The 113,560-nt window shown below is 70.0% G+C and carries 108 protein-coding genes and 3 pseudogenes (2 of these 111 running past the window's edge); 55 read left to right on the top strand and 56 right to left on the bottom strand.

What is annotated here, in order from left to right; genetic code table 11:
- From G6N48_RS12750 to nuoN, 28 genes and pseudogenes are all read left to right on the top strand, one after another.
- Positions 1–170 carry the 3' end of an acyl-CoA dehydrogenase family protein gene (locus G6N48_RS12750; RefSeq protein ID WP_085267826.1) on the top strand. Its footprint begins 1,246 nt before the window's first position, so the window shows 170 of its 1,416 coding nt (coding positions 1,247–1,416); its start codon lies off the left edge, out of view; the stop codon is at positions 168–170.
- Positions 171–212: 42 nt separating this feature from the next.
- Positions 213–1,418, top strand: coding sequence for an acyl-CoA dehydrogenase family protein (locus G6N48_RS12755; RefSeq protein ID WP_085267825.1), 1,206 nt, complete (start codon positions 213–215; stop codon positions 1,416–1,418).
- 66 nt (positions 1,419–1,484) lie between these two features.
- On the top strand, positions 1,485–2,456 hold the full coding sequence (locus G6N48_RS12760; RefSeq protein ID WP_085267824.1) for an NADPH:quinone oxidoreductase family protein: 972 nt from the start codon (positions 1,485–1,487) through the stop codon (positions 2,454–2,456).
- 103 nt (positions 2,457–2,559) lie between these two features.
- Positions 2,560–3,651, top strand: a complete 1,092-nt coding sequence (locus G6N48_RS12765; protein ID WP_085268056.1) for a homogentisate 1,2-dioxygenase — start codon at positions 2,560–2,562, stop codon at positions 3,649–3,651.
- 14 nt (positions 3,652–3,665) lie between these two features.
- Positions 3,666–4,838 carry an alpha/beta hydrolase gene (locus G6N48_RS12770; protein ID WP_372511312.1) on the top strand — a complete coding sequence of 391 codons (1,173 nt, stop codon included), beginning with the start codon at positions 3,666–3,668 and terminating at the stop codon, positions 4,836–4,838.
- Complete coding sequence (locus G6N48_RS12775) at positions 4,838–6,043, top strand: CaiB/BaiF CoA transferase family protein (protein WP_085267822.1); 1,206 nt, start codon at positions 4,838–4,840, stop codon at positions 6,041–6,043. The genes G6N48_RS12770 and G6N48_RS12775 overlap by 1 nt, the downstream gene beginning before the upstream one ends.
- Positions 6,040–6,954 carry a hydroxymethylglutaryl-CoA lyase gene (locus G6N48_RS12780; protein ID WP_372511273.1) on the top strand — a complete coding sequence of 305 codons (915 nt, stop codon included), beginning with the start codon at positions 6,040–6,042 and terminating at the stop codon, positions 6,952–6,954. The genes G6N48_RS12775 and G6N48_RS12780 overlap by 4 nt, the downstream gene beginning before the upstream one ends.
- Positions 6,954–7,580, top strand: coding sequence for a TetR/AcrR family transcriptional regulator (locus G6N48_RS12785; RefSeq protein ID WP_085267821.1), 627 nt, complete (start codon positions 6,954–6,956; stop codon positions 7,578–7,580). Before G6N48_RS12780 ends, G6N48_RS12785 begins: the two co-directional genes overlap by 1 nt.
- A 13-nt stretch (positions 7,581–7,593) precedes the next feature.
- A complete protein-coding gene (locus G6N48_RS12790) occupies positions 7,594–8,832 on the top strand; it encodes an acyl-CoA dehydrogenase family protein (protein ID WP_085267820.1) in 1,239 nt (412 codons plus the stop codon).
- A complete protein-coding gene (locus G6N48_RS12795) occupies positions 8,829–9,830 on the top strand; it encodes a phosphotransferase family protein (RefSeq protein ID WP_139825638.1) in 1,002 nt (333 codons plus the stop codon). Before G6N48_RS12790 ends, G6N48_RS12795 begins: the two co-directional genes overlap by 4 nt.
- Positions 9,827–10,180 carry a DUF6285 domain-containing protein gene (locus G6N48_RS28250; protein WP_139825637.1) on the top strand — a complete coding sequence of 118 codons (354 nt, stop codon included), beginning with the start codon at positions 9,827–9,829 and terminating at the stop codon, positions 10,178–10,180. Before G6N48_RS12795 ends, G6N48_RS28250 begins: the two co-directional genes overlap by 4 nt.
- A gap of 13 nt (positions 10,181–10,193) precedes the next feature.
- Positions 10,194–10,325 (top strand): annotated as a pseudogene (locus G6N48_RS12800) (nuclear transport factor 2 family protein); the annotation flags it as partial.
- 11 nt (positions 10,326–10,336) lie between these two features.
- Positions 10,337–10,873 carry a YceI family protein gene (locus G6N48_RS12805; RefSeq protein ID WP_085267819.1) on the top strand — a complete coding sequence of 179 codons (537 nt, stop codon included), beginning with the start codon at positions 10,337–10,339 and terminating at the stop codon, positions 10,871–10,873.
- Positions 10,874–10,903: 30 nt separating this feature from the next.
- Positions 10,904–11,317: an Rv3143 family two-component system response regulator gene (locus G6N48_RS12810; protein ID WP_085267818.1), complete on the top strand. Its 414-nt coding sequence runs from the start codon at positions 10,904–10,906 to the stop codon at positions 11,315–11,317.
- Positions 11,318–11,605: 288 nt separating this feature from the next.
- Positions 11,606–11,983, top strand: coding sequence for an NADH-quinone oxidoreductase subunit A (locus G6N48_RS12815; RefSeq protein ID WP_085267817.1), 378 nt, complete (start codon positions 11,606–11,608; stop codon positions 11,981–11,983).
- A gap of 8 nt (positions 11,984–11,991) precedes the next feature.
- Positions 11,992–12,546, top strand: coding sequence for a NuoB/complex I 20 kDa subunit family protein (locus G6N48_RS12820; protein WP_085267816.1), 555 nt, complete (start codon positions 11,992–11,994; stop codon positions 12,544–12,546).
- Positions 12,543–13,250 carry an NADH-quinone oxidoreductase subunit C gene (locus tag G6N48_RS12825; RefSeq protein WP_085267815.1) on the top strand — a complete coding sequence of 236 codons (708 nt, stop codon included), beginning with the start codon at positions 12,543–12,545 and terminating at the stop codon, positions 13,248–13,250. The genes G6N48_RS12820 and G6N48_RS12825 overlap by 4 nt, the downstream gene beginning before the upstream one ends.
- On the top strand, positions 13,250–14,578 hold the full coding sequence (gene nuoD, locus G6N48_RS12830; RefSeq protein ID WP_085267814.1) for an NADH dehydrogenase (quinone) subunit D: 1,329 nt from the start codon (positions 13,250–13,252) through the stop codon (positions 14,576–14,578). Before G6N48_RS12825 ends, nuoD begins: the two co-directional genes overlap by 1 nt.
- Complete coding sequence (gene nuoE / locus G6N48_RS12835; RefSeq protein ID WP_085267813.1) at positions 14,575–15,342, top strand: NADH-quinone oxidoreductase subunit NuoE; 768 nt, start codon at positions 14,575–14,577, stop codon at positions 15,340–15,342. The genes nuoD and nuoE overlap by 4 nt, the downstream gene beginning before the upstream one ends.
- Positions 15,339–16,664 carry an NADH-quinone oxidoreductase subunit NuoF gene (gene nuoF, locus G6N48_RS12840; RefSeq protein ID WP_085267812.1) on the top strand — a complete coding sequence of 442 codons (1,326 nt, stop codon included), beginning with the start codon at positions 15,339–15,341 and terminating at the stop codon, positions 16,662–16,664. The genes nuoE and nuoF overlap by 4 nt, the downstream gene beginning before the upstream one ends.
- Positions 16,665–16,673: 9 nt before the next feature.
- Positions 16,674–19,103 carry an NADH-quinone oxidoreductase subunit G gene (locus G6N48_RS12845; RefSeq protein WP_085267811.1) on the top strand — a complete coding sequence of 810 codons (2,430 nt, stop codon included), beginning with the start codon at positions 16,674–16,676 and terminating at the stop codon, positions 19,101–19,103.
- Between the two features lie 5 nt (positions 19,104–19,108).
- Positions 19,109–20,368 (top strand): NADH-quinone oxidoreductase subunit NuoH, encoded by a 1,260-nt coding sequence (nuoH, locus tag G6N48_RS12850; RefSeq protein ID WP_085268054.1) that lies wholly within the window; start codon positions 19,109–19,111, stop codon positions 20,366–20,368.
- A complete protein-coding gene (gene nuoI, locus G6N48_RS12855) occupies positions 20,361–20,906 on the top strand; it encodes an NADH-quinone oxidoreductase subunit NuoI (protein ID WP_085267810.1) in 546 nt (181 codons plus the stop codon). Before nuoH ends, nuoI begins: the two co-directional genes overlap by 8 nt.
- Positions 20,903–21,700, top strand: a complete 798-nt coding sequence (locus G6N48_RS12860; RefSeq protein ID WP_085267809.1) for an NADH-quinone oxidoreductase subunit J — start codon at positions 20,903–20,905, stop codon at positions 21,698–21,700. The genes nuoI and G6N48_RS12860 overlap by 4 nt, the downstream gene beginning before the upstream one ends.
- Positions 21,697–21,996, top strand: a complete 300-nt coding sequence (gene nuoK / locus G6N48_RS12865) for an NADH-quinone oxidoreductase subunit NuoK (protein ID WP_007772892.1) — start codon at positions 21,697–21,699, stop codon at positions 21,994–21,996. The genes G6N48_RS12860 and nuoK overlap by 4 nt, the downstream gene beginning before the upstream one ends.
- Before the next feature lie 10 nt (positions 21,997–22,006).
- Positions 22,007–23,893: an NADH-quinone oxidoreductase subunit L gene (gene nuoL, locus G6N48_RS12870; protein WP_085267808.1), complete on the top strand. Its 1,887-nt coding sequence runs from the start codon at positions 22,007–22,009 to the stop codon at positions 23,891–23,893.
- Positions 23,890–25,506: an NADH-quinone oxidoreductase subunit M gene (locus tag G6N48_RS12875; protein WP_169718425.1), complete on the top strand. Its 1,617-nt coding sequence runs from the start codon at positions 23,890–23,892 to the stop codon at positions 25,504–25,506. The genes nuoL and G6N48_RS12875 overlap by 4 nt, the downstream gene beginning before the upstream one ends.
- Complete coding sequence (nuoN, locus tag G6N48_RS12880; protein WP_085268053.1) at positions 25,506–27,086, top strand: NADH-quinone oxidoreductase subunit NuoN; 1,581 nt, start codon at positions 25,506–25,508, stop codon at positions 27,084–27,086. Before G6N48_RS12875 ends, nuoN begins: the two co-directional genes overlap by 1 nt.
- 12 nt (positions 27,087–27,098) lie before the next feature.
- Here the strand turns inward: nuoN and G6N48_RS12885 are convergent, their stop codons facing one another.
- From G6N48_RS12885 to G6N48_RS12905, 5 genes are read right to left on the bottom strand one after another with little or no spacing between them, the layout of a single operon-like run.
- On the bottom strand, positions 27,099–27,536 hold the full coding sequence (locus G6N48_RS12885; protein ID WP_085267806.1) for a hypothetical protein: 438 nt from the start codon (positions 27,534–27,536) through the stop codon (positions 27,099–27,101).
- Positions 27,533–28,801 carry a DUF58 domain-containing protein gene (locus G6N48_RS12890; protein ID WP_085267805.1) on the bottom strand — a complete coding sequence of 423 codons (1,269 nt, stop codon included), beginning with the start codon at positions 28,799–28,801 and terminating at the stop codon, positions 27,533–27,535. Before G6N48_RS12890 ends, G6N48_RS12885 begins: the two co-directional genes overlap by 4 nt.
- A gap of 7 nt (positions 28,802–28,808) precedes the next feature.
- On the bottom strand, positions 28,809–29,777 hold the full coding sequence (locus G6N48_RS12895; protein WP_085267804.1) for an AAA family ATPase: 969 nt from the start codon (positions 29,775–29,777) through the stop codon (positions 28,809–28,811).
- A 28-nt stretch (positions 29,778–29,805) separates the two neighbouring features.
- A complete protein-coding gene (locus tag G6N48_RS12900; protein ID WP_085267803.1) occupies positions 29,806–30,288 on the bottom strand; it encodes a hypothetical protein in 483 nt (160 codons plus the stop codon).
- Entirely contained in the window at positions 30,285–31,241 is a 957-nt protein-coding gene (locus G6N48_RS12905; protein WP_085267802.1) for a DUF4129 domain-containing protein, read from the bottom strand. The genes G6N48_RS12900 and G6N48_RS12905 overlap by 4 nt, the downstream gene beginning before the upstream one ends.
- A 241-nt stretch (positions 31,242–31,482) precedes the next feature.
- Here G6N48_RS12905 and G6N48_RS12910 point away from each other — a divergent pair, with 241 nt between their 5' ends.
- Positions 31,483–32,088: a class I SAM-dependent methyltransferase gene (locus tag G6N48_RS12910; protein ID WP_161494175.1), complete on the top strand. Its 606-nt coding sequence runs from the start codon at positions 31,483–31,485 to the stop codon at positions 32,086–32,088.
- Here G6N48_RS12910 and G6N48_RS12915 read toward each other — a convergent pair.
- Positions 32,085–32,951 carry an SDR family NAD(P)-dependent oxidoreductase gene (locus tag G6N48_RS12915; protein ID WP_085267801.1) on the bottom strand — a complete coding sequence of 289 codons (867 nt, stop codon included), beginning with the start codon at positions 32,949–32,951 and terminating at the stop codon, positions 32,085–32,087. The genes G6N48_RS12910 and G6N48_RS12915 overlap by 4 nt on opposite strands.
- Positions 32,948–33,550 (bottom strand): TetR/AcrR family transcriptional regulator, encoded by a 603-nt coding sequence (locus G6N48_RS12920; RefSeq protein ID WP_085267800.1) that lies wholly within the window; start codon positions 33,548–33,550, stop codon positions 32,948–32,950. Before G6N48_RS12920 ends, G6N48_RS12915 begins: the two co-directional genes overlap by 4 nt.
- A gap of 68 nt (positions 33,551–33,618) precedes the next feature.
- On the opposite strand from G6N48_RS12920, the gene G6N48_RS12925 reads away from it, so the two are divergent.
- Genes G6N48_RS12925 through G6N48_RS12935 form a run of 3 tightly spaced genes read left to right on the top strand, consistent with a single transcriptional unit; the run spans position 33,619 to position 37,283 of the window.
- Positions 33,619–34,755 (top strand): phosphotransferase family protein, encoded by a 1,137-nt coding sequence (locus G6N48_RS12925; RefSeq protein WP_085268051.1) that lies wholly within the window; start codon positions 33,619–33,621, stop codon positions 34,753–34,755.
- Positions 34,755–35,900 carry a hypothetical protein gene (locus G6N48_RS12930; protein ID WP_085267799.1) on the top strand — a complete coding sequence of 382 codons (1,146 nt, stop codon included), beginning with the start codon at positions 34,755–34,757 and terminating at the stop codon, positions 35,898–35,900. The genes G6N48_RS12925 and G6N48_RS12930 overlap by 1 nt, the downstream gene beginning before the upstream one ends.
- Positions 35,901–35,954: 54 nt before the next feature.
- A complete protein-coding gene (locus tag G6N48_RS12935) occupies positions 35,955–37,283 on the top strand; it encodes a flavin monoamine oxidase family protein (RefSeq protein ID WP_085268050.1) in 1,329 nt (442 codons plus the stop codon).
- Here the strand turns inward: G6N48_RS12935 and G6N48_RS12940 are convergent.
- Entirely contained in the window at positions 37,278–38,237 is a 960-nt protein-coding gene (locus G6N48_RS12940) for an alpha/beta fold hydrolase (protein WP_085267798.1), read from the bottom strand. The two genes, G6N48_RS12935 and G6N48_RS12940, sit on opposite strands and share 6 nt — an antisense overlap.
- Before the next feature lie 111 nt (positions 38,238–38,348).
- Between G6N48_RS12940 and G6N48_RS12945 the strand changes: the two genes are divergently transcribed.
- On the top strand, positions 38,349–39,698 hold the full coding sequence (locus tag G6N48_RS12945; protein ID WP_372511272.1) for a flavin monoamine oxidase family protein: 1,350 nt from the start codon (positions 38,349–38,351) through the stop codon (positions 39,696–39,698).
- 29 nt (positions 39,699–39,727) lie between these two features.
- Here G6N48_RS12945 and G6N48_RS12950 read toward each other — a convergent pair whose 3' ends face one another.
- The 4 genes from G6N48_RS12950 to G6N48_RS12965 all read right to left on the bottom strand — a co-directional run bounded on the left by G6N48_RS12950 (position 39,728) and on the right by G6N48_RS12965 (position 43,171).
- Positions 39,728–40,234: an SRPBCC family protein gene (locus G6N48_RS12950; RefSeq protein WP_085267797.1), complete on the bottom strand. Its 507-nt coding sequence runs from the start codon at positions 40,232–40,234 to the stop codon at positions 39,728–39,730.
- Between the two features lie 16 nt (positions 40,235–40,250).
- Positions 40,251–40,649: an STAS domain-containing protein gene (locus tag G6N48_RS12955; protein WP_179969873.1), complete on the bottom strand. Its 399-nt coding sequence runs from the start codon at positions 40,647–40,649 to the stop codon at positions 40,251–40,253.
- Positions 40,650–40,936: 287 nt separating this feature from the next.
- Positions 40,937–42,004, bottom strand: a complete 1,068-nt coding sequence (locus tag G6N48_RS12960) for a helix-turn-helix transcriptional regulator (RefSeq protein ID WP_372511271.1) — start codon at positions 42,002–42,004, stop codon at positions 40,937–40,939.
- Between the two features lie 51 nt (positions 42,005–42,055).
- Positions 42,056–43,171, bottom strand: a complete 1,116-nt coding sequence (locus tag G6N48_RS12965; protein WP_085267794.1) for a glycosyltransferase — start codon at positions 43,169–43,171, stop codon at positions 42,056–42,058.
- A 195-nt stretch (positions 43,172–43,366) separates the two neighbouring features.
- Here G6N48_RS12965 and G6N48_RS12970 point away from each other — a divergent pair, with 195 nt between their 5' ends.
- Positions 43,367–44,221, top strand: coding sequence for a chemotaxis protein CheB (locus G6N48_RS12970; protein ID WP_085267793.1), 855 nt, complete (start codon positions 43,367–43,369; stop codon positions 44,219–44,221).
- Positions 44,222–44,236: 15 nt separating this feature from the next.
- Here the strand turns inward: G6N48_RS12970 and G6N48_RS12975 are convergent, their stop codons facing one another.
- From G6N48_RS12975 to G6N48_RS12985, 3 genes and pseudogenes are all read right to left on the bottom strand, one after another.
- The gene (locus G6N48_RS12975) at positions 44,237–46,078 is read right to left on the bottom strand and encodes a CheR family methyltransferase (RefSeq protein ID WP_085267792.1); all 1,842 of its coding nucleotides are present in this window, start codon (positions 46,076–46,078) and stop codon (positions 44,237–44,239) included.
- Positions 46,079–46,131: 53 nt separating this feature from the next.
- A complete protein-coding gene (locus tag G6N48_RS12980) occupies positions 46,132–46,890 on the bottom strand; it encodes an STAS domain-containing protein (protein ID WP_085268048.1) in 759 nt (252 codons plus the stop codon).
- Between the two features lie 91 nt (positions 46,891–46,981).
- Positions 46,982–47,638, bottom strand: a pseudogene (locus tag G6N48_RS12985) (chemotaxis protein CheB); the annotation flags it as partial.
- Positions 47,639–47,802: 164 nt separating this feature from the next.
- Between G6N48_RS12985 and G6N48_RS12990 the strand changes: the two are divergent.
- Positions 47,803–48,060 carry a DUF7218 family protein gene (locus tag G6N48_RS12990; protein ID WP_085267790.1) on the top strand — a complete coding sequence of 86 codons (258 nt, stop codon included), beginning with the start codon at positions 47,803–47,805 and terminating at the stop codon, positions 48,058–48,060.
- Between the two features lie 6 nt (positions 48,061–48,066).
- Here G6N48_RS12990 and G6N48_RS12995 read toward each other — a convergent pair.
- Positions 48,067–48,416 (bottom strand): annotated as a pseudogene (locus tag G6N48_RS12995) (hypothetical protein).
- 117 nt (positions 48,417–48,533) lie between these two features.
- Between G6N48_RS12995 and G6N48_RS13000 the strand changes: the two are divergent.
- Genes G6N48_RS13000 through G6N48_RS13015 form a run of 4 tightly spaced genes read left to right on the top strand, consistent with a single transcriptional unit; the run spans position 48,534 to position 51,569 of the window.
- Entirely contained in the window at positions 48,534–49,235 is a 702-nt protein-coding gene (locus G6N48_RS13000; RefSeq protein WP_085267789.1) for a glycosyltransferase, read from the top strand.
- Positions 49,232–50,176 (top strand): acyl-CoA dehydrogenase family protein, encoded by a 945-nt coding sequence (locus G6N48_RS13005; protein ID WP_085267788.1) that lies wholly within the window; start codon positions 49,232–49,234, stop codon positions 50,174–50,176. The genes G6N48_RS13000 and G6N48_RS13005 overlap by 4 nt, the downstream gene beginning before the upstream one ends.
- Positions 50,173–50,946: a PIG-L deacetylase family protein gene (locus G6N48_RS13010; protein ID WP_085267787.1), complete on the top strand. Its 774-nt coding sequence runs from the start codon at positions 50,173–50,175 to the stop codon at positions 50,944–50,946. Before G6N48_RS13005 ends, G6N48_RS13010 begins: the two co-directional genes overlap by 4 nt.
- Complete coding sequence (locus G6N48_RS13015; RefSeq protein WP_232066614.1) at positions 50,943–51,569, top strand: SAM-dependent methyltransferase; 627 nt, start codon at positions 50,943–50,945, stop codon at positions 51,567–51,569. The genes G6N48_RS13010 and G6N48_RS13015 overlap by 4 nt, the downstream gene beginning before the upstream one ends.
- A 27-nt stretch (positions 51,570–51,596) precedes the next feature.
- Here the strand turns inward: G6N48_RS13015 and G6N48_RS13020 are convergent, their stop codons facing one another.
- Together G6N48_RS13020 and mbp1 are read right to left on the bottom strand one after the other, a co-directional pair.
- A complete protein-coding gene (locus tag G6N48_RS13020; protein ID WP_085267786.1) occupies positions 51,597–51,893 on the bottom strand; it encodes a DUF3349 domain-containing protein in 297 nt (98 codons plus the stop codon).
- A 159-nt stretch (positions 51,894–52,052) separates the two neighbouring features.
- Positions 52,053–52,289: a microaggregate-binding protein 1 gene (gene mbp1 / locus G6N48_RS13030; protein ID WP_085267785.1), complete on the bottom strand. Its 237-nt coding sequence runs from the start codon at positions 52,287–52,289 to the stop codon at positions 52,053–52,055.
- 196 nt (positions 52,290–52,485) lie between these two features.
- Between mbp1 and G6N48_RS13035 the strand changes: the two genes are divergently transcribed.
- The 5 genes from G6N48_RS13035 (at position 52,486) to G6N48_RS13055 (ending at position 60,319) form a co-directional block, all read left to right on the top strand.
- Positions 52,486–53,277 carry an SDR family oxidoreductase gene (locus G6N48_RS13035; protein WP_085267784.1) on the top strand — a complete coding sequence of 264 codons (792 nt, stop codon included), beginning with the start codon at positions 52,486–52,488 and terminating at the stop codon, positions 53,275–53,277.
- Positions 53,278–53,639: 362 nt separating this feature from the next.
- Complete coding sequence (locus tag G6N48_RS13040; RefSeq protein WP_085267783.1) at positions 53,640–54,038, top strand: heme-binding protein; 399 nt, start codon at positions 53,640–53,642, stop codon at positions 54,036–54,038.
- A 135-nt stretch (positions 54,039–54,173) separates the two neighbouring features.
- Positions 54,174–55,229 (top strand): DNA topoisomerase IB, encoded by a 1,056-nt coding sequence (locus tag G6N48_RS13045; protein ID WP_085267782.1) that lies wholly within the window; start codon positions 54,174–54,176, stop codon positions 55,227–55,229.
- 324 nt (positions 55,230–55,553) lie between these two features.
- Positions 55,554–57,347, top strand: coding sequence for a thiamine pyrophosphate-requiring protein (locus G6N48_RS13050; protein ID WP_085267781.1), 1,794 nt, complete (start codon positions 55,554–55,556; stop codon positions 57,345–57,347).
- A 41-nt stretch (positions 57,348–57,388) separates the two neighbouring features.
- Entirely contained in the window at positions 57,389–60,319 is a 2,931-nt protein-coding gene (locus G6N48_RS13055) for an FAD-binding and (Fe-S)-binding domain-containing protein (RefSeq protein ID WP_085267780.1), read from the top strand.
- On the opposite strand, the gene G6N48_RS13060 is transcribed toward G6N48_RS13055, so the two are convergent.
- Entirely contained in the window at positions 60,306–60,458 is a 153-nt protein-coding gene (locus G6N48_RS13060) for a hypothetical protein (RefSeq protein ID WP_163670749.1), read from the bottom strand. The two genes, G6N48_RS13055 and G6N48_RS13060, sit on opposite strands and share 14 nt — an antisense overlap.
- A gap of 13 nt (positions 60,459–60,471) precedes the next feature.
- Between G6N48_RS13060 and G6N48_RS13065 the strand changes: the two genes are divergently transcribed.
- Together G6N48_RS13065 and G6N48_RS13070 are read left to right on the top strand one after the other, a co-directional pair.
- On the top strand, positions 60,472–61,470 hold the full coding sequence (locus G6N48_RS13065; protein ID WP_232066615.1) for a sensor domain-containing protein: 999 nt from the start codon (positions 60,472–60,474) through the stop codon (positions 61,468–61,470).
- A gap of 48 nt (positions 61,471–61,518) precedes the next feature.
- Positions 61,519–62,490 carry an aldo/keto reductase gene (locus tag G6N48_RS13070; protein ID WP_085267778.1) on the top strand — a complete coding sequence of 324 codons (972 nt, stop codon included), beginning with the start codon at positions 61,519–61,521 and terminating at the stop codon, positions 62,488–62,490.
- 9 nt (positions 62,491–62,499) lie between these two features.
- On the opposite strand, the gene G6N48_RS13075 is transcribed toward G6N48_RS13070, so the two are convergent.
- From G6N48_RS13075 to G6N48_RS13090, 4 genes are all read right to left on the bottom strand, one after another.
- A complete protein-coding gene (locus G6N48_RS13075; RefSeq protein ID WP_085267777.1) occupies positions 62,500–63,267 on the bottom strand; it encodes an SDR family oxidoreductase in 768 nt (255 codons plus the stop codon).
- A gap of 91 nt (positions 63,268–63,358) precedes the next feature.
- Positions 63,359–65,110 (bottom strand): sensor domain-containing diguanylate cyclase, encoded by a 1,752-nt coding sequence (locus tag G6N48_RS13080; protein WP_232066616.1) that lies wholly within the window; start codon positions 65,108–65,110, stop codon positions 63,359–63,361.
- Positions 65,111–65,255: 145 nt separating this feature from the next.
- Positions 65,256–67,406: a glycogen debranching protein GlgX gene (gene glgX / locus G6N48_RS13085; protein ID WP_085267775.1), complete on the bottom strand. Its 2,151-nt coding sequence runs from the start codon at positions 67,404–67,406 to the stop codon at positions 65,256–65,258.
- Positions 67,407–67,532: 126 nt separating this feature from the next.
- The gene (locus G6N48_RS13090; protein ID WP_139825636.1) at positions 67,533–68,714 is read right to left on the bottom strand and encodes a zinc-dependent alcohol dehydrogenase; all 1,182 of its coding nucleotides are present in this window, start codon (positions 68,712–68,714) and stop codon (positions 67,533–67,535) included.
- A gap of 51 nt (positions 68,715–68,765) precedes the next feature.
- Between G6N48_RS13090 and G6N48_RS13095 the strand changes: the two genes are divergently transcribed.
- Both G6N48_RS13095 and G6N48_RS13100 read left to right on the top strand, forming a co-directional pair.
- On the top strand, positions 68,766–69,920 hold the full coding sequence (locus G6N48_RS13095) for an NAD(P)/FAD-dependent oxidoreductase (RefSeq protein WP_139825635.1): 1,155 nt from the start codon (positions 68,766–68,768) through the stop codon (positions 69,918–69,920).
- A 261-nt stretch (positions 69,921–70,181) separates the two neighbouring features.
- Positions 70,182–71,492, top strand: a complete 1,311-nt coding sequence (locus G6N48_RS13100) for an NAD(P)/FAD-dependent oxidoreductase (protein WP_085267772.1) — start codon at positions 70,182–70,184, stop codon at positions 71,490–71,492.
- Between the two features lie 19 nt (positions 71,493–71,511).
- On the opposite strand, the gene G6N48_RS13105 is transcribed toward G6N48_RS13100, so the two are convergent.
- Together G6N48_RS13105 and G6N48_RS13110 are read right to left on the bottom strand one after the other, a co-directional pair.
- The gene (locus G6N48_RS13105) at positions 71,512–72,048 is read right to left on the bottom strand and encodes a DUF1360 domain-containing protein (RefSeq protein WP_085267771.1); all 537 of its coding nucleotides are present in this window, start codon (positions 72,046–72,048) and stop codon (positions 71,512–71,514) included.
- A gap of 142 nt (positions 72,049–72,190) precedes the next feature.
- Positions 72,191–72,565 (bottom strand): MerR family transcriptional regulator, encoded by a 375-nt coding sequence (locus G6N48_RS13110; RefSeq protein ID WP_085268046.1) that lies wholly within the window; start codon positions 72,563–72,565, stop codon positions 72,191–72,193.
- Between the two features lie 136 nt (positions 72,566–72,701).
- Here G6N48_RS13110 and G6N48_RS13115 point away from each other — a divergent pair, with 136 nt between their 5' ends.
- Both G6N48_RS13115 and G6N48_RS13120 read left to right on the top strand, forming a co-directional pair.
- Positions 72,702–73,151: an Hsp20/alpha crystallin family protein gene (locus G6N48_RS13115; RefSeq protein ID WP_085268045.1), complete on the top strand. Its 450-nt coding sequence runs from the start codon at positions 72,702–72,704 to the stop codon at positions 73,149–73,151.
- A 67-nt stretch (positions 73,152–73,218) separates the two neighbouring features.
- Positions 73,219–73,893: a PAS and ANTAR domain-containing protein gene (locus G6N48_RS13120; RefSeq protein ID WP_085268044.1), complete on the top strand. Its 675-nt coding sequence runs from the start codon at positions 73,219–73,221 to the stop codon at positions 73,891–73,893.
- Here the strand turns inward: G6N48_RS13120 and G6N48_RS13125 are convergent.
- The 7 genes from G6N48_RS13125 to G6N48_RS13155 are packed head-to-tail and all read right to left on the bottom strand — an operon-like array spanning position 73,878 to position 83,064.
- Entirely contained in the window at positions 73,878–75,278 is a 1,401-nt protein-coding gene (locus G6N48_RS13125) for a WS/DGAT/MGAT family O-acyltransferase (RefSeq protein ID WP_085267770.1), read from the bottom strand. The two genes, G6N48_RS13120 and G6N48_RS13125, sit on opposite strands and share 16 nt — an antisense overlap.
- A complete protein-coding gene (locus tag G6N48_RS13130) occupies positions 75,266–76,198 on the bottom strand; it encodes a 3-oxoacyl-ACP synthase (RefSeq protein ID WP_085267769.1) in 933 nt (310 codons plus the stop codon). Before G6N48_RS13130 ends, G6N48_RS13125 begins: the two co-directional genes overlap by 13 nt.
- A complete protein-coding gene (locus G6N48_RS13135) occupies positions 76,182–77,285 on the bottom strand; it encodes a 3-oxoacyl-ACP synthase III family protein (protein WP_085268043.1) in 1,104 nt (367 codons plus the stop codon). Before G6N48_RS13135 ends, G6N48_RS13130 begins: the two co-directional genes overlap by 17 nt.
- A gap of 36 nt (positions 77,286–77,321) precedes the next feature.
- Positions 77,322–78,308 (bottom strand): Acg family FMN-binding oxidoreductase, encoded by a 987-nt coding sequence (locus tag G6N48_RS13140; protein ID WP_085267768.1) that lies wholly within the window; start codon positions 78,306–78,308, stop codon positions 77,322–77,324.
- A gap of 10 nt (positions 78,309–78,318) precedes the next feature.
- Positions 78,319–80,625, bottom strand: a complete 2,307-nt coding sequence (gene ppsA, locus G6N48_RS13145) for a phosphoenolpyruvate synthase (RefSeq protein ID WP_085267767.1) — start codon at positions 80,623–80,625, stop codon at positions 78,319–78,321.
- Between the two features lie 13 nt (positions 80,626–80,638).
- On the bottom strand, positions 80,639–82,162 hold the full coding sequence (locus G6N48_RS13150) for a bifunctional aminoglycoside phosphotransferase/ATP-binding protein (protein WP_179969874.1): 1,524 nt from the start codon (positions 82,160–82,162) through the stop codon (positions 80,639–80,641).
- Positions 82,163–82,176: 14 nt separating this feature from the next.
- The gene (locus G6N48_RS13155; RefSeq protein WP_085267766.1) at positions 82,177–83,064 is read right to left on the bottom strand and encodes a universal stress protein; all 888 of its coding nucleotides are present in this window, start codon (positions 83,062–83,064) and stop codon (positions 82,177–82,179) included.
- A 129-nt stretch (positions 83,065–83,193) separates the two neighbouring features.
- On the opposite strand from G6N48_RS13155, the gene otsB reads away from it, so the two are divergent.
- Complete coding sequence (gene otsB / locus G6N48_RS13160) at positions 83,194–86,895, top strand: trehalose-phosphatase (RefSeq protein WP_085267765.1); 3,702 nt, start codon at positions 83,194–83,196, stop codon at positions 86,893–86,895.
- Between the two features lie 122 nt (positions 86,896–87,017).
- The gene (locus G6N48_RS13165) at positions 87,018–87,830 is read left to right on the top strand and encodes a universal stress protein (protein WP_085267764.1); all 813 of its coding nucleotides are present in this window, start codon (positions 87,018–87,020) and stop codon (positions 87,828–87,830) included.
- Between the two features lie 18 nt (positions 87,831–87,848).
- Here G6N48_RS13165 and G6N48_RS13170 read toward each other — a convergent pair whose 3' ends face one another.
- From G6N48_RS13170 to G6N48_RS13220, 11 genes are all read right to left on the bottom strand, one after another.
- Positions 87,849–88,217: a SpoIIAA family protein gene (locus G6N48_RS13170; RefSeq protein WP_085267763.1), complete on the bottom strand. Its 369-nt coding sequence runs from the start codon at positions 88,215–88,217 to the stop codon at positions 87,849–87,851.
- A gap of 44 nt (positions 88,218–88,261) precedes the next feature.
- Entirely contained in the window at positions 88,262–89,140 is an 879-nt protein-coding gene (locus G6N48_RS13175) for a universal stress protein (protein WP_085268041.1), read from the bottom strand.
- Positions 89,141–89,154: 14 nt separating this feature from the next.
- On the bottom strand, positions 89,155–89,688 hold the full coding sequence (locus G6N48_RS13180) for a GNAT family N-acetyltransferase (protein ID WP_085267762.1): 534 nt from the start codon (positions 89,686–89,688) through the stop codon (positions 89,155–89,157).
- Between the two features lie 89 nt (positions 89,689–89,777).
- Positions 89,778–91,427, bottom strand: a complete 1,650-nt coding sequence (locus G6N48_RS13185) for a GAF domain-containing sensor histidine kinase (protein ID WP_179969941.1) — start codon at positions 91,425–91,427, stop codon at positions 89,778–89,780.
- Between the two features lie 192 nt (positions 91,428–91,619).
- Entirely contained in the window at positions 91,620–92,291 is a 672-nt protein-coding gene (gene dosR, locus G6N48_RS13190) for a hypoxia response regulator transcription factor DosR/DevR (protein WP_085268040.1), read from the bottom strand.
- A gap of 105 nt (positions 92,292–92,396) precedes the next feature.
- Positions 92,397–93,170, bottom strand: coding sequence for a universal stress protein (locus G6N48_RS13195; protein ID WP_085267760.1), 774 nt, complete (start codon positions 93,168–93,170; stop codon positions 92,397–92,399).
- A 100-nt stretch (positions 93,171–93,270) separates the two neighbouring features.
- Positions 93,271–94,263 carry a 1-phosphofructokinase family hexose kinase gene (locus G6N48_RS13200; protein WP_085267759.1) on the bottom strand — a complete coding sequence of 331 codons (993 nt, stop codon included), beginning with the start codon at positions 94,261–94,263 and terminating at the stop codon, positions 93,271–93,273.
- Positions 94,264–94,266: 3 nt separating this feature from the next.
- Entirely contained in the window at positions 94,267–96,306 is a 2,040-nt protein-coding gene (locus G6N48_RS13205; RefSeq protein WP_085267758.1) for an erythromycin esterase family protein, read from the bottom strand.
- A gap of 13 nt (positions 96,307–96,319) precedes the next feature.
- Positions 96,320–96,757, bottom strand: coding sequence for an Hsp20/alpha crystallin family protein (locus G6N48_RS13210; protein WP_085267757.1), 438 nt, complete (start codon positions 96,755–96,757; stop codon positions 96,320–96,322).
- A gap of 134 nt (positions 96,758–96,891) precedes the next feature.
- The gene (locus G6N48_RS13215; RefSeq protein WP_085267756.1) at positions 96,892–97,170 is read right to left on the bottom strand and encodes a DUF1918 domain-containing protein; all 279 of its coding nucleotides are present in this window, start codon (positions 97,168–97,170) and stop codon (positions 96,892–96,894) included.
- Positions 97,167–98,120 (bottom strand): Acg family FMN-binding oxidoreductase, encoded by a 954-nt coding sequence (locus tag G6N48_RS13220; RefSeq protein ID WP_085267755.1) that lies wholly within the window; start codon positions 98,118–98,120, stop codon positions 97,167–97,169. Before G6N48_RS13220 ends, G6N48_RS13215 begins: the two co-directional genes overlap by 4 nt.
- Positions 98,121–98,390: 270 nt before the next feature.
- Here G6N48_RS13220 and G6N48_RS13225 point away from each other — a divergent pair, with 270 nt between their 5' ends.
- Both G6N48_RS13225 and G6N48_RS13230 read left to right on the top strand, forming a co-directional pair.
- Complete coding sequence (locus G6N48_RS13225) at positions 98,391–99,347, top strand: Acg family FMN-binding oxidoreductase (protein WP_269475430.1); 957 nt, start codon at positions 98,391–98,393, stop codon at positions 99,345–99,347.
- A 124-nt stretch (positions 99,348–99,471) separates the two neighbouring features.
- Positions 99,472–99,903 carry a pyridoxamine 5'-phosphate oxidase family protein gene (locus G6N48_RS13230; RefSeq protein WP_085267754.1) on the top strand — a complete coding sequence of 144 codons (432 nt, stop codon included), beginning with the start codon at positions 99,472–99,474 and terminating at the stop codon, positions 99,901–99,903.
- Here the strand turns inward: G6N48_RS13230 and G6N48_RS13235 are convergent.
- The 12 genes from G6N48_RS13235 to G6N48_RS13290 all read right to left on the bottom strand — a co-directional run bounded on the left by G6N48_RS13235 (position 99,822) and on the right by G6N48_RS13290 (position 111,298).
- On the bottom strand, positions 99,822–101,258 hold the full coding sequence (locus tag G6N48_RS13235) for a bifunctional lysylphosphatidylglycerol flippase/synthetase MprF (protein ID WP_232066617.1): 1,437 nt from the start codon (positions 101,256–101,258) through the stop codon (positions 99,822–99,824). The genes G6N48_RS13230 and G6N48_RS13235 overlap by 82 nt on opposite strands.
- Complete coding sequence (locus G6N48_RS28255; RefSeq protein ID WP_085267753.1) at positions 101,251–101,709, bottom strand: hydrogenase maturation protease; 459 nt, start codon at positions 101,707–101,709, stop codon at positions 101,251–101,253. Before G6N48_RS28255 ends, G6N48_RS13235 begins: the two co-directional genes overlap by 8 nt.
- Complete coding sequence (locus G6N48_RS13245; RefSeq protein ID WP_085267752.1) at positions 101,706–102,998, bottom strand: Ni/Fe hydrogenase subunit alpha; 1,293 nt, start codon at positions 102,996–102,998, stop codon at positions 101,706–101,708. Before G6N48_RS13245 ends, G6N48_RS28255 begins: the two co-directional genes overlap by 4 nt.
- The gene (locus tag G6N48_RS13250; protein ID WP_085267751.1) at positions 102,995–103,750 is read right to left on the bottom strand and encodes an NADH-quinone oxidoreductase subunit B family protein; all 756 of its coding nucleotides are present in this window, start codon (positions 103,748–103,750) and stop codon (positions 102,995–102,997) included. The genes G6N48_RS13245 and G6N48_RS13250 overlap by 4 nt, the downstream gene beginning before the upstream one ends.
- Positions 103,751–104,608 (bottom strand): FAD/NAD(P)-binding protein, encoded by an 858-nt coding sequence (locus tag G6N48_RS13255; RefSeq protein WP_085267750.1) that lies wholly within the window; start codon positions 104,606–104,608, stop codon positions 103,751–103,753.
- Complete coding sequence (locus tag G6N48_RS13260; protein ID WP_085267749.1) at positions 104,601–105,719, bottom strand: 4Fe-4S dicluster domain-containing protein; 1,119 nt, start codon at positions 105,717–105,719, stop codon at positions 104,601–104,603. Before G6N48_RS13260 ends, G6N48_RS13255 begins: the two co-directional genes overlap by 8 nt.
- Positions 105,716–106,294 (bottom strand): Rv1733c family protein, encoded by a 579-nt coding sequence (locus G6N48_RS13265; RefSeq protein ID WP_085267748.1) that lies wholly within the window; start codon positions 106,292–106,294, stop codon positions 105,716–105,718. The genes G6N48_RS13260 and G6N48_RS13265 overlap by 4 nt, the downstream gene beginning before the upstream one ends.
- Before the next feature lie 59 nt (positions 106,295–106,353).
- Positions 106,354–107,352, bottom strand: a complete 999-nt coding sequence (locus tag G6N48_RS13270) for an Acg family FMN-binding oxidoreductase (protein WP_085267747.1) — start codon at positions 107,350–107,352, stop codon at positions 106,354–106,356.
- A gap of 110 nt (positions 107,353–107,462) precedes the next feature.
- The gene (locus G6N48_RS13275; protein WP_085267746.1) at positions 107,463–107,732 is read right to left on the bottom strand and encodes a hypothetical protein; all 270 of its coding nucleotides are present in this window, start codon (positions 107,730–107,732) and stop codon (positions 107,463–107,465) included.
- Between the two features lie 86 nt (positions 107,733–107,818).
- Positions 107,819–109,048, bottom strand: coding sequence for a cation:proton antiporter (locus tag G6N48_RS13280; protein WP_085267745.1), 1,230 nt, complete (start codon positions 109,046–109,048; stop codon positions 107,819–107,821).
- An 18-nt stretch (positions 109,049–109,066) separates the two neighbouring features.
- Complete coding sequence (locus G6N48_RS13285; protein ID WP_161494174.1) at positions 109,067–110,218, bottom strand: cytochrome P450; 1,152 nt, start codon at positions 110,216–110,218, stop codon at positions 109,067–109,069.
- A 225-nt stretch (positions 110,219–110,443) separates the two neighbouring features.
- A complete protein-coding gene (locus tag G6N48_RS13290; protein ID WP_085267743.1) occupies positions 110,444–111,298 on the bottom strand; it encodes a DUF732 domain-containing protein in 855 nt (284 codons plus the stop codon).
- 717 nt (positions 111,299–112,015) lie between these two features.
- Here G6N48_RS13290 and G6N48_RS13295 point away from each other — a divergent pair.
- Positions 112,016–113,464 carry an aldehyde dehydrogenase family protein gene (locus tag G6N48_RS13295; protein WP_085267742.1) on the top strand — a complete coding sequence of 483 codons (1,449 nt, stop codon included), beginning with the start codon at positions 112,016–112,018 and terminating at the stop codon, positions 113,462–113,464.
- Between the two features lie 42 nt (positions 113,465–113,506).
- Here the strand turns inward: G6N48_RS13295 and G6N48_RS13300 are convergent, their stop codons facing one another.
- Positions 113,507–113,560, bottom strand: the 3' end of a protein-coding gene (locus G6N48_RS13300) for an LLM class flavin-dependent oxidoreductase (protein ID WP_085267741.1). 1,092 nt of this gene lie beyond the right edge of the window; 54 of the gene's 1,146 nt are visible here — the last part of the coding sequence; its start codon lies beyond the right edge, outside the window — the gene reads right to left on this strand; the stop codon is at positions 113,507–113,509.

Consider the following 113,560-nt stretch of genomic DNA (forward strand, 5'->3'; position numbering starts at 1 on the left):
TCCGCGAGGCCGCACTGGCCAAGCGGCTCGGGGCCGACAAGGGCATGCAGATCGGCCTGGACGGCGTGCAACTGCTCGGCGGCCACGGCTTCACCAAGGAACACCCCGTCGAGCGCTGGTACCGCGACCTACGGGCCATCGGCGTCGCCGAGGGCGTCACCGTCATCTGAGAGTCATCTAGGTAGTCATCGCATCGAGCCGAAAGTCTGATCATGGCAATCAATCTGGAACTGCCCCGCAAGCTGCAGTCGGTGGTGGTCACGACGCACCAGGGTGCCGCCGAGCTGATGCGGCCGATCGGCCGCAAGTACGACCTCGCCGAACACGCCTACCCCGTCGAGCTCGACACGCTGTTCAGCATGTTCGAGGGCGCCTCGGCCTCCAACGACATGGCGGGCGCCGACGCGCTGCGCGCCGAGGGGCAGGCCGGAGACGAGAACCGTAACGGCGCCAACATGGCCGCGCTGCTGCAGACGCTGGAGGCCAGCTGGGGCGACGTCGCGATGATGCTCTCGGTGCCCTACCAGGGACTGGGCAACGCGGCCATCTCCGCGGTCGCCACCGACGAGCAGCTCGAACGGCTCGGCAAGGTGTGGGCCGCGATGGCCATCACCGAGCCCGGCTTCGGCTCAGACTCGGCGGCGGTGTCGACGACCGCCAGGCTCGACGGCGACGAGTACGTCATCAACGGCGAAAAGATCTATGTCACAGCGGGTTCGCGCGCTACCCACATCGTCGTGTGGGCCACGCTGGACAAGTCGAAGGGCCGCGCGGCCATCAAGTCGTTCGTCGTCCCGCGCGAGCATCCCGGCGTCACCGTCGAGCGGCTCGAGCGCAAGCTCGGCATCAAGGGTTCCGACACCGCGGCGATCCGGTTCGACAACGTGCGGATCCCGAAGGAGAACATCCTCGGCAACCCCGAAATCGAAGAGGGCAAAGGCTTTTCGGGTGTGTTGGAGACCTTCGACAACACCCGGCCGATCGTGGCCGCCATGGCCATCGGTGTCGGCCGGGCCGCGCTGGAGGAGATCCGCAGGATCCTCACCGAGGCGGGGGTGGAGATCTCCTACGACCGCCCGTCGCACGCCCAGAGCGCCGCCGCCTCGGAGTTCCTGCGGATGGAGGCCGACTGGGAGGCCGCCTACCTGCTGGCGCTGCGCGCGGCCTGGCAGGCCGACAACAAGATCCCCAACTCCAAAGAGGCGTCCATGAGCAAGGCCAAGGCCGGCCGCATGGCCAGCGACGTGACGCTGAAGGCCGTCGAATTGGCCGGCACGGCAGGCTATTCCGAGCAGTCGCTGCTGGAGAAGTGGGCACGCGACTCGAAGATCCTCGACATCTTCGAGGGCACCCAGCAGATCCAGCAACTGGTGGTCGCCCGCCGCCTGCTGGGGTTGTCGTCGGCCGAGCTCAAGTAACCGGGACCGGCTGGGCGCTGGTGCGGGTCGCCGGCGCATTCCGAACCGAGATTAGGCTGTTCGACCATGCGCGCTATACGGGTGACCCGGCTTGACGGTCCGCATGCGGTCGAGTTGGCCGAGGTCGACGAACCCACCGGCGACGGCGTGGTGGTCGACGTGCACGCGGCAGGTGTGGCTTTTCCGGACGCTTTGCTCACCCGCGGCCTGTACCAGTACCGTCCGGATCCGCCGTTCGTGCTCGGGGCCGAGATCGCCGGCGTGGTCAGGTCGGCACCCGACGGCGCGCCGGTCGGCCCCGGTGACCGGGTGGTGGGCCTCACCATGCTCAGCGGCGGGATGGCCGAGGTTGCGGTGCTCTCCCCCGACCGCGTGTTCAAGCTGCCCGACAACGTCAGCTTCGAGGCCGGCGCCGGCCTGCTGTTCAACGACCTGACGGTGTACTTCGCGTTGACCGTCCGCGGGCGGTTGCAGCGCGGCGAGTCGGTGCTGGTGCACGGCGCGGCGGGCGGTATCGGGACGTCGACCCTGCGACTCGCGTCGGTGCTCGGGGCGGCGCGCACCGTCGCCGTGGTCAGCAACCAGGACAAGGCCCGGATCGCCACCGCGGCCGGCGCCACCGACGTGGTGCTGGCCGACGGTTTCAAGGATGCGGTGAAGGAGCTGACGGGCGGACGCGGCGTCGACATCGTCGTCGACCCGGTCGGCGGCGACCGGTTCACCGACTCCCTGCGCTCCCTGGCACCCGGCGGACGGCTGTTGGTCGTCGGCTTCACCGGCGGCGACATCCCCACGGTGAAGGTGAACCGGCTGCTGCTGAACAACATCGACGTCGTCGGCGTGGGGTGGGGCGCGTGGACGGGGACCCACCCGGGTGCGCTGGCCGAGCAGTGGGCCGGGCTCGAGCGGCTGCTGGCCTCCGGCGAGCTCGCACCCCCCGAGCCCGCGGTCTACCCGCTCGAGGACGCCGCCGCGGCGGTCGCGTCGCTGGAGAACCGCACCGCCGAGGGCAAGGTCGTTCTGCGCGTCCGCGATTGACGCGCGCCGGCTCTGTCACCGGTTGGCGGTCCTTGCGTCCGCCTCAAACCAAAAGTAATGTCACTTTCACTTCTGTTGGCCGAACGTGATGGGGAGCCGCATCGTGGAATCCTTCGTCCAGCTGCGTAAGGGCAAGACCCCGCGTCGCCTGCACGCCGACCTCGACGGGCTCAAGGACGACGAGCTGGGCCGGGGCGGTTTCACCGGCCGGACCGCCAACCTCTACCGCCGCCACGACCCCACCGCCTACCGGGCCGACGGGCCGCTGCGGCCCGTCGACGTGCTGGCGGGCGAGCTGAAACCGGCCGACGCCGCCGACTCCCGCGGCGAACCGCTGCCGCTGTTCGACAACGACGACTGCCGGATCATGCTGAGCCGCCGCCGAGATCCGATGCCGTTCTGGGTCCGCCACATCGACGGGGACCTGCTGTGCTTCGTGCATCGGGGCAGCGGCCTGGCCGAGACCGAGTTCGGGCCGCTGCGTTACCGCGAGGGCGACTGGGTGTACATCCCGAAAGCGTGCACCTGGCGTCAGCTTCCCGACAGCGAGACCACGATGCTGATGATCGAGACCACCGACGAGCTGCGGGTCCCCGCGCCGGGCGCCCTGGGCCGGCACTTCCCGTTCGACCCCGCGCAGGCCACCATCCCCGAGCCGGCCCCGGCCGACGACGACGGACGCGACGGCTACGAGGTTCGGCTTGTCCATAGAGGCGGGCCGACAACGCTTGTCTACGAACACAATCCGATCGACGTCGAGGGCTGGCGAGGCGACAATTTCGCGTTCACGTTCAACATCGCCGACTACAACGTCGTCACCTCCGACAGCGTCCACCTGCCGCCGACCGTGCACCTGTTCATGCAGGCGACCGGCGTCTACGTGATGAACTTCCTGCCCCGGCCCGCCGAGGGCGTGCCCGGCACCGAGCGCACGCCCTGGTATCACCGCAACGTCGACTACGACGAGATCGCCTTCTTCCACGGCGGCTCGCTGTACGGCATCCCGATGCCGCCCGGGCTCATTTCGCATGCGCCGCAGGGGGTTCACCACGGTGCGCCCGAGAAGGCGCGGGAACGGGCGCGTCGCAAGTTCGACGAATTCACCCGCGTCGACTGGCAGGTGATCGCCGTCGACACCCGGCGGCGGCTGACCCCGTCGGCCGAGGTGCTGGCCCACGACCTGGGACAACACTGACGATGCCGACTGCCGTGAAACACGAATACCAACGCATCCCCTACCTCGTCGCATTCTCGAACCACACGAACGTGCGCGACGTGTACGGCGGCCTGGCCGAGATCACGGTGCTGGAGAGCTATCTGCTCAAGCCGAAGGACAAGCCGTCGGACACCGTGCTGGTGTTCATGCACCCGATCGGCGGCGGCGCCTACCTGCCGATGATCAATGCGCTGGCCCGCGCGGGCCACCACGTCATCTACTGCAACAGCCGATTTCGGGGCACGGACTCCGCGCTGCTGATGGAGAAGGTGGTCGAGGACCTCGGCGAGTGCATCAAGGACGCCAAGAAACGGCTGGGCTACACCCGGGTGGTGCTGGCCGGGTGGAGTGGCGGGGGCTCACTCTCGGTGCTCTACCAGCAGCAGGCCCAGCACGCGACCATCACCTCCAGCCCGTCCGGCGACGGCCCGGACCTGACCGCCCTCGAACTGCCCGCCGCCGACGGCATCATGCTGCTGGCCGCGCACATCAGTCGGCACGGCACGCTGACGGAATGGATCGACGCGTCCATCCTCGACGAGTCCGATCCGACCAAACGCGACCCCGAGCTGGATCTGTACAACCCCGACAACCCCAACCAGCCGCCCTACAGCCAACAGTTCCTCGCCCGGTACCGGCAGGCCCAGATCGACCGGAACCGCCGCATCACCGCGTGGGTGAAGGACAAGCTCGCACAGCTGCGGGCCACGGGCCGCGCCGACGAGGAGTTCGGATTCGTGGTGCACGGCACCATGGCCGACCCGCGCTGGCTGGACCCGACCGTCGATCCCAACGAACGCACGCCGGGGACGTGCTATCTGGGGGATCCTCGGCTGGTGAACATGAGCCCGGTCGGGCTGGCCCGCTTCTCGACGTTGCGCGGCTGGCTGTCTCAGTGGAGCTACGACGACGCCCGCGGCGACGGGGTGCTCTGCGGGCCGGACATCGACGTGCCGGCGCTGGTGATCGGTAATCTTGCCGACGACGCCTGCACGCCGAGCCACACCCGGCGGCTCTTCCACGCGATCGGGCACCAGGACAAGGAGATGCACGAAATCCCCGGAGCCACACACTATTACGCGGGACCCGAACAGCGCGACAAGCTGCGCGCCGCCGTCGGCATCATCACCGACTGGCTCGTGCGCCACGACTTCGCGAGGCCGTGATGGCCGTGACGGGGCCACTGGACGGCATCCGGGTGCTCGAGCTGGGCACCCTGATCGCCGGCCCCTTCGCCGGCCGGCTGCTGGGCGACATGGGCGCCGACGTCATCAAGGTGGAGCCCCCCGGCGCCCCGGATCCGCTGCGCACCTGGGGGCAGGCCGAGGTCGACGGGCACCACGTCTTCTGGACGGTGCACGCGCGCAACAAACGCGCAGTCACGCTGGACCTGCGTCGCCCGCGCGGGCGAGAGCTGTTCTGTCAGCTCGTCGAGGTGTCCGACATCGTGGTGGAGAACTTCCGGCCCGGCACCCTGGAGAAATGGGACCTGGGCTACGACGCGCTCAGCGAACGCAACCCGCGGATCATCCTGGTCCGGGTATCGGGCTACGGGCAGAGCGGTCCCGACTCGCACAAGGCGGGCTACGCCTCGGTGGCCGAGGCGGCCAGCGGGCTGCGACACCTCAACGGTTTCCCCGGCGGGCCGCCGCCCAGGCTGGCGCTGTCGCTGGGCGACAGCCTGGCCGGCATGTTCGGTGCGCAGGGCGCGCTGGCCGCCCTGTACCGCCGCACCGTCACCGGGCGCGGCCAGGTGGTCGACGTCGCCCTGACCGAATCCTGTTTGGCCATCCAGGAATCCACCATCCCCGACTACGACGTCGGCGGCGTGGTGCGCGGACCGTCGGGCACCCGGCTCGAGGGCATCGCGCCGTCGAACATCTACCGCACCGCCGACGGCTCCTGGGTGGTGATCGCCGCCAACCAGGACACCGTGTTCACCCGGCTGTGCACGGCGATGGGCCGCCCGGAGCTGGCCGCCGACGACCGGTTCGCCACCCACGTCGCCCGCGGCCGCAACCAGGACGAGCTCGACAAGATCATCGGCGACTGGGCGGCCCGGCGCCAACCCGGCGAGATCACCGAAACACTGGGCGCCGCGGGCGTCATCACCGGCCCGATCAACACCGTCGCCGAGGTGGTCGCCGACCCGCAACTGCGGGCGCGCGGCATGTTGGTCGAGCACTACGACGAGCAGCTCCGGCGCAACGTGCTGGGCCCCGGTGTGGTGCCGGTGCTGTCGGAATCGCCCGGGGGGGTCCGCAACGCGGGCCCGGCGTGCCCCGGGCAACACAACGACGACGTCTACAGGGGGCTGCTCGGCAAGACCGCCGACGAGCTCGATGAGCTGCGGGGCCTGGGGGTCCTGTGAACCCGTCCGCCGACTTTCCCAAGCGGGTGGACATCCGCGAGGTGGCGCTGCGCGACGGCCTGCAGATCGAGGCGCCGATCCCGTTGGCGGCCAAGCTCGAGCTGCTGGCCGCGGTGGCCGCCACCGGCGTGCGCGAGGTGGAGGCCACGGCGTTCGTCTCGCCGTCGAAGGTCCCGTCCATGGCCGATGCCGCCGAGGTCGCCGCGAACCTGCACGCCTACCCCGACATCGAGTTCTCCGCGCTGGTGGCCGGCCCGGGCGGCGCCAGGCGTGCCGTCGCCGCCGGGCTGGGCTCGATCGAGTACGTGGTGGCGGCCGACGACACCTTCAGCAGGGCCAACGTCGGGCGCACCAGCGCCGAGGCCACCGAGGCGATCGCCGAGATCGTGGCCATCGCGCGCGACGCCGGCGTCACCGTGGAGGTCATCGTCGCCACCGCCTGGGATTCCCCGTTCGAGGGCCCGACGCCGCCGCAACGAGTGCTCGACGTCGCCGCCGTGGCCCGTGACCGGGGCGTGGACCGCTTCTGCGTCGCAGACACCATCGGCACGGCGACCCCGCGCAGGGTGAGTTCGCTGATCGCTTCGCTGCGCCCGGTGCTCGGGGACATGCCGCTGGGTGCGCATTTTCACAACACCCGGGGCGCGGGGCTGGCCTGCGCCTATGCGGCGGTCGAGTGCGGGGTCACCCGGCTGGACGCCTCGGCCGGCGGGCTGGGCGGCTGCCCGTTCGCCCCGGGTGCCACCGGCAACATCGCGACCGAGGATCTGGTCTACCTGCTGCGCGACTGCGGCGTCGACGTCGGCGTCGACCTGAACGCCGCCATCGCGGCCGCCGGGGTCGCGCGATCGGTCGTCGGCCACGACCTGCCGAGCGCGTTGTTGCGCGCGGGCGACCGGATCCGGAACTGATGCCGGCCGGGGCGCTGACCGCCAAAGGCCGCCAGACCAGGCAGGCCATCGAGCAGGCTGCGCGTAAGCTGTTCGCCGAGCGAGGTTTTCACGGCACGACGCTGGCCGACATCACCTCGGCGGCCGGAAAGTCACCCGCGGTGTTCTATCGGTACTTCGCCGACAAGGAAGACCTGCTGGCCGCGCTGGCCGAGTCTTTCCTGCACGGCGTGGTGGAGCCGTCCGGGCTGAGCCTCGCACTGCCCGAGTCGCCGGACGACGACGCCTTCTTCACCTCGGTGGTCACCGGCTACTGGAACATGTTCAAGCAGAACATCGGCATCATGATCGCGGTGGCGCAGCTGGCCGCGACGCAGCAGCGCTTCGCGGCCGTGCAGAACGAGTTTCGCCGCTTCGGCATGGACATCGTGTCCGCCTCGGTCCGCCGCGCGCAGCAGCAGGGTCACGGCACGGAGCTCGACCCGCAACACACGGCGGCGGCCATCGCGCTGTTGTTCGAGAACTTCACCACGGTGTTCGCAGGGCCTTCGGGCCCGCAGGGCCTGGGCCTGGGCCTGAAGATCAGCGACCGGGACGCCGTCGCGACCCTGTCGGCGGTCTGGAAGAAGACACTCTACGGTAGCTGAGGAGAGGATCAACGTGGATTTCACTCTGCCAGAACATCTTCCGGGTGTACTCGCCGAGATGGACGAATTCATCGAAGCCGAGATCAGGCCGCTGGAACGCGAGCACAGCCAGTATTTCGACAAGCGTCGCGAATACGCCCGCACCGACTGGGACAACGACGGCATCCCGACGCGCGAGTGGGAGGACCTGCTCGCAGAGATGCGCAGGCGCGCCGACAAGGCGGGCTGGCTGCGCTACGGGCTGCCCGCATCGCTGGGCGGGCGCGACGGCAGCAACGTCGACATGGCCGTCATCCGGGAACACTTGGCACACAAGGGGCTTGGCCTGCACAATGACCTGCAGAACGAGTCGTCGATCGTCGGGAACTTTCCGCAGGTGATCATGATGGAGCGGTTCGGCACCGACGAGCAACGCCGGGTCTGGTCGGAGGCGCTGATCACCGGGGAACGTTCCATGGCGTTCGGCCTGACCGAGCCGGCGCACGGCTCCGACGCGACGTGGCTGGAGACGACGGCCAAACAAGACGGGGACGGCTGGGTGATCAACGGCTCCAAGCGATTCAACACCGGGGTCCACCGCGCGACCCACGACCTCGTCTTCGCCCGCACCTCCGGCGAGGCGGGGCAGGCCCGCGGCATCACCGCGTTCCTGGTGCCGACGGACACGCCCGGTTTCACGATCCCCTACTACTGGTGGACCTTCAACATGCCCACCGACCACGGCGAGGTCGCGCTCACCGACGTTCGGGTGCCCACCGACGCGGTGCTCGGCGAGGTGGACCGCGGACTGGAGGTGGCGCAGACGTTCCTGCACGAGAACAGGATCCGGCAAGCGGCCAGCAGCCTGGGCGCCGCCCAATACTGCATCGACCGCGCCGCCGCCTACGCCGGGGAGCGCACCGTGTTCGGCAAGCCGCTGGCGATGAACCAGGCCGTGCAATGGCCGCTGGCAGAGCTGCAGACCGAGGCCCAGATGGTGCGGCTGCTCGTGGCCTATGCGGCCTGGCACCTGGACCGAGATCACCACATGGAGGTCTCGGACAAGGTGTCGATGGCCAACTACCGCGCCAACCGCCTGGTCTGCGACGCCGCCGACCGCGCCATGCAGATCTTCGGCGGCCTCGGCTACAGCCGCCACGAACCGTTCGAGCACATCTACCGCCACCACCGCCGTTACCGGATCACCGAGGGCGCCGAGGAGATCCAGATCCGCCGGGTGGCCCAGCGGCTGTTCGCGTTCGGCAAGAAGTGACCACCTCCGTCGAGGAGCTGACCACCCGCCTCGCCGCCGCGCTGGCGCCGGTGCTGGACGCCGACGTGCGCATCGAGAACCTGCGCGCGCTGACCGGCGGCGCGAGCCGCACCACGTGGGCCTTCGACGCGGTCACCCGACAACGGCGAAGCGCGCTGATCCTGCGGATCGGCCCACCCGACGACGTGCACGCCGGCATGGAACTCGAGGGCCGCGCGCAGGTGGCCGCCGCGGCCGCCGGGGCGCCGGTGCCCCGACTGCTCGTCGCGACCGATTCGCCCGCCGCGCTGGGCAATCCGTTCCTGATCTGCGCGGAGGTCAAGGGCGAGACCATCGTCCGGCGCATCGCGCGTCAGCTCGACGCCGCCGGCGGGCACGCGGCCCGGACCAGCCTGCTGCGGCAGTGCGCCCAGGCGCTGGCCGCCATCCACCGCGCCGACGCCGGCATCGCGGGCCTGACCCACGCGGACCAGCTCGGCGAATGGCGTGAGCGCCTCGACGCCATGAACGACACCACCGCCACGTTCGAATGGGCCTTTCGCTGGCTCGAGGCCAACCGGGCCCGGCAATCCCCGCCGTCGGCCCCGGTGCTGGTGCACGGCGACTACCGGATGGGCAACCTGATCGTCGACGGATCCGCCCTGGCCGCCGTACTGGACTGGGAGCTGGTCCATCTCGGTGAGGCGTACGAGGACCTGGCCTGGTTCTGCATCCGCGCCTGGCGGTTCGGCGCCCCGGCCAGCCTGGGGGCCGGCGGCCTCGGCAGCGTCGAGAACTTCCTGCGGGCCTACGAGGAGGCTCGCCCGACGACGCTGGACCGGGCGGCGTTTCACTGGTGGCTGGTGCTGGCGACGCTGCGCTGGGGTGTCATCTGCCGCTACCAGGCGGAGCGGCACCTGAGCGGCCAGTCCCGCTCGGTGGAGTTGGCGACCATCGGCCGCCGCGTCTGCGAGACCGAGTGGGACCTGCTCGACCTGCTGGAAGGGGCCCACCCGTGATCAGCGCCTACGGCCGCCCGCTGGCGGCCGAACTGGTGGCCGCGGTGGCCGAGTTCCTGGAAACCGACGTCCGCGCGGCCACCGAGGGACAGGTCAACTTCCACGCCCGGGTGGCCGCCAACGCGTTGCGCATCGTGGAGCGCGAACTGCTCGACGAGAGCGAGGAGGAGTCGCGCGCCGCGCTGGCCGGCCTCGGCGTGGCCGACGAGGAGCAACTCGCCGCGGCGATCCGGGCCGGCGACATGGACGGACGCGCCGCCGAGGTCACCGCGTGCCTGCGCGCCCTGGTGCGACGCCGGCTCGCGGTCGCCCACCCCGGATACGACACGCCGGATTACCGGACGGAATAGGAGCCGCACCATGCCCGCCACCGGACAAGCGGGGCAACAGGTTTCGCTGCGTGTTTGCATCGTGATCGGCGTGACCCCGGGCGGGCTGATCGATCGGATCGACGAGTACTTCGATCCCGCCGACATCGCGCCGTTGATCGACTAGTTTGGGCAGCGATGACGACTCTGGAAACTCTGCTGAACGATCCCGACCTGGCGGGCGTGTGGAACCTCGACCGGGACCGCTCGGCCGTCACCTTCAAGATCAGCAACATGTGGGGGCTGCTGAGGGTCAAGGGCCGCTTCACCGATTTCAGCGGCGACGGTCAATTGACCGGCGCCGGAGCGGTCTTCGGCCGCCTCGACATCCGTGCGGCGTCGCTGGACACCGGCATCGGCCGCCGCGACAAACACCTGCGGTCCGAGGACTTCTTCGACGTGGAGAAGTATCCCGAGATCAGCGTCGTCGTCACCGCGGTCGAACCCACCAAGGGCAGGGCCGCCCACCTGCGGGCCAACTTCACGATCAAAGGCGTCAGCGCGCCGGTGCCGCTGCCCGTCACGATCACCGAGCTCGACGACGGCTCGATCCGGTTCTCCGGTGCGACCGAGATCGTTCGGTCCCGGTTCGACATGGGCTGGAACAAGCTCGGGATGATGGGCGCGGCGGCGACGGCGGCGGCCGAAGCCGTCTTCGTGCGGGCACCCCAGTAAATCCGCCGCGGCACCAGTACCATCTGCACCGTGCCCGACTCCAGCCCCGATTCCACCGTCGTCCTGCGGATCCTGGTCTACAGCGACAACGCGAAGACCCGCCAAGAAGTGATAAGGGCGCTGGGCAAGCACCTGCACCCCGAGCTGCCTGAGCTGAGTTACGTCGAGGTGGCAACCGGCCCGATGGTCGTGCGCACGATGGACGAGGGCGGCATCGACCTGGCCATCCTGGACGGCGAGGCCACCCCCACCGGCGGCATGGGCATCGCCAAGCAGCTCAAGGACGAACTGGCGACCTGCCCCCCGATTCTGGTGCTCACCGGCCGTCCCGACGACGCCTGGCTGGCCAACTGGTCGCGGGCCGAAGCCGCGGTCTCGCACCCCATCGATCCCATCGTGCTGGGCCGCACGGTCCTCGGGCTGCTGCGCACGCCCACCCGCTAGCCGAGCCCCACCCGCAAAACGGCCTTCACCTGCGGAGATCCCGCCCGCCCGAACGCCCCCCGGCGGCGGCGCCGCACCGGGCGCGCCCGCATCGGCGCAGCACGCGGTTGCGGCGACACAAAAACCTGGCGAATACCCCACCCCGGCAAAGCGCACCCGCCGCCACGACGCTATGTTGTAGGTCACTGTGGTCCCACACAGCCTGAGTGGATCACAGCAGCCCGGCCACCCGCCCGGCCGCCCGCTCGGTTCGAGAAGGCGGCCCGTTACGACGGATCTTGGAGCGAGTTGAACGCCTACATACCCATCCTGGTGCTGGGAGCGATCGCGGCGGCCTTCGCCGTGGGCTCGGTGGTGATCGCCAGCCTCGCCGGACCCACTCGGTACAACCGCTCGAAGATGGCGGCCTACGAGTGCGGGATCGAGCCCACCGACTCCCCGGTCAGCGGCCCGCATGCGGCGAGCGGCCAGCGTTTCCCGGTGAAGTATTACCTGACCGCAATGTTGTTTATCGTCTTCGACATCGAAATCGTGTTCTTGTATCCCTGGGCGGTCAGCTACGACTCGCTGGGCACGTTCGCGTTGGTCGAGATGGTGGTGTTCATGCTCACGGTTTTCGTGGCCTACGCCTACGTGTGGCGTCGCGGCGGCCTGACGTGGGATTGAGGTAGGACGTGGGTCTCGAGGAACAGCTCCCCGGCGGGATTCTGCTGTCAACGGTCGAGAAGGTCGCGGGCTACGTGCGCAAGAACTCGCTGTGGCCGGCCACTTTCGGGTTGGCGTGCTGCGCCATCGAGATGATGGCAACCGCCGGACCGAGATTCGACATCGCCCGGTTCGGCATGGAGCGGTTCTCCGCGACGCCGCGGCAGGCCGACCTGATGATCGTCGCCGGGCGGGTCAGCCAGAAGATGGCGCCGGTGCTGCGGCAGATCTATGACCAGATGGCCGAGCCGAAATGGGTGCTGGCCATGGGTGTCTGCGCATCGTCGGGCGGCATGTTCAACAACTACGCCGTGGTGCAGGGAGTCGACCACGTGGTGCCGGTCGACATCTACCTGCCCGGCTGCCCGCCGCGGCCGGAGATGCTGCTGCACGCGATCCTCAAGCTGCACGAGAAGATTCAACAGATGCCGCTCGGCGTCAACCGGGAGACCGCCATCGCCGAAGCCGAGCAGGCGGCGCTGGCGGCCACGCCCACGATCGAGATGCGCGGGCTGCTGAGATGAGCTCGCCGGAGCAGGATCCGCAGGAGGCTTCGGCCCAGCCCGGCGACGAGGTGATCGAGGTGCGCCGCGGCATGTTCGGCGCCAAGGGTTCCGGCGACACGTCGGGCTACGGACGCCTGGTGCGCGAGGTCGCGCTTCCGGGCAGCAGCCCCCGCCCCTACGGCCGCTACTTCGACGACGTCGTCGACGGGCTGGCCCTGTCACTGGAAAACGGCGGTGTCGAATTCACCGACGCGATTGAAAAAGTCGTGGTCTACCGCGACGAGCTGACCCTGCACGTGCGACGCGAGAAGCTTCCGCAGGTGGCCAAGCTCATCCGCGACGAGCCCGGTCTGCGTTTCGAGATGTGCCTGGGCGTCAGCGGAGTGCACTACCCGCACGAGACGGGACGCGAACTGCACGCCGTCTATCCGCTGCAGTCGATCACGCACAACCGGCGCGTCCGTCTGGAAGTGGCTGCGCCGGACGAGGATCCGCACATCCCGTCGCTGTTCGAGATCTACCCGACCACCGACTGGCACGAGCGCGAGACCTATGACTTCTTCGGCATCATCTTCGACGGCCACCCGTCGCTGACCCGCATCGAGATGCCCGACGACTGGCAGGGGCACCCGCAGCGCAAGGACTATCCCCTCGGCGGAATCCCGGTGGAGTACAAGGGTGCACAGATACCCCCGCCCGACGAGCGGAGAGCCTACAACTGATGAGCACAGTCACGGACCCGACGCACGATGGTGGCGCCGCGCAGAAGGTGTTGGTCGCCGGCGGCCAGGACTGGGACCGCATCGTCGAGGCGGCGCGCGAGGCCGACCCCGGCGAGCGCATCGTCGTCAACATGGGCCCCCAGCATCCGTCCACGCACGGCGTGCTGCGGCTGATCATCGAGATCGAGGGCGAGACGGTCACCGAGGCCCGCTGCGGAATCGGCTACCTGCACACGGGGATCGAGAAGAACCTCGAGTACCGGTACTGGACCCAGGGCGTCACGTTCGTCACCCGGATGGATTACCTGTCACCGTTTTTCAACGAGACCGCCTACTGCCTGGGCGTGGAGAAGCTGCTCGGCATCACCGAGGAGATACCCGAGCGCGTCAACGTCATCCGGGTTCTGATGATGGAGCTCAACCGGATCTCCTCGCACCTGGTGGCGTTGGCCACCGGGGGCATGGAGCTCGGCGCGATGACGCCGATGTTCGTCGGCTTCCGCGGCCGCGAGATCGTACTGACCCTCTTCGAGAAGATCAGCGGCCTGCGGATGAACAGCGCCTACATCCGGCCCGGCGGGGTGGCGCAGGACCTGCCGCCGGGCGCGGAGATCGAGATCGCCGACGCCCTCAAGCCGCTGCGTCAGGTGTTGCGCGAGATGGGCGACCTGCTCAACGAGAACGCCATCTGGAAGGCGCGCACCCAGGATGTCGGCTACCTGGACCTGACGGGATGCATGGCGCTGGGCATCACCGGCCCGATCCTGCGTTCCACCGGCCTGCCGCACGACCTGCGCAAGAGCGAGCCCTACTGCGGCTACGAGGACTACGAATTCGACGTCGTCACCGCCGACACGTGTGATGCGTACGGGCGGTACATGATTCGGGTCAACGAGATGTGGGAGTCGGTCAAGATCATCGAGCAGTGTCTGGACAAGCTGAAGCCGGGCCCGACGATGATCTCCGACCGAAAGATCGCCTGGCCGGCCGACCTGAAGGTGGGCCCGGACGGCATGGGCAACTCCCAGGAGCACATCGCCAAGATCATGGGCGGTTCGATGGAGGCCTTGATTCACCACTTCAAGCTGGTCACCGAGGGCATCCGCGTCCCGGCGGGTCAGGTCTACACCGCGGTGGAGTCGCCGCGTGGGGAGCTCGGCGTGCACATGGTCAGCGACGGCGGCACCCGGCCCTATCGGGTGCATTACCGGGACCCCTCCTTCACCAATCTGCAGTCGGTGGCGGCGATGTCCGAAGGCGGGATGGTCGCCGACCTGATCACCGCGGTCGCCAGCATCGACCCCGTCATGGGCGGGGTGGACCGATGACGGGCCCGCAGGGCCAGCCGGTCTTCCTGCGGCTCGGCCCGCCCCCGGAGGAACCCAACGCGTTCGTCACCGAGGGTGCGCCGCAGTCGTATTCGCCCGAGGTGCGGGCCCGCCTGGAGGTCGACGCCAAGGAGATCGTCGGCCGCTATCCGAACAAGCGCTCGGCGCTGCTGCCGTTGCTGCACCTGGTGCAGTCACAGGACTCCTATCTGACGCCCGCGGGCCTGGAGTTCTGCGGCGAGCAGCTGGGGTTGACCGGGGCCGAGGTGTCGGCGGTGGCCAGCTTCTACACGATGTACCGCCGCGGACCGACCGGCGACTACCTGGTCGGCGTCTGCACCAACACGCTGTGCGCCGTGATGGGCGGCGACGCGATCTTCGACGCCCTCAAGGAGCACCTCGGCATCGGCAACGACGAGACCACACCGGACGGCTCGGTCACGCTGCAGCACATCGAGTGCAACGCCGCCTGCGACTTCGCGCCGGTGGTGATGGTGAATTGGGAGTTCTTCGACAACCAGACGTGCGAGTCGGCCCGCGCGCTGGTGGACTCGCTGCGCTCCGGCGAGCCCCGGCCGCCCACCCGGGGCGCCCCGCTGTGCTCATTCCGCGAGACGTCCCGCATCCTGGCGGGCCTGCCCGACGAACGTCCCGACCAGGGGCAGGGCGGCGCCGGCGCGGCCACCCTGGCGGGTCTGCAGGTGGCGCGCGAAAAAGGCATGCAGGCACCTGCGAGTCCCGACGCCGCGGAAGGCCAGTCATGACGACGCCGTTGACCCCGGTCATCAGCCGGTTCTGGGACGACCCCGAGTCCTGGACCTTGCAGACCTACGAACGCAACGACGGCTACCAGGCGATGAAGAAGGCCCTGGCCATGGCGCCCGACGACGTGATCACCACGGTCAAGGACTCCGGCCTGCGCGGGCGGGGCGGCGCGGGCTTCTCGACCGGGACGAAGTGGTCGTTCATACCGCAGGGCGACACCGGCGCGGCGGCCAAGCCGCACTACCTGGTGGTCAACGCCGACGAGTCCGAACCCGGTACGTGCAAAGACATTCCGCTGATGCTGGCGACCCCGCACGTGCTCGTCGAGGGCGTCATCATCGCCGCGTACGCGATCCGGGCCAGTCACGCGTTCATCTACGTGCGCGGTGAGGTGCTGCCGGTGTTGCGCCGCCTGCAGAACGCGGTGGCCGAGGCCTACGCCGCCGGTTACCTGGGCCGCGACATCAACGGCTCGGGCTTCGACCTCGAGCTCGTGGTGCACGCCGGCGCCGGCGCCTACATCTGCGGCGAGGAGACCGCGCTGCTGGACTCGCTGGAGGGCCGGCGCGGCCAGCCGCGGCTGCGGCCGCCGTTCCCCGCGGTGGCCGGGCTCTACGGATGCCCCACGGTGATCAACAACGTCGAGACGATCGCCAGCGTGCCGTCGATCATCCTCAACGGGGTGGACTGGTTCCGGTCGATGGGGACCGAGAAATCGCCCGGCTTCACGCTGTATTCGCTGTCCGGCCACGTCACCCGCCCTGGCCAGTACGAGGCCCCGCTGGGCATCACGCTGCGCGAGCTGCTCGACTACGCCGGCGGGGTAAGGGCCGGCCACCGGCTCAAGTTCTGGACGCCGGGCGGGTCCTCGACGCCGATACTCACCGACGAACACCTGGACGTGCCGCTGGACTACGAGGGCGTGGGCGGGGCCGGCTCGATGCTGGGCACCAAGGCGCTGGAGATCTTCGACGAGACCACCTGCGTGGTGCGCGCGGTGCGGCGGTGGACGTACTTCTACAAGCACGAGTCGTGCGGAAAGTGCACGCCCTGCCGCGAAGGCACCTTCTGGCTGGACCAGATCTACACGCGGCTGGAAACCGGCGCCGGCACCTCCGAGGACATCGACAAGCTGTCCGACATCTCCGACACCATCCTGGGAAAGTCGTTCTGCGCGTTGGGCGACGGCGCGGCCAGCCCGGTGATGTCGTCGATCAAGTACTTCCGCGACGAGTACATCGCCCACGTCGAAGGAGGCGGATGCCCGTTCGACCCGCGCGACTCCATGCTGACCGCGAACGGCGCCAACGGAAAGGCCTGACAGCCCATCATGACTAGTGCTGCCAAAACCGAAACCGGCGACTCCAAGAACGGCGACGTGCGGCCGCCGGACATGGTGACGCTCACCATCGACGGCAACGAGATCAGCGTCCCGAAGGGCACTTTGGTGATCCGGGCCGCCGAGCTGATCGGCATCCAGATCCCGCGGTTCTGCGACCACCCGCTGCTCGAGCCGGTCGGCGCGTGCCGGCAGTGCCTGGTCGAGGTCGAGGGTCAACGCAAGCCGATGGCGTCGTGCACGACCGTGGCCACCGACGAGATGGTGGTGCACACCCAGCTCACCTCCGAGGCCGCCGACAGGGCCCAGCACGGTGTGATGGAACTGCTGCTGATCAACCACCCGCTGGACTGCCCGATGTGCGACAAAGGCGGCGAATGCCCGCTGCAGAACCAGGCAATGTCCAACGGCCGCACCGACTCTCGCTTCACCGACGTCAAGCGCACCTTCGCCAAGCCGATCAACATCTCCGCGCAGGTGCTGTTGGACCGCGAGCGCTGCATCCTGTGCGCCCGCTGCACCCGCTTCTCCGAGCAGATCGCCGGGGACCCGTTCATCGACATGCAGGAGCGCGGCGCGCTGCAGCAGGTCGGCATCTACGCCAACGAGCCGTTCGACTCGTACTTCTCGGGCAACACGGTGCAGATCTGTCCGGTGGGCGCGCTGACCGGCACGGCGTACCGGTTCCGCGCGCGCCCGTTCGACCTGGTGTCCAGCCCCAGCGTGTGCGAGCACTGCGCCTCGGGCTGCGCCCAGCGCACCGACCACCGCCGCGGCAAGGTGCTGCGCCGGCTGGCCGGTGACGACCCCGAGGTCAACGAGGAGTGGAACTGCGACAAGGGCCGGTGGGCGTTCGCGTACGCGACGCAGCCGGACGTGATCACCACTCCCCTGATCCGCGACGCCGACGGCTCGCTGGCCCCCGCGTCGTGGTCGCACGCGATCGCGACCGCCGTCCGGGGACTCGAGGCGGCCCGCGGGCGCACCGGCGTGCTGGTCGGTGGCCGCGCGACCTGGGAGGACGCCTGGGCCTACTCCAAGTTCGCGCGAATCATCTTGGACACCAACGACATCGACTTCCGCGCGCGACCGCACTCGGCCGAGGAGGCCGACTTCCTGACGTCGCGCATCGCGGGCCGGCCGCTGGCCGTCAGCTACTCCGATCTGGAGTCGGCGCCCGTCGTCGTGCTGGCCGGGTTCGAGCCGGAGGACGAGTCGCCCATCGTTTTCCTGCGGCTGCGCAAGGCGGCCCGCAAGCGCGGCCTGCCGGTGTACGCGATCGCGCCGTTCGCGACGCGCGCCCTGCAGAAGATGTCCGGCCACCTGATCCAGGCCGCGCCCGGCGCCGAGCCTTCCGCGCTGGAGGGCCTGACCACCGGCGAGATCGGTGAGCTCCTGGCCAAACCCGGCGCCGTCATCATGGTCGGCGAACGACTGGCAACCGTGCCGGGCGCGCTGTCCGCGGCGGCCCGGCTCGCCGACGCGACCGGGGCCCGGCTGGCGTGGGTGCCGCGGCGCGCGGGCGAGCGCGGCGCCCTGGAGGCCGGCGCCCTGCCCGGGGCGCTGCCCGGCGGGCGTCCACTGACCGACGACGCCGCGCGCGCGCAGGTCGCCAGGGCCTGGAGCGTCGACCAGTTGCCCGCCGCGGTGGGACGCGACACGCAGGGCATCCTCGACGGCGCCACGGACGGTTCACTGAGCGCGCTGCTGGTCGGCGGCATCGAGGCCGGCGACTTCGCCGACCCCGACGCGGTGCTGGCGGCGCTGGACGCCGCCGGCTTCGTCGTCAGCCTCGAACTGCGGCACAGCGCCGTCACCGAACGAGCCGACGTGGTCTTCCCGGTCGCGCCGACGACGCAGAAGGCCGGCGCGTTCGTCAACTGGGAGGGCCGATTCCGGCCGTTCGCGCCCGCGCTGCACGGCAGCACCCAGCGGGCGGGCCAGTCGGACCATCAGGTGCTCGACGCACTGGCCGACGAGATGGGCGTCTACCTGGGAACATCCACCGCGGAGATCGCCCGCGAGGAATACGCCGCACTGGGCGAGTGGGACGGCCAACGCGCCGCGGGCCCGGACGTTGCGGCCTCGCAGCCCGCCGAGCCCGGCGCCGGGGAGGCTGTGCTGACCGGCTGGCGGATGCTGTTGGACAACGGGCGCCTGCAGGACGGCGAGCCCCATCTGGCGGGAACGGCGCGCACACCCCTGGTGCGGCTCTCGGCCGACACTGCGGCCGAAATCGGCGCCGCCGACGGCGACGAGGTCACGGTCAGCACGCCGCGCGGATCGATCACCCTGCCGCTCGCCGTCACCGAAATGCCCGACCGGGTGGTGTGGCTCCCGCTGAACTCCCCGGGGTCGGCGGTGCACCGACAACTTGGTGTCGGCGCGGGCGGCGTGGTGCGGATTGGAGTCGGCGGATGACTGCTTTGAGCGCCTTCGGGCACGACACGTGGTGGCTGGTGCTGGGCAAGGCGCTGGCCATCTTCGTGTTCCTCATGCTCAACGTGCTGCTCGCGATCCTGCTCGAACGCAAGATCCTCGGCTGGATGCAGCTGCGGCCCGGCCCCAACCGCGCGGGGCCGTGGGGCAGCCTGCAGAGCCTGGCCGACGGGATCAAGCTGGCCCTCAAGGAGTCCATCACGCCCGCCGGCGTGGACAAGTTCGTCTACTTTGCGGCGCCGGTGTTCTCGACCATCCCCGCGTTCACCGCGTTCGCGTTCATCCCGTTCGGCCCGGTGGTGTCGGTGTTCGGCCACCGCACCCCGCTGCAGCTGACCGACCTGCCGGTCGCGGTGCTGTTCATCCTGGGGCTCTCGGCGATCGGCGTGTACGGCATCGTGCTCGGCGGCTGGTCGTCGGGATCCACCTATCCGCTGCTGGGCGGGGTGCGCTCCACCGCGCAGGTCATCTCCTACGAGGTCGCGATGGGCCTGTCCTTCGCGGCGGTGTTCCTCTATGCCGGCTCCATGTCGACGTCGGAAATCGTTGCCGCGCAAGACCGCGTCTGGTACGTGTTCCTCCTGCTGCCGTCGTTCGTCATCTACCTGATCTCGATGGTCGGCGAGACCAACCGCGCCCCGTTCGACCTGCCCGAAGCCGAGGGCGAGCTGGTCGCGGGTTTCCACACCGAGTACTCGTCGCTGAAGTTCGCGATGTTCATGCTCGCCGAGTACGTCAACATGATGACCGTCTCGTCGCTGGCCACGGTCCTGTTCTTCGGCGGCTGGCACGCGCCGTGGCCGCTGAACATGTGGGCCGGGGCCAACACCGGGTGGTGGCCGGTGCTCTGGTTCACCGCCAAGATGTGGACCTTCCTGTTCATCTACATGTGGCTGCGGGCCTCGCTGCCCCGGTTGCGCTACGACCAGTTCATGGCGCTGGGCTGGAAGCTGTTGATCCCGGCGTCGCTGGTGTGGGTGCTGATCGCGGCGGTGATCCGCACCGCGCGCGACCAGGGCTACCAGCACTGGACCCCGATCCTGGTGGCCAGCAGCATCGCCTTCGCCGTGGCACTGGTGCTGCTGTTGCGAAAACCGTTCAGCCCCCCGAACATTCGCGCGATGGAGAAGGAGCGTCGCAAGGCCGGCGGCCCGGCCTTGCCCGCGCCGGCCTACCCGACCCCGGCGCTGCCGATGAAAGCCCTCGCGACACCGGTCAGTGCGAGCAAGGAGAGTGCGCATGGCTAAGTTGTTCGACGCCGTAGCCGGTTTCGGCGTGACGTTCGCCGCGATGTTCAAAAAGCGGGTCACCGAGGGGTATCCGGAGAAGCCCGGTCCCGTGGCGCCGCGCTATCACGGCCGGCACCAACTCAACCGTTACCCCGACGGCCTGGAGAAGTGCATCGGCTGCGAGCTGTGCGCCTGGGCCTGCCCGGCCGACGCCATCTACGTCGAGGGCGCCGACAACACCGAAGAGGCACGGTTTTCACCGGGCGAGCGCTACGGCCGGGTCTATCAGATCAACTACCTGCGGTGCATCGGCTGCGGCCTGTGCATCGAGGCCTGCCCCACCCGGGCGCTGACGATGACCAACAACTACGAGATGGCCGACGACAACCGCGCCGACCTGATCTACGAGAAGGATCGGCTGCTCGCGCCGCTGCTGCAGGACATGCTTGCTCCCCCGCACCCCAGGGCGGAGGGGGCCACCGACAAGGACTACTACCAGGGCAACGTGACGGCCCAGGGCCTGCGCCGGCCCCAGGGCGCCGGGGACCCCCGATGACCACCGTCAGCCTGGCCGCCGACACCATCGTGCGCACGTCCACCGGTGAGGCCGTGGCCTTCTGGGTGCTGGGGGCGCTGGCCCTGGTCGGCGCGCTCGGTGTGGTGCTCGCCGCCAACGCGGTGTACTCGGCGATGTTCCTGGCGATGACGATGATCGTCCTCGCGGTCTTCTACATGGTGCAGGACGCGGTGTTTCTCGGCGTCGTCCAGGTCGTCGTCTACACCGGCGCGGTCATGATGCTGTTCCTGTTCGTGCTGATGCTGATCGGCGTCGACTCGGCGGAGTCGTTGAAGGAGACGCTGCACGGACAGCGGGTGGCCGCGGTGACGGCCGGGGTGGGGTTCGGCGTCCTGCTGATCGCGACCATCGGCAGCGCGGCCACCGGCGGTTTCGCCGGGCTCACCACCGCCAACGCCGGCGGCAACGTGGAAGGCCTCGCGGCGCTGATCTTCTCCCGGTACCTCTGGGCATTCGAGCTCACCAGCGCGTTGCTGATCACCGCGGCCGTCGGGGCGATGGTGCTGGCGCACCGCGAGCGCTTCGAACGGCGCAAGACCCAGCGGGAGCTCTCCGAAGAGCGGTTCCGCGCCGGCGCGCACCCCACCCCCATGCCCAATCCCGGCGTGTACGCCCGCCACAACGCCGTGGACGTGGCGGCCATGCTGCCCGACGGCTCCTACTCGCGGCTGTCTGTCTCCCGGATCCTGCGCAGCCGCGGCGCCGACGGCGCCGAGCTCCCGGCGACATCTCCCGAGCCCGACCCCCGGGCGGTCAAAGGCGGTACGTCATGAACCCGGCGAATTACCTGTACCTGTCGGCGCTGCTGTTCACCATCGGCGCCTCCGGGGTGTTGTTGCGCCGCAACGCCATCGTGATGTTCATGTGCGTCGAGTTGATGCTCAACGCGGTGAACCTCGCTTTCGTCACGTTCGCGCGGATGCACGGCCACCTGGACGGGCAGATGATCGCGTTCTTCACGATGGTGGTGGCCGCCTGCGAGGTCGTGATCGGCCTGGCGATCATCATGACGATCTTCCGCACCCGCAAGTCCGCCTCCGTCGACGACGCCAACCTACTCAAAGGCTGAGAACGCCAAGATGACTCAGTACACCTGGCTGCTGGTGGCGCTGCCACTGGCAGGTGCCGTGATCCTGCTCTTCTCGGGCAGGCGGGCCGACGCATGGGGCCACTGGCTGGGCTGCGCCGCAGCCCTCGGGGCGTTCGGGGTCGGCGTCACGCTGCTCACCGACATGCTCGGCCGCGCCGGAGTCGACCGGGCCATCCACCAGAAGCTGTTCACCTGGATCCCCGTCGGCCAACTGCAGGTCGACGTGGGGATTCAGCTCGACCAGTTGTCCATGTGTTTCGTCCTGCTGATCTCCGGGGTCGGGTCGCTGATCCACATCTACTCGGTCGCCTACATGGCCGACGACCCCGACCGCAGGCGGTTCTTCGGCTACCTGAACCTGTTCCTCGCCTCGATGCTGCTGCTGGTGGTCGCCGACAACTACCTGGTGCTCTACGTCGGCTGGGAGGGCGTCGGCCTGGCGTCCTACCTGCTGATCGGATTCTGGTATCACAAACCGTCGGCGGCGACGGCGGCCAAGAAGGCGTTCGTGATGAACCGCGTCGGCGACGCCGGGCTCGCCCTGGGCATGTTGGTCATGTTCGCCACCTTCGGCACCCTGTCGTACTCCGGCGTGTTCAACGCCGCCTTCGCCGCCGACCGCGGCACGCTCAACGCGGTGGGACTGCTGCTGCTGCTGGGGGCCTGCGCCAAATCCGCGCAGGTCCCCCTGCAGGCCTGGCTGGGTGACGCGATGGAGGGCCCCACCCCGGTCTCGGCGCTGATCCACGCCGCGACGATGGTGACCGCCGGTGTCTACCTGATTGTGCGCTCCAACCCGCTCTACAACCTCGCGCCCGGCGCGCAGCTGGCGGTGGTGATCGTCGGGGCCGTCACGCTGCTGCTCGGGGCGTTCATCGGCTGCGCCAAGGACGACATCAAGCGCGCTCTGGCGGCATCGACCATGAGCCAGATCGGCTACATGGTGCTCGCCGCCGGGCTCGGTCCGGCCGGTTACGCGTTCGCGATCATGCACCTGCTCACGCACGGGTTCTTCAAGGCCGGACTGTTCCTGGGCTCCGGCGCGGTGATCCACGGCATGCACGAGGAACAGGACATGCGCCGCTACGGCGGCCTGCGCAAGGCCCTGCCGATCACGTTCGCCACGTTCGGCCTCGGCTACCTCGCGATCATCGGCGTGCCGCCCTTCGCGGGCTACTTCTCCAAGGACGCGATCATCGAGGCGGCGCTGGCCTCCGGCGGCGTGCGCGGCTACGTGCTGGGCGGCGCGGCGCTCGTGGGCGCGGGCATCACCGCCTTCTACATGACGCGGGTGATGCTGATGACGTTCTTCGGCAAGCGCCGCTGGGCCCCGGGCACCCACCCGCACGAGGCGCCCGGCCTGATGACGGTGCCGATGATCCTGCTCGCCTTCGGTTCGGTGTTCGCCGGCTTCCTGCTGGCGTACAAGGGCACGCTGCAGCACTGGCTCGAGCCGGTCGTCGGCGAACACGAGGAGCTCACGCACGCCGTCCCGGTGTGGGCCAGCACGTCGGCGGCGCTCGGCGTGGTGATCATCGGCATCGCCGTGGCCTACCTGATGTACGGCCGGGCGGAGATCCCCCGGGTGGCCCCGCTGTCGGTCTCGCCGCTGACGACGGCCGCACGCCGAGACGCTTACGGCGATGCCTTCAACGAGGAGGTGTTCATGCGCCCTGGCGCGCAACTGACCCACGCGCTGGTGGAAGTCGACGACGAGGGCGTGGACGGCTCGGTCAACGCCCTTGCCGCCCTGGTCAGTTCGACGTCGAATCGCCTGCGCGGACTGCAGACCGGGTTCGCCCGTAACTACGCGCTGTCGATGCTGACGGGAGCGGCGCTGGTCGTCGCCCTGATCCTGGCGGTGAAGCTGTGGTGAACGGGGCCGTCTCCAGCGCGCCCTGGCTGAGCATCCTGTGGCTGGTGCCGCTGGCCGGTGCCGTGCTGGTCATCCTGCTGCCGCCCGCGCTGCGCCGGGCCGCCAAGTGGACCGGGCTGGTCTTCGGCGTGCTGACGCTGGCGGTGGCGGCCGTCGTCGCCGTCGGGTTCAAGCCCGGCGGCGACCACTACCAATTCGTCGAGAGCCACCAGTGGATACCGGCTTTCGGCGCCGGCTACACCCTGGGCGTCGACGGCATCGCGGTGATCCTGGTGCTGCTGACCGCGATCTTGATCCCGGTGCTGCAGGTCGGCGGCTGGAACGACGGCGGAGCCGATGGTGACGACGCGCAACGCCCGGCCTCGCGATCGTCACGAAACGTGCACGCCTACGTCGCCCTGACGCTGGCGATCGAGTCGATGGTGCTGATCTCGGTGGTCGCGCTGGATGTGCTGCTGTTCTACGTGTTCTTCGAGGCGATGCTCATCCCGATGTACTTCCTCATCGGCGGCTTCGGCGGCGGGGCCGGCAGGTCGCGCGCGGCGGTGAAGTTCCTGCTGTACAACCTGTTCGGCGGGCTGATCATGCTGGCCGCGGTGATCGGGCTGTACGTGGTGACCGCGCAGCACGGTTCGGGCACGTTCGACTTCCGCGACATCGTGGCCGGGGTGGCCTCCGGCCGCTACGGCGCGGACTCGGCGGTGTTCAAGGCGCTGTTCTTGGGCTTCATGTTCGCCTTCGCGATCAAGGCGCCGCTGTGGCCGTTCCACCGCTGGCTGCCCGACGCGTGCGTGGAGGCCACGCCCGCGACAGCGGTGTTGATCACCGCGGTGATGGACAAGGTCGGCACCTTCGGCATGCTCCGCTACTGCCTGCAGCTCTTCCCCAGCGCCTCAACCTATTTCCGTCCGGCGATCGTGGCGCTGGCGATCGTCGGCGTGATCTACGGCGCGATCGTGGCGATCGGGCAGAAAGACATGATGCGCCTGATCGCCTACACGTCGATCTCGCACTTCGGGTTCATCATCGCGGGCATCTTCGTGATGACCAGCCAGGGTCAGAGCGGTTCGACGCTGTACATGCTCAACCACGGCATCTCCACGGCGGCGGTGTTCCTGATCGCGGGCTTCCTGGTCTCGCGCCGGGGTAGCCGGTTGATCGCCGACTACGGCGGGGTGCAGAAGGTGGCGCCGATCCTGGCGGGCACCTTCCTGGTCTCGGCCATGGCGACCCTGTCGCTGCCGGGGCTGGCGCCGTTCGTCAGCGAATTCCTGGTCCTGCTGGGCACATTCAACCGCTACTGGCTGGCGGGGGCGTTCGGCTGTACGGCCCTGGTGCTGGCGGCCATCTACATGCTCTGGCTCTACCAGCGCGTGATGACCGGGCCGGTCGCCAGAGGCAACGAGAAGATCAGCGACTTGCGGCCGCGTGAATTGCTCGTCGTCGCACCGCTGCTCGCGCTGCTGTTCGGGCTCGGCGTCTACCCGAAGCCGATGCTGGACCTGATCAACCCCGCCGTGGCGAACACCATGACCACCATCGGCCAGCACGACCCCACGCCGAGGGTGCCGGCCGGTAACCCCGCGCCCCGGACAGCCGAAGGACCGCGATGATGATCCTGCCCACCCCCAGCATCGAGTACTTCCTGCTGTGTCCGACGCTCATCGTGTTCGGCGTCGCGGTCGCCGGTGTGCTCGTCGAGGCGTTCCTGCCCAGGCGATCCCGCTACGTCGCGCAGGTGGCGCTGACGCTGGGCGGCCTGGTCGCGGCGTTCGCCGCGGTCGTCGTGGTGAGCCGTTCGGTCGCGCCCGCCGGCCGTGCCGCCGTGCTGGGAGCCATGGCGATCGACCGGCCGACGCTGTATCTGCAGGGCACGGTGCTGCTGGTCGCGGTGCTGGCGGTCGTCTTCATGGCCGAGCGGACCCAGGCGACGGCGCAGCCCAAGGTGGCCGCGGCGGTGGGCGCCGGCAGCCTGGACGCCTTCACCCCGCAGGCGTCCGCGGTGCCGGGCAGCGACGCCGAGCGTGACGCGGAGCGGGCCGGGGCCGCCCAGACCGAGCTGTTCCCGCTGGCGATGCTGTCCGTCGGCGGCATGATGGTGTTCCCCGCCTCCAACGACCTGCTGACGATGTTCGTTGCGCTGGAAGTCCTCTCGCTGCCCCTCTACCTGATGTGCGGGCTGGCCCGCCATCGCCGCCTGCTGTCCCAGGAAGCGGCGATGAAGTACTTCCTGCTGGGCGCGTTCTCGTCGGCCTTCTTCCTCTACGGCGTGGCGCTGCTCTACGGCGCGACGGGAACGCTGCTGCTGCCCGGCATCCGGGATGCCCTGGCGGCCCACGCCGACAGCTCGACGGCGTTGGTCGGGGTCGCGCTGCTGTCGGTCGGCCTGCTGTTCAAAGTCGGTGCGGTTCCGTTCCATTCGTGGATTCCCGACGTCTACCAGGGCGCGCCCACCCCGATCACGGGCTTCATGGCCGCGGCGACGAAGGTCGCGGCCTTCGGCGCGCTGATCCGGGTGGTCTACGTCGCGCTGCCCCCGCTGCACGACCAGTGGCGCCCGGTGCTGTGGACGATCTCGATCCTCACCATGGCGGTGGGCACCATCACCGCGGTGAACCAGACCGACGTCAAGCGGATGCTGGCCTACTCGTCGGTCGCCCACGTCGGGTTCATCCTGACCGGCGTGATCGCCGACAACTCGGCGGGCCTGTCCGCGACCCTGTTCTATCTGGTCGCCTACAGCTTCAGCACCGTGGGCGCCTTCGCCATCATCGGCCTGATCCGCGACTCCGACGGTGTCGAGGACGCCACGCTGTCGCACTGGGCGGGGCTGGGGCAGCGCTCACCCATTGTGGGCGTGATGTTTTCGATGTTCCTGCTGGCTTTCGCCGGGATCCCGTTGACAAGCGGCTTCGTCAGCAAGCTGTCCGTCTTCAAGGCCGCCGCGCAGGGCGGTGCGGTGCCGCTGGTGATCGTCGGTGTGTGTGCCAGCGCGGTGGCCGCCTACTTCTACGTGCGGGTGATCGTGTCGATGTTCTTCACCGAGACCACCGACGACACCCCCCAGGTGGTGGCGCCGGGCATCCTGAGCAAGGCCGCGATCGCGATCTGCGCCGTGGTCACCGTGGCGTTGGGCATCTTCCCGCAGCCGCTGCTCGACCTCGCCGACCACGCGGCACACCTGCTGAACTGAGCGACTCGGCGATCAATTCACGAAGGGGCGCACCGCCGAGACGTACGCCGCCAGCGCCCCCAGCGGCGCGGCCAGCGGCAGCCACGGCAACTGCGGCGCCAAGGCCGTGGCGACCAGCCCGGACACCGAAAAGCCAACGACGGCAACGGCTGTAGGCGCGCTCCCCAGGACGACGGCGGTCGCCGTCCCGACGGCGTGCCGGCATACCAGGTAGGCCGCGGCGCACAGCCCCGACAGCGCCACGAACGCCGGCGGCGGGCCGGACAGCCCGATCGCGGCGACCGACAGCAACACGGCGATCGTCGCGGCGGACCGGACCGCGATGCCGAGGCCCACCGCGGCGGCGGCCAGCGCTCCCGCCCCGACCGCGGGCCCCTGGGCGCCTACGGTGGCCAACCCGACCATGAGAAGCCCGAAGACCGGCGCCGCCCAGCGCCCGGCGTGGTTCATGCGCGCAGCCGGCCCCGCACCCGGCGACGACGGTCCGGCAGCACACCCATCGCCTGGTCCAGGGTGCTGTCCCCGCGCCAGCCCACGACGTCGACGCCGACGGTCGCCATGTCGCGGTACATCGCCGAGCGCTGCAGCGTCCACATCCGGTCGATCAGGGGGTCCTGCTGCTCGGCGAACGGGGAGACGTCGAGGACGTCGACGGCCAGCACCACGTGCCCGCGCCGCCGCAGGTCGATCAGCGCCAGCGCGAACTCGGTGTCGAGCAGCGTGGAGAACGCCACGACAATCGCGCCCGCGGGTACGGAGGCGCGCGGTGCCAGTGTGCCGGTGGTGTTTTCAAAACGGTCGCCGGCCGCCAGCACGGTGTCGAGCACCCGGTAGAACTGGCGCTGACCGATGTCGGCGCCCAGCCACCGCGGGCGGTTGCCGCCGAGGGCGACGATCCCGGCGCGGTCGCCGTGGCGCAGCGCGGTCTGCACCACTTGCGCGGCGCCGCGCACCACCCGTTCGGTGGCGTCGGTGGCCGGGCCGGCGGGCTGGCGGTAGGCGTCGATCAGCACCACCACGTCGGCCGCGCGGTCGGTCAGGCGCTGCGTGACGTGCAACCGGCGGCGGCGCGCGCTCACCGGCCAGTTCACGGCGCGCAGCTGGTCACCGGGCACGTAGGGGCGGATGTCGGCGTACTCGACGCCGGGGCCGACGTGCCGGGTCAGGTGTGCGCCGAGGCGGTCGAGCAGTTCGGTCTGCGGGATGGGGGTCGGCTGCGGGGGCGTCACCGGGAACACGATGACGTCGGCGGCGTCGACGGTGGCGGTTCCGGCCACCAGACCGCCGCGCGCCAGCACGTCGAGCCGCACCGGGATGAAGTAGCGGCCCCACCGCGGTGCGGTGGCCGTCAGCGTTTTCGCCAGGCCCTCCTGCGCATCGCCGACGTCGATTTCCATGCCGTCGACGGGCTCGATCGTGAGCCGGACCGCCGAGACGCCGGTGTGTGCGGGCTCTTCCGTCACCCATACCCGCACCCGCGCCTGCTCGTCTTCGAAACACCGCTGCGAGTCCGGCTCGGCGCGCACAAGCAGCGCCGGAACCGGTGGCTGCCAACCGATCGAGCACAGGACCCCCAGCAGCGGCGCGGCGAACGCGACCAGCTCCCAACGGTTGCCGATCACCGCGGCACCCAGCGCGACCGCGGCGCACGTGGCGATGGTCAGCGTCAATGGTGAGGCACGCCAACGGAATTGGGGTTCGCGGACGACGGTCACGCCGCGGTCATCCCGTCCCGCCCGACGTGCGCGGCACCGGCAGCCGGCGCAGCAGCTCTGCGATGACGTCGGCGCCCTGGATCTTTCGCACCCACATCTCCGGGCGCAAGGTGATCCGGTGGGAGACGGCGGCGATGGCCAGCGCCTTGACGTCTTCGGGAATCACGTAATCGCGGCCGAGCAGCAACGCGCGGGCGCGGGCGAGCTGCACGAGGTCGAGCTCGGCGCGCGGGCTGGCGCCGACCGCCACCTGCGGATGGTGCCGCGTGGCGTTGGCCAGCGACACCACGTAGTGCAGAACGTCCTCGTGCACGGTCACCTGCTCGACCGATTCGCGCATCGCCAGCAGATCGTGCGCGTCCACGACCTGGTTGACCGTCGGTTCGGCCGAGCCGCGTTCGAGCCGGCGGCGCAGCATCGAGGTCTCGTCCCGCTCGGACAGATAGCGCAGTTCGAGCCGGATGGCGAACCGGTCGAGCTGGGCCTCGGGCAGCGGATAGGTGCCCTCGTACTCGATCGGGTTGTCGGTCGCGAGCACGATGAAAGGCTGTGGCAGCCGGTGGGTTTCGCCGTCGATGCTGACCTGCCCTTCGGCCATCGCCTCCAGCAGCGCCGCCTGGGTCTTGGGCGGTGTGCGGTTGATCTCGTCGGCGAGCAGCAGGTTGGTGAAGATCGGTCCGGCCCGGAACGCGAAGCGCCCCGACTGCATGTCGTAGATCGTCGAACCGAGCAGGTCGGCGGGCAGCAGATCCGGCGTGAACTGCACGCGGGTGAACTGAAGGCCCAGCGCGGCGGCGAACGACCTGGCGATCAGCGTCTTGCCGAGGCCGGGCAGGTCCTCGATCAGGACATGGCCGCGCGCCAGGACCGCGGTGAGGATGAGCGTGAGCGCGGACCGCTTGCCCACGACCACGCGCTCGATCTCGTCGAGCACCGCCTCGCAGTGCGCGGTGGTGGTCGCCGCCGGCAGCGTCATGTGTGCCGCCCCGTCATGTCTGGTTGTGTCATACCTGCTCCAGCCTCGTCAGGATCTCTTCCAGCGCCGCGCGTCCGGGCCCGGGCCGGCGATCGTCGCTGCGCGTGATGTTGTTCGGGTTGACCCACTCCCACAGCTCGGCGCCGAAGAGCACGCGGCCGGTCGCGTGATATGCCGCTCGGTCCTTGGATTGCTTCTGCCCCGTTGCCATCTCGTAGCGGCGGGCCAGCATCGGACGCAGGTGCCGGTCCCAGTCCGCGCGCGTGGAGTCCGACCACCGGACGGTGGTCGCGGTGTTGGACAGCCAGCGTCGCAGGGCGTCCCCGGCTTCGTCGGTGACCGGCTCGGGCTCGAACCGGGCTGCGCGCTGCAGGACCCGGCGGACGTTGAGCAGCACCAGCGCCAGCGCAACGCCCGAGGCCACCAGCACGAACCGGCGATCACGCAGCACCAGCATCAACAGCTCCATCCCGACGATGAGGCAGACACCAAGCGCGATGAGCCTGTTCATGCCACGCTCCTGGTCTGCAGCTCGTCGAGGACCAGCCGAAGGACCTGCGCCGCCAGGTCGCGGTGGCCTTCGTTCATCACGTGCGGGCTGAATCGCGCCTCGGCGAAAAGGTTCACCAGCTGCACGGCGTTGTCCCCCCCCAGCGCATGACGCTCGACCGCGCGGGCCAGCACTTCGGTCGGGGTGTCGAAGTCCTGCGGGACGGCGCCGGGCACGCGCGCGAGCTCGCGCTCCATGGCGGCGTAGCAGGCGATGATCGCCTCGCGCGGTTCGCGGCTGAGGTCGGTCATCTCGGCCAGTCCGCGTTCGGCCGCCCGCGCGAGGGTCTGCGAACGCGTCGGCGGCGGTGTCGGGAGTGCGGCTTCCTCGGCGGCGGGGGCGCTCGGGACCGCCGCACGCCGGCGCCGCCGCGACAAGACGACGGAGCCCGCGACGATCATCAGCATCGCCGGTACGGCTGCGGCGAGCAGGATCCCGAACATGTCGCCGCCGTCGTTGCGGTGCGGGGGTTTCGGCGCCGGCTGCGCGGGGGCGGGCGCCGACGGCGGAGGGGGGGCGTCGGTCGGGGGCGCCGACGGATTCAGGGCGTGACCCGTCACAAACCGCGACAGCACCACCACGAGCAGCAACCAGGCCGCAAGCAGCCCGGCTCCGATGAGCACGACGCGCCAGCTGGGGCGCCCGCTGCCGGTGCCCAGCATGCCGGACAGGTCCTGCGACGGCGGCAGCGGCGCCCGGGGGTCCCTCAACCGCACGATGATCGCGACCGCCAGCACGGCAAGCGCCCCGCCCAGCGCGGCAACCACGAAGATCAGCGCCGCCCGGCTGTTGCCGGGCTCGGTGTGCAGGGGCCGGTCGTCGGCCGGCAGGTGTCCGTGCAGCGCGGCGGCGGTGACGATCAACAGCGCGATCACCACGGCGACACGCCGCGTAGGTCTGTCCGTTCCAGCCATTGCCACACCATCCGACCGGCGCCGTCGGGCCGCCGGCTTTTCTCATCCTGACACGGCCGGCCGCGCGTTATCCACAGTCGGCTATTCCTCCACAGATGCAGGTCGACGGGCATCGTGTCGAGATCAACCACGCTCACCACCCTCAGAAGCTTTTGCGGGGGGATGCCGACCCGCCGGGGCCGCCCCAATCGCGGTCGGCGCCGCTCTGGCCGCGTGGCCGTCGCCGTGCCAGACTCACCGTGTGCCGCCATATCGGGATGTTGAAGAATTCAACGATCGCGCCCCACGGTACGACGGCGGCTGGCGCGGCAGGTTGCACCATGAAATCTCCGATCGCACAGCGGCTCTGGCCGTATCGACTGCGGCCGCTCCGCACCGGGTGCTCGACGTGGGCTGCGGGACGGGCTATCTGCTGCGCACGCTCGCGGGCCGCTACCCGATGGCCGAGCAGCTCTCGGGCATCGACGCAGCCCCTCAAATGGTCGCAGTGGCAGAGGGATCCGCCGAAGATCGACGCCTGACATTCTCACTCGGCGTGGCTGAACACCTCGATTACGCGGACGACACCTTCGACCTCGTCGTCAGCACCACCTCGTTCGACCACTGGACCGACCAGCAGGCGGGCCTGCACGAGTGCGCCCGGGTGCTGACCCCCGGCGGTCACCTCGTGCTGGTCGACCAATTCTCGTGGTGGCTCACGCCGACCCTGTTCACCAGTCGCCGGGCGAAGGCCCGCACCCGACCCCGCGCCGAGCGGCTACTGCGGCGGGCGGGGTTCGGATCCCTGCAATGGCACAGGCTGCATGCCGTCATCATCAACGCGGTCACCGCGCGCACGCCGCCCTAATCGCGGCTGAACGGCCGGAAGCTGCCGTCGAGCACCTGCAGATGCCCGATGGTGCGGCCGGTGACCTCGGCGGGGTCCACCAACGCCAGTTCGACCGCTGCGCGGGCGAATTCATCGGCCGCGGCGGTTTCGTCGAATTGCCGACCGTAGAACGCCAACCCCGGCGTGAGGATCGGCTTGGACGGCGAGAGGGCGTTGACCGCGACGTGGTGGTCGGCGAGATCGTAGGCCGCGCATTGCGTGAGATGCTCGAGCGCCGCCTTGGATCCGCCGTAACCGGGCAGCACACCGCCGCCGCGGTCGGGGTAGGGGCCGTCGCCGGGCAGCCGCGCAGCCAGGGAAGTGATGTTGATGATGGAGCCACCACCAGACTCGATCATGTCGGGACACACCATCTGCATCAGCTCGTAGGCGGCGAACACCGCGATCTCGAAGTGCCGGCGGTACGCGGACAGCGGGATCCGGACGAAGCCCGGCCAGCCGGGTTTGTCGCCGGAAGCCTTCGCGGGCGTGGTGCGCGGCTGCGCGCCGGGATCCGGCGGCCGTCCGGGCGCCGTGAATGCCGCGTTGTTGACCAGGACCGTGATGGGCCCCAACGTCTCTCGCGCCTCAGCCACCAACCGCGCGATGTCGTCGCGGTCGGTCAGGTCGGCACGGATCGCGACCGCGCGCCCGCCCGCCGCCTCGATGTCGGCGACCGTCTCACCGATCGTTCCGGGCAGGCGTTCGTCCCATACCCGCTCGGTGCGGCCCACCACGGCCACCGCCGCGCCCTCGGCCGCCAGCGCCAGGGCGATCGCGCGCCCCAGGCCGCGGCTGCCGCCGGTGACGATCGCCGAGCGGTCCGCGAGCCGCCTCGTCATCCCGTCACCCCGTGCACGACGATCGCGGTGGTCTGCTCCACCCACTCCTCGCCCAGCGCCTCACCCGGGCGCAGCAGCATCCGTAGCATCGTCGCTCCCCCGATCAACTCGATCAGCCGGTCCGGGTTCACGTCGGGATGGGCCTCGCCCCGGTCCACGGCCGCGCTCAGCCGCAGTCGCACCGCGGTGAACAGGTCGGTGAAGCGTGCCATCACCCGGGCGTTGAGCGCGGGATCGGCCGTCATGTCGGCCACCAGGCCGGGCAGCGCCGCGCGGACGACCGGGGTGGTGAACACGTCGCGGGTGGCCTCGATCATCATGTGCACGTCGGCGGCGATGTCGCCGGCGGGCGCCTCCAGGGCGGTGGGTGCCGTCGGGAAGGCGGCCTCGTGCACCAGCTCCGCCTTGCTGGACCACCTGCGGTACAGCGCCGACTTGGTGGTGCCGGCGCGCTCGGCGACCGCGGCCAGGCTCAGGTTCGAATAGCCAATCTCCACAAGCAGTTCCGCGGTCGCGGACAGGATGGCCGAGTCGATGCGCGGATCCCGGGGTCGGCCGGCGCCGGGGGCCTTGTCAACGGCGGACACGTCTGCTTTCATAACGCTACCTACCGTATCGTAATTACCGCGCTGCGGCCTCGACGCACCCGCAGAAAATGGAGGCACCCGTGGCTACTGAACCGGCGATCGACGAAGTCGACCGGATACAGCGGTCCAGCCGCGACGTCTCGACCCTACCGGCGGTGATGTCGCAATGGCTGTCGACCGTCCTTCCCGGCGGGGCCAAGCCCGACGTCACCGTGGAAAGCGGCGTGGACGCCACGGGCATGTCGTCGGAGACCATCATCCTGACCTCCCGCTGGCAGCACGACGGCCGGCCGGTCACCGAGAGGCTGGTGGCCAGGGTGGCACCCGCCCCCGAGGACGTGCAGGTCTTCCCCACCTACCGGCTGGATCACCAATTCGACGTGATCCGCAAGGTCGGCGAGCTCACCGACGTCCCGGTGCCACGCGTGCGCTGGCTGGAGGCCACGGGGCAAATCCTGGGCACCCCGTTCTTCGTCATGGACTACGTCGACGGCGAGGTGCCGCCCGACGTCATGCCGTACACGTTCGGCGGCAACTGGTTCGCCGACGCGCCCCCCGAGCGGCAGCGCGCACTGCAGGACGCGACCGTCGGGGTGCTCGCCAGGCTGCATTCGATCCCCGATGCGCAACAGACGTTCGGCTTCCTCAGCGAGGGCGCCCCCTCCGGCACCGCGCTGCGCAGGCACTTCGACTGGGTGCGGTCCTGGTATGACTTCGCGGTGCCCGACATCGGCCGCTCACCGCTGCTGGAGCGGACCTTCGAATGGCTCGAGGACAACTGGCCGGCCGGCCCGGACGCGAGCCCACCGGTGCTGCTGTGGGGCGACGCGCGGGTGGGCAACGTCTTGTACCGCGACTTTGCGCCGGTGGCGGTGCTGGACTGGGAGATGGTGACGCTCGGGCCCCCCGAGCTGGACGTGGCGTGGATGATCTACGCGCACATGGTGTTTCAGGAGCTCGCCGGCCTGGCGGGGCTGCCCGGCCTGCCCGGGGTGATGCGCGAGGACGACGTGCGCGCCACCTACCGGGAACTCACCGGCGTCGAGGTCGGCGACCTGCGCTGGTTCTACGTGTACTCCGGGGTGATGTGGGCGTGCGTGTTCATGCGCACCGGCGCGCGCCGCGTGCACTTCGGCGAGACCGACAAGCCCGACGACGTCGAATCGCTGTTCTACCACGCCGGGTTGATGAAGCGTCTCATCGGGGAGGGCCAGTGATGCTGGGCCCGCTCGACGAATTCCCGGTACACCAGATCCCGCAGCCGATCGCCTGGCCGGGCTCCTCGGACCGCAACTTCTACGACCGCTCCTACTTCAACGCCCACGACCGCACCGGCGACATCTTCGTCATCAGCGGAATCGGCTACTACCCGAACCTCGGCGTCAAGGACGCGTTCGTCCTCATACGTCGCCGGAGCCGGACGGCCGGCGACATCGGACTGAGCGACACCCAGACCGCCGTGCACCTGTCCGACTCCATCGACCAAGACCGGCTCAACCAGCACGTGATGAGCTACCGCATCGAGGTCGACGAGCCGCTGCACAAACTGCGGCTGATCCTCGACGAAACCGAGGGCATCGCCGCCGATCTCACCTGGGAAGGCCTGTTCGGTGTCGTGCAGGAACAGCCGCACGTCCTGCGGTCCGGCAACCGCGTCACGCTCAACGCGCAGCGCTTCGCCCAGCTGGGCGCCTGGAGCGGACGGATCGCCGTCGACGGCGAGGAGATCGCGGTCGACCCCGCCACCTGGATCGGCAGCCGCGACCGCTCCTGGGGGATCCGCCCGATCGGGGAGCCCGAGCCGGCGGGACGGCCCGCGGACCCGCCGTTCGAGGGCATGTGGTGGCTGTACGTGCCGATGGCGTTCGAACAGTTCGCGATCGTGCTGATCATCCAGGAGGAGCCCGACGGCTTCCGCTCGCTCAACGACTGCACCCGCATCTGGCGTGACGGCCGCGTCGAGCAGCTCGGCTGGCCGCGGGTGAAGATCCACTACCGTTCCGGCACCCGCATCCCGACCGGCGCGACGATCGACGCCACCGCGCCCGACGGCACCGCGGTCCACTTCGACGTGGAGTCCAAGCTGCCCGTCCCCATCCACGTCGGCGGCGGCTACGGCGGCGACTCGGACTGGCTGCACGGCATGTGGAAGGGCGAGAAATTCAGCGAGCGGCTGACCTACGACATGACCGACCCGGCGATCGTGGCTCGCTCCGGGTTCGGCGTGATCGACCACGTGGGCCGGGCGATGTGCCGCGACGGCGACAACGATCCGGTGGAGGGCTGGGGCCTCTACGAGCACGGCGCGCTGGGCCGCCACGACCCGTCGGGCTTCCCCGACTGGCTGACGGTGGCCCCCTAGTTCTGGGCGTTCGACCCCCGGTGGGGTTCACTAGACGACGTGACACCGCCGCGGATGGCCGACGTCGTCGTTGTCGGCGCGGGCTTCGCCGGCCTGTCGGCGGCGCGCGAACTGGTCCGCCAGGGTCAGGACGTGGTGGTTTTCGAGGGCCGTGACCGCGTCGGCGGGCGCTCGTTCACCGGCAACGTCGCCGGACTGCCCGCCGACCTGGGCGGAACGTTCGTGGGACCCACCCAGGACGCGGTGCTGGCGCTGGCGGCCGAACTCGAGATCCCGACCGAGCCCACCCACCATGACGGCAGGAATGTGATCCGCTGGCGGGGCTGGACGCACTCCTACCGCGGCACCATCCCCAGGCTGTCGCTCACCGGGCTGGTCGACATCGGGCGGCTGCGGTGGCAGTTCGACAGGATCGCCCGCGGCGTCCCGGTGGCGGCCCCGTGGAACGCGCGCCGCGCCCGACAACTGGACGGCGTGTCGCTCGGGGGGTGGCTGCGCTCGGTGCACGCCACGGCCTCGTCGCGCGACCTGCTGGCCATCGTGGCCCGGGTGACCTGGGGTTGCGAACCCGACGACGTGTCGATGCTGCACGCCGCGCGCTACACGCATGCGGCCGGCGGGCTGGACCGGCTCCTCGACGTCGAGAACGGCGCCCAGCAGGACCGGTTTCCCGGCGGCACCCAGCAGATCGCCGAGGCCGCGGCCGCCCAACTGGGCGACCGGGTGATCCTCGAAGCCCCGGTCCGGCGCATCGACCGGCATGGCTCGGGCGTCACGGTCGTTTCCGACGCCGGCAAGACCGAGGCCGGCTTCGTCATCGTCGCGGTCCCGCCGGCCCACCGCGGGTCGATCGAGTTCGATCCCCCGCTGCCCCCCGTGTACGGGCAACTGGCCGGGCATTGGCCGCAGGGCCGGCTGAGCAAGGCCTACGCGGCCTACGAAACCCCGTTCTGGCGGGACGCCGGGTTCTCCGGCCAGGCGCTGTCCGACGAGGGACCCGTCTTCATCACGTTCGACCTCAGCCCCCACACCGACGGACCCGGCATCCTGATGGGTTTCGTCGATGCGCGCGCCTTCGACACACTGCCTTGCGAACAGCGCCGCCGTGACGCGTTGCGTTGCTTCGCAACGCTTTTCGGCGACGACGCGCTCAAGCCTCTCGACTACGTGGATCATTGCTGGGGCGACGAGGGCTTCGCGCCGGGCGGTCCCACGGCGGCGGTGCCGCCCGGGTCCTGGACGCGGTTCGGGCCGTGGCTGCGCAAGCCGGTCGGGCCGATCCACTGGGCGGGCACCGAAACCGCGGACGAGTGGACGGGGTTCCTCGACGGCGCCGTCAGGTCCGGACAGCGGGCGGCCGCCGAGGTCCTCGCCCGCCTATGAGCTGATCCGGCTGATCCGCACGTCGTCGGCCACCGATTCGGCCAGCGCCCGCAGGTGGTGGCTCACGTCGTGGGGCCGCTCCAGCATCGAGCAGTGGCCGCCCGGCAATTCGACCAGGCCGACGACGTTGGGCGCGGTGCGCGCGATCCTGCGGGACTGGCCGATCGGCGTCAGCCGGTCGCGTTCGCTGCCGATGACCAGCGTCGGCACCGTCAGGCCGTCCAGGTCGAGATGCCGCGAGCCCAGCGCGTCGACGAGCGTCCTGGCGCACCCGGCGCGCCCCGCGGGCGGGGTCCGCTCGAAACACTCACAGACCAGCCGCGCGACGCCGGGGTCGGCGTCGCGCCCCACCGCCAGCATCGCCACCAGGTAGCGGCTCGGCAGCCGGGCCGCGTACGGGATTGGGAAGCCGCCGAAGGTGGCGACCAGGCCCCGGCCGGCCAGCACGCGCGCCGGCGACAGCCCGCGTGGCACCGGCAGCAGCTGCACATTACGCAGCAGGTCGCCGCTGGTGGTGTTGATCAGCGCGACGGCCGCAGCGCGCCGGCGGACCCGGTGCCGGTAGCGCGCCGACCACGCGGCGATCGTGATGCCGCCCATCGAGTGCCCGGCCAGCACGGCGCGCTCGTGCGGGGCCAGCGTCGCGTCCAGCACCGAATCCAGGTCGCAGGCAAGCAGTTTCAGACTGTAGCCGCCGCGCCGCGGGACACCGCTGCGCCCATGGCCGCGGTGGTCGAACGCGATCACCCGGTAGTCGCCGGCCAGGTCGGCGATCTGGTAGGCCCAGGCGCGGATGGCGCAGGTGATGCCGTGTGTCAGCACGATCGGGTAGCCATCTGGCGGTCCGAACACCTCGGCGTGCAGCCGGGTGCCGTCGGCCGCGCGGACGCTCAGGGTGCGACTCGGCGGGAGGATGTCGGGTATCCGGTCGACGGTGCGTCGTCGCGCGCTCATCAACGCTCCCCCCTGACAAGCGGCTCCGCTGCCGCAAGGTTGCACCGAGTTTAGCCCGACATCCCGTTCGTTTCAGGCAAATCCGGCATCCCGCGTGTGAGACTGGGCGCCGTGTCCCCGATGTCCCGTCGGGACTTCCTCGCGGCGACGACGAGCGTGGTCGGCGGCGGGCTGGTGGACGCGTGCACGCCGGCCCGCCCCTCACAACCCGGCCCGGTCCTCGTGGTGGGCGCCGGCATGGCGGGGCTCTCGGCGGCACGCAGCCTGGCCGACGCAGGGTGGCCGGTGCGGGTGATCGAGGCGCGTGACCGGATCGGCGGGCGGGTCTGCACCGACCGCGGTTGGGGAACGCCGCTCGAGATGGGCGCGTCGTGGATCCACGGGACGACGGGCAACCCGTTGGTGGAGCTGGCCGGCCGGGCGGGTGCGCAGCTGATCACGACCGACTACGACGGTTGGGCGGACCTCGCGGTCGATCCCGTTCTGCAGCCGCTGACCTACGACCGGGGCCGGTGGCGCGAATTCGTCGAACGGGCCCGCGCCGTGGTCGACGGCGGGAGCCTGGCTGCGGCCGTCGGCGCGGCGGCGGACCGCGAGGCGCTGTCCGCGCGCGACCGCGTCCAGCTGGCGTTCTACGTCACCACCGAGATCGAGGACGAGTACGCCGCCGGCGCCGCACAGCTTTCCGCGACCACCTTCGACAAGGGCGAGTACGCCGGCGGCGATCAGGACATCGTGGCCAACGGCTACGACGCGCTGCCCCGGGTGCTCGCCAAAGGTCTTGCGGTCGCGTTGAATACGCCGGTGACCGCGGTCGTGCAGCGCGGCGATTCCGTCGTCGTGCGATCCGGTGACCGGTCCTTTCGGGGACGGGCGGCGATCGTGACCGTGCCGCTCGGTGTGCTGAAGTCCGGCGCCATCGCCTTCGATCCACCGCTGCCCGACGGGCACGCCCACGCGGTGCGGGTGCTGGGATTCGGCGTGCTGTCCAAGAGCTTCTTCCGGTTCGACCGGCGAACGTGGAGTCAGGACAACGCCTTCTACCAATACCTCGATGCCGGCGGCGGCCCGTGGGCGCAGTGGTTCACCATGCCGGGCGCCGCGGGCCCGATCGTGTTGGCTTTCAACGCCGGTGACCGTGGCCGCTGGGCGGAGGCATGTCCGTCCGGCGACCTGATCAGCAGCGCGCTGCCCGTCGCGCGGCGGCTGTTCGGCAACGGCGTCTCGCTCACGGAGGTCAGGTCGTCGAAGTGGGCCGCCGACCCGTATGCGTTGGGCGCCTATTCATTTCATGCCCCCGGCTCGGGCCTGGCCGACCGCCGCCGGCTGCAGCAGCCGATCGGCGACCGGCTCTACCTGGCGGGTGAGGCCGTCGGGGTCGACAATCCGGCGACGGTCACCGGAGCCGTGCTCAGCGGGCGCCGCGCCGCCGCCCGGCTGATGGACAGCTTGGGCGCCTGAGCAAACGTCGGGAACGCCGGCCGGCGACGCTATCGGACGGCCGACTCCAGCGACCTGGCGCAGGCGTCCAGGATGGCGGTGAAGCTGGTGCACAGCAGCCGATGACTGAGCGCCTCCAGCAGCTTGCCGCCCGCCCAGGCCGGATGCGTGTAGTGGCTCAGCCAGTCGACGTGCGTGCCGCCGGAGTCGGCGCCCGATGCGGTGAACGTCCCCGATTGGGTGAACGTCCCCGATGCGGTGAACGTCCCCGACGCGGTGAACGTCAGAGTGCCGCCCTCGTGGTCGAACGGGGGGAAGGACTTCAGGATGAGGTAGGAGTAGCTGTGCGGCCGGTCGTATGCCGTGATCTGCTCGCGGAACCACATCCCCGGCCCGATCACCTGGCGCAACGCGCCCTTTCCCGGTCCCGGCGAATCCCGGGCGTAACCCGCGCGCAAGGCCAGCGGCGCGGCGGCCAGGTTGACCGGATCGGCCAGCCAGTCGAAAACCTGCTCCTGCGGCGCGGCGATCGTTCGCCCCAGGTGAATCTCGACCATCAGGTCATGCTAGACGTCACCGGTCCGACCGCGGGCAGCCGGCACGCCACCGGTCACGCTGCGGTTCGTGCTGCCGGGCGGCTCCCCGGACGACGCGCCGGCGCGCCCGGATGGCGTCTTGCGCGCGCCCGAGGGCGTCGGGGACCGAATCGGCCAGGGGCAGGCCGTCGGCGGGCGTGACCGAGATGAGCCGGTTCAGCGCCCTACCCCCGATGACGTTGTAGTGCAACCGGTCTCGCCGGTGTTCCTCGTCGAGGACGAGTAGGGCGTGCAGACCCGCGCTGCCCAGAAACTCCAGCCGGCTCAGATCCAGGATCAGCGGAGCCTTCAGGCGCGAGAAGCGGCGGATCTCGGCGGCCACCGCCTCGGCATTGGCCGCGTCGATCTCCCCCTCGATGTTCAGGACGGTGGCCACTCTGAGTGTGTGAACGCGCAGTCGGGCACCCCCGCAATCGATTTGATAGCGACTGCGCGGTTCTCCTGGCGCGTTGAGCGTGCGAGCTTCGACAAAAACGGTCATTCGATTAACGCCCTTCGCAAAGGATGATCAGGGCAAGCGACAACGGTGTCCCATGGGCGCCCGTGTAATTCGGCAGCTGTGGACTCAACCTCTCGCGAGTCTACCGGCGATCGCCGCCGCGGGTGCCCGCAAAACGCGATCGCCCGCCGGCTTTTTGCCCGACGGCTCGATTCCCGTGCTCCTCAGAACCGTGACATGGACTGACGCAGCGTCGTGTGCGGGCTCTGGCCGTAGGTCTGCCGGTAGAGGACGGCGAAGCGGCCCGTGTGCGCGAAACCCCAGCGCTGCGCGATTTCGGTGACGGTCGTGGTCGCCGTCGATCCGGCGGTCAGCTCCTGGTGGGCGCGGTTGAGCCGCAGGCGGCGCATGTACTCCGTCGGTGTGGTGCCCAACTGACGCCGGAACAGGTACTGCACCGCCCTCGGAGTCAGATGCACCGCGGCGGCGACGTCATTGATGCCGACCTCGCCGGCCGCGTGGCGGTGGATGAAGGACACCGCGTCCTTCAAGGTCCCGGGAAGCGCGGGGTCGCCGTCCGGGTCGCGCCCCGCCACGTTAGACGGGTAGCACTCGAGCAGCGCCGCGGCCAGCAGGGGTGTCATCGCCGCGACGATCAGCGGCTGCTGGGCCGTGTCGGGAGAGGCCAGGCTCTGCGCCACGTAATCCAGCGCCCGGTGAAACGCGCGCACGTCGGCCCGCGAACGCGGCCGCCAGCTCAGAAACCGAGTCTGCTGCGACAGCGGCGGGCGCCGGTCCGCCGCGGCCCTGTGCAGCGCGTCGGCCCCGATCGTCACCACGTCGAACCGGGCGGCGTTGCACTGCAGGCCGCATGGAATCCCGTTGGCGACCAGGATGGGGAAATCGATGGTCGGGAACGCGCAGCCGGCGACGTTCAGCGACCCGGCGCGCGGCCGGACCACGACAATGCGGTCGCCGGCCGGGATCTCGAGGGCCAGCTTCCCCTGGACCGCCACCTCGTCGACGATGAGCGACGGCGTTTCGCAGCGCCGATGGGTGATCGCCACCCGGCCGCCGGCCCCGGTGACGCGCCACCCCGGCGCGTAGGCGGTGGTGAAGAACTGACGCGCGGCCTGCGGATCGACCGTGCGAAACTCCGCGTGGCGAACCGCGGCCCTGCCGAGCCCCTGACCCTGCTCGCCGTCGAGACCGCGCGGCGTGTACGCGTCCGGCTGTCGGCTGACTGTACGGGCGATCGCGTCGGATGCGGTCTTCTCGGTGGTACTCGTCATCGTCGTCATGGCCTGCCCACGGAAGGGGCCTTACACGTTCTGATCATTGGATCACCGCGCCACCGCAGGCTGCAACTCCGGTGTGGACGCCCGCACCGCGCCGACCTTGCCATAGATGTTGACCGAATCGAGGGCGATCCGGCCCCAGGCGAAACGCGACACCGCGCGACTGCGGCCCGCCGCGCCCATGCTCTCGCGCTGAAAGGCCTGCGAGAGAAGGCCTCGCAGAGCGGCCGCCAGCTCGGCTCGGCTCTCCGGAGGCACCAGGATGCCGGTGACGTTGTCGACCACGGCGTCTTTGAGCACACCGACGGACGACGCGACCACCACCACCCCCGATGCCATGGCCTGCAGCACCGTTGTCGCACGCGGCGGCCGCCGCGGCGTGCACACCACCACGTCTGCGGACCGCACCAGCACCGGCAGCTCGTCGTCGGCCACCGTGCCCACGAAGCGGACGCGGTCGGCAACCCCGAGTTCCGTGGCCAGACATCCCAGCCGTTTTCGCGCGTCACCCGGTTCGCGGCCGCTGACATCGGTCTCCGCGAGCAGCAACTCCGCGTCCGGGACACGAGGTAGGGCGCGGATGACGGTGTCAAATCCGTTGTGCAGCAATGGATTAGGCGCCAGACCAAGTATACGGTGCAGGTCGGTGCGGGCAAGGGCCGGACCGACGGGGGTGTACCGCTGCACGTCGACGCCGGATGTCAGGGCGGACACCCGCGCCCGGCTGCGCCGCAGCCGCGCCAACACGTCGACGTCGGCGGCGCACTCGCCGGTCGCCCACGTCGCACCCCGCGCGAGCAGCGGCTCGAGGCGTTCTCGCTCCGCGACGGGTTTCGAACCGCCCTCCGCGCGGGGCCGCGCCGATGCGGCCAGACCCAGGAAGGACTGGACCGTCGGCAACCGTCGGCGCCGGGCGGCCAGTTGCGCGGCCAAACCCCCCAGCCAGCCGTAGGCGTGCACGACATCGGGCGATTCCGACGCCCATTCGTCCTCGAGCCGGGCGGCCCACTCCCCGACGTGGGGCAGGCCCCCGGACGCCTGCGCGGCCGGAGCAGTCGGGTAGCAGGCAATGGGCTCGTGCCCGAGGACCGCGAGGGCGGCGCAGAGTTGCTGAAGGTGATCACCCGAGACGTCGTCGCCGCCGACGATCGCAATCCTCACTCCACCACCTCCGATCCGCCGCGCCCGCATTATTTGGCTAAGCGGCGTACCCAGGCTGTCCGCGTTCGAAACCCGAACCGCGCACCGTTTCGTCAGGCGCGGCGGCGTTTCGCACAGCGGACAGCCGCAGGGGCCGAAACGAACGGATCGGCCACGCGGCGGCGCGCCCCGCCCGGTCGGTGGACACTGAGACACATGGCGTGCGATCCGCACTGCCCGGTCGTCGGGTTGGTAGCCCTGGTCGCCTCGGCGGGCGGCCTGGACGCGATCTCGTCGGTCCTGCGGGATCTGCCGGTCGATCTCCCGATCACGGTCGTGGTGCAACAGCACCTCGGCCGCCACGACAGTGCGCTGCCGTCGATTCTGCGCAGGCAGACGGCGCGCCCGGTCCGCTGGGCGAAGCACGGTCAACACCTCGCGGCGGGCGAGGTGGTGGTCTGTCCGCCGGCGGCCTACGTCGAACTCACCCCCGGGGGCCGCTGCCGCGTGCGCGCCATGGGCGATTTCGGCGGCCGGCGCTTCGACGTGCTCCTGAAGTCGATAGCGCGGTCGTACGGACCCCGCGCCGCCGGTGTGGTGTTGTCGGGGTCCGGGAGTGACGGCGCCGCGGGCACCGCCGCGATGAGGCGGGCCGGTGCCGTCGTCATCGCCGAGAGCCCCGAAACCGCGCTGTACCCTTCGATGCCGGTCGCGGCCGCGCGGGCGGGCGCCAACCGGGTGCTGCCTTGCCGTCGGATCGCTGAAGCCCTGACCGACATCGTCGGCGGGGCTCCGCCGACCGGGTTGCCGCCGTGGGAACCCGCGGACGAGCAGGGCGAAGGGCTCCCCCGCGGGTGGCTTGACGACGCCGGCAGCAGCGCGGCGACCCGCGCCGCGCAGGCCCGTGCGCGCGCGGAGGAACTCGGCCGCCGGCGCCGGGACCTGTCCGCGGGCTCCCGTGCCACCACCGAGACGCTGGCCACGGCGCGGCGCAGGGTCGGTGAGTCGCGGCGCCGCGCGCAACTGGCGTACCAGGCGGCCCAGGAGGCCGCCGCCCGCTGGGGGCACTGATCGCCGCGGGGACGACTAGCCCACGACCTCCATCAACAGCAGCGCGCCACACACCGCTCCCCCTTTGGAATGAAACGAGGTGCAGGTGACACGCACCTTGGTGGGGCGACCCCGCCTATTGACCCCGTCCACCACCGTCTCGCCGGAGCTGTCCGGATCCACGAACGCGTTGCCGATCAAGGGCCGGACACCGTCCAAAGGGAGCCCGATGTCCAGAGCCGTCAAGGGTGAACCCGTCGCCTCCTCGGCGCGCAGACCCCAGAGCTCTTCGCAGCCCCGGTTCCACAGGACCACCTGCAGCTCGCGGTCCACCACGACCATGCCTACGCGCGTCGAGTCGACCAGCGAGTCCAGGAAGTTCTGCGTTTCGTCCAGCTCCAGGCTGCGGTCGCGCAACATGTCGTTGATGGTGTGCAGCTCGTCGTTGGTGGACTGCAGCTCCTCGTTCATGGTCTCGAGCTCTTCGTTGGTGGACTGCAGCTCCTCGTTCGTCGTTTCGAGCTCCTCGACCGTGGACTGCAATTCCTCGTTGGTGGTCTCGAGCTCTTCGTTGGTCGACTGCAGTTCCTCGTAGGCCGCCTCCAGCTGGCGGTTGGTCTCGACGACCTTGTCGAGCAGGGCGCGGGTGGCCGTGACGTCGAAAAACACGATCGACACGCCCAACAGGCCGTTCTCGGCGTCGACCAGTGGATTCACGTGGATCTCGAACCACACCGTGTCGGCGCCCGGCCGCTGCCACTTGACGTCCTGGATGCGCGCCGAACGGCGGTCGACCTTGGCCTGTTCGAGGTAGGCGCGCAGCTCGACCGGCCGGTAGGACACCTCGAGGTCGCGCAGCAGCCTGCCGATGTCGCGGGCCGAAAGCCCGAAGATGGTCTCAGCCTGCTGGTTGATCATCGCCACGGTGTCCTCGCCGGTGACGACGATCTGCGCTACCGGGCTGGCCCGGAAAGCCAAGTCGCGCACGGTGGTCAGGCCCGTGAGGTCGACCTGACGTTCGTAGAAGGCGCCCGCGGGATCGTAGCGCTCCATGCCGGTCGGGGCCCCGGCTGCCTTGCGGAAGATCCGGTGTTTGAGGCTCAGCGGAGCGAAACGGTCACCCTGGCTGAGCAGCATCTCGGCGTGCCCCAGGAACAGCGTGCCCTGCGGGGCGAGCGCAAAACGCAAGCGCCCCACCACGTTGCGCTGCGTCTCGGCGTTGAGGTACATCAACGTGTTGCGGCACACCAGCAGGTCGACGCGCGAGATCGGCGCGTCCTTGACCAGGTCGTTGCGGCCGAAGATCACCGCCCGGCGCAGATCTTTGTGAAACACGTAGCGGCCGTTGACCCGCTCGAAGTAGCGGGTCAACAACTCCGGCGGCACCGATTCGACGACCTTGGCGTCGTAGGACGCGGCGCGCGCCTCGGTGAGCGCGTCCTCGTCGATGTCGGTGGCGTAGATCTTGACCCGCTGCCGGAAGCTGTCGGGACCCAGCGCCTCGGCCAGCAACATGGCCAGCGTGTAGGCCTCCTGCCCCGACGCGCACCCGGCGCTCCACACCCGGATCGGGTCACCGGGCCCGCGCTCGGCCAGCATCCTCGGGATGACTTCCGCGCCGACGAAATCCCAGGCGTCCGCGTCGCGGAAGAAGGCGGTGACGTTGATCAGGATCGTGTTGAACAGCGACGCAAATTCGTCGGAACTGGCCTGCAGGACGTCGAGGTATTCCTCGAAGGACTTGTAGCCCACCTGGTCCATCCGGTGCCGGACGCGGCGCATCAGCGAGGTGCGCTTGTAGCCCGTGAAGTCGAAGCCGCGAGAATCCCGCATGTAGCGCAGCAGCGCCTCGAAAGCCTCGTCGGTCGCGCTTTCCATCCGATTCCGTCCGATCGCAGCCTGCACCGAAGGACCTGAACACTACTCCGGCGTCAGATCTTGTTTTCGCGACCGACCGACGCCCACACCGTTTTGCCCGACGACGTCGGATTGGCGCCCCACGCCTGGCACAGGGCGGAGACGATGGCCAGCCCGGAGACTATCTCGGCGCCGCGGTAGGCATCCTCGTGCCGGCACGGCAGGGTGTCGCTGAGGTCCTGCACGGCGACAGTGACGGTGCTGCCATCGCTTTCGACGATCAACACCGGCGCGCTGTCGGTGTGGTCGAGGACGTTCTCGATGAGGACGGTCGCCACCGTGGCTGCGACCGAGACCATCTCGGGGCTGCCCCAGCGGGTGAGCCAGTCGGAGACGACGTCGCGCGCGCGCCCGACGCTGGCCCTGGCGCGCAGGAGCTCGACACTCGCCCGCCGCCGAAGAGGCAATGACGGGTCGCCGAGGGCGTCCACCGCCGAGTCCAGCGTGGGATGCACGGGGAGGTAGCGGGCCGCCCCGCCGGCCCGTATCGCCTGCCGCGTGCGCGGTTGCGCGCACACCAGCAGGACGGGCACATCCGGCCAGATGCTGACGTGCCAGCGGGCGCTGGTGAACGCGGACCAGGCTGAGACCGACGGCGCGGCAAGGCCGTTCACGTCGACGATCACCGCGCGGGGTTCGCCGAGCGCGGTCTTGATGACCGAGTCCCGCACGATCCGGTAGGTCGAACTGTCCAGCACGCCGGTGACCGTCAAAAGCGGAACGTCGCGGTGGGTGTCGACGGCGACGTGAACGACCGACCGGAGCTCATCCACCGCCACCACCGCGTTCCGGGCCGACCGTCGACAATCGCTCGCCGAGCACCGTCGGCGCCCGCTCGGTTTCGTCGGCCATCTCCTGATACCGCCGGGACTTCATGGCGATGCGGTTCTCGAATTCCATCGCGGCGTCTGGTTTCATCTCGAGATCCTCTGTGTGTTGGCGGGACAGGTCGTTGAGGACGGAACCGATCTCGGACGCCGCGGCCTGCCGACCCACCACACCCGCGTTGAGCGCGTTGGTCGGCATCGCCGGGAACAACGCGTCCTCGGGCGCCTGGCAGATGGTGGCGCCGCCCCGCGAACGGATGGCGGCCAGCCCCAGCACGCCGTCGTCAAGCGCGCCCGAGAGCACAACGCCGATCGCCCGGGAACCGAACGCCAAAGCCACCGAGCGGAACAACGCGTTGATCGCGGGCCGGTGCCCGTTTTCGGTCGGCCCCTGCGACAGCGCGACCCGTCGGCCGGCGACCAGCAGGTGGCGGTCGGGTACTCCGACATAGATGCGCCCGGGCTCGAGTTCGGCGCCGTCCTGCGCGGCGACCGCGGGCAGCGGCCCGCTGCGGTCGACGATCCGCGCCAGTACGCTGGGCGCGCCGGCCGGCACATGCAGGACGATCAGATAGGCGTAGGGCAGTTCGGCGGACAGGCCGGCGGCCAGCCGCGACAGTGCTTCGACCCCGCCCGCCGAGGCACCGATCGCGACCACCGCACGCAAGTCTGGGTTCTCGCTGGTCGCGTCAATCACCACTTTCGACTACCCCTGCTGAGCGTAGGTATTCCGTGCGTCCACCGATAGTGCAGCCCGTCGGCGCATCGGGTTTTCCCGACGGGACAGCCGGGCATTCCGCATTGAGGCTTGTTTGGGCACTGGACGTCCACACAGGTTGATGTGCACGGGAGGATGTCATGCCGAATTCATCGATAAAGAACGAGAAGATGTACCGCGAGCTGCGCAAACAGGGTGACTCCAAGGAGAAGGCGGCGCGTATCGCGAACGCCTCCGCCGCGCGGGGCACATCGTCGGTGAGTCGCAAAGGCGGCAAGTCCGGCTCCTATGCGGACTGGACGGTGCCGCAGCTGCGGCAGCGGGCGAAAGAGCTTGGGATGTCGGGCTATTCGAAGCTGAACAAGGACAAGCTGGTCGCCAAGCTGCGCAACCACTGACCGGTGTCAGCCGGTCAGCCCAAGCCGCTTCGCGAGTAGCAGGAAAGCCGCGGCGTAGTGATTGTCGGCGGTTTGCTCTTCGATGCGATCCCAGTCCAGCCGCTCCCGCACCGCCGGTCCTCGGGCGTGCGCTCGACGGAGAATCCTGCGTCGGTCAGGGTGGCCACCGCGCCGGCCACGTCGGATTCGGCCACCACCAGGTCGACGTCGTGACTGGGTTCGGGTGCGCCGTAGGCCCATAACGCGTAGCTGCCGGCCAGCGCGAACCGCGGCCCGTTCTCCTTGAGCGCCGACGCCGCACCGCGCAGCACCCGGCGCAACTGCGTGCCGTCGGCGGGAGTGTCGAGGGTTGCCATGGTGGCTGGGTCATACCCTCCCGATCGGCCGGGCAACCTGACCGCGCAGTAAGCAACCCTGAAAGCAACCCTTTGTAAGGCCGTTTAACTGCCGAAAAAACAGGGGAATCTCCGGTTATGTCAGCCCCCGTGCATCGTGCGTACGACGCGGCCGCCGTCGTCATCCCCGCTCACAATGAGCGGGCAAAGCTGCCGTCCTGCCTGCGCGCCGTGCTGACAGCCGCCCTCTGCGCGCCCATCCCCGTCATGATCGTGGTGGTGCTCGACGACTGCGACGACGGCAGCGCGGAGCTGGCCGGCCAATACGGACCCGACGTGCACTTCGTCCAGGTCGACGCCCGCAACGTCGGCGCGGCACGGGCGGTCGGCTTCAACTACGCCCGTTCGCTGCTCGACGCCGACGACAAGTGCTGGTATGCCACCACCGACGCCGACAGTCGGGTGGACCCCGGCTGGCTGGTGCATCAGCTGGGGCTGGGCGCGGACGTGGTGCTGGGCGTCGTCCGGGTGACCGACTGGCGCTCGGCCGCCGACGTGGCCGAGCGCTACACCGCGGCCTATGAGGCCGACAGCGAACACATCCACGGAGCCAACATGGGCTTCAGCGCGCGGGCGTACTGGCGCGTCGGTGGTTTCCGGCCGCTGGCGACCGGCGAAGACGTCGACCTGGTCGGGCGATTCGAGGCGGCCGGCTACTGCATCCACCGGGACACCGAATTGTCGGTCATCACTTCAGCACGAATCCAGGCTCGGGCGCCGCACGGATTCGCTCACCACCTCAGGCAACTGAGGAGATCGGCGGCGGGTGATTGCGCGTGACGGCGGGCCTGGTTAAGCACTGGCTGGAAACGGGGCGACTCGAGCTGCCGCTGCCCGCGTCGGGGCGCACGGCCGAACGCTGGCACCGGCTGGAACAACTCGCCGAGGACAACATCGTCGCGGCCCGGGTCGCCGAAGCCCACGTCGACGCCGTCGCCATCCTGCACGAACTCGGCGGCAAGCCCCCCGACCCCGGACAGCTCTGGGCTGTGTGGGCTGCCGAGGCCCCGGACGCGGTCCTGACGGCATCCCGCACCGACAGCGGGGCGATGACGCTCAACGGCACCAAGGTGTGGTGCTCGGGCGCCGGCTTCTGCACGCACGCCCTGGTGACGGCCCGGCTCGAGGACGGACGACGCGGCCTGTTCGCGGTGGCCGTGACCGACGCCACCGTCAAACCACTGCCCAGCACGTGGTGGAACGCGGGCATGGCCGGCAGCGACACCCGGCCCGTTCAGTTCAGCAACGCCGCGGCCGTTCCCGTGGGCGATCCGGGCGACTACCTGAGCCGGCCGGGTTTCTGGCACGGCGCGATCGGCGTGGCCGCCTGCTGGCTCGGCGGGGCGCGCCGGGTCGCCGACCCGCTCTACCGCAGCGCCGGCAGCCAGTCGGCCGACGCGTACTCGCTGGCGCACCTCGGCGCGATCGACGCCGCGCTCGCCGCCGGCGACGCGATGCTGGCCGCGGCCGCGGCCCAGGTGGACTCCGACCCGTTCGACCGGTCCGGCACCGCGCAATTGCTGGCCCGGCGCGTCCGCTCGGTGGTGGAACACGCGGTCGACGAGGCCATCACCCGCACAGGTCGCGCCCTGGGGCCCGGCCCGCTGTGTCAGGACGGCCGGCACGCGCAGCGCGTCGCGGACCTGAGCATCTACATCCGGCAAAGCCACGCGGAGCGCGACCTGGCCGAGCTCGGTCGGCTCGCGGGCGGCCGGCGGTGACAGCGGTGGCGGCCGCGGGCAATTGCGCCAGGTTCGCGGCCAAACCGCTGGTCCACGGCGGCACGCCGGCGCCGCTGTGGGTGGCCGGCGCGGCCCTGGAGGCCCTGAAGCCGCTGGATTGGGCGGGGTGCGCGCGACTGGTCGTGGTCGCGCCGCATCCCGACGACGAGACCCTCGGCCTGGGCGCCACGTGCGCGCAGCTGGCCGCGTCGGGCATCGACGTGCAGGTGGTATCGGCCAGCGACGGCGGCGCCGCGGTGCCCGGCGCGACGCCGTCGGAGCGGTACCGGCTGGAAACCACCCGCAAGCACGAACTTGCCCGGGCGACAGACCTTTTGGGTGTCCGGCCGCCCACGTCGCTGGGCCTGCCCGACGGCGAGCTGGCCGACCACGAGGACCGGCTCGCCGACCTGCTGACCGAGATCCTGGCGGCCACGCCCGGGACGTGGTGCGCGGCCACCTGGCGGGTCGACGGCCACCCCGATCACGAAGCCGTCGGGCGCGCCGCGGCCACGGCGTGCGCCCGCACGGGCGACACCCTGCTCGAATACCCGGTCTGGATGTGGCACTGGGCCACGCCGGCCGATGCGGCGGTGCCGTGGGAGCGGGCGTGCGCGGTGCGCCTGTCCGGGTGGGCGGTCGAGCGCAAGCGCCGCGCCGCACGCTGCTATCGCAGTCAGTTCGAGCCGGCCCCCGGAGAATCGTCGCCCGTGCTGCCCGCGTTCGTGTTGCAGCGCCTCCTGGCGGTCGGCGAGGTCGTCTTCCGGTGAGCGCACGGCTCCCCGACGGCTACTTCGACGAGATGTACGCCGGGGCCGAGGATCCGTGGCAGTTGGCGACGCGGTGGTACGAGCAGCGCAAGTACGCCCTGACCATGGCCATGCTGCCGCACCCCCGCTACCGGCACGCCTTCGAACCGGGCTGCTCGATCGGCACGCTCACCGCGCAGTTGGCCCGGCGCTGCGACCACGTCACCGCGGTCGACGTCGCCGCGTCGGCGCTGCGCACCGCGGACGCCCGGCTGCGCGAAGCCGGCTGCCGCGACCGGGTGACCCTGAAGCGGGCCTCGATGGACCAGGCGTGGCCGGCCGGGCCCTACGACCTGCTGGTGCTCAGCGAGGTCGCCTACTACCTGCGCGGCGACGCGCTGGCGGCGGTGCTGCGCGAAGAATGCCCACGGCTGCGGCCGGGCGCGGTCGTCGTCGCCGCGCACTGGCGCCACGACGTGGCCGACTACCCGCTGACGGGCGACTCGGCGCACGCCGTCATCGCGCAGACCCCCGGGCTGACCCCGCTGGCGTGTTACCGCGACGACGACGTCGTCATCGAGATGTTCGACACCGGCGACGCCCGCTCGGTGGCGGCCCGCGAAGGGCTGCCCGGCGCGCGCTGACCGTCCCTGAGAAGCGGGCGTGAGCCGCTAGGCACGGCTGTCCCCGGTCCATCCGAGAGCGGCCATGCGTCGCTCGACACGCTCGATGTCGTCCGCGGAGGGCAGCTCGTGGGTCACGCGGGTGATGGCTACCCCCACGTCGGCGCTGTCGATCGACGGGTGGTTACCGGCGGCGAGCCTGCCGATGACTGTCGGGATCTCGTCGTCTGAGACGCGGCGCGGCAACAGGGCCAGCAGCGGGACGTAGCCGAGGGCCGGGGCTCCGGCGGGGTAACCCGCCCGGAAGAACGCCACGATGCTCGCCACCAGAGCGCGCAACCCCATCTCTCACCTCGCTAACCCACCGCACGTTACCCATCGGTGCAGGTTGCTGCCAGGGATAGCCGGGCGTGGCGGTTTGAAACATCGCCGGTGCGCACAGACCGCCCGGCGCAGAAAAAAGGGGGCCCGGCCCCCCGTTGGACCGGACACCCCGCGTCAGAACTACTGATTTTCCTTCTGACGTTCTTCGGCCGCCTTCGCGCCGGCGCGCGCCGACTCGGCCTCGGCTTCCTTCTTGCCGGCGTCGCGTTGGGCGTCGGCCTTGTCCTGTTGCGCCTGGCCCTCTTCGACCAGGTCGTCGCGACCGGCGACCGTGCCGCCGACCTCTTTGAGCTTGCCCTTCACGCCCTCGACGGCGCCCTTCACGGCTTCCTGCGGACCGCTCTTGTCGTCTCCCACGAGTCGACCTCCCTTTGGTTGTGGCTTGCACTTGCCCGGTGTCGGGAATCGGCTCCGGGCATGCACCAGACGGCTTCCCGCCCGGCGCGCGATCAAACACCCCGGCACGGCCGATCCGGGTCACGTGTGTTCGGCACGACATGTCCGTTTGAAGTCAGCGATGACGGGTACCAACGGATCCCGACTACGGAAGCGGGTGAGTTCAGTGACCACCATCGCCGTGCTGGGGGCAACCGGCACCGCCGGGGTGCGAGTCGTCGCCCGGCTGAGGGCCCGCGGATACCCGGTGGTCGAGGTTTCCCGCGGACACGGCGTCGACCTGGTGTCCGGGCAGGGCCTGTCCCAGGCGCTCGACGGTGTGGACCTGGCGATCGATGTGTCCAATCCCCGGCCCGAGGACAGGTTCTCCGACTTCACCCAGACGCTGGTCGCCGCCTCGCGCAACATCGTCGGCGCCTGCGCGGCCCACGAGGTGCAGCGGTTGGTGGTGTCGACGATCGACAGCATCGACGACCCGGTGTTCGACGGTGACCCCTATTACGAGGGCAAGCGGGCCGCCAAGGCGATCTTCCTCGACGCTCCGGTGGCGACCACGATCGTGAAATCGACGCAGTGGTATGAGTCCGCGACCGATCCCGCCACGGTGAGCGGCGACGAGGAGGAGGTGACCGTCCAGGATCTGCTGATCCAGCCCATCGCCGCCGACACCGTCGCCGACGTGCTGGTCGAGACGGCCCTGGGCCAGACACACAAGCCGTGCGCCATCACCGGACCCGAGGCCATCCGGCTTCCGGAGCTGACGTCGAAGGTACTCGCGCTGCACGGCGACAGCCGCCGTGTGCGTCCGGTCCCGCCGCCCATCGCCGGACTCGCCACCGGTGCGCTGCTGGCATCGGCCCAGGCGATCGTCGTCGGCCCCGACGTCGACACGTGGCTGGCGACGTGCGCGGCGACCACAACCGATACCGCGTGTCACCAAAGCCGGTAAGCGAAGCGGACTCGCGGTGTGGCGGGGCCAGGAAACGAAAGCCGCCCGGTTTGCAAAACCCGCCGCACCGTTCTGTGATCGATTGCGAAGGCGCACAATTGGAGTCTCATCACGACCGTGAACGTTCGGGTCGCAGGTCACAATCGCGTCACGATTTCATAAGGATCGGGCGTGTTCCTTAAGAAGCGTCGCGCATATCGAACGAAAGTCGTTGCAATGCTTGGCAAATCGTCCACGATCCCGCGATCCGGATACGCACGTTCGTTGTCAGCGAACGCCGCCCGCGCCGACTTCGGCTACGTTGGGCTTCGAGGACCGGGAGCCTCTCTGCAGCATCAATCAATTCGAAGGACACACTGATCATGAAAATCAGCAGTAACGTCGCGCGCCGGCGGGTGGCCGGCGTCAGTGCCGGCTGTCTGCTCGGGGGCGTGGCCATGGGGATCGCCGGCGCGCCCTCGGCGGCCGCAGCGCCCGACTGCAGTCCCGGCGGCGTGAACGCCACCGTGTCGTCGGTGGAAGGCACGGCGCAGCAGTACCTCGCGGCGCACCCCGATGCCAACCAGGTGGTCACGGCCGCTTACGGTCAGCCGCGTCCGCAGGCGGAGTCGAGCCTGCGCGGCTACTTCACCGCTCACCCGCAGGAATACAACGACCTGCGCGGCATCCTGTCGCCGATCGGCGACACCGAGCGGCAGTGCAACGTCACAGCGCTGCCGCCCTACCTGGAATCGGCCTACCAGGAGTTCATGGCCGGCTGATATCCCGCCGACAACGACCCGCCACAACGCCGTGGCGGGTCGTTCTGCGTTTCGCGGCGCGGCACCCACGTGTGAACCCCCCGCGCGGCGGGTAATTGTCCAGTCAGCGAAAGGGACTGGGGCTGGAGGTCAGGAATGCGGCTGCGTCGCAGCGTTCTCAGCAAGCCGGGGATCGCGCGCAAGCGCCGGGGCAAGGGTTTCGCCTACTACGGGCCCGACGGCGATCCCCTCGCCGACCCGGATGCCGTGCAGCGCATCAAGGAACTCGTCATCCCGCCGGCGTGGAAGAAGGTCTGGATCTCACCGCATTCCAACGACCACATCCAGGCCGTCGGCGTCGACGCGGCGGGGCGCCGGCAGTACCTGTACCACACGGCGTGGCAGCAGGAGCGTGCCGAGGAGAAGTTCGACCGCGTGCTCGAGCTCTCCACCCGGCTGCCGGCGCTGCGCCTCGAGGTCGCAGAAGACCTGGCGCGCAAGGGATTGACCCGCAGACGGGTGCTGGCGCTGGCGCTGCGGCTGCTCGATCGCGGCTATTTCCGCGCCGGGGGCGAACAGTACGCCGAGGAGCACGAGTCCTACGGCCTGGCCACGCTGCTCTGCGAGCATGTGACCGTGCGGCGCGACGCCGTGGCCTTCGACTTCCCCGCCAAGAGCGGGGTGCGGCGCACGGTCGAGATCGAGGACCAGGAGGTGGTGCGCGCGGTCCGCGCGCTGAGCCGACGGCCCGAATGTACCGGGCGACTCCTGGCGTGCCGCACCTCTTCCGGCTGGGTCGACCTGCGATCCGACGACCTCAACGCCCGGTTCAAGGAACTCGTGGGCGACGAGTTCACCGTCAAGGATCTGCGGACCTGGCACGGGACCGTGCTGGCCGCCGCGGCGTTCGTGGACGCCGACCCGCCCGTTTCGGAGCGGGTGATCAAGCGCGTCGAGTCCGCGGTGATGAAGGAGGTGGCCGCAGGCCTCGGCAATACCCCCGCGGTGGCGCGCGGCTCCTATGTGGATCCCCGCGTGGTGTCCGCCTACGAACAGGGGTTGACCATCGCCGCGGCTGCGCGCCGTGCCGAACGCGCCCGCGAACCCGCGGTGGCGCAGGAGATTCTGGAGAAGGCGACCCGGATGCTGATCCGGCGGGTGGCCAGAGGCGACACCGCATCCGGACCGTCGGCGCTACCCAGAAGCGCGTGACAGGCGGGGGGTGCCGTCCGCCGAAGTCGAGGCGGCGCGGCACACGAACAGCGCCCAGTCGCAACCAATCGCGACCGCTCTGCGGCAAACTATGGGGCGGCCTTCGACAGGTTGCCGGATCACCGCGTTGCGCGCGGCGGGGCTGACCTGCCTGGGAAACGCTACGCCGCAGGGGTTTTGAGGTCGGCCGGGCGGTCCGCGCCGGGCGAGGGAGTTCAGACGAATAACGCCGGTGATTGCGGGTACGCCCCCGACAGCGTGAGGTCGGTCCGCGCTGCGCTTTGACCTCGTGCCATTGCCGCCTGACCACCTAGGAGGGTACGAATGTCCAAACCAACCGTGGGTGACTACCTGCTCGAGCGGCTGCGCGCGTGGGACGTGCAGCACGTGTTCGGCTATCCCGGCGACGGGATCAACGGGATCCTCGCCGCGTGGGGCCGCGCAGACAACAATCCGCAGTTCATCCAGTCGCGCCACGAGGAGATGAGCGCCTTCGAAGCGGTGGGTTACGCCAAGTTCACCGGGCGCGTCGGAATCTGCACGGCCACCTCGGGCCCCGGCGCGATCCATCTCCTCAACGGCCTCTACGACGCCAAGCTGGACCACGTCCCGGTGGTGGCCATCGTCGGGCAGACCAACCGCACCGCCATGGGCGGCAGCTACCAGCAGGAGGTCGACCTGCTGAGCCTGTACAAGGACGTCGCCAGCGACTACGTCCAGATGGTCACGGTCCCCGAGCAATTGCCCAACGTGCTGGACCGCGCGATCCGGGTCGCGATGACGCAGCGGGCCCCGACGGCGCTGATCATCCCGAGCGACGTCCAGGAGCTGCCGTACTCGCCGCCCGAGCACGCCTTCAAGATGGTGCCCTCAAGCCTCGGCATCGAATACCCGTCGATCGCGCCGGATGATGCCGCCGTCGCCCGCGCGGCCGAGGTGCTCAACTCGGGCAAGAAGGTCGCCATCCTGGCGGGCACCGGCGCGCGCGGCGCGCACGCCGAGCTGGCCGAAGTGGCCGACCTGCTCGGCGCGGGAGCGGCCAAGGCCCTGCTGGGCAAAGACGTGCTCTCCGACGAACTGCCGTGGGTCACCGGTTCGATCGGGTTGCTGGGCACTCGGCCCAGCTACGAGTTGATGCGCGACTGCGACACGCTGCTCACCGTCGGCTCGAGCTTCCCCTACACGCAGTTCCTGCCGGAGTTCGACCAGTGCCGCGCGGTGCAGATCGACATCGACGGCCGGTTCATCGGGATGCGGTACCCCTACGAGGTCAACCTGGTCTCAGACGCGAAAACCGCACTGCGCGCCCTGATCCCGCAGCTGCGCCGCAAGGAGGACAGGTCGTGGCGGGAGACCATCGAGAAGAACGTGGCCCGCTGGTGGGAGACCATGGACAAGGAGGCCCACGTCAGCGCCGACCCCATCAACCCGATGCGGCTGTACTCCGAGCTCTCCCCGAAGCTGCCCGACGACGCGATCGTGACCGCCGACTCCGGGTCCGCGGCCAACTGGTACGCGCGCAACCTGCGCTTCCGCGGCGACATGAGGGGCTCGCTGTCCGGCACGCTGGCCACCATGGGTCCCGGCGTCCCGTACGCGATCGGCGCCAAGTTCGGCAACCCGCGACGGCCGGTCATCGCCTTCGTCGGCGACGGCGCCATGCAGATGAACGGCATGGCCGAGCTGATCACGATCAAGCGGTACTGGCGCGAGTGGGAGGACCCGCGCCTGGTCGTGGCGATCCTGCACAACAACGACCTCAACCAGGTCACCTGGGAGATGCGCGCTATGGCAGGGGCGCCGAAATTCCATGAATCGCAGGCGCTTCCGGATGTCGACTTCGCGGCCTTCGCGGCGAGCCTGGGCCTGAACGCGATGGCCATCAAGGACCCCGAAGAACTGGGCGACGCCTGGCGCAACGCGCTGTCGGCCGACCGCCCCACCGTGCTGGACGTCTTCACCGACCCCAACATGCCGCCGATCCCGCCGCACGCCACCTGGGACCAGTTCAAGGCGGCCACCACCGCCGTGCTCTCCGGTGACGAGGACCGCGTCGGCTTCGTCAAGGTCGGGCTCAAGACCAAAGCGCAGGAGTTCCTGCCGCACAAGAAGAGCTGATCGGTGGCCGGCAAACAACCAGAACTCGACGGAGAGTTGGCATGACGACAGGTACGGGCCGCACGCCCAAGTTGTACGACACCGTGGCCGCCGATCTGCGCGACCACGTCGACGGCGAAGTCCGGTTCGACCCGGGCTCGCGCGCGGCCTACTCCACCGACGCGTCGAACTACCGGCAGGTTCCCATCGGCGTCGTGGTGCCCCGCACCCCGGAGGCCGCGGCCGTCGCGATCGGCATCTGCCGCCGCCACGACCTGCCGGTGCTGTCCCGGGGCGGCGGCACCAGCCTGGCCGGGCAGTGCTGCAATTCGGGGATCGTCGTCGACTGGAGCAAGTACTGCACCCGGGTCGAGTCGGTGGACGCCGAAGCCGGCGTGGCGGTGGTGCAACCGGGTATCAAGCTCGACGTCCTCAACGACCGGTTGCGGCCGTCGGGCTGGATGGTGGGACCCAAGCCGTCGACTCACGTCAGCTGCACCATCGGCGGGATGATCGGCAACAACTCGTGCGGGTCGACGGCCCAGGCGTACGGCAAGATGGTCGACTCGGTGCGCCGGCTCGAGGTGCTGACCTATGACGGTGTGCGGATGTGGGTGGAGCCGACCGACGATGAGCAGTTCGACCGGATCGTCGCGGAGGGCGGCCGGCGCGCGGAGATCTACCGCGGCCTCAAGTCGCTCGCCGAGCGCTACGCCGACGACATCCGGTCGACCTACCCGCAGATCCCGCGTCGGGTCTCTGGATACAACCTCGATTCGCTGTTGCCCGAGAACAACTTCGACGTGGCCAAGGCGCTGGTCGGCTCCGAGAGCACGCTGGTCACCGTGCTGCGCGCGGAGCTGGCGCTGGTGCGGGTGCCGGCGGCCAATGCGCTGGCCGTGCTGGGTTTTCCGGACATCGCCGAGGCCGCCGACGCGGTGCCCGCGGTGCTCGAGCACCAGCCCGCGGCGCTGGAAGGCCTGGACCACCGCCTCGTCGATCTCGAGCACTCGCGGCGGCTGGCCGAGAAGGCCTTGCGGCAGCTGCCCGACGGCAGGGCGTGGCTGATGGTCCAGCTCGACGGCGACGACCAGGACGACGCCGACCGCAAGGCCAAGTCGATGATCGAGGCCGTCCAGGACAAGACGGGCGCCAGCGCCATCGTGCTCGACGACCCGCAGCGCAAGAAGGAGGTCTGGGCGGCGCGCGAGGCCGGGCTGGGCGCAACCGCCTATCCGCCGGGCGGGCCGGACACGCACGAGGGCTGGGAGGATGCCGCCGTCCCGCCGGACCGGCTCGGCGACTACCTGCGCGACTTTCACAAGCTGCTCGACCGCTACGACTACGGAACCGCCTCGCTCTACGGCCATTTCGGCCAGGGTTGCGTGCACACCCGTATCCCGTTCGTGCTGTGGACCGCGGAGGGCATCGCGAAATACCGTTCGTTCGTTGAGGATTCGGCACGGCTGGTGGTGAATTACGGCGGTTCGCTGTCCGGTGAGCACGGTGACGGCCAGTCCCGCGGCGAGCTGCTGCCGATCATGTTCGGCGAGCGCGTGATCGGCGCGTTCGAACAACTCAAGGCGCTCTTGGACCCGAACAACCGGATGAACCCCGGCAAGGTGGTGCGCCCGTACAAGCTCGACGAGAACCTGCGCGAGGGCGTCGGCTACCGCCCGATCGAGCCCACCACCATGTTCGCCTATCCGCATGACGATCATCGCTTCTCGCGTGCGGCGCACCGCTGCGTCGGAATCGGCAAGTGCCGCGGCGACGAGTCGGGCGTGATGTGTCCCAGCTACCGGGCCACCCAGGAAGAGGAGCACTCGACCCGCGGGCGGGCGCGGTTGCTGTTCGAGATGGTCAAAGGCGACGTCATCACCGACGGCTGGCGCTCCGCCGAGGTCCACGACGCGCTGGATCTCTGCCTGGCCTGCAAGGGTTGTCGCAGCGACTGCCCGGTCAACGTCGACATGGCAACCTACAAGGCGGAGTTCCTGTTCCATCACTACCGGGGCCGCTTCCGGCCGATGGCGCACTACTCCATGGGCTGGATCCCGCTGTGGGCGCGGCTGGCCGCGGTGGCACCGCGGCTGCTCAACACCGTCACGCACACTCCCGGGGTGTCGACGATGATCAAGAGGGCCGGCGGAATCGACGTCCAACGCGACATGCCGAACTTCGCCGGCGAGCGGTTCACCCACTCGTTCGCGCGACGCGAAGCCGTCCCCGTCGCTGCGTCGCGCGGCCGCGTGTTGCTGTGGCCGGACACCTTCACCAACAACTTCGAGCCCGAGATCGCCCACGCGGCCGTCGCGGTGCTGGAGTCGGCCGGCTTCGACGTCGAGGTGCCGCGCAAAGCGGTGTGCTGCGGCCTGACCTGGATCTCCACCGGCCAATTGCGCACCGCCAAACGGGTTCTGCGCCGCAGCCTGGCGGTGTTGAGCCCAGCGCTGCGCGCCGGCACGCCGGTGGTGGTGCTCGAGCCCAGCTGCGCCGCGGTGTTCCGGTCCGATCTGCCCGAGCTGTTGCACGGCGACGAGGACGCGCACCGGTTGGCCGAGCAGACCTTCACGCTGGGCGACCTGCTGGCCGACAAGGCGCCCGACTGGGAACCGCCGCACGTGGGGGCCGACGCCGTGGTGCAGCAGCACTGCCATCAGCACGCGATCCTTGGCTACACCCACGAGCGCAAGCTACTCGAACAAGCCGGCGTCCAGACCGATGTGCTCGACGCCGGATGTTGCGGTCTGGCAGGCAATTTCGGCTTCGAAAAGGGCCACTACGACGTGTCGGTCGCCTGCGCCGAGGACAAGTTGCTGCCCGCGATCCGCGATGCCGACCGCGACACGATGGTGCTCGCCGACGGCTTCAGCTGCCGCCTGCAGGTCCGCCAGCTGGCCGCCGATCGCCGGCCGATGCACTTCGCGCAGGTGCTCGCCGGCGCCCTGGCCGGGCGCACGTCGCGGGCGCGCCGGCTCAACCTTCCGTAGCCTGGCACGCCTTGCGCACGTCGTCGACGAACAGCCGGTGGGCCTCGTCGTGACCCGCTCCGCGGTCCCGCAGGATGGCCGGCGGGTACCGACCCTGGCCGTCGCGGCCGAAGGCGGCCAGAATCGGCAGTGAGCGCAAGGAGGCGCCCTCCGTGACCGACTTCGATCCCTACGGCCAGCACCCGTTCACCTACGATCCGCTGGGCCGCGTTCCCTACCCCGATCCCCCGCCGGGTCCGCCGCCCTTCGCGCCGCCGCCACCACCGCCGCAGCGCCCGCCCGCCAACGCCTTCGCGACGTTGTCGGTGGTGTTCGCGTTCGTGTTCGCGCCCCTCGGCGCGATCCTGGGCCACGCCGGGCTGCGCCAGATCCGCCGCACCGGCGAACCCGGCCGCGACCGGGCCGTGCTGGGACTCGCGCTGTCGTACGCGTTCACCGCCCTCGCACTGGTCGCACTGGTGGCGTGGGCGGTGCTGGGCGCCTCCACCGCCGATCGGACCGCCGCCCCCGCGACGACGTCGACCGCACCGCCGGGACCCCCGGGACCCACGGTCGCGCCCGACGCCGTGGCCACGCTGCTGCCCGGCGCCGACGCGCTCAGGAATATCACCGGCGACGCCAACCTGGAGTCAGGCCAGACCTGGGACCACCCGGCGAGGTCGGATCGGGAGGGCACGATCGACCGGCAGGAGTGCTGGGCGAGCATCGCCCCGGGCACCCCCGACGCCTACCCCGCCGGCACCGTCACGGGGTACCGCGCGGCGGAGTTCACCGATACCCGCAGCCTGCTCAAATCGGTCCAGATCATCGCGGCGACGGCCACGTTCCCCGACCCGCCGGCGGCCCGGTCGCAGTTGGCCCGGGTGCTGTCCGGGTGGCGCCAATGCGGCGGCACCACCGTGGACGTGACGATGCCGGGCGGTCCCGCCGTTCCGTTCGACCTCGGGCCTCCCGTCGACGCCGGCAACGGCGTCACCACCATGGACCTGACCCCGAAGGGCCTGCAGGTGCGGTCCGTCCGGGCGATCGCGGCCAAGGCAAATGTCGTCGTCGACTTGTACGTGGCCGACAAGGGCACCACCGACGCCGGCGCGGCCCGCCAGACCGCCGGAAGCATCGCGACCTACATCCTCGGCAAGGTCCCCGGCTGACGGGCCGTGCCCACCACTCGAGGCACCCGCCTCAGTAGGGTGGGCCGTATGGAATATCTCGACGTGGACGGTGTCGGGCGGGTCAGCCGGATCGGCCTGGGCACCTGGCAGTTCGGGTCACGCGAATGGGGCTACGGGGACAGCTATGCCTCGGGCGCCGCGCGTGACATCGTGCGCCGCGCCCGCGCCCTGGGCGTGACGCTGTTCGACACCGCCGAGGTGTACGGGCTGGGTAAGAGCGAGCGCATCCTCGGCGAGGCCCTCGGCGACGAGCGCGCCGAGGTCGCGGTGGCCAGCAAGATCATGCCCGTCGCGCCGTTCCCCGCCGTGGTCAGGCAGCGCGAGCGTGCCAGCGCGCGGCGGCTGGGGCTGGACCGCATCCCGCTCTACCAGGTGCACCAGCCCAACCCGGTGGTCCCCGACTCGGTGATCATGCCGGGCATGCGCGACCTGCTGGACAGCAACAAGATCGGCGCGGCCGGCGTCTCCAACTACTCGCTGGACCGGTGGCGCAAAGCGGACGCGGCGCTCGGTCGGCCGGTGATCAGCAACCAGGTCCATTTCTCGCTCGCCCACGCCGGCGCGCTGGAGGACCTGGTGCCTTTCGCCGAGCGCGAGAACCGCATCGTGATCGCCTACAGCCCGCTGGCACAGGGCTTGTTGGGCGGCAAATACGGCCTCGACAACCGGCCGGGCGGGGTGCGCGCGGTCAACCGCCTGTTCAGCACCGAGAACCTGCGCCGCGTCGAGCCGCTGCTGCAGACGCTGCGCGACGTCGCCAAGCAGGTCGACGCCAAGCCCGCTCAGGTGGCGCTGGCCTGGCTGATCAGCCTGCCCGGTGTGGTCGCCATCCCCGGTGCGTCCAGCGTCGAGCAGCTCGAGTTCAACGTCGCGGCGGCCGACATCGAGCTGCCGGCCGATTCACGCGACGAGCTGACCCGGGCGGCGCGGGCCTTCCGGCCGACCTCCAACGGGCGCTTCCTGGCCGATCTGGTCCGCGAGCGGCTCGGGGTGGGCTGAGCCCACCCGCTAGGACTGCGCGGAGTCCGCGAACGCCGCGGGGCTGGCGGGCGCGCCCCTGGCGACCACCAGCGGCATCGACGTCGAGGCGTTGGTGCTCAAGATGGTCTGCACCACGTCGACGAGGTCCTCGACGGGCATCAGCTTGCCGGGCATGCAGCCGCGCGATGCCCACAGCGGGACGGCCTTCATGGCCAGGTCCATGTCCCAGTCGACGTTCATGCCGGTCTGGCCGTCGCCCTCGCCGCCCGCGCATTCCCCGACGATCAGGCAGGTGAACCCGATGTCGGGGTGCTCGGCGCGCCAGGCCTCCACGAGCCGCTCGAGGGCCGCCTTGCTCACGCCGTAGGCGCCCAGGCCCGGCCAGGGCGGTCCGAACGTGCCCGCGTCCGACGACAGGTAGACCGCCTTGCCCGCCGACACCGTCAGGTGGGGCACCGCCGCCGCGGTCACCAGCGCGGCGCCGATGACGTTGGTGTCGAAGATGCGCCGCCAGGTCGCCGCGTCGGTCTCCACCATGCGCACCAGCGGACCTACGGCCGGGGTGTAGACGAGGTTGTCGATTCCACCCAGCGCGCCGGCGGCCTCGCCGATCGCCGCACGGCACGACGCCTCGTCGGTGACGTCGCATTCGATGGCGACCGCCGAGGGGCCGGCGTCCTTGGCCGCCGCCTCGATGCGCTGACGGCGCCGGGCGAGCAGCGCGACCTGATGGCCGCGCTGGGCGAGACCCACCCCGATGCAGCGCCCCAGCCCACTCGAGGCGCCAACCACCACTGTCCTTGACATATTCGCCCTCTCTTGTAACGAGCTGCCGTCGGCGACGAACCTACCGGATGAGGGTGGGCGGCGGCGATCACCGGCCCGCTCAGATCCGGATGACGGTGTTCCGGTCGCCCGTTTTGGCCTGGTACATCGCCGTGTCGGCGCGCGCCGTGATGGAGGAGACGGCCTCTCCGGGAACGGCAATGGTGGCGCCGATGCTCAGCGTCGCGCGGATCGTCACACCGGATTCGTCGATGGGTTCGGCTGCGCGGCAACGGATCTTCTCGGCGATCTGGGCGGCCTCGTCGAGGCTGTGCACGCCGGGCAGCAGAACGAGGATCTCGTCGCCGCCCGTGCGGCCCACCGTGTCGCCCTCGCGGACGCATTCGCGGATCCGGCACGCCAGGGTGGTCAGCACGGTGTCACCGGCGCCGTGCCCCCACGTGTCGTTGATGTGCTTGAAGTGGTCGACGTCGCAGAACAGGATGCCGAGGTGCGCTCCGAGCGTCGGCGGCGCCGCCAGCGCCGATTCGAGGCGCCCGATCGCCTCGGCCCGGTTCACCAGGCCGGTGAGGGTGTCGAACCGGGCCAGCCGTTCGAGGCGCTGCTCGGCCTCGACCTGGTCGTCGACGATCCGCAGCGCCGCGATCACGCCGTCGGCGTCGCCGTCGGCATCGAGGTACGGCTTCCCGTGACCGTCGACCCAGTGGTATGCGCCGTCCACGGCGCGGATCCGGAACCGCTGCAGGACCGATTCGCCGCCGGCGATCCTTTGCAGCGCTGCGGCCAGGGTGTCGCGGTCGTCGGGATGGATGCGGCGTTCGAAGCCCGGGCCGGTCCAGCGCTCGACCGGCCCGCCCAGCGCGGCGACGACCGACGGGGAGACCCACGCGACCTTTCCGTCGCGCAGGTGAACGATGACGTCGACGGCGTTGTCGGCGAGGATGCGATAGCGCAGCTCGGCGTCGGCGCGCTGCTTGCCTGCCGACTCCTTCTCGATGCGCAGCTTCTGTTCGCGCTGCAGGAAGAAGAACGTGATCGCCCCGATGATGAGGGTGCCCAGCAGTATCGAGAAGGTCCACGCCGCGCGTTCACCCAGCCTGAGCCGCAAGCAGATTGGCCGCGTCAGCGCGACCACGACCGGAAACCCGGCGAGGATGCCCGCCAACTGCAACAGGAAGTTCCGATCGGGTCGGGCGAGTAGCCAGGCGACGGGAAAGCGGTCGGGGCGCGCCAGCGACATCGCGGCGGCCAGCAGCAACAGCGCGAGGGCCGTCGTGAGCGCCTGGCCGGTCGACGGCGAATAGCCCACCAGGGCAAGAGCGTTGAGGAGGTAGGCCCCTACCGTGAAGAACGGGATGGCCGCACCGGCCGCCAGGCAAGCGGGCCAGACGACGCGGGTCCACGTGTCGATCCGTATCAGCGTCGCGCCGGCGGCCAGGAGCAGGGCCGACGACGCGGTCTGCGGGCTCGGACGCCCAGGCCAGGTCTGTTGCGCCGCCCGCAGCGCCTGACCGAACCACAACTCATCCAGCCCCGGCCAGCCACCGGCCGCGTACTCCCCGAGGGTGGTGCCGGCCAGGGCCGCCACCATCAGGGCCAGGCCCCGACCGGCCCACACGCGGCCCGGCGACGGGCGGCCCGACTGCGCGACGATCGCGGCGCCCAGACCTGACAACCACAGACAAGTCCACGGCACCATCCGCGGCCAGGTCGGGCAGATGCGCGTGAGCGCGTCCACACCGGTCGCCCAGCCGACCCAGGTCAGCGCGGCGATGCCGAACACCCCTAGCAGCGCGAACCGCCTGCACCAGGCGGCGTCGTTCAGGCACGCATCCAGCCTCGGACCCTCCAAGGACTGCCCCTTCCTCCCCCGCGGCGCGCAATCGAAAGTTTGCGCGCCCACAGCCGGAATCGTGGCAAAAGGTAACCGATCGCGGGGCGAAGGTCACCGGCGCCGCCGGGCACCCCACCCGGGGCGCCCGGCGGACGGCTGCCGGTCAGCTCGCGTCGGGAGCTTGCAGCACGACCGCGGTGTGCGCGTCCACGGTCAGCGTGCCTCCGCCGGGCACCTCCTCCGCGGGTGTCTCCTCCTCGGGCCCGGTGAACACCACGAGCTGCCAGGAAGCGCCGAATTCCTTCGGCGGCAGCGTGAATTCGATCGGCTCGTAGTGGGCGTTGAAACACAGCAGGAACGAGTCGTCGAGCACGCGCTGCCCGCGCGCGTCGCGGTCGGGTATGCCGTGGCCGTTGAGGAACACGGCGAGCGATTTCGAGAATCCCGCGCCCCAGTCCTCCTCGGTCATCTCCGTACCGTCGGGCGTGAACCAGGCGATGTCGGGCAGACCGTCCTGGCCGCGCCGGCCCAGCGGCTTTCCGGAGAAGAACCGCCGCCGGCGAAACACCGGGTGCTCCGCCCGCAGCGCGGACACCAGGCGGGTGAAGTCGAGCATCGCGTTGTCGGTGCTGGGCCAGTCGATCCAGGTGAGCTCGTTGTCCTGGCAGTAGCCATTGTTGTTGCCGTGCTGCGTGCGGCCGAGCTCGTCTCCGTGGCAGATCATCGGGACGCCCTGGGAGAGCAGCAGCGTGGTCATGAAGTTGCGCTGCTGGCGGGCGCGCAGATCGTTGACCTGCGGGTCGTCGGTCGGCCCCTCGGCGCCGCAGTTCCACGACCGGTTGTGGCTCTCGCCGTCGTTGTTGTCCTCGCCGTTGGCCTCGTTGTGTTTTTCGTTGTAGGACACCAGGTCACGCAGCGTGAAGCCGTCGTGCGCGGTGACGAAGTTGATCGACGCCACCGGCCGTCGGGCGGTGTGTTCGTAGAGGTCGGCCGAACCGGAGAGGCGGTAGGCGAACTCGTCGAGGGTGGCCGGCTCGCCCCGCCAGAAATCCCGGACGGTGTCACGGTACTTGCCGTTCCACTCCGTCCACTGCGGCGGGAAGTTGCCCACCTGGTAGCCGCCCGGCCCGACGTCCCACGGCTCGGCGATGAGCTTGACCTGGCTGACCGTCGGATCCTGTTGCACCAGTTCGAAAAACGTTGAGAGCCGGTCGACGTCGTAGAACTCGCGGGCCAGCGTCGAGGCCAGGTCGAACCGGAATCCGTCGACGTGCATCTCGAGCACCCAGTAGCGCAGCGAGTCCATGATGAGCTGCAGCGCGTGCGGGTGCCCGACGTTGAGGCTGTTGCCCGTGCCCGTGTAGTCCATGTAGTACTGCTTGTCGTCGTCGACCAGCCGGTAGTAGGCCGCGTTGTCGATCCCGCGCATGCACAGCGTCGGGCCCATGTGATTGCCCTCGGCCGTGTGGTTGTAGACCACGTCGAGGATCACCTCGATGCCGGCCTCGTGCAGCTCGCGCACCATCGCCTTGAACTCCTGCACCTGCCCGCCCGGGGATCGCGCGCTCGAATACTTGAAGTCGGGCGCGAAGAACCCGATCGTGTTGTAGCCCCAGTAGTTCGCCAAGCCCTTCTCGACCAGGGTGGAGTCGTTGGCGAAGTGGTGCACCGGCATCAGTTCGATCGCCGTGACGCCGATGCTCTTGAGGTGTTCGATGATCACCGGGTGGGCCACCGCCGCGTAGGTGCCGCGCATCTGTTCGGGGATGTCGGGATGGGTCTGGGTCAGGCCCTTGACGTGCGCCTCGTAGATGACGGAATCGGCGTATTGATGGTCCGGCGGGCGATCGTTGCCCCAGTCGAAGTACGGGTTGATCACCACCGACTTGGGCATGCTGGCCGCGGAGTCGTCGTCGTTGCGGCTGTCCGGGTCGCCGAAGTTGTAGCTGAACAGCGACTGGTTCCACTCGAAGGAGCCGTCGATCGCCTTCGAGTACGGGTCCACCAGCAGCTTGTTGGGGTTGCACCGCAGGCCGTTCTCCGGCTCGTAGGGTCCGTGCACGCGGTAGCCGTAGCGTTGGCCGGGCTCGATGGCGGGGATGTAGGCGTGCCAGACGAAACCGTCGACCTCGGGCAGCGCGATGCGGCTCTCGGTGCCGTCGGCATCGAACAGGCACAACTCGACGCTTTCGGCAACCTCGCTGAACACGGCGAAGTTGGTGCCCGCGCCGTCGTATGTCGCGCCCAGGGGGTAGGCCCGGCCCGGCCATACTTCGCCGGTGGGTGTGGGGGCAGGAGTCTGCGCGGAAGTCATGGCGCATTCAATACCCTGCCGCGGGAGCCGCCAAACGGCCGGCGACGTGCCGCGCGCGTCACCGCCGCGGCGGCACACCGTCGCGTGTTCCGGCCGTCGGCGAAAAGCTCTGAGCCGCAGCCTCTTTTATGGGTTGAGGACGACCTTCACGGCGCCGTCCTGCTTTTTCTGGAAAATGTCGTAGGCGTGTGGCGCCTGGTCCAGGGGCAGTACGTGGGTGGCGAAGGTGTCGACGCCCAGCGGGTCGTCGTCGGTCAACAACGGCATGATGTCGTCCACCCACCGCTTGACGTTGGCCTGACCCATGCGCAAGGTCACCTGCTTGTCGAACAGCGTGAGCATCGGCAGCGGGTCGGCCATCCCGCCGTAGACGCCGATCAGCGAGATCGTCCCGCCGCGGCGCACGATGTCGATGGCCGAGTACAGGGCGGACAGCCGGTCCACGCCCGCGGTCTGCATCATCGGCTTGGCGACGGCGTCCGGCAGCAGCGCGGTGGCCTGCTGCGCCAGCTTCGCGACGGGCGAACCGTGCGCCTCCATGCCCACCGCGTCGATCACGGAGTCCGTGCCGCGACCGTCGGTCAGGTCTTTGATCGCCTCGCCCAGGGAGGGGTCGAGCCGGCCGACGTCGATGGTGTGGATGCCGCGCTGCGCGGCGCGGGCCAGCCGCTCGGGCACCAGGTCCACGGCGATCACCCGGTAGCCGAGGTGATCGGCGATGCGCGCGGCCATGTCTCCGATGGGCCCCAGGCCGAGCACGGTGACCGATCCGCCGTCCGGGATGTCGGCGTAGGCCACCGCCTGCCAGGCGGTCGGGAGCACGTCGGACAGGTAGACGTACCGCGAATCCGGCGGCCCCTCAGGCACTTTGATGTGAGTGAACTGCGCCTGCGGCACCCGCAGCAGCTCGGCTTGGCCGCCGGGGACCTCGCCGTAGAGTTCGGAGTAACCGAAAAGCGCGGCCCCCATGCCCTGATCGCGGACCTGCGTCGTCTCGCACTGCGTGAAGAGTTGCTTGTCGCACATGTAGCAATGGCCGCACGAGATCTGGAACGGGACGACGATCCGGTCGCCGACCTTCAGGTCGCCGGTTTCACCGCCCACCTCCCGGACGATGCCCATCGGTTCGTGGCCGAGGATGTCGCCCGGCTTCATGAAAGCCCCGAGTACTTCGTAGAGATGCAGGTCGGAGCCGCAGATGTTCGTCGACGTGACTTCGATGACGGCGTCGGTCGGTTGCTCGATCTTCGGGTCGGGCACCGACTCCACGCGCACGTCGCGCTTGCCGTTCCAGATGACTGCCTTCATGGCAGGGGCGCATACCCGTGTCGCGCCGGCCGAAACGGGTATCACATCACGGTGCTGGAAGCCGGGTTGGTCATCGTGGGCAGCGGGCCGGGTGGGGTCGCCGCCGCCGAGTCGTTCCGCGAACACGACAGCGACTCCCCGGTGCGCATCCTGACCGCCGACATCGACCTGCCCTACGCCCGGCCGCCGCTGAGCAAGGAGTTCCTGCGCGGCGAGACCGACGATGTGGCACTGCATCCCCCGCAATGGTTCGAGGAGAACGGCGTGGAACTGGTCACCGGCGCTGCCGTGGACCGGATCGACCTGGCCGGGCGGGTCGTGTACGTGGGCGAGCGACCGCATGCGTTCGGCAGGCTGATCCTGGCGTGCGGCGCGTCCCCGACGACACCGCCATTCCCCGGCGGCGAGCGCGCGCTGCAACTGCGCTCGCTGGCCGACGCGACCGCGTTGCGCAAGGCCGCGGGCGGCGCCGACTCCGCGGTGGTGATCGGCTCGGGCTTCATCGGCTGCGAGGCCGCGGCGTCGCTGGCGATGCGCGGGGTGGCCGTGACTCTCGTGGCGCCCGGCCGGTTTCCGCAGCAGAAGCGGCTCGGCGACGAGGCCGGCGAGCGGCTGCGCGACCTGGTGAGCGCGGCCGGCGCGCGCCATGTCGGCGGGGTTGCCGTGGAGGAGATCAGCGCCGCCGGGGTACGACTGAGCGACGGCGTCACCATCGACTGCGATCTCGTGCTCGCCGCCACCGGGGTGGCCCCGCAGAGCCGCATCGCCGTCGAGGCCGGCCTGCAGGTCCGCGATTCGCGCATCGTCGTCGGCGCCGACATGGCGACGTCGCACCCCGATGTTTACGCCGTGGGCGACGTCGCGCTGGCGCGCCACGCGATCGCCGGCCGCCACCTGGCCGTCGAGCACTGGCAGGACGCGGCGGATCAGGGCACGATCGCCGGGGCGCGGGCGGCGGGCCGCGACGCCGAATGGGATGGCGTTCCGGGCTTTTGGACCACCATCGGGGAGGCGACGGTGAAATACCACGCCTGGGGTGACGGCTTCCGGCGCTGCCGGTTGCTCGAGCGCGGCGACGGGTTCACCGTCTGGTACGACTCGGGCGACGAGGTGGTGGCCGTTTTGACCTGCAACGCCGACGATGACTACGACCTCGGCGAGCGGCTCATCGCCGAACGCCGGCCCGCGCCCGTCCCCATGCCCTGAGGAGCTAGCGGCGTTTGGGCTCTCACGGCGCGAATTGTGCTCCCAGGGCGGCGACACGCCGAGAAACGCCGCCCTGCCTGCACGGTCAGCGCCACGAGTGCACACGCAAAGGCGCGAACGGCGTTCGAATCCCGCGGAGGGTCCCGGCCCAGGTCGTTTCGAGCGGCCACCCGGACGACGATTCGGCCGATCCCTTCGGCGCACGCCCGACGCCGCAACCACCGCACGAAACATCCGCCGGCCCGTCCTACACTGGGGTCGGTGACTTCCATCGTGATCGTAGGCAGCGGCTTCACCGGGTTCACCTGCGCGCGCCACCTGGCGCGAAAACTGAGGCGCCGCAACGCGCAATTCGACATCACGATCGTCTCGCCGGTCGACTACATGCTCTACACGCCGCTGCTGCCCGACGTCGCGGGCGGGCTCGTCGACGCCCGCTTCGTCGCGATCCCGCTCGCCAACACCCTCAAAGGCGTGCGCGCGGTGCGCGGCCGCGTCGACGGCGTCGACCTCGCGGGGCACACCCTGACGTACTGCGACCCCGAGGAACGCAGTCACACCATGTCCTGGGACCGTCTGGTGCTCACCCCGGGCTCGGTGACCCGGCTGTTCGACGTGCCCGGTCTCGCGACCCACGCGCGCGGGCTCAAGACCACCGCCGAAGCCCTCTACCTGCGGGACCACTTCATCGAACAGCTCGAGCTGGCCAGGATCGACGACGACCCGAAGGTCGCCGCGGCGCGGCGGACCGTCGTCGTGGTCGGCGCGTCGTACTCGGGCACCGAGCTCACCGTGCAGCTGCGTGCGCTGGCCGACGCGGCGGCCAAACAAGGCGGCTTCGATCGCCGCGACGTCCGTTTCCTGCTCCTCGACACCGCCGAGCAGGTGATGCCCGAAGTCGGCGAGAAGCTCGGCAACGCCGCCATGAAGGTGCTGCGCCGCCGCGGCGTCGACGTCCGACTCGGGGTCACCCTCAAGGAGGCCCACTCCGATCATGTTGTGCTGAGCGACGATTCGCGCGTGGACACGCACACGATCGCCTGGGTGACGGGGGTGACCGGCGCGCCGCTGATCCAGAAGCTGGGACTGCCGACCGAGAAGGGCCGGCTGAAGGTCCAGCCCGATCTGCAGGTGCCCGGCCACGCTGCGGTCTTCGCGGCCGGCGACGCCGCGGCCGTCCCGGACCTGACTCAGCCCGGGAAGATCACGCCGCCGACCGCCCAGCACGCCACCCGGCAGGGCAAGGTGCTCGCCCGCAACGTGGCCGCCAGTCTCGGAATCGGCAAGCCCAAGCAGTACAAGCACCGAAACCTCGGCCTGGTGGTCGACCTCGGACCCGGCCACGCCGTGGCCAATCCGCTCAACGTGCACCTGTCCGGCCTGCCCGCCAAGGCGGTCACACGCTCCTACCACCTCTACGCCATACCGCACGGGGTCAACAGGTGGGCGGTGACGCTGGCCTACCTGACCGACCTGCTGTTCGACCGGTCGGTGGTGTCCTTCGGGCTGTCGTCGCGGGAGCACGCGCAGTTCTCGGCCAGCGAGGGCATACCGATGCCCAAGACCGGCTGAGCCCGCTCGCGGCGGCCGGTCAGCCCTGCGCCCGCTGCTGGGCTATCGCGTAACCGAGTTGCAGGAAGTCCGCGCCGGTCAGCACGGTGAAGACGCCCGCGATCATGCGGGTGAACCTGGGCGCGAAAACCAGGCCGATGGCGAACCCGGTCGCAACCCACATGTCCAGGCAGAACGGGCAGGTCAACAGCTCGCCGACGCTGTGGCGCAGCGGGCTGTCGTTCCTGACCTCCTCCATGACCTCCGCGGGTCCACCGCTGCCCCGGTAGCGGGTGAACGGCGCACGCAGCGGACTGGTCACGGCATCCTTGGTCAGCGTTCTCGACAGCTTGTGGGTGCCCAGCGTCACGGTGACGAGGTCGTGCAGGCGCCACCGCGCCGGCAATGTGCGCCCCGTGAACGTCGCGAGCACCGCGGCGGCGCCGACCAGGGTGGTGTAGACGACCAGAACAGCCAGGTAGCCGCCCAGCGGCCGCGGATCGTCACCGCGATAGATGTCGGCTTCATGGCGTGCTCCGTCGACCACATGGGCGCCGAACTCGGTCATTTCTCCCATCACGTCTCCTTTCCGGGGGCGTTCACAGGGATGTCCAGCACCCGGGATACCCGCAACGGGCGGGGCCAACCCCGCGACCGCCGGCCGCGGTGAGACGGGCTGTCCCGGCGAAGGACGTTGCGACAAGGTCGATTCGGCGACGTCAGCCGGCGCCGTCGGTCCCCGCGCCGGGAGACCTCGGCGCCCGGGCCGCCTTGCGCAACGAGCGATTGGACGAACGCAGATCGGTATTGGCCGCGGACAGCGTCGCATTGTGGTCTTCGAGCTCGAGGATGCGGGCGATGCCGGCCAGATTGACGCCGGCGTCGACCAGCGCGCTGATCCGCTTCAGCCGGGCCAGGTCGTCGGCGCTGTAACGCCGGGTTCCGCCACCACTCCGGGATGGCGTGAGCAGCCCGTAGCGTTCGTAGAGGCGCAGCGACTGCACCGCGATCCCGGACAGCTCCGCGGCCACCGAGATGCCGTACACGCCGTGATCGGGCGCGGGGCCGCCGGCATCGCCCCGGGGTTCGGTCATCACAGGTCTCCTCACTGGTATGAGAAAATCTGTCTATCACACTTGCGACGAAATATCGACAGTGATATACAAAATCTATGTCATTAGACATAGCTAATCCGAACCACGACCTAGATTGGAGTGAGAGGTGACCGCCATGCTGATGCGCACCGACCCGTTCCGCGAGCTGGACCGCTTTGCCCACCAGGCGTTCGGCACGGCCGCGCGGCCGGCCGTGATGCCGATGGACGCCTGGCGCGAGGGCGAGAAATTCGTCGTCGAATTCGACCTGCCGGGCATCGACACCGAATCGCTGGACATCGACATCGAACGCAACGTCGTCACGGTGCGGGCCGAACGACCCGCCCTGGACCCCAACCGCGAGATGCTGGCCACCGAGCGGCCCCGGGGAGTGTTCAGCCGCCAGCTCGTGCTCGGTGAGAACCTCGACACCGACAGGATCGAGGCCTCCTACCGCGAAGGCGTGCTGCGCCTGCACATCCCGGTGTCCGAGCGGGCCAAGCCGCGCAAGATCGTCGTCAACCGCGGTGACGGCGCAAAGGCCGTCGACGACGCCCAGCTGGGCCGGGAGGTCGTCAACGCATGAGGGCATGAGGGTATCGGCGGCGGCCGCACCGGCGGTCGCCGCCGACCCGGCTACCGGGGAGCACACCATGAGATGGGAACTCGACGGCCAGACCGCCGATGTCGAACGAGCGTTGGCCGGTGGTGCAGCGCAGCCGGCGGGTTGGTTCCGTTTCTTCTTCAGCGACCAGCGCTGGGAATGGTCCGAGCAGGTGCAGCGCATGCACGGCTATGAGCCCGGAAGCGTCACGCCGACAACCGAACTGGTGCTCTCGCACAAACATCCCGACGACCGCGGACAGGTGGCGGCCACCATCGACGAGCTGGTGAACACCCGCCAGGCGTTCAGCACGCGGCACCGGATCATCGACACCGGCGGCAACGTACGCCACGTGGTCGTGGTCGGTGACCGCCTCTTCGACGACGCGGGCGACGTGATCGGCACACACGGGTTCTACGTCGACGTGTCACCCCCATCGGGGCGGTCCGGGCAGACGCAGGAGGAGGCGGTCACCGCCAGGGTGGCCGAGATCAGCGGGAACCGCGCCGGCATCGAGCAGGCCAAGGGCATGCTGATGCTGATCTACGGGATCAGCGACAAGGCGGCGTTCGAACTGCTCAGATGGCTTTCCCAAGAGGCGAACATCAAACTGCGGCCGCTCGCCGAACAGATCGTGAAAGATTTCCTCGGGGCTCACATCCCCCTCAACGACCGCACGGAGTTCGATCACCTGTTGATGACCGCGCATCAGCGCGTCCGATGACGCGCCGCCTGCGTGCTCCGGCGCTTACCGCTCGCCGCAACCAGTTGCGCCACCCCGTTGCCGATGCCGGCGGCGAGCGCATCGATGTCGGGCGCGCTGTCGTAGTCGGCGGTAATGCCGAAGACGAAGGAGTCGGCGTAGCTGATCATCGCGATCCCGGTGCGTACCTGTAGGGCGATCGGCGGTATCGGCAGCAGCTCCAGCACCCGCCGGCCCATCAGGCGCTGTTCGCCCCTGGGTCCCGGAACGTTGGTCGCCAAGGCCACCACCGCTCGCTGGGGCAACCGCGAGAGCAGGCGGATCGCCCAGGCGGACAAGGCAAACGGGAACCTTCTGGCCGCGAGCACCACCGCGCTGCCGCCCTCGCTCTGACCGCTGGCCTTCGCCCGGGCGAGCCGGTCGTGCACCAGCCGCAGGCGCTGCACGGGGTCCGCCTCGTCGACGGGTAGCAGCGGCAGCATCGCAGACACCCGATTGTCGGTGGCGTCGAAGTGGTTGACCGCCCGAACCGACACGGGCACCAGCGTGCGCAGCGAGTCCCGTCCGGGCTCTTCTCCCCTGCCGAGCAGGATCTCGCGGTAGCTGCTCGTAATGGCGGCCAGCGCAACGTCGTTGAGCGTGACGCCATACGCACGTGACACCTTCTGCAAGTCGGACAGCCGGACCCGGGCCGCGCTGTAACGGCGCATCGTCGTGACGGGCCCGTTCAACGACGACTCCGGGCCGGGCCGCAGCAGGCCGGCCGTCAGCTCGGCCGCACCCACGGCCGCGTGCTCGGCGGCCGTCGCCGCCGCCAGCACCGTGCGCCCGATCCCGCTCAGCCAGCTCACGGGGTTCAGGTTCACCCCGGGCAGCGCCGGGCGCTTCCCCGCGTGTGGTTTCGCGGCGGCGACGTCGGTGGCGAAGGTGTCGCCCGCGCCGTCGTCGCTGAACTTCGCCATCATCTGCGCGGTCGCGATGCCGTCGGCGATGCAGTGGTGGACCTTGGTGACGACCGCCCACCTGTCGCCGCTGAGCCCCTCGATGATCCAGCAGTCCCACAGCGGGCGTTCCCGGTCGAGCCGGTGCTCCATCAGCATGGCGATCGCCTCGAACAACTCCGCGTCGCCGCCGGGCCGCGGCAACGCGACGTGGTGCAGGTGGCGGGAAATGTCGAAGTGCGGGTCGTCCACCCATTCCGGAGGCCGCAGGTCCAGCGGGTGGGTCCGCAGCACCTGCCTGCAGCGCGGGATCTCCGACACCCGGTCGGCGAACGCGGCGACGAACTCGCCGAAGGCCGGGGCCGGCCCCTCGACGATCGACACCCCTCCGACGGCGAGGCTCACATGCGGATCCGAATCCTCGAGCTCGAGAAATCCGGCGTCCAGCGCGGTCAATTGCTCCATGCCACAGCCCTTTCCGAATCGGCGGCGCCGGACGCCGCGGTGCCCGGCGGCGGGCGATAGAGGGCGGCGCCGGCCGTCACGCCCGCGCCGGCGGCCACCAGCAGAACCACCGAGCCCGCGGGCGGCCCGCCCGCTTGACGCCCCAGCGCCGCGGCCAGCGCGGCGGTGTGCATGCGCTCGTCGTCGGCGACGACGACCCGTTCGACGGCCACCCCGAGTCGCCGGCTCAGCGCGGCCCGGAATTCGGGCCGCGCCGGAGCGGCGATGATGGCGCCGAGGTCGGACAGGCCGACCGCGTGGGCGTCGAGGCAGGCGCGGGCCGCCCGCGCGGCCGCCACGGCGAATCGCTCGTCGGCGTCCGGCGACTCGGTGAACCGCAACACGTTGCGCGCGTCGGCGAAACCCACTGTCGCGGTGAATGCCTCGGTGTCATCCTCGTAGTCGTGCACCCACAGGACGCGGCTCAGCCCGCAGTCGTCGTCGGACCAGCCGCACAGCAGGGCCGCGCCCGAGGCGGAGAACGGGAAGCGCCGGCTCATCCCGTGCCCGGGGTCGGCGTCGCTGGCCACCACCAGCGCCCGGCGCACGCTGCGCGACCGCAGGAATCCGTCGACGATCTGCAACCCGGTCAGCACGCCGCACGCGCCGTTGGCGATGTCGAAGGAGAAGGTGCCGTGGGCGCCGGGGTGCGGGTCCTCCGGGTTGGCGCCGATGTCGTCCTGGATGAGTGCGGCCAGCGCCGGCTCCCCCATGTTGCGGTCGCGGTAGACGCCCGCGTTGACCACCAGGTCCAGTTCGGCGGGATCACACCCGGCCCCGTGCAGGCAGCCCTTGGCCGCGGCGACGGCCAGGTGCAGGGCGCTGTGCCTGTCGCGCCACCGCGGGCGCGCGACGTCGATGCGGTCAATCACTGTGCCCATAGCGGCTCACCAGATCCTCGTCCAGGGTCAACAAGACCACGCCGATTTCCAGCCCGGAGGCCAGCGCGAGCAGGGCGACGCGTTCCCCGGCCGCGATGTGCCCCGCCTCGAGTTCCTCGACCAGGGCCACCGTGTGGGTCGTCGATGCCGTGTTGCCGTAGCGGTCGACGGTGATCACCGCGTCGTGGCGGGGCCGGTCCCCGAACGACTCCGACATCCGGGCCATCCCCTTGCGGATGGCGCGCGCGGAGGTCTGATGGGTGATCACGTGGTCGATGTCGTGAATCGAAATGCCCACCGTGTCAAGGACTTCCCGTAGCAGCAGCGGCGTGTCGGCGATCGCCGCGCGCTGGATCGCGCGCGAGTTGGTGAACATCCGCGCGCCGGGCTCATGGCCCTGGGGGTACGCCAGGCACAACCGGCTGTGGTCGGCCACCGTGGTGAAGCCGGCGAGCGCGATGCCGGCGGAACCGGCCGGCGCGCGCTCCAGCAGCAGCGCCGCGCCCGCGTCCCCCAGCGTCAGCGACGCCAGCTCCCTGCTCATGATGTTGCGGATGTGCCGGGCGGCGTTGTGGCTGAGCTGGGAGATGTACTCCCCGCTGACGACGAGCCCGCGCTCGACGATGCCCTGCCGGATCCAGTTGTTGAGAATGGTTACCCCGGTGAGCATTCCGGCGCACGCGTTGGACACGTCGAAGGTCATCGCCCGCTCGGCGCCGATACCACGAGCCACGGCGCTGCTCATCGTCGGTTCGAGCCACTGGGTGAGGCCGCCCCGGAATTTCGTTATGCTGCAACTGATCACCACGTCCAGCGAGGTGGGGTCGCGTTCCGCGGTCGCCAGCGCGTTCAGGGCGGCCGCCGTGGCGAGGCTGTAGGAGTCCTCGTCGCCCACCGAGACGCGGCGTTCGCGGATCCCGGTCAGCCGCTCCAGATCGATGTTGGTGCGGTGTCGGGTGGTGGCCATCAATTCCTCGGTGGTGAGGTGCGTTTCGGGCAGATGCCGACCGGCACCCGCCACCCGGGTGACGTACGGGGACCGGCCACCTTGCTCGGCGGTCTCCATCACCAGCCAGTGCCTGGTCATGGGCAGCACCTCCTGGGTAATTCGACGGGTCACCCGTCAGTTGCGGAACTCGAGGATCTCGGCCACCAGGCGCCGCGCCGTGGGTTCGACGTGCCCGCCGTTTCGCGGCGAGCCACCGACGCGGACGAGCAGCTGCGGCAGTCCCTCCGTTGCGGCGATGCGGCCGATGATGTCGCGGCTCTGGGGCAGCTCTGTCATGTGCGTCAGCGTGCAGGTGGCCATGCCGGCCGCGGTGCATTCGAGCAGCACCGCCGACAGCGCCTCGCCGCAGCGCAGCACGTCCAGCCGATCGTCGGTGGGGGTGGACAACACGACGATCGCAGACCGGTCACGGTCGATGCTGGCGCGGCGGTGGCCGCCGCCCACGGGTGGGAATCCCCGCGCTATGTCGACCCGGGCGGCCTCCGAGGAGGACACCATGGCACCCTCGGGCAGGTGGGTGGCGTCAGAATCGAACGGCGATGTCCACCAGCGCAACTCGGATACGTACGTGGTGTCGTAGCGGCGCAGGGTCTCGGCGAGCCGGGACTCTTCGGCCAGCGCGGGGCGCTGGTCGTCGGCGACCACGTCGAGCAGCACGCCGTAGGGCATGACCGCCCGGCACAACGCCGAGTGCAGGGCCGGCCAGCCGGCCGGGGCGTCGAAGGGCAGCCGGTCGGTCCGGCGCCGGCGGACGGCTGCGGCGCGCCGCCGCTGCACGTCGGTCACGGCCGGTGACGGCCGGAAACCAACGGTGGCAAGGTGATCCGGCTCAGCCGCGTCGGGGAGCCGCTTGGTGATGCTGTCCCATCCGGCGGCCGCCATGGCGACCCGGAGATGGTCGAGGGCCGCGCCACAGCTCAGGATCAGTTCTCGTCCGGAGCGGTCGGTCGCGGGCATCAGACGGCTGGGGTCCGCCCACAGCTGAAGGCTCGCGCCGCGCGCCACCCAGCGCCAAGGCTGGCTGTTGTGCAGTGAGGGTGCACGACCGGCCAGCATGACCGCGTCCCGGAACACTTCGGGGTCCGGCGCCTGCGCTGACATGCCAACCGCCTCAACGGTCACCGAGCGCCGATTCCAGCAGGAGCCGGCGCTCGGCGGCGGCAACCGCACGACGGGTCGCCGCCGCCGCGTCCGGATTGACCGACACGGACGTGATGCCCATCCGGACCAGGTGCTCGGCGAAGCTCGGGTTGGTCGACGGCGCCTGGCCGCACAGCGAGGACGTGATGCCGTGCATGCGGGCGATCTCCACGACGCGGCCGATGGCGTCCAGGACGGCTTCGTCGGATTCGTCGAACAGCTCGGCGCAGATGTCGGAGTCGCGGTCGACTCCCAGCACCAGCTGCGTGAGGTCGTTGCTGCCGATGGACACGCCGTCCACCCCCAGCCCGATGTACTCGGGAAGCCAGTACGTCACCGAGGGCACCTCGGCCATCACCCAGCGGTGCAGACCGCGCTGCGCGCCCAGCGGGCTGGCGTCGACCAGCGACAGGCACGCCTCCAGTTCCCAGCGCGTCCGGACGAACGGAATCATCAGATGCACGTTGGGGTTGCGCTCCCGCACCCGCGCCAGCGCCTCGAGCTCCAAGGCGAACAGGTCCGGGTCCTTGACGTAGCGGTAGCAGCCGCGGTAGCCGATCATCGGGTTGTGCTCGACCGGCTCGTAGGCCTCCCCACCGCGCAGCCCGCGGAACTCGTTGCTGCGGAAGTCGGTGGCGCGGTACACCACGGGCCGGGTCCCGAACGCCGACGCGATGCGACCGATGGAGCCCACCATGGCGTCGATGAGGCCGGCCTGCTCGCCGCGCGCGATGAGGTCGCGCGGGTGCCTGCCCGAAAGTGCCTGCGTAAGCAGGAATTCCGCACGCAGCAGCCCCACCCCGTCGACGTCCTGGGCGGCGACCGCCTCGGCGGTGTCCGGCATGGCCAGGTTGACGTAGATCTTGGTGCCCGTCGTCGGCGCCCCGACGGCCGCAGCGGGGGGGCCCTGCGCCGCCGATATCCCCGTCACCCGCGCCCGGGCGCCCTGGCCGCCGGCGCTGACGGTCCCGCGCAGGCCGTCGACGGTCACGGTCTGTCCGTCGTGCAGGACGGTGGTCGCGTCGCGGGCGCCGACCACGCACGGAACCTGCAGTTCGCGCGCCACGATGGCCGCGTGGCAGGTCATGCCGCCGGTCTGGGTGACCAGGGCCGCCGCGCGCCGGATGGCCGGCAGCCAGTCCGGGTTGGTCATCGGTGCGACGAGGATCTCGTTGTCGAGCAGCCGGGCGCCCTCGTCCGGGGTGTGCAGCACCCGCACCCGCCCGGAGGCCGTGCCGGGCGCGGCGGGCAGCCCGCGAACCAGCACGGCCGCGCCCTCGCCGTCGACGTCGCCGGATCCGGCGGTGTGCAGCGTGGTGATGGGCCTGGCCTGCACCAGCCACGTCTTGCCGGCGGCGATCGCCCACTCGACGTCCTGCGGGCAATCGTGATGCGTCTCAACGGCGATGGCGAGTTCGGCGATCCGGTGCAACGACGCGTCGTCCAGGACGCGCCCCTGGGCCTGCTCCGGATCCAGGTCGACTGTGACGTCGCGGCCGTCGGGGCCGCGTTGGATCTTGAACGCCTGGTAGCCGACCTTCACGTCGACCACCTGCAGCGTCTTCTTGTCCACGACGTAGGTGTCGGGCTGGACCTTGCCGGACACGACGACCTCACCCAGGCCCAGGGCGGCTTCGATGACGATGTGCCCTCGGTCCCCCGTGCTGGGATCGGTGGTGAACGCCACGCCGGATTGCTCGGAGGCGATCATCTGCTGGACGACCACCGCCATCGCCGGATCGCCGGTGAAACCGCGGCTGGCCCGGTAGGTGATCACCCGCGGGCTGAACAGCGACGCCCAGCACTGCGTCACCGCCTCGATCAGAGCAGCCTCGCCCGCGATGTTGGTCAGCGTCGCATTCATCCCCGCGAACGATGCATCGCGCCCGTCCTCACCTGTCGCCGAAGACCGCACGGCCACAACGCAATCCGTTCCGAGATGGCGGTAGGAGGCCAGGAGCTGATCGCGAACGTCCTCGCTGATGCCGGCCTTGGTCACCAGCTCCTGCATCCGCCGACACAGCTCGGAGAGCCGGGCACTGCTGTCGATCTCGGTCAGGGCCTCGCGGTGCAGCGCGGACAGCTCGGCGTCGACCCCCGCCGCCCGCATCGAGGCCAGGTAGCTGCTGCGCATAAGCACGAATCCCGGCGGGACGGGCAGGCCGGCGGCGACCAGCTCGCCCATGTTGGCGCCCTTGCCACCTGCCTCTTCGGCGTCGTCCAGGCGCAACACCGATATGTCGCAGACGTAGGCGTTGACAAGGGTTTCCGTGGACATGTCGTGCTCCTTCTCAGCTTCGCACCTGGGGCGTCGAGACCGCTCGACGCCAGACATCGTGGGCCTCGGCCGCCGACTGATCGAGCGGTCGGGAGGTGTCGATCACCTGCGCGGTGTCCCAGCCGGCGCGCCGGGCGGCCATAGCCGCCGCGATCTCCGGGGTCACCTGCGAGGTGCCGGGGCGCCTGGTCCTGATCCGATCGCCCGCCGTGGCGGCCTTGGTCTCGCAGACGAGTTCGACTGTCGCTGAGGATGTTTGGCCGGCCATCCGGCGCGCCTGCGCGCGCAGCCAGGGGTCACGCCAGGTGGCGTCGAGGATCACCGAGTGCCCGTTGCCCAGCAGCGAACGCGCGCGGCGCAGCGCCACCTCGTAGACGGCCGTGACGTTGTCGCGGCTGTACAGTCCCTGGTCGAGGACTCCCGGGGGACCGGTGATGACGCCCGATTCGCGCAACTCCTCGCGGATGTCGTCGGTCGCGATGACCTTGGCGCCGGTCTGCGCGGCCAGGGCGCGCGCCACGGTGGATTTGCCCGTGCCCGGGTTTCCCCCGACGAGCGCGAGCCGGACGGCGCCGTCCTGCAGGTGCCGGGTCGCGATATCGAGGTGGCGCGTCGCGTCGTCGGCGGCCTCGGGCCTGCCCTGCGCGACACGCACGCAATCGGTCTTGGCCCGCACGACGGCGCGATAGGCGATGTAGAAGTCCCGCAAGGACAACGGCGTCGTTCGCACCAGGTGTGCGGCGTGGCGGTCCAGGAAATAGTCGGCGAGGTCCTTGCGGCCCAGGAACTCCAGGTCCATCGCGAGGAAGGCGGCGTCGTCGACCCAGTCGACATGGCGCAGCGCGTCGTCGAACTCCAGGCAGTCGAGCAGCACCGCCCGGCCCTCCACCCAGAAGATGTCGTCTGCGAGCAGGTCCCCGTGGCCGTCGACGATGCAACCGTCCTCGACCCGGCGGCCGAACAGCGGCCCGCGGCCCGCCACGTAGGCGGCGACGAGGCGCTCAAGCCGCGCCAGCTGTTCGCCCGCGCCTTCCGGAAGGCTTTCTCCGACATGGTGATCGAGCTCCGTCAGGTTCGCGAGCCAGCGTCGTTCGACGGTGCCCGGGTCGCCCTGGGCATCAATCACCCGGTTGCGCTCGGCGCGCTCGTGGAAGCGGGCCAGGGTGTCGGCGACGGCGTCCAGCACCGCTCGGATGGACCCGTCGCGATCACGCGCCACCCTGGACGCCAACCGCTGGTCGTCGCGGTAGCGCCGCATGACGATGACGGGTTCGGCGGGCCCGCCCGCGGGGTCGCTGAGGTGCGCGACGCCGAGGTAGCTGTCGGGTGAGAGCCGGCTGTTCAGCGCGACCTCCCGCCGGCACGCGCGCTCGCGCTGCTCCACCGTGCGGAAGTCCAGGAAGTCGGTCAGCACCGGCTTCTTCATCTTGTATGCGCGGTCTCCGGCCAAAACGACCATGCCGGTGTGGGTTTCGTGCGCAGCGAAGTAGGGCACGGCGATGGTGGTGGCAGTGTGGGCGTCGACCGCGGTGGACATGTCTCGGTGCGCCTCTACGAACACCGGGCCACGATCACGGGCATGCGGACCGAGTGCACGACGGCGTTGCTGACCGAGCCCAGCAGCGCGCCGCTCAGGCCGCCGCGACCGTGGCTGCCCACGACGACGAGTTGCGCGGACTCCGACTTCTCGATCAGCTGCCGGGCGGGTCGGTCGGAGACGAGGATCCGGTGCACCGCGACGTCGGGATAGCGTTCCTGCCAGCCCGCCAGCCGTTCGGCCAGGCTCCGCTCGGCGTCCGATTCGACCGCCGACCAGTCCAGCCCGGGCAGCTCGAAGACGTCGACGTCGCTCCACGCATGCACCGCCAACAGTTCGACGCCGCGCCGCGAGGCCTCGTCGAACGCGATGGCCGTCGCGGCCTCCGACGCCGGTGAGCCGTCGATGCCGACGAGTACCGGCGCCTGCTGCGGGTGCGGCATCAAGGGGTCCTCGTCGCGGATCACGGCGACCGGGCAGTGCGCGCTGCGCACCACGCTCGAACTCACCGAACCCAGCACCAGCCGCGCCACCGCCCCGTGCCCCGCGCTACCCACCACGAGCAGTTCCGCCTCCGCGGACAGGGCAGCCAGGGTGGGGGCAGGGGGAGCGCAGTGCAGCTCGGTCCGGATCTCGATGCCGCGCTGCTTGCGGATGGCGTCCTCGGCGATCTTGACCGACCGCTCGAGAACGTGCCGGCCCTCCTCCTGCTGCCACACCGCGACGCCGGTCGACAGCGGGATCGCCGGGTACATGGGCACGGCGGCGTTGACCGCATGAACGATGGTCAGCGGGACGTGGCGCATCGCCGCGTCGCGAGCCGCCCAGCAGACCGCGGCGCCCGACGCCGCCGATCCGTCGACTCCGGCGACGATTCCGTGGCGTTTGACCGATTCCGACATTGCGCACTCCCTCCGTCACCGAAACGCTATTGCCCGTACACCGGTCGAACATGGAGGCTTTAGTCCCCAACCCGATGGCCATGAGACCTCGCTGCGCCGATGGCCCTTGACCGGCGAGGGCGCTGTGGAATGGTCACGAAGGTGACCGAATGGGCCGCCACCATCGACAGGCGCCACCACGACGCGGCGATCCTCGGGTTCGACTGCGTGGTCGCCGAGACCGCATCCGGAGCCTGCGAGGCCCGTGATTCCACCGTCCCCCTGCTGCGGCGCCTGCGGGAGGTGGGCATCGCCACGGCCGTGTACTCGGCCACCCGCGACTGCGCGCAGGCCCTGCGCGCGGCCGGGATCGACGATCTCGTCACCGTCGTCGACGGCTCGGCGTCCGCCCGGAGCCCGGAGTCGGCGGCGCTGACCCTCACGGCCAGGCTCGGCTGCCGGCCCGTTCGTTGCGCAGTCATCGACTGCAACGAAGCGCGGCTGCGGGCCGCCGCCGACGGCGGCTTCGGCCTGGTGATCGGGCTCGACCGCGACGGACACGCCGCGAAGTTGCTCTCCTGCGGGGCCGACACGGTGGTGGCCGACCCGGCCGAGATCTCCGTGCGGGGCGGTGGCAGACCGATGTCGGCCATCGCCGACGCCGTGGCGGTCTACAACCAGCTCAGGGAACTGATCACCAACCGGCAACCCGCGGTGTTCCTCGATTTCGACGGCACCCTCTCGGAGATCGCCGAGCGCCCGGAGGCCGCGACCCTGATCGGAGGTGCCGCCGCGGCGCTGCGCGTCCTGGCCGCACGGTGCCCGGTCGCGGTGATCAGCGGTCGCGACCTGCGCGACGTCCGCAGGCGCGTCGGCGTCGAAGGCGCCTGGTACGCGGGCAGCCACGGCCTCGAACTCATCGGGCCCGACGGCGCCCACCACGACAACGCCGCCGCCGGCGGCGCCACCGCCACGCTCGCCGACACGGCCGGGCTGCTCGCGGAGACACTTGGCGACGTGCCGGGAATCCTGGTGGAGCACAAACGCTTTGCGGTGGCCGTGCATTACCGCAACGCCGATCCCGGCGACGTCGACGGCGTGATCGCGGCGGTCCGACGGATCGGGCGTTGCGAGGGCCTGCGGACCGCCACCGGCCGCAAGGTCATCGAACTGCGGCCCAATGTCGACTGGGACAAAGGCGCCACCGTCAACTGGCTGCTGCAACATATCGAGCGGGGCAGCGGCGCCGCCGGTTCCGGCGCGCTTCTGCCGATCTACATCGGCGGCGACATCACCGACGAGGACGCCTTCGACGCCGTGCAGTTCGACGGCGTGGGAATCGTCGTGCGCCACGACGAGGACGCCGATCGCCCGTCGGCCGCGCTGTTCTGCGCGCAAGGCCCCTCCTCGGTGGTCGAATTCCTCGACCGGCTGGCGACCGACCTTTCCGAGGCCGCCGCGCGGCCCGGCGGTCCGTGGGAACTGGTCTACGACAGCTACGACCCGGCCACCGAACGGCTGCGGGAGGCGCTGTGCACGGTAGGCAACGGCTACTTCGCCACCCGCGGTTGCGCGCCGGAGGCGCTCACATCCGAAACCCACTACCCGGGAACCTATGCCGCCGGCGTGTACAACGAATTGTCCGATCGGGTCGCGGGCCGCACGATAGACAACGAAAGCCTGGTGAACCTCCCCAACTGGCTGTCGCTGACGTTCCGGATCGACGACGGACCCTGGTTCGACGTCGACGCTGCCGAGTTGCTCTGCTACCGGCAGACATTCGACCTGCGGCACGCGACGCTGACCCGCAGCCTGCGGTTCTCCGACGCCGCCGGCCGGATCACGGGACTCACGCAGCAGCGCTTCGCATCCATGCACGACCCGCACGTCGCGGCGATGCGGACCACGGTCACCGCCGAAAACTGGTCCGGCACCGTAGAATTCAGGTCGCTGCTGGACGCCGGCGTCGGCAACACCATGGTCGAACGCTATCGCTCGTTGTCGAGCACGCACCTCACCGGCACGGTGGTGGACGCCACCGCGTGCGACTCGGTGCTGCTGCGGACGCGAACGTCTCAGTCACAGATCACGATCGCGGTGGCCGCGCGCAGCACCGCCTGGTGCGGCGACCGTCGCGCCGACGCCAGCTACGAGCCCGTCCACGACGTCAACCGCGGCGGTCACGACATCGCGGTCGCACTGTCGGCGGGGCAGTCGGTGTCGTGTGAGAAAGTGGTCACCTACTTCACCGGCAGGGACGCCGCCGTGTCCGAACCGGCCGGCGCCGCCCGGCAGAGCCTCGACTCCACGGGCCGCTACGACGACCTGCACGACCAGCACGCACGGGCGTGGGCCCGGCTGTGGGAACAGTGCAACGTCGGCCTCGACGACGGCGAGGCCTCGCTGCGGGTGCTTCGGCTGCACCTGGTGCACCTGCTGCAGACCATCTCGCCGCACACCGCCGAACTCGACGCCGGCGTCCCGGCCCGTGGGCTGCACGGGGAGGCCTACCGCGGGCACGTCTTCTGGGATTCGCTGTTCGTGTCGCCGGTGCTGAGCATGCGGATGCCGAACGTGACCAGGTCCCTGCTGCTGTACCGCTACCGCCGGCTGCCCGAGGCGCGCCGCGCGGCGCACCGGGCGGGTTACCTCGGGGCGATGTACCCGTGGCAATCGGGCAGCGACGGACGCGAGGCGAGCCAGCAACTGCACCTCAATCCCCGGTCCGGCCGGTGGAATCCGGACCCCAGCGCACGCGCGCACCACGTCGGCCTCGCCATCGCCTACAACGCCTGGCAGCACTACCAGGTGACCGGCGACCGCCAGTGGCTGGTCGACTACGGAGCCGAGATGCTGGTCGAGATCGCGCGATTCTGGGTGGGGCTGGCCACCTTCGACGAGAGCCGCGCACGCTATTCGATCCGGGGCATCATCGGACCCGACGAGTTCCACTCGGGCTATCCGGGTAAGGAGTACGACGGCGTCGACAACAACGCCTACACCAACGTCATGGCCGTATGGGTGATCCTGCGGGCGATGGACGCGCTGGATCTGTTGCCGCTGCGCGACCGCCTCGATCTCATCGGCAAGGTCGAGCTGACCGCCGACGAGCTCGATCGCTGGAATCACGTGACGCGACGCATGTTCGTGCCGTTCCACGACGAGGTCATCAGTCAATTCGAGGGCTATTGCGAACTGGCGGAACTCGATTGGGAGCACTACCGGCAGCGCTACGGCAACATCCAGCGACTCGACCGGATTCTGGAAGCCGAGGACGACAGCGTCAACAACTACAAGGCGTCCAAGCAGGCCGACGCGCTGATGCTGTTCTACCTGCTGTCCTCCGAGGAGTTGCTCGGACTGTTCGGGCGGCTGGGTTACCGGTTTGCGCCCGAACAGATTCCGAAGACCATCGACTACTACCTGGCCCGCACCTCGCACGGGTCGACGCTGAGCGCCGTCGTGCACTCCTGGGTGCTCGCGCGGTCGCACCGGCATGCGGCCATGGAGTACTTCCAACAGGTGCTGGATTCCGACATCGCCGACATCCAGGGCGGCACCACCGCCGAAGGCATCCACCTGGCCGCCATGGCCGGCAGCGTGGACCTGCTGCAACGATGCTTCACCGGCCTCGAGACCCGCGACGACCGGCTGATCGTCGGCCCGCAATGGCCGGAAGCGCTGGGCGCCATCGAGTTTCCGCTCGTCTATCGCGGCCAGCGTCTGCACCTGCGGGTCAGCGGCCGCGCGGGCGCCCTGACCTCCGAGGCCGGCAACGCCGCGGCGGTCACCGTGGAATGCCGCGGCGCGGTGCGACAGCTGCTGCCCGGGCACACCATCGAGGTCGCATGACGGTGACCGATCCGGCCGGAAAAGGGACGAACGGCCCTGCCCCGACGGGGGTTGCGCCCCATAGTGTTCAGCAAAGACCGGTTCCGGAGTTCACCGGTCACCCCTGGGATCGGGAGGACGCGATGAGCAATCCGCAACCGGCAGCGCGGATCGTGGTGGGTATCGACGGCTCGGACGCGGCGATCAACGCGGCCAGATGGGCGGTCGGCGAAGCCGTGAGCCGCGGCGTCCCGCTCCGGTTGATTCACGCCGTCCCCGAACGCAGCGGGGCCGCGGGCGAAGAGAGCCTGGACGTGGAATACGCCCAGACGTCGCTGCGCGCCGCCGACGCGGCCCTTGCGGCCATGGGCGAGCCGGTCAAGGTCGAATGCGACATCGCGCACGGATCGCCAGAAAGCGCGTTGATCGCGGAATCGCGGCACGCGGCGATGATCTGCGTGGGCTCCGTCGGATCCGGCTGGGTGGCGCGCCGGGTCCTCGGCTCGACCGCGGAGGCGGTGGCCCGCAAAGCCCACTGCCCGGTGGCGGTGATCCGCGGCGGGGGTGAAAGCGCGGGAACGGAGCCCGGGTACGTCGCCGTGGCCGTGGACGATTCGCCCGGAAACGACGCCGTGCTCGAACACGGCTTCCGCGAGGCGCGGCTGCGCTGCGCGCCCATCCTGGCGATGGGCGTGTGGCGCTGGGGCTTCGGCGAGATTCCCTTCCGCCAGCTGGACCATCGGCTCGGCCCGTGGGTGTCGCGGTATCCCGACCTGCATGTCCAGCCCGCCGCCGCGCGACACGGCGCGCCCGACTTCCTGACGCACACCCAGGAATCGGTCCAGCTCGCCGTCGTCAGCGCCGAGGACGCCGACAAGGTCGCCCGCATGGTCGGGCCGATCAACCCCCACCCGTCCGGCCACGCCGGATGCTCGGTCCTCGTGGTGCGCGACTGACGGGGCGACGCCTGCGCATCAGCCGGCGGCCCACTGCTTGGCACGGTCGAGTTCGTCGTGCCCGAACAGTGCGAACTCGCCGGGAATCATCCATGCCAGCGCGTGCAGCGTGCGGGCGATCCACTCCTTGTCGGAGACGATCGCGATCCGTTTGAACGCCGAGTGGTGCGGCAGCACGGTGCCCAGGCCGAGTTTGAGGTCCTCCACGAAGCCACCCGGGCCGAAGCCCTCGTAGTCGGGGCTGATGACCTCCACGATCCTGACCTCCCCGGTGTTCAACATCCGGTCGAGCTGCGGCTTCAGCTCGCGCAACTCGTCACCCCGCAGCCGGCCCGACACACGGATCCCCGTCACCTTCTCGGGCATGTCCGCCAGGAATTCGATCATCGGATGTCCTCTCCTTCAGGCCGCAACGTGGTCAACGAAGTGGGTCAACGAACCACGATCACCGGGACTTTGGCCGACTGCGCCACGGTGGAACTGACCGAGCCGAGCAGCATCCCCGGGAACCCGCCCCGGCCACGGCTGCCGACCACCACCAGCCGGCTGCGCTCGGCCTCCTGCAAAAGCCAGTGAGACGGCCTGTCGCAGAACAGTTTCCGCTCGACCCGCACGTCGGGGTAGTGCTCCTGCCAGCCGGCGAGGCGTTCGGCGAGGATCTCGTGCCCCTCCGCCTCGCGGTCGCGCCAGTCCATGCCCAGGATCGGGAACACGCCGACGTCGCTCCACACGTGCACGGCGACCAGTCCGACCCCGCGGCGGGAGGCCTCGTCAAAAGCCAGCGCGGTGGCCGCCTCCGACGCGGGCGAGCCGTCGATGCCCACCAGCACGGGCGCGGCGGGGTCGCCGGTCTGGTCCTCGTCGGAGTGGATGACCGCGACCGGGCAGCGGGCGTAGTGGACCAGACCCGTGGTGACCGACCCGAGCAACGCCCGGCCCACCGCGCCGAGCCCCTGGCTGCCGGCGACGATCATCCGCGCGTGCCGGGAGGCTTCGACGAACGCCGGCACGATGCCGGAGTAGACCACCTCGGTGCGGACGTCGGGCGGCTCGGCGTCACCGAGGCCTGCGCTCAGCGCTTTTCGCGCCCGGTCCATGACCTGGCGCGCCTCGTCGCGCTGCCATTCGGGCATCTGTGCGTACAGCTGGCCCACGGGCCAGCCGACGACCACGGGCGCGACGGCGTGCATCAAGGTGACGGGCAGGCCCCGCATGACGGCCTCCTGCGCGCCCCAGGCGACGGCGGCATCGGACGCGGCCGACCCGTCGACACAGACCATAACCCCGTAATCCGTTGCCGGCTCAGACATCTCGAGCTCCTCACTCATCTCGCCCAGGCCGGCGCGCCGAGCGCGAGCTCCAGGCGGCGGACCGATCCGTCCTCGACCGGCGCACAGACCCAGCCCAGGTCCAGGAACACCGTCAGCATCAGGTGGTTCTCGCCCAGTACGTCGGCGACGAAGCGCTCGATGCCGTGGGCCCGCGCGACATCGGCCAGGCGGTCGAGCAACGCGGTGCCCACACCGAGGGAGTGGTCCTCGTGGGCGACCACCACCGCAACCTCGGCGCTCCGCGGCTCTTCGCCCGCGGCGACGTAGTGCGCCACACCGATCAGCCGCCCGGCGTCGAATGCGCCGAGGGCGCACAGACCCTCGGCCGGCCCGGTCAGCTTGCCCGCGAGCTCGTGTAGCGGGACCGGCTGCAGCGTGAAGAACCGGAAGTAGCGGTCGTGATCCGAAAGATGCTCGTGGAGAGCGAAAACGGCCTCGCCGTCGTCGATGCCAAGGCGGCGCACCGTCACGACCCGTCCGTCCAGCAGCCGCGCCGTCGACGCGAACCGCCCCGCCCGATCGCTCATGACCGACGACGTTATCCCGTTCGGGCGCCTCCGGGCAGGGGCCGTTGGACCTCACCGGGGCGCCATTGGTCCCGTTCGGACCGGCGCCGTCAGTCGTCGGTCAGCGGGGCCACCCAGTGCACCCGGGTGCCGCCCTCGGGGAGGTTCGTGATGTCGCAGGTACCGCCGAGCTGTGCGGCGCGGTGTTTCATGTTGGCCAGGCCACTGTTGCGCGAGTTTCCCTCGGGTATGCCGCAGCCGTTGTCGATGATGTCCAGGGTGCACATGTCGGCGACGCTGATCTCGACGGTCAGCCGCGTCGCACCGGAGTGGCGCAGGACGTTGCTGACGGCCTCCGCGGTGACGGCCTCGGCGTGGTCGGCCAGCTCACCACCGACGGCGGTCATCGGCCCGTGCATGCGGACGGTGGTCCCGACGTCACGATTCTCGGTCAGGTCGGCGATCACCCGCGCAATGCGCTGCCTGAAGTCGGCGTCCTTGCCCGCCGGCGACTTGAGCTGGAAGATCGTCGACCGGATCTCCTCGATGATGGTCTGCAGGTCGTCGAGCGTGCGGTTGAGCCGTTCTGCCACCTCCGGCGATCGCGCCCGGGCCAGTGTCCCCTGCAGATCCATGCCGGCGGCGAACAGCCGCTGGATCACGTGGTCGTGCAGGTCGTGCGCGATGCGCTCGCGCTCGCCCAGGATGGTCAGCTGCCGCGCGTCCTCGCGTGCCGACGCCAGGACGAGCGCCATGGCGGCGTGGGTGGCGAAGTCGTTCACCAGGTCGAGGTAGCTCTCGTTGAACGGAGGCTGGTCGGCGCCGCGGGCGATGACGATCACGCCGACCACCCGATCGTGGGCGCGCAGCGGCATCACGATGGCGGGTCGCTGCCCGATGTCGGTGAACGCCGGGATCGGGTACCGCAACGCCTCGGTGATCAGCGGTTCGCCCGAGCGGAACACACCACCGCTGGTCGAGCTGTCCACCGGAACCTGCCGGCCGACCACCTCGGACGCGTGGGGTCCCACCGCGGCGGACACCACCAGGGCTTCGACGTCCTCGTCGCTCATGTCGGCGTCGTCGGGAACCAGCACGATCGCCTGTTCCGCGTCGGTCAGGATTCGCGCCCTCTCGGCGATCAGCTGCAGCGGGTGCCGGTGCGGCGCCGCGCTGGACAGCAGCGCGGTGGTGATCTCGCGGCTGGCCTCCAGCCATTTCACCGACATGCGTTCGCGTTCGAACAACTGCGCGTTGTCGATCGCGACGGCGGCCGCGAACGCGAGCGCGCGGGCCGCGACCTCGTCGGACTCCGAGAACGTCCGCGCCGGGTCGACGTGGGTGAGATAGAGGTTCCCCAGGACGGCTCCCCGGATGGTGATCGGCACCGCCAGGAAGGCCCGCATCGGGGGGTGATGCTCGGGGAACCCGACGGCGTCCGGGTGCGTGGTCAGGTCGTCCATCCGCAGAGCGGGCGTGTCCAGCAGCGACAGGCTCAAGATGCCCTTGCCGACCGGCAGATGGCCGATGCGCCGGACCGTGTCGTCGTCCATGCCCTCGTGGGTGAAGGAGACCAGGTTGCCCTCGGAGTCGCGGATCGCCAGGGCGCCGTAGGGGGCCGACGTCAGGTCCCTGGCCGCGGCGATGATCCGGTGCAGGGTGACGTCGAGGTCGAGGCCGGCGCCGATCTCGACGATGACCCGCAGCAACTGCTCCATCTGATCGCGAGCGGCCAGCAACTCATCGAGCTGCTTGTGCATATTGCTCACCAAGCCGCGCCGACCCAGGCCAGCAAATGCTGAGCTCTTATCGTCGCTGGTCACCCCGACCGAACCTTCCCGACATGTCAGGCAACCGCTGACGCTCAGAGGCGATAGCCGCGCAACGCCCGTTTGCCTGCGGCCAGCTTAGTCGTTTTACGTCACGTGCCCAACAAGGCGGGCGCCCCGGGACTATTCCGGCGGAGCTGCCGTCGGCGTCGTGTGCCGCCCGGGCCGCTGATCCAGTTTGGATGCGAACACCGCCGCCTGGGTGCGGCGCTCCATCCCCAGCTTGGCCAGCAACCGCGACACGTAGTTCTTCACCGTCTTCTCGGCGAGGAACATCCGGGCGGCGATCTGCCTGTTGGTGAGGCCCTCGCTGAGCAGTCCCAGCAGCGTCCGCTCCTGTTCGGTGAGCCCGGACAGCGGGTCGTCGCGCTCGGCCGAGCCGCGGAGCTTGGCCATCAGCGCGGCGGCCGCCCGGTTGTCCAGCAGGGACTTACCGGCGCCCACCTCCTTGATGGCGTGGGCCAGCTCCATCCCCTTGATGTCCTTGACGACGTAGCCGCTGGCGCCGGCCAGGATGGCCTCCAGCATGGCCTCGTCGGAGGTGAACGACGTCAGCATCAGGCAGCGCAGGTCCGGGTGGTCGGACACCAGGTCGCGGCACAACTCGATCCCGTTGCCGTCCGGAAGGCGCACATCGAGCACGGCGACGTCGGGCCGCAGCGCCGGAATCCTGGCCTTGGCCTCGGACACCGAGCCGGCTTCGCCGACGATCTCGAGTTCGGGGTCCGATGCGAGCAGATCGGCGAGGCCGCGCCGAACCACCTCGTGGTCGTCGACCAGGAAAACCTTAACCATGGCGAGCCCTTCCTGCTGGTCGCAGGATACAAGCGTCGCCGAGCTGTCGACCATTCGAAACCCCCGTGCTCCCGTCATTGGGTGTCCGCTGCGGCAATTCTGGCTTCAGCCCCGCACGACCAGCACCGAGCAGTCGGGGTAGCCCACGATCGGGTGGCAGTTCGGGGTCGCCAGGCCCGCGATCTGTTCGGCGTCGGCGCTGCCCACCACGGCCAGCCTGATCGCGCCGCCGCGCTGGTCGCCGACCCAGACACCGCTGCCCGCGGCAACGGTCTGGACGTGCACGTCCGGATAGCGCCGGACCCAGCTGTTCAGCCGGCGATCGATCTGCCGCACCGTGGCGTGGCGCCGCCGCCCCTCCTCCATGGCCTGGTGCACCACCTCGTCGTTGTCGGGCTCGTCGTTGAGCACTACCGCGATCACCCCGAGGTCCGTCGGCGATCCGTCGGGATTGGTCCGGATGATCGCGACGGGACACGGCGCGCGCTCGACCAGCGCGGCGGCGGTGGGGCCCAGCAGCCCGTCGGACGCCCATCCCCGCCTGGCCGTACCCACGCAAACCATGGCGGCCGAGTGCGATTCGGCGATCAGCACCTGTGCGGGATCCCCGGAGAGCACGGCCGTCTCCACCTCGACGAGCTTTCCCCGGCTCCGGGCGGCGCTGTGGACGGCGGACTGCGCTTCAGCGAGCGCGGTTTCGGCGCGCTCCAGCTCCCACTCGGAGCCGCGTGCCGTCCGCTCGGGGCGGGAGATGACGTAGAGGAGGCGAAGCGGCAGCTGCCGGGCGGTCGCCTCGTCGATGGCCCACGTGGCGGCGTTGGCCGCGGCCCGGGAACCGTTGACGCCCACGATCACCGCCTTCGAGTCCAGCTCCGTCATGTCGGCTCCTGAATCAGTTTTGTTTCCTGACCGCCAGGCTATTGCGGTCCCGCACCCGGCGGAGGGGTCGTTGGGCCCCAACCTCGGATGCCGTTCGTCCTCAGGGTGCGGGCACGGTTGAACGGGTGAGCTCCTCGGGCTCGGGGACCGATTCGAACAACCTCTCGACGTCCGCGCGCTCGCACGCGGCGGTGCCCGGTGTCATCAGCATCGCCGCACCCGCCGCGATGCCCAGCCCGACGGACTTCACGATGGGCCAGCCGCGGCCGAGCCCGGTCGCGATCGCGGCGACCATCGCGTCGCCGGCCCCCACGCCGCTTCCGGCCGGCATCGGGATCGCTGCGAAGCGCCGGCTTTCGCGGCGCGTCGCGAGCAGCGCCCCCCGCGAACCCACCGACACCAGCACCGCGCGTGCGCGACCGGCTTCGACCAGCCAGTGGGCTGCGGCCAGCTGCTCGGCCTCGGTGGCCAGCGGCCGGTCGACGCACTCGCGGAGTTCGCGGACGCTTGCCTTCAGCAGGAAGACCCCTGAGGACAGGTGACGCAGCCCGCCGCCGGAGGTGTCCACGATCAGGCGGGCGCCCAGCTGATGGCAGATGTCGGCGACCTGCTGGTAGAAGTCGGCGGGAACGCCCGGGGGCAGGCTGCCGCTGGCCACCACGTAGTCGGCCGATTCCGCCGCAGCCCGTAACTCATCCAGGCAGCCTTCCTGCTCGGCGAACGTCAGCCGCGGTCCCGGGAGGACGAAGCGGTACTGCTGGCCGCTGCTGCCTTCGTTGACGGTGAAGCTTTCCCGCGTGGCCGCGGCGATCGCGACGTGCCGAAAGGGCACCGCCGCGTCCTTGAGCAGCGACATCACCACGTCCCCGGTCGGGCCGCCGGCGGGGAACACCGCCGACACCGACGCGCCCAGCACCCGCGCGATACGGGCGACGTTGATGCCTCCGCCGCCCGCGTCGTATCGCGGTGTCGCACAACGCAATTTGTCGGTCGGACGCACCATGTCGACGCTGGTCGTGATGTCGAGCGCCGGGTTCATCGTCAGCGTCACGATCTGCGCGCGGCGGCTCCCCGACTCGGCTGGCGTCTGCACGGGTCACAGGCCGCTCGGGTAGGTTTCCGGCATCTCGCCGGCGATCCACAGGCTCGTCGGCTCGAGGGGCTCGAGCGCCCGGGTCCTGTCGATGTGGATCATCGCGTCGAACTGGTCGGCGGGCCGGACGTGGAAGTAATGGCTCTGCCGCTCGGTTTCGGGGCGGTAGATCACCCCGATGGCGCGTCCCAGCCGGACGGCACCCAGCGGCCCGGCGGCCTCCGGACCCAGGCGCGCCGACAGCAGGAAGGCCTCGCCGCCGGTCTCGTGCAGGAGTTCCTCGATGCTCCCGTTGAGCGCCGGGCGGACGGCCTTGCGCTCGGCGACGCCACCCCAATCGCTGGCGGCGGTCACCGTGCCCGAGTAGGTGCTCATCCCGATCAGACGGGCGTCGTCGCCATACCGCTGCCGCACGAGCTGCCCCAGCGTGAGCTGCCCGTCGGAGGACACCTCGGTTGCCCGCGCATCGCCGACGTGAGAGTTGTGCGCCCACACCACTATTCGGGCTGACGGCGTGTCCAGGTGACGGTCCAGGTGATTCAGGAGGGCCTCGAGGGTCTGCGCCATGTGCTTGTCCCGCAAATTCCACGAGGTGACCCGACCGCTGAACATCGCCCGGTAGTACACCTCCGCGTTGCGGACCGTCTGCGCGTTCTGGTGGGTGTAGAACAGCTCGTCCTCGGCGAGCAACCCATCCGTGCGCGCATACGCCAGCGCATTGCGCTGGATGTCGACCAGCTGCTCGATCGCCTCTTTCTCGCACGACGGCCCGGCGCCGAACGCCGCCGAGAAACCGTACGCCTGACCGTCGTCTGCCGACGCGTGGTCGAAGCAGGCATAGCGCTCGCGCGCTCGCGCCGCCGCCTTCGGGTCCACGGCGTCGAGGTAGGCGATCACTTCGGCCATCGACCGATGCAGGCTGTAGAGGTCCAGGCCGTAGAAGCCAGCCTGGACCCGGCCGTTGGACTCGTGCAGGCGGTTGCGGGCGCGCAGCCAGTCGACGAAGTCGCGGACCACCACGTTGCGCCACATCCAGGCGGGGAAGCGCTCGAATCCGCTCAGCGCTTCGTCTGCGCTTTCGGCTTCACCGATGCCGCGAACGTAGCGATTCACCCGGTAGGCGTCGGGCCAGTCCGCCTCGGCGGCCACGGCGCAGAAACCCTTCTCCTCGATCAGCCACTTGGTGATCTCGGCGCGAGCCTCGTAGAACTCGTGGGTGCCGTGTGAGCTTTCACCGATCAGCACGACGCGGGCGTCGCCGATGATCTGCGCCAACGCCTCGCGCGGCGGGACACCCTGGGGCGCATCGATGGCCACGCTCCTGAGCACCTCGGCCGGCGTCGCGGGCGCGGTCCTCACGGGAGTCCCGGTGGTGGGGGTGGCGAGCAGCCGGCGCACCTCTTCGTCGGTGACCTGGCGGAAATCCCAGAACGACTCGCCCACCGCGAAGAACGGGGTCGGCATGCTGGCGCACACCACATCGTCGACCAGTCCGGCGAATTCCCGGCAGGTGGATTCTGGCGCGGCGGGCACCGCGATCACGATGTGCGCGGGATCGGCTTCGCGCAGCGCCTGCACGGCCGCGAACATGCTTGCGCCGGTGGCCACGCCGTCATCGACCAGGATGACGGTTCTGCCGGTCACGTCGATCGGCGGACGCCCGTCGCGGTAGGAGGCTTCGCGCCGCGCCAGCTCTCGGCCCTCGCGCTCGGCGATGGCCCGCAGTTCCTGCGGGGTGATCCGCAGGCCGCGCACGACGTCGTCGTTGATCACGACCCGGCCTCCGCTCGCCAGCGCGCCGACGGCGAACTCCTCGTGGCCGGGGGCGCCGAGTTTGCGGACGATGAAGGCGTCCAGCGGTGCGTGCAGGGCGGCGGCCACCTCCCACGCGACCGGCAATCCACCCCGCGCAAGGCCCAGGACGATCACGTCGTCGCGGTCGCGGTAGGCGCCGAGGAGAGTGGCCAGCACCCGGCCCGCCTCGCCGCGATCGCGGAAAACGCGCCGCGGCGAGTGCCGAATTGCGTCAGCTGTTCTGGTCATGGTCGTGCCGCGGTCACTTTCCGTTCGAGGGCTTCACCTGCACGTGCCGCTCGGTCGCCTTCGGCTCGGTGACCGCCATCGAGACGGTGAGAATGCCTTGGTCGTAAGCGGCCTCGATGTTCTCCTCGTCGACACCGGGCGGCAGCGAGACGGTCCGCACGAACGAGCCGTAGGAGAATTCCGATCGCCCGTCGAAGTCCTTCTTCTCGCTGCGCTCGGCCTTGATGGTGAGTTGGCCGTCGCGCACGGTGATGTCGAGATCCTTTGCCGGATCGACGCCCGGCATCTCGGCGCGCACGATGTAGCGGCCGTCCCTCATCTCGTCCTCGAGCCGCATGACGCGGGTGTCGAAGGCGGGACGCAGTCCGGTGAGGGCGGGAAATCCGGCGAAAAGGTCCGAGAACTCGGGAAAGAGCGACCTCGTCCGGCGCCGGGCGGGAAGAGTGGTCATGGGTGTCTCCTGTGTCGGTCGACTACTGCCGACTCAATCCGACCAGCCGGCCCGGCCGGGCGGTAGGGACCGAAGTCCCGGGCTTGCGGGTCGTTCGTCGGCTCGCACGCACGGGCGCCGCGCCGGAGCTCATGTCACCCTTTCGATCCCTGGGCGCCCTTGTGCCGGATCGCGTCCTGCACCGCGGCGAACCGTGAGCGGGCCCGCTCGTCGGCGGCCTGCTGCTCGGCGGCCGTGACGACGATGGCGTCGGGGCCCGGGAACACGGTGGTCTCCTCGCCCGTAGTGAGCCACCGGACCCGATACGGCGGAGCGCCGTCGGGGGTGCGGATCGCGGTGATCAACCCGCGCGACTCCCGGTGCCCCACCGCGCCGCTCTTGATGACGAGCCAGTCGCCGACGCAGGCCTTCATGACCGCACCTCGAAGACGTCGCTCAGGGGTCGCCGCGGCGTCGGTTCCGGCTGCCCCGCACCCGGGGGCGCCATACCGACACGCACCACAACCTGAGGCGTCGCCCCTCGGTCGGTGATGAGCTCGGAGACGATGTCGCGGCTGGCCGCCAGCTCGGTCACATGGGTCACGGGGCACGTCGCCAGGCCCGCGATCGTGGCTTCCAACAGGATCGCCGAGAGCGCCTGTCCACAATCCAAGGCGTCGGCGCGGGTGTCCCCGAACGTCGACAGCACGAGGATCTTCGCGTGGTCCTCGACCTCCGGCGCAGCCGTCTCGGCGTGTTCGCCGGCCGGGAATCGCCGGTTCACCTCGACGTCGTGCGACCCCTCGGGCCATGTGAAACCCCCGGTCCACCAACGCAATTCCTGGTGGTAAGGGTCGTCGTAGCGGCGCAGGGCCTCGTTGAGCGCGGATGCCTCAACCAGCCGCGGGCGCGCGTCGTCGGCCAGCACGTCGAGAGCGATCACGTCGCGGTCGACCGCGCCCCGCAGCACCGGCTCGAGCGATCCCCAAACCTCGGGTGGGCCAAACGGTCGCCGGTCGGTCCGGCGACGCAGAATCGCCGCGGCACGGTCGCGCCTCGCCTCGGCGACGTAGTCCATGGGAGTCGAGTCGATCGAGGCAAGGTGGTCGAGGTTGTTGGGGTTGGGAAACGCATCGACATTGCTCTCCCAGCCGCCGGCACTCAGCGCGACCCGGAAGTGGTCGAGAACCGCACCGCAGCTGATGACCGCCTGGCGGCCCGAGGAGTCGGTCGAGGCCACGATCCGGCCCGGGTCGACGTACAGGTCGACACCCGTTTCGCCGGCAACCCATCGCCACGGCTGGCTGTTGTGCAGCGAGGGTGCGCGGCAGGCCAGCTCCACCGCCCTGCTGATCACCTTGGTGTCGACCGTCGTCCGCGTCATCAACGCTCACCTGCCTCCCGATGACTACGACCCTCTGACACGTTGACCGCGCGCGCCAGGGTCCTTGGTCCCCAGCGCGGCGTCATCGGGCCCGCGCACCACCTGATGACTTTCGTCTCTAGTGCGGCGTGCGGCGTGCGGCAAACGATGAAGGCACCAGGCGACACAGCAGCTTGGCCCGGCAGCTAGGACCCCATGGATGTCAGCGCACGCGTCGACATGACCCGCGAATGCGGCACCGCCAGCACCCATGCCGGCCCGGACATCGAGGTGATCCGCCAAGCGGTGTTGCTGGCGGGCCGGGCGCCGTCGGTGCACAACAGCCAGCCCTGGCGGTGGGTGACCGAAGACGGGAAGCTGCGCCTGTTCGTCGATCGGCGTCGGGCCGTGCCCGGCGCCGATCCGTCGGGCCGCGAGACGATCCTCAGCTGTGGCGTCGTGCTCGATCATGTCCGGGTCGCCATGCTCGCCGCGGGCTGGCAGGCGCGCATCAGGCGTTTCCCCGACCCCCTGGACCCCGACAACCTGGCAACGATCGAATTCGCCCCCGCCGCAATGGTTTCCCGGAATGACCGGGACCGCGCGGGGGCCATCCTGCAACGCCGGACCGACCGGCTGCCGCTGGGGCGGCCCACCTACTGGCACCTGCTGGAGCCCGGTCTGCGCGGCGCCTGTGACCAGAACCTGGTGATGCTCGACGTGCTGCCCGACGAGGCACGGCCCAGGCTGGCCAAGGTGTCCCGGCTCACCGAGGTGCTGCGCCGCGACGACGCGACCTATCGCGCCGAACTCGACTGGTGGACATCGCCGTTCGCGCTCGCCGAGGGCGTACCGCCCAGCGCGCTGTTGTCCGAGCGGGAGAGCCGCCGGGTCGACATCGGGCGCGCCTTCCCGGCGCGCGGCCACGGTGACCGGCGCCCCGAGGTGGCAGCGGACTGGTCGAAAATCCTTGTGCTGTCCACTCCGGACGACACCAGGGTGGACGTCCTGCGGTGCGGCGAGGCGCTGTCGGCCGTGCTACTCGAGTGCACCACCGCTTCGGTCGCCACCTGCACGCTGACGCACCTGATCGAGATCGAGGAGAGCCGCGACATCGTGCGCGGCCTGCTCGACAAGCGGGGCCGCCCGCAGGTGCTGATCCGCGCCGGGATCGCCCCGCCGGCGGAGCATCTTGCGGCTCCGACGCCGCGGCGTCCGCTGGACGACGTGTTGAAAGTCCACCTGTGAAGCGAACAACTTTGGTCCCCGCAGCGCGTGACCTTCGACCGGCGCCGCGCGCGGTTTTCTTGCATAGCCTTGCCGCACCGGGACTTGCTTAGAGCGCGACCGCGCATTGATGAAGGGGAACGCTATGTCGATGATCGAGGACGGGGTGAACATCCTGCCCGCACACGAATGCTGGGAGCTGTTGGCGGGTGTGGCGCTGGGGCGACTGGTCACCAGTGTCGACGGCCAGCCTGAGATCTTCCCGGTCAACTACGTGGTTCAGCGCCGCACCATCCTCTTCCGCACCGCGGAGGGGACCAAGTTGGTCAGCACCGCGATCAACCGGCACGTGCTGTTCGAGGCCGACGATCACAACGTCGCCGAGGGGTGGAGCGTGATCGTCAAGGGCACCGCGCGCTCGCTGCGCACCGACGAGGAGATCGAGGATGCCGAACACGCCCAGGTGCTGCCGTGGACGGCGTCGGAGAAATCGCACTACGTGCGGATCGTCCCGGAGACGATCACGGGGCGGCGCTTCCGTTTCGGCTTCCCGGTGGACAAGTCGATGCGTGCCTGACCGCGGGGGCGCGGCACGAACTCCAGCGACAGCAACACCACCAGCGCCGCCGGAATGTGGTGGCCGCACAACACCACGTAACGCCGCTCGGCCAACGCGTGGAACTTGCGCAGGTACCGATACAGCGACTCGAGCCGGATCAGCGGGTCCAGCAGGTGGATCAACCGGTAGGCGACCCGCTGCGGCAAGCCGGGGTCGTTCGCCTCGAAGATCTCCGGGAAACCGGCGAACGCCAGCGAGAGCCTCAGCGCACCTCGGGTTCTGGCGTCCGAGATCATGTCGGCGCTGAGCCGCTCGTCAACGCCGTTGGGTGCGTCCGGACGCCGGAACGGCACGTCGAGGCTGACTTCGGTGCCCCCGCCGGCGGTCAGATACCGGTGAAACGCGACCACCCGTCCGGCCCGGTCACGGGCGACGGCCAGCCGTATTCCGGGGTAGCGGCCCTGTAGGGCCCCGTCGAGGTTCATGCAGAAGCCGCGTTCGGTGCGCGCGGCTCGGTGCGCGGCATACAACACCTCGGTGAGCTCGTCTCTCAGCGGTCCGCTGAGCCGTCGCTCGTCGACGATCTCGGTGGTGACCCCGTAATTGCGGGTGCGCTGCACCGCTTGGCGCAGGTTGCGAAATCGCCTCCCGCTCAGGGTGAAACGGCGCACATCCACCACGACGTCGCGGCCGATCGGGATGGCCAGCATCGGCTGCCCGACCTTCTCGGTTCGCCACAGCCGCACATGCCGCTCGCCGGCGGCCAGGACGATGATCTGCCAGCCGCGGCTGCGGCACATGCGCACGAAATCGTCGACCAAGGCCTCGAATTGGGAAGCGTCACCGATCGGGTCGCCGCTTACCACGGCGAAACCCAAGCGGGTGCGGTAAGCGATCGCCGCGGTCTCGCCGGAGTTGAAGTGATAACTCTTGCTCGATTGCATGGCGAAGGGCGCCAACGGGTCCGCGTGAGTGGCGTTGACCAGCGTCCACACCCGATCCAGCAGTTCCGGTTGGGGTTTCGCCCTGGTGGGCCACGTGAGCGCGAGCCCGCTGCCGGCGAGCAGGAGATTGCCCAGCGACGCGAACGCCAGGAAGTGCGCGCCCAGACCCGCACCCGCCACGGCGGCCGCGACAAGCGCGTGGCCGGCGGTCACGGGCCGTCCGAGAAAGATGCCGCGCGCGATCAGGGCCACCGCACCCAAAAGCGCGACCGACCAACCGAACCGGCCCGGGGCCACCCGCTCGTAGCCGAGGTGCTCGCGCGCGGCCAGCACCGTGAGCCAGGCCAGGACGCAGAGCAGCATCAGCGCGCTGGCGTAACGCGCCGCCCGCACGTGGGCCCTGAGCAGGGTGCGCGGCTGCTCAGACACGAGCCAGCTCGATCTCGCGTGCCGCCAGGCGAACGACCTCCGGCACCGCGCGTGCGACCTGCGGGCTCAAGCCGACGCCGTGAGCCGTGTCGGTCACGTCGACGGTGAAGATCACCAGCGCGTCGGGGACCCGCCCGAGCGCGCGGCCCAGGGCGTGGGCGCTGCGCAGGTCGACGCCGTGCGAACTCAGCCCATCGGGGCCGGCGGCCAGGTCGTCCAGAGTGCAGCGACGGACGCGGCCCGGCTCCGAGGGCGTCGCGACCGCGGCATCGATCACCACGGCCAGGACAGCGTCCGCCCACACGTCCACCAGGACCGCCGGGTCGGAAACCCCCGCCATCACACCAACGTTCGGCAGCTCGAGCTCATCAAGTGCAACCGCGGCGGCGAAGCCTACGCCGTCGTCCCGGCGGTAGACGTTGCCCAGGCCTATCACGACGACGCCGGTCATCCCCGTCGCACCGTAAGCGTCAGGAAATGCGTCGAGCAGGAGATGCACGGGTCGTAGCTGCGGATCAACCGCTCGCACATGGTGGTCAGCGCGGCGTCCTCGAGGGCGAGGTTGGCGGCGACCAGCCGGGCCAGGTCGGCTTCGATGGCCGCCTGGTTCTGGGATGTCGGGGGGATGAGCGTCGCCGCCGATACCAGGCCGTCGTCGTCGATGCGGTACCGGTGATACAGCAGGCCCCGGGGCGCCTCGCTCACGCCGTGCCCGACGCCCGCGCGGGCCTCGACATCGACGAACGGGCGCGCGGGGCGTTGGTACTCCTCGATGATCCGCAGCGCCTCCTCGACGGCGTAGACAACTTCGACGGCACGAACGACGATGCTGCGAAACGGGTTTCGGCACTCGGCGCCGAGCCCGGCGGAAGCGGCGGCCTGTGCAGCGATCGGCGACAGCGCCGACGAGTTGAGGTTGTAGCGCGCCAGCGGACCGGTCAGGTGGCATCCGCCGTCGAGCGTCGCGTGCAGCGCGGTGGAGTGCGGCACCTGCGACTCGCGCACATGTTCGGTGAACTCGGCGACCGGAAAAGCCGGCCCGGCGCTGCGCGCGATGGCGCCGTTCTCGATCGGGTAGCGGCCGGCCTGGCGCAGCGCCAGCAACTCGTGGTCGAGTTCGAGCTCGGGGAAGTCGAATCCCGACACCCATTCGACCGTGGCCAGCGCATCGTCGAGTGCGCGGCGCAGTTGCTCGGCCAGCGGCGCGAACTGCGACCGGCGGGGCACCGAGTAGAACCCGCCCAGCCGCACGTTGACCGGGTGGATCGCGCGTCCGCCGACGAACTCCATCAACTGGTTGCCCGCCTTCTTCAACCGCAGCCCACGCTCGACGATGTCGCGCTCGTCGCGGGCCAGGGCGATCGCGTCCGGATAGCCGAGAAAGTCGGGCGCGTGCAACAGATAGATGTGCAGGACGTGGCTGTGGATCCATTCGCCGCAGTACAGCAGCCGGCGCAGCGCGACCAGCTCCGGGTCGACCCGCACGCCGCAGGCGTCCTCGATCGCGTTGCAGGCGCTGACCTGATAGGCGACCGGGCAGATCCCGCAGACCCGCGCCGTGAGGTCGGGTGGCTCGGTGTGGGCGCGGCCGCGCAGGAACGCCTCGAAAAACCTCGGCGGCTCGTAGATGTTGAGCTCGACGCTCTGCAGCACGCCGTTGGACAGGGTGACGTGCAGCGCCCCCTCCCCTTCGACGCGGGTCAGCGTGCCGACGCTGAGCGTGCGCGTCGCCGGGGTCACCGCTTGTCCCCCCGCTCGGCGAAGGCGGTGACGTTGAACGTCGAGAAGACCCGGTCCACGTCACCCTCGGACATGCCGTCGCGACGCAGCAGCGGTATCAGCGTCGCCGTCTGCGGCGTCGCGGACGGCCCGAAGCAGCCGTAACAGCCGCGACGATGCCTGGGGCACAACGCCCCGCAGCCGGCGTGGGTGACGGGGCCGAGGCACGGGGTGCCGTCGGCGACCAGGACGCACGTCACCCCGCGCATCTTGCATTCCGTGCACACCGTCTTGGCCGGCAGCCGCGGCTTGCGGCCGATCAGCAGGGCCGCCAGCGTGTCGAGCAGCTGGCCGCGGTCGATCGGACAGCCCGGCAGCTCGTAGTCGACGTGCACATGCGCCGACGCCGGAGTGGAGGTCGCCAGCGTGTCGATGTATTCGGGCTTGGCGTAGACGACGGAGGTGAACTCGTCGATGTCGGCGAAGTTGCGCAGGGCCTGCACTCCCCCGGCCGTCGCGCAAGCTCCGATGGTGACCAGAATCTTCGACTGCGAGCGGATTTCGCGGATGCGCTGCGTGTCGTGATGGGTGGTGACGGAGCCCTCGACCAGCGACACGTCGTAGGGGCCGCCGACCATCGAGCTGGACGCCTCCGCGAAGGTGGCGATCTGCACCCGGTCGGCGAGGGTGAGCAGCTCGTCCTCGCAGTCGAGCAACGTCAGCTGACAACCGTCGCAGGACGCGAACTTCCACACGGCCAGACTGGGGTTCATCTACAGCTCCTTGACTCCCAACAGTGGGCCGGCGACGTCATAACCGACGACCGGCCCGTCGCGGCACACCAGCAGCGGGCCCAGCTGGCAGTGGCCGCACAGCCCGATCCCGCATTGCATGTTGCGCTCCAGCGACACCCGGATGTCGCGCGCCGCAATTCCTTTGGAAAGCAACGCCTCGGCGCCGAATCGCAGCATCGGCTCCGGTCCGCACAGGAAGGCCGTGGTGCGCTCGGGTTCCAGCGCGAGCCGGTGCAGCGGTTCGGTCACCAGCCCCACCTCGCCGCGCCAGCCCGCGACCGGGACGTCCACGGTCACATGCAACTCGATCGCGGGCTCCTCGGCCCACTTCTCGAGTTCCTTGGCGAACAGGAAGTCCGCGCGCGAGCGGGCGCCCACGATCAGCGTCAGCCTGCCGTAACGCGACCGCTGCGCCAGCGCGCCCAGGATGGCGGGGCGCAGCGGGCACAAACCCACACCGCCGGCGACCATCACCAGATCCCTGCCGGACGCCTCCTCGAGCCCCCAGGTGGTGCCGAACGGGCCCCGCACGCCGACAACGGTTCCCGGTTCGGCGTCGTGCAGGGCGCGGCTGACCGCCCCGACCGCGCGGACGGTGTGGGTGATCGATCCGTCGGTGACGGTGGGGTCGCCGCTGACCGAGATCGCCGCCTCACCGACTCCGAAGGCGTAGAGCATCATGAACTCGCCGGGCCGCGGCGCACGCAGCGTCTCGCCGAGCGGCTCCAGGCACAGCGTCGCCGAATCCGGGCTCTCCACGACACGGCTGCGCACCCGATACGGGTTGGGCGCCATCGCGTTACGCGGCGCTGTCACGCCGGCTCGTTCGTCAGGCATCGCCGGCCATCTTGTTCATCTCCTCGGTGATGTCGATCCCGGTGGGACACCACGCGATGCACCGCCCGCAGCCGACGCACCCCGAGGAGCCGAACTGGTCGTGCCAGGCGCTCAGCTTGTGGGTCAGCCAGTGCCGGTACCGCGATGCGCCGGACTGGCGCACGCTGCCGCCGCCGTGGACGTAAGTGAAGTCGAACTCGTAGCAGGAGGCCCAGTGCTGCCACCGCTCGGCGTGTTCACCGGTGAGGTCGCTGACGTCCTCGGTGCTGGTGCAATAGCAGGTGGGGCAGACCATCGTGCAGTTGCCGCACGTCAGGCAGCGGTCGGCGATTTCTTCCCATTGCGGGGATTCCCGGGCCTGCACAAGCAGATTGCGCAGGTCCGTGTCGGGCATCCGGCGACCCATCCGGTGTGACGCCGCTGCCACCTCGGCGCGCGCGGCGTCGATCTCCTCCCCGCCGGCCGCGGTGTGCGGGATGGCGGCGAGGACGTCGGCGCCCTCGCCGCTTCCGACGTCGACGACGTAGGTCACGGCCTCACCGCCGGCGCGCTCGGTGAGGGCGAGGTCGTAGCCCGGTCCGGCAGCGGGGCCGGTGCCCATCGAGGCGCAGAAGCACAGTCCGCCCGGTTCGGTGCAGTTCACCGCGACGACGAAGATCCGGCGATGACGGCCGACGAAGGCGGCGTCGGCCGACTCGCCGTGGCCGAGCACCCGATTCAGGGTCGCTATCGCCGCCAGGTCGCAACCGCGGACCCCGAGAAGGGCATACCGCGCAGGCTCCTCAGCAGATGCGTTGTCGTTGAACCCATCCCGGGTGCCCGACCACAGTCGTTGCCGCGGCGGGTGCAGGAACTGTTTCCAGGATTGCGGCCCTGACGAATGCCCGAACGCGGCGTTGTCGTCGCGACGACGCAGCCGGTAGTGCCCGGGGCCGACGTCGGCGCCCCACCCCCACGGCAGATCGGCGGCGGACTCGAGTTCGTCGAGCACGATCGCGTTGTCCCGCAACGTCGGACCGACGACGCGATACCCGCGCTCGAGGAGTATGTCGACCAGCCGGTGCAACCCCGCGGCGTCCAGCACCGCGGCACCGCCGCCCGGGCGGCTCATTGCCGATGCTTCCGGCCGCCGTCCTCGGCGAGGCGCCCGAGCTCCCGCTCCCAGCCGGCGTAGCGTGCCCGGTCGAGTCGCGAACGCACCATGGCGACAAGCAATCCCAGGAGGGCCGCCACGCACAGCATCGTGACCACCGCCATGGCGAGCCCCTCGCCGACCGCGAGCCAGGACGGGGTGGGCCGGCCCACCGGGTTGCCACCCTTGTCGACCCAGATATCGATCCGGTCGCCGAGCTTGGCCGGGTCGGCGGGCACAACCGTCCCGGTGTGCTCGGCGCCGTCGACACGCCACTTCACCTGTACGAGGGTCGCCCCCAGGTCCTCGGCTCGGGCGTCGGTCACCGTGGCCGTCACGCGGTGCCGCTCGAGCGCCTCCTGCGCGTAGGCACGGTCGCGCGCACCGTAGGTGACGGCGCCCACCACGGCGCAAACGGGCACGGCGCTCAGCGCGACCACGACGGCGACCAGTACGACCAGCGCCTCGACACGATCGGCGCGGCGAAGCAGCGGGTTGCGGCCGAATATCCGGGCGAGCCGCCAGCTTCGTGGGTTCACCGTGAACATCTCCATCGCAATCCCCCTGCGTCTCAACTCTTTCGCTTCACTTGGACTGATCAGGCTTCGCGCGCCTACAACGCGCCGTGGTGCTCGTGGTCGACCGTCCACTCGACGAAGTCGGCGAGGTCGCGGCGCGGTGTCGCCGGCAGGGGGTCCGCGTTGATCGGCGCCCAGCCGACCCGCAGCAGCATCTGCGGCCAGTTGGTGTCGCCGAAGACGTCGGAGCGCACCGCCGCGCGCGTCTCGGCGATCTCCAACGGTTCGGTGACCGGGCAATTGGCCAATCCCAACGAGGTCGCTGTCAGCAGGACGACGCTGGTGGCCTCGCCGGCGCGCAACTGCGCCAGCCGGTCGTCGTTGCGGCCCCCCAGCGCCAGGACGACGGCGTTGTCGTCGGCCGGCGACGAGTCCGCCGGCATGGGCAGCGTGGGCCCCGCGAAGAGGCGGGTCGGGATCTTCGCCTGTGGGTCGGCGGCGGGGGTGTTGCGGGCCGGGACCCCTGCCACCGAGGCGTAACGCCCGCTCCAGGTCGTGAGCTCGGCCAGGTAGTCGCGGTTGAGGTGTTCCCGCACCGATTGGGCGACGATGCGCCGCAGTTTGTCCGTGTCTTCGACCTGGCACAGCGTGACCCCGTGGCGGGCCGCGCGCGCGGCCATCAACGCGATGTCGGCCACCGGCACCGGCCAGGATCCATAGTTGCGCCGATCGGTGCGCCGCCGGGGGATCGCCGCGGCCAGTGCGATGTCGACCGCGTCCGCGGGGTGCGGGGTCAACTCGATCGCCGCGAGGTGGTTGGGTTCGGCCGGGTTGGGCAGCCGGGTCACCTTGGACCGCCACCCGACCGCGGCGAATGCGACGACGCAGTGATGCAGCGCCGCACCGCAACTCAAGATGAGGTCGCGGCCGTCGGGGTCGGTGTTGGGCAGCTGCCGGCCGGTATCGGCGTAGAGGTGCAGGCTGGCCGCGTCCACCCGCCATCGCCACGGCTGGGTGTTGTGGACCGACGGGGCGCGGGCCGCCAGGGTCAGGGCCGTGCGCACTGTGCCGAAGTCCGGAAACCGCGTGTTCATGGCTGGTGTTCCCTTCGGTAAATCCTTGGATTCACGATCGCCCGACGGGCAACGCCGGACGAGAGCACGAGGGCACAAGAGCTAGGGACTTTGGGCCAATTGCGGCGGCATCACGCCGCCGGGACCAGGGTCACGTCGACGGACAACTGGTCGGCGACGACACGGGCCGCCGCCCAGTCGCCGACACACGCCGCGCGCGCCAGGTCGTCGACCAGGGGGCTGTGCGCGCCGAGTTCGGCCAGCCACGCCGACACCGTCGACGCGATCTGAGAGCCGGGCACCACAACCGTGCGTCCGCCGTGCAATCTGTCGGTGACGCGGTACATCGCCGTCACGGGGGCGTGCCGATGCTGCCCCCGTACCTGTGCGGTCAATTTCATCGCAGCCTCCCCGATCGGGCTTGTGTTCCATACGAACACTTCCCCGACCCCGCCAGTAGGGCCGAACGACACCGGATGGCGGGGCTTCAGTCGTGCGTTGCGGCCCGGCGAGGTGCCCGCGGGGACGGCCCTGTGCCCTTCGGGTCACCATGCGGCCCGGACGCGACGGCCTCCGCGGCGTCGGGCTGACCGCGCGCAGCCAGTGCGCCGGCGAGCGAGGTGGCCGCGATCGTCAGCAGCGCACCCAACATCAGCGCCGCCGACTCCCCCGCTACCAGGAGGTGCTCCTCGGTGCCGATGGTGGCCGCCGCCACGGGCACTCCGAGTTGTGCGGCCGACAGCGCCGCGATCGTCAAAGGCTGGCCGAGGAGCCGGCCCGCGCAGTGTGCGAGGACCGCACCCAGACCCAGGCCCACCCCCAGCAGGATCAGCTTCGGGTGCGACGCCAGTTCGCGCACCTGCAGCGAGGCGCCCAGCCAGACGAAGAACAACGGGCTGAAGAAGCCCTCGGTGATGCCGAACAGCTGGCGTGCCAACCGTCGCGGTTCACCGGCCGCGGCGACCACCAGCCCCACCGCGAAACCCGCCAGCATGACCGAGACGCGGGTGGTGACGGCCAGCGCCGCCAGCGCGAAAAGCACCAGCAGGCTGATCCGCAGCTCCAGTGCGAACCGGTGCCGTTCGGAGAAGCTGTGCGCGCGGCCGCGCCAGCCCCTGCGGTCGAATCCCCGCAGCAGCACGTAGAGCAACGCCGCGCAGCCCGCCACGGCCAGCGCACCCAGCGCCGCGGGGGCCGCCCTCCGCGCGTCGATCACCAACGGCAACAAGACAATACACGCGGCATCCGCGATGGCGATCTGCGTCGTCACTGAGAGCACCTGAGGGCCACGCAGCCGCAGCGAATCGATCACCGGCAGCGCCAGCGCCGCCGACGACGACGCCATCACCACGGCATAGAGGGCCGCGTGGCCCGTACCGAACCTCGCGGCCAGCCCGAACCCCAGAGCCGCCGCGGCGGCGCCGGCCAGGCCGGCCCGCGCCAACGCCATCGGGAACGTCGAACGCAGGTTGTTGCCGCGGACGGGGACGTGGGTGCCCACCACGAACATCACCAGCGCAAAACCGACGTTCGCCAGGAGCTCGAAGGTCGGGTTGCCGACGTCGACGACTCCGAGGCCGGTCTTGCCGATGATCAAACCCGCGGTCAGCTCACCGATGATCACCGGTATCCGCAGGCGCGGCAGCGATGCCAGCAGCGGGCCCGCGAACCCGACGGCGGTCAGCAAGGCCAGTGTGGGGAAACCAAAGCTCTGCACACAGGGAGCTTATGGTCGCTACCACCGCAGCGGCAGCCTGCTCAGCACCACCGCCCCACCCTGCCGGAAGCTGAACCGGGGCGTGAAGCCCGGCTCCAACTCAAAATCCGGCACGGCGCGCAACCATTCCGTCACGATCACCGCAAGTTCCATTCGCGCCATCGTCTTGCCCAGGCAGCGGTGGATGCCGCCGCCGAATGTCCTGTGTTGCTTCGGCGGAATTCTCCCGTCGTCGCCCACGACCACCGATGACTCCTTGCCGTCGCCGAGGTTGGCCGACGCCAGGCACAAGCGCACCGGAGAGCCCGCCGGGATGGTGACGCCGGCGACGGTGACGTCTCGATTGGTGAAGCGTCCGATGAATGGCAGCGGGGTCTCGAGCCGGAGCACTTCCTCGGCGAAAGCCCTTACCTGATCGGGGTTTTCGCGAAGCAGCGAACGCAACTCCGGGTTGCGCGCCAAGTGCAGCAGCGCCGAGCCGATGGCCGACTGCATGCCGTCCTGGGCGAAATACAGAAGGGCGAAGAGCCCGATCACCTCGTCTTGGGTGAGCGGATCGTCTCCGGTGAGCAGTCGGGCCGCAAGGGCCGGCTTCTCTTCCGCCTCGATCGCCTCGATGAGATATCGGAGCAACTGCGACGTTTGCGCCGACCCCGGCACGTCCCAGATGACGTCGTCCGCCCAGGCGACCACCTTGTCGCGGTCCTCCAGCGGGAGTCCGCACAAAATGGCCAGCGCCCCGAACGGATAGGGGTCGGCGATGTCGCCGATCGCTTCGCACGCGCCGTCGGACGCGACGGCGCCGACGAGCGCGGCGGCATGTTCCCGCAGCTGCGACGTCAGCCCGTTGACCGCCTGGGGGCCGAAGTAGGGTCGCAGGATCTGGCGGTAGCGCGTGTGGTCGGGAGGGTCGTAGGCGATCGGGAGTGGGATCAGTTCGGTCTTCACCCAGCCCCCGGCCGGCGCGAGCTCTTTGCGGCGTGAGCCGAAGGTGCGCGGGTCGCGCAGCGCCGCGCGCACGTCCTCGCCGCGGGCCAGGACGTAGTAACCACTCAGTTCGCGAAACACGGCACCGTCGCGCAGCGTGCGCCAGTAGTCCCTCGGGTCGTCCGCGATGAGGCACCGATTCTCGTCCAGAAACGGCGGCGGCGGGAGCGCGAAGCGACTCACGTCGAGCACCGCAGCACTGCTGGACGGATCGCGTTCACGGGCAGATCGTAGATGAATCCGTGCGCCGCGATGGTGAACAGAGGGTGGCCGTTTCGGAAATCGACCGCGCAGGCCCAGGCGTGCTTCACGAGGCCCTGGCGCCCGCGTCGCGGTCAGATGCCACATCAATCCGATTATTTTACAACGGTTTTCGGACTGTAACGCGACCTTTATCTGGAGCCCGGGTCACGGTGCCAGCGTGACAAATCCGGGAGGCATCGGCGGCGCCGGCGACGGCTCCGCGGGACGGCCGCCGCCACCACCCATGCCGGGGCCGCCGCCACCGGTGCCGGCGCCCGGGCCGGTCCCGATGTCACTGCCGCCGGCGCCGGCGGGACCACTGCCCGGCTGCGGCGCGGCGACGGGCGGCGCCGGCTGCGGCGTGGCGGCGGGAGGCGGAGGCTGTTGCGGCGGAGGCGGCGGCTGTTGCGGCGGCGGGGGCGACTGTTTCGGCCGCGGCGGCGTCGCGATCGGCTTGGGCGCTATCCGGACGTGCGCCGCGGGCGGTGGCACAGGAAGCTCCGGCGGGTCCGGCTGGGGGGCCTCGCCGGCGGGAACGGGGACGGCCAGCGAGGCGAGCACCACTCGACGTGAACGTGACGGCGTGCCGTTCTCGTTCCACCCCGCCGGGCCGCCGGTTACGAGGGACGCGATCTTGTCTCGGTCGTAGGGGCAGTACGCCTCGACCGCGGCGGTGATGAATCGGGCCTCGGTGCGTGCGAGTCGGCCGGGGTCGTATTGGCGCTCGGGCGGGTCGACGCTGTAGGCGCCGTTGACCATCGCGTCCACCAATCCCGGGGCGGACATGCCGGCGTCGAGCTTGCTGCAGGTTTCATGGGCGCCGTGAATGAGGCTCGGCACGCCCCTCAGCGCAGGGATGCCTTCCCTGTCGAGCAGGGCCAGAAAGTGCGCGTCTTCGTCTGGATCGGCCACTGCTACGCCGCCGCGCAGGATCGCAGCGCACGTCAGCACTGTGAGGGCGGTGCCCAGGACTCCGGCGTGGCCGGTGATGCCGGCGAACCTGGCGATGCCGGTAGACATGGCAGGAGTTTCCGTTCTATTCGGGCCCATCGTTCGACGAACGTAGACAGCGATTCGTGCACCACGGGTGTCCGTGGGGCCGGCGCGCCTTGCGGGGCGCACGATTCGGAGTCCGGCGCGCCACGCAACGGGGCGCGATCCACTGCACGTCGCGTGAACGGGACAATCGCCGAGATCGGACTGCGGGGGTCGGCCAACCGTCGACATCCCGGACGCGCGGGATGGCGTGCCAAGCAATCGTCGAGCCGCTGGTCGACGGCATGCAGAGATCCTAGTCCCGTGGGCGGGCCGTGCGGTAGGTCGAAATCCGGGACCGGCGCTGAAAGCCGGCTGTGATCCCAGCGGCGAATGGCATGTCCGATGTGCGAAATGCATTGGCGGCAGACGCGATCCGCAGCGGCAGCACGCCCAGGCCGTCGGAGGGCGCGCGCTTACTCACCGGTAACGTTCCTGCGCAACGCCTTTCATCGATGGTGACGCGCGCGCAGGACCGCCGCCCGGGGAACGCGCAGGCCACTGGACGGTCGGAGGTTAAGCGCGTAACCTAACGGCCGCAACGTCCGTGTTCAGGAGCGGAGGGCTCCCACCGGTGTGCGGCACCATGACGCGGCCCGCCGCCTCGACGCCCGCGCACCCGCTTTGCTCGGCAATGCGTCTGAACGACCGAACCATCGCGCGGTTCCTTCTCGGAGCGGCTCGGCGAAAGGATGAACAACCGTGAGTAGCACCGTCAACATCGATCCCGCGGTTCAGAGCCGGAGCGCGGTGGTCATCCCGGTCTTCAACCCGTCCAACGAGGAGCAGATCGCAGAAGTCCCGGATTCCGACCAGGCAGCCGTCGACGCGGCGGTCGCCCGGGCACGCGAGACCTTCGAGTCGGGTGTGTGGCGCAAGGCGCCCGCGTCGCACCGTGCGAACGTGCTGTTTCGCGCCGCGCGCATCATCGAGGAGCGCACCGAGGAGCTTGCCGCGCTCGAGGCCCAGGACAACGGCATGAACACGACGGCCGCGCGGCACATCATCCCGGTGTCGGTGGAGATGCTGAAGTACTACGCGGGCTGGGTCGGCAAGATCCATGGCGAGTCGGCCAACCTCGTGTCCGACGGGCTGCTCGGCACCTGGGAGACCTACCACACCTTCACCCAGCTCGAGCCGGTCGGCGTGGTCGGCCTCATCATCCCGTGGAACGGGCCCTTCTTCGTCGCGATGCTCAAGGTCGCGCCCGCCCTCGCAGCGGGCTGCAGCGCCGTCCTCAAGCCCGCCGAGGAGACGCCACTGACCGCGCTGAAGCTCGAGGAGATCTTCCGTGAGGCGGGTCTGCCCGACGGCGTGCTGAATGTCATCACCGGCTACGGCGAGACCACGGGCGCAGCACTCACCGCGCATCCCGACGTCGACAAGATCTCGTTCACCGGATCGACGGAGGTCGGGCGGCTCATCGTCAAGGCCGCCGCGGGCAACCTCAAGCGCCTGACGCTCGAGCTCGGCGGCAAGTCGCCGCTGATCATGTTCGACGACGCCAACCTCGACAAGGCGATCATGGGGGCCGGCATGGGCCTGCTCGCCGGCTCAGGGCAGAACTGCTCCTGCACCTCCCGCATGTACGTCCAGCGCGGCATCTATGACCAGGTGGTCGAGGGCCTCGCCGGGTTCGCCCAGATGTTGCCGATGGGCGGCAGCGACGATCCCGATTCCGTGCTCGGGCCGCTGATCAGCGACAAGCAGCGCAAGCGCGTCGAGAGCATTGTGCAGGAGGGGGTTTCGCGCGGCGCGCAGATCGTCACCGGCGGCAAGCCGATGGACCGCAAGGGCTACTTCTACGAGGCGACGATCGTCACCAACACCACGCCCGATATGCGACTCATCAAGGAGGAGATCTTCGGGCCGGTCGGCTGCGTCATCCCCTTCGACGACGAGGACGAGGTGATCGCCGCCGCGAACGACACCCATTACGGCCTCGCCGGCTCCATCTGGACCGAGAACCTGTCCCGCGCCCATCGCGTCGTGAACGAGCTTCGTGCCGGCCAGATCTGGGTCAACTCGTCGCTGGCGGCGGACCCGTCGATGCCGATCAGCGGACACAAGCAGTCGGGCTGGGGCGGCGAGCGCGGCCGCAAGGGCATCGAGGCCTACTTCAACACCAAGGCCGTCTACATCGGCCTATGACCCGGTGCCGGTAGCGCAGCGCCGGATGTGTCTGTCTGGGGCTCATAGCTTCCGCAGCCCTCGCAGGATCTGGAAGAACGGAGCGGTCGATGCCGC

The sequence above is a fragment of the Mycobacterium parmense genome (genome assembly GCF_010730575.1).
Taxonomy (GTDB): Bacteria; Actinomycetota; Actinomycetes; order Mycobacteriales; family Mycobacteriaceae; genus Mycobacterium; species Mycobacterium parmense.

What these genes read in the sequence shown, in the direction of transcription:
- G6N48_RS12755 (WP_085267825.1), top strand. Translation starts at nt 213, where the DNA reads ATGGCAATCAATCTGGAACTGCCCCGCAAGCTGCAGTCGGTGGTGGTC.
- G6N48_RS12760 (WP_085267824.1), top strand. Translation starts at nt 1,485, where the DNA reads ATGCGCGCTATACGGGTGACCCGGCTTGACGGTCCGCATGCGGTCGAG.
- G6N48_RS12775 (WP_085267822.1), top strand. Translation starts at nt 4,838, where the DNA reads ATGGCCGTGACGGGGCCACTGGACGGCATCCGGGTGCTCGAGCTGGGC.
- G6N48_RS12785 (WP_085267821.1), top strand. Translation starts at nt 6,954, where the DNA reads ATGCCGGCCGGGGCGCTGACCGCCAAAGGCCGCCAGACCAGGCAGGCC.
- G6N48_RS12805 (WP_085267819.1), top strand. Translation starts at nt 10,337, where the DNA reads ATGACGACTCTGGAAACTCTGCTGAACGATCCCGACCTGGCGGGCGTG.
- G6N48_RS12825 (WP_085267815.1), top strand. Translation starts at nt 12,543, where the DNA reads ATGAGCTCGCCGGAGCAGGATCCGCAGGAGGCTTCGGCCCAGCCCGGC.
- nuoD (WP_085267814.1), top strand. Translation starts at nt 13,250, where the DNA reads ATGAGCACAGTCACGGACCCGACGCACGATGGTGGCGCCGCGCAGAAG.
- nuoE (WP_085267813.1), top strand. Translation starts at nt 14,575, where the DNA reads ATGACGGGCCCGCAGGGCCAGCCGGTCTTCCTGCGGCTCGGCCCGCCC.
- nuoF (WP_085267812.1), top strand. Translation starts at nt 15,339, where the DNA reads ATGACGACGCCGTTGACCCCGGTCATCAGCCGGTTCTGGGACGACCCC.
- G6N48_RS12845 (WP_085267811.1), top strand. Translation starts at nt 16,674, where the DNA reads ATGACTAGTGCTGCCAAAACCGAAACCGGCGACTCCAAGAACGGCGAC.
- nuoI (WP_085267810.1), top strand. Translation starts at nt 20,361, where the DNA reads ATGGCTAAGTTGTTCGACGCCGTAGCCGGTTTCGGCGTGACGTTCGCC.
- G6N48_RS12860 (WP_085267809.1), top strand. Translation starts at nt 20,903, where the DNA reads ATGACCACCGTCAGCCTGGCCGCCGACACCATCGTGCGCACGTCCACC.
- nuoK (WP_007772892.1), top strand. Translation starts at nt 21,697, where the DNA reads ATGAACCCGGCGAATTACCTGTACCTGTCGGCGCTGCTGTTCACCATC.
- nuoL (WP_085267808.1), top strand. Translation starts at nt 22,007, where the DNA reads ATGACTCAGTACACCTGGCTGCTGGTGGCGCTGCCACTGGCAGGTGCC.
- nuoN (WP_085268053.1), top strand. Translation starts at nt 25,506, where the DNA reads ATGATCCTGCCCACCCCCAGCATCGAGTACTTCCTGCTGTGTCCGACG.
- G6N48_RS12885 (WP_085267806.1), bottom strand. Translation starts at nt 27,536, where the DNA reads ATGAACCACGCCGGGCGCTGGGCGGCGCCGGTCTTCGGGCTTCTCATG.
- G6N48_RS12895 (WP_085267804.1), bottom strand. Translation starts at nt 29,777, where the DNA reads ATGACGCTGCCGGCGGCGACCACCACCGCGCACTGCGAGGCGGTGCTC.
- G6N48_RS12900 (WP_085267803.1), bottom strand. Translation starts at nt 30,288, where the DNA reads ATGAACAGGCTCATCGCGCTTGGTGTCTGCCTCATCGTCGGGATGGAG.
- G6N48_RS12905 (WP_085267802.1), bottom strand. Translation starts at nt 31,241, where the DNA reads ATGGCTGGAACGGACAGACCTACGCGGCGTGTCGCCGTGGTGATCGCG.
- G6N48_RS12915 (WP_085267801.1), bottom strand. Translation starts at nt 32,951, where the DNA reads ATGACGAGGCGGCTCGCGGACCGCTCGGCGATCGTCACCGGCGGCAGC.
- G6N48_RS12920 (WP_085267800.1), bottom strand. Translation starts at nt 33,550, where the DNA reads ATGAAAGCAGACGTGTCCGCCGTTGACAAGGCCCCCGGCGCCGGCCGA.
- G6N48_RS12930 (WP_085267799.1), top strand. Translation starts at nt 34,755, where the DNA reads ATGCTGGGCCCGCTCGACGAATTCCCGGTACACCAGATCCCGCAGCCG.
- G6N48_RS12935 (WP_085268050.1), top strand. Translation starts at nt 35,955, where the DNA reads ATGGCCGACGTCGTCGTTGTCGGCGCGGGCTTCGCCGGCCTGTCGGCG.
- G6N48_RS12940 (WP_085267798.1), bottom strand. Translation starts at nt 38,237, where the DNA reads ATGAGCGCGCGACGACGCACCGTCGACCGGATACCCGACATCCTCCCG.
- G6N48_RS12950 (WP_085267797.1), bottom strand. Translation starts at nt 40,234, where the DNA reads ATGGTCGAGATTCACCTGGGGCGAACGATCGCCGCGCCGCAGGAGCAG.
- G6N48_RS12960 (WP_372511271.1), bottom strand. Translation starts at nt 42,004, where the DNA reads ATGACGAGTACCACCGAGAAGACCGCATCCGACGCGATCGCCCGTACA.
- G6N48_RS12970 (WP_085267793.1), top strand. Translation starts at nt 43,367, where the DNA reads ATGGCGTGCGATCCGCACTGCCCGGTCGTCGGGTTGGTAGCCCTGGTC.
- G6N48_RS12975 (WP_085267792.1), bottom strand. Translation starts at nt 46,078, where the DNA reads ATGGAAAGCGCGACCGACGAGGCTTTCGAGGCGCTGCTGCGCTACATG.
- G6N48_RS12990 (WP_085267790.1), top strand. Translation starts at nt 47,803, where the DNA reads ATGCCGAATTCATCGATAAAGAACGAGAAGATGTACCGCGAGCTGCGC.
- G6N48_RS13000 (WP_085267789.1), top strand. Translation starts at nt 48,534, where the DNA reads ATGTCAGCCCCCGTGCATCGTGCGTACGACGCGGCCGCCGTCGTCATC.
- G6N48_RS13020 (WP_085267786.1), bottom strand. Translation starts at nt 51,893, where the DNA reads ATGGGGTTGCGCGCTCTGGTGGCGAGCATCGTGGCGTTCTTCCGGGCG.
- G6N48_RS13040 (WP_085267783.1), top strand. Translation starts at nt 53,640, where the DNA reads ATGAAAATCAGCAGTAACGTCGCGCGCCGGCGGGTGGCCGGCGTCAGT.
- G6N48_RS13045 (WP_085267782.1), top strand. Translation starts at nt 54,174, where the DNA reads ATGCGGCTGCGTCGCAGCGTTCTCAGCAAGCCGGGGATCGCGCGCAAG.
- G6N48_RS13050 (WP_085267781.1), top strand. Translation starts at nt 55,554, where the DNA reads ATGTCCAAACCAACCGTGGGTGACTACCTGCTCGAGCGGCTGCGCGCG.
- G6N48_RS13055 (WP_085267780.1), top strand. Translation starts at nt 57,389, where the DNA reads ATGACGACAGGTACGGGCCGCACGCCCAAGTTGTACGACACCGTGGCC.
- G6N48_RS13070 (WP_085267778.1), top strand. Translation starts at nt 61,519, where the DNA reads ATGGAATATCTCGACGTGGACGGTGTCGGGCGGGTCAGCCGGATCGGC.
- glgX (WP_085267775.1), bottom strand. Translation starts at nt 67,406, where the DNA reads ATGACTTCCGCGCAGACTCCTGCCCCCACACCCACCGGCGAAGTATGG.
- G6N48_RS13090 (WP_139825636.1), bottom strand. Translation starts at nt 68,714, where the DNA reads ATGAAGGCAGTCATCTGGAACGGCAAGCGCGACGTGCGCGTGGAGTCG.
- G6N48_RS13105 (WP_085267771.1), bottom strand. Translation starts at nt 72,048, where the DNA reads ATGGGAGAAATGACCGAGTTCGGCGCCCATGTGGTCGACGGAGCACGC.
- G6N48_RS13110 (WP_085268046.1), bottom strand. Translation starts at nt 72,565, where the DNA reads ATGACCGAACCCCGGGGCGATGCCGGCGGCCCCGCGCCCGATCACGGC.
- G6N48_RS13115 (WP_085268045.1), top strand. Translation starts at nt 72,702, where the DNA reads ATGCTGATGCGCACCGACCCGTTCCGCGAGCTGGACCGCTTTGCCCAC.
- G6N48_RS13120 (WP_085268044.1), top strand. Translation starts at nt 73,219, where the DNA reads ATGAGATGGGAACTCGACGGCCAGACCGCCGATGTCGAACGAGCGTTG.
- G6N48_RS13125 (WP_085267770.1), bottom strand. Translation starts at nt 75,278, where the DNA reads ATGGAGCAATTGACCGCGCTGGACGCCGGATTTCTCGAGCTCGAGGAT.
- G6N48_RS13130 (WP_085267769.1), bottom strand. Translation starts at nt 76,198, where the DNA reads ATGGGCACAGTGATTGACCGCATCGACGTCGCGCGCCCGCGGTGGCGC.
- G6N48_RS13135 (WP_085268043.1), bottom strand. Translation starts at nt 77,285, where the DNA reads ATGACCAGGCACTGGCTGGTGATGGAGACCGCCGAGCAAGGTGGCCGG.
- G6N48_RS13140 (WP_085267768.1), bottom strand. Translation starts at nt 78,308, where the DNA reads ATGTCAGCGCAGGCGCCGGACCCCGAAGTGTTCCGGGACGCGGTCATG.
- ppsA (WP_085267767.1), bottom strand. Translation starts at nt 80,625, where the DNA reads ATGTCCACGGAAACCCTTGTCAACGCCTACGTCTGCGACATATCGGTG.
- G6N48_RS13150 (WP_179969874.1), bottom strand. Translation starts at nt 82,162, where the DNA reads ATGTCCACCGCGGTCGACGCCCACACTGCCACCACCATCGCCGTGCCC.
- G6N48_RS13155 (WP_085267766.1), bottom strand. Translation starts at nt 83,064, where the DNA reads ATGTCGGAATCGGTCAAACGCCACGGAATCGTCGCCGGAGTCGACGGA.
- otsB (WP_085267765.1), top strand. Translation starts at nt 83,194, where the DNA reads ATGGTCACGAAGGTGACCGAATGGGCCGCCACCATCGACAGGCGCCAC.
- G6N48_RS13165 (WP_085267764.1), top strand. Translation starts at nt 87,018, where the DNA reads ATGAGCAATCCGCAACCGGCAGCGCGGATCGTGGTGGGTATCGACGGC.
- G6N48_RS13170 (WP_085267763.1), bottom strand. Translation starts at nt 88,217, where the DNA reads ATGATCGAATTCCTGGCGGACATGCCCGAGAAGGTGACGGGGATCCGT.
- G6N48_RS13175 (WP_085268041.1), bottom strand. Translation starts at nt 89,140, where the DNA reads ATGTCTGAGCCGGCAACGGATTACGGGGTTATGGTCTGTGTCGACGGG.
- G6N48_RS13180 (WP_085267762.1), bottom strand. Translation starts at nt 89,688, where the DNA reads ATGAGCGATCGGGCGGGGCGGTTCGCGTCGACGGCGCGGCTGCTGGAC.
- G6N48_RS13185 (WP_179969941.1), bottom strand. Translation starts at nt 91,427, where the DNA reads ATGCACAAGCAGCTCGATGAGTTGCTGGCCGCTCGCGATCAGATGGAG.
- dosR (WP_085268040.1), bottom strand. Translation starts at nt 92,291, where the DNA reads ATGGTTAAGGTTTTCCTGGTCGACGACCACGAGGTGGTTCGGCGCGGC.
- G6N48_RS13195 (WP_085267760.1), bottom strand. Translation starts at nt 93,170, where the DNA reads ATGACGGAGCTGGACTCGAAGGCGGTGATCGTGGGCGTCAACGGTTCC.
- G6N48_RS13205 (WP_085267758.1), bottom strand. Translation starts at nt 96,306, where the DNA reads ATGACCAGAACAGCTGACGCAATTCGGCACTCGCCGCGGCGCGTTTTC.
- G6N48_RS13210 (WP_085267757.1), bottom strand. Translation starts at nt 96,757, where the DNA reads ATGACCACTCTTCCCGCCCGGCGCCGGACGAGGTCGCTCTTTCCCGAG.
- G6N48_RS13215 (WP_085267756.1), bottom strand. Translation starts at nt 97,170, where the DNA reads ATGAAGGCCTGCGTCGGCGACTGGCTCGTCATCAAGAGCGGCGCGGTG.
- G6N48_RS13220 (WP_085267755.1), bottom strand. Translation starts at nt 98,120, where the DNA reads ATGACGCGGACGACGGTCGACACCAAGGTGATCAGCAGGGCGGTGGAG.
- G6N48_RS13230 (WP_085267754.1), top strand. Translation starts at nt 99,472, where the DNA reads ATGTCGATGATCGAGGACGGGGTGAACATCCTGCCCGCACACGAATGC.
- G6N48_RS28255 (WP_085267753.1), bottom strand. Translation starts at nt 101,709, where the DNA reads ATGACCGGCGTCGTCGTGATAGGCCTGGGCAACGTCTACCGCCGGGAC.
- G6N48_RS13250 (WP_085267751.1), bottom strand. Translation starts at nt 103,750, where the DNA reads ATGAACCCCAGTCTGGCCGTGTGGAAGTTCGCGTCCTGCGACGGTTGT.
- G6N48_RS13255 (WP_085267750.1), bottom strand. Translation starts at nt 104,608, where the DNA reads ATGCCTGACGAACGAGCCGGCGTGACAGCGCCGCGTAACGCGATGGCG.
- G6N48_RS13260 (WP_085267749.1), bottom strand. Translation starts at nt 105,719, where the DNA reads ATGAGCCGCCCGGGCGGCGGTGCCGCGGTGCTGGACGCCGCGGGGTTG.
- G6N48_RS13265 (WP_085267748.1), bottom strand. Translation starts at nt 106,294, where the DNA reads ATGGAGATGTTCACGGTGAACCCACGAAGCTGGCGGCTCGCCCGGATA.
- G6N48_RS13270 (WP_085267747.1), bottom strand. Translation starts at nt 107,352, where the DNA reads ATGAACACGCGGTTTCCGGACTTCGGCACAGTGCGCACGGCCCTGACC.
- G6N48_RS13275 (WP_085267746.1), bottom strand. Translation starts at nt 107,732, where the DNA reads ATGAAATTGACCGCACAGGTACGGGGGCAGCATCGGCACGCCCCCGTG.
- G6N48_RS13290 (WP_085267743.1), bottom strand. Translation starts at nt 111,298, where the DNA reads ATGTCTACCGGCATCGCCAGGTTCGCCGGCATCACCGGCCACGCCGGA.